Below are 112,602 nucleotides of genomic sequence, written 5' to 3' on the forward strand. Positions count from 1 at the left end.
CCCATGGCATTGGGCTGGCCGGTGATGGAGAAGGGACCGGCGCCGGGCAGGCCGATCTTGCCACCCGCCAGGTGGCAATTGATGATCGCCTGGCACTTGTCGGTACCGCTGCTCGACTGGTTGATGCCCTGGGAATACAGCGTCACCACGTGGAGCTGGCTGGCGAACCAGTAGAAGAAGGTCTCCAGGCGCTCGGGGTCGACATCGCAGTCGGCGGCGATGGCCTCGACCGAGGCATCGTCCTGACGGGCCTCGGCCAGGGTTTCCTCCAGCCCACGCGTGTGGCGTTCCAGATAGACGCGATCAAGCTTGCCCCGCTCGGCCATCCAGGCCAACAGCCCGGTGAACAGGCGAGCATCGCTGCCGGGACGCACGCCCAGGTAGAGATCGGCCAGCTCGCAGGTGTCGGTGATGCGCGGATCGATCACCACCACTCGCAGCAGGGGGTTGCGCGTCTTGGCGACGCGCAGGCGCTGGAACAGCACCGGGTGATTCCAGGCCAGGTTCGAGCCCGCCAGCACCACCAGCTCGGCATCCTCCAGGTCCTCGTAGTTGCAGGGCACGGCATCGGCCCCCAGCGAGCGCTTGTAGGCGGCCACCGCCGAGGCCATGCAAAGCCGCGAGTTGGTATCCAGATGCGGCGTGCCAAGAAAGCCCTTGAACAGCTTGTTGGCGACGTAATAGTCCTCGGTGAGCAATTGCCCAGAGAGATAGCCGGCCAGGGCTTCTGGGCCGTGCTCGCTCTGTGTCTCGGCCAGGCGCCCGGCCACGGCGTCCAGGGCCGTGGCCCAGTCGACCTCGACGCCATCCAGCCGAGGCCGGGTCAGACGCCCCTGTTTACCCAGCGTCTCGTGCAGTGCCGAGCCCTTGACGCACAAACGGCCATGATTGGCCGGGTGCTCGGTGTCGCCCTCGACGCCGACGATGCGGCCCTGCTGCATCTCGGCCCGCACGCCGCAACCGACCCCGCAATAGGGGCATGTAGTGCGTGCGTCTTGCATTGAGGTCCTGGACATGACGCTTTCCTCCCGTCGTGAACGACTGCCGAAACGACGACGCCCACCGCCTCACGGCAGCCGAGGCTGCGGAGAAGCGGTGGGCGTCTTTGCCGATGAATGGATCACCCTTGATCCATCCTGGTCACCGGTTATCTAGCAAGCCCCGTGCCAGGAATGCCCAGCCCCCGGGATACCGCGTGCCGCGACGATCTCGCCGCCGGCGGACAGCAGCTCGCCGCACAGCTCGGGCGCATCTCGCCACCCCGCCCGCACCGACTCGGTGCAACGTCCGCCCGTCACACTGCCTGCCGATGCCATTGGGCAGACACTTTGCCGGCGTTCATCAGGGGTTCCGGCAACTGGAACGCATCTTGCAACCGATCAGGAAACGCCCCTATGCAACGAGCTACGCCACCATGCCTCAGCCCTTGAAAGTCCTTCTGGTCGACGACGAGATCGTGCGGGCCGCCATGGTCGAGGAAGCCCTCGCCAACGAGGGCCACGAGGTCATCTGCCGCCTGCAGGCCCCGACGAGCCTCAACGAGATGGTCGCCCGCCATCAGCCCGATGTGGTGATCATCGACATGGAATCCCCCGACCGCGACACCCTCGACAGCATGTCGCTGCTCAACCGCGAGAATCCACGTCCGGTGGTGTTCTTCGCCGACCAGCATGACCCCGAGACCATGCAGGCCGCCCTCAAGTCCGGCGTCAGCGCCTATGTGGTGGACGGCCTGGTGCCGGGCCGGGTCAAGGCGGTCATGGAAGTCGCCATCGCCCGCTTCGAATCCTTCCAGTCGATGCGCCGCGAACTGGACCAAGCCCGCACCCAACTGGCCGAACGCAAGCGCATCGAACGCGCCAAGGGCCTGTTGATGAAGCATCAGGACTGCGACGAGCCCCAGGCCTATCGCATGCTGCGCAAGCTGGCCATGGATCGCGGTCAGCGTATCGGTGACGTGGCAAACAACGTGATCGACATCCTCGAACAACTGGAGAAGGGACGATGAGCACGCCCGAACTCGAACGATTGACGCTGGGATTCATCCCCCTGCTCGACGCTGCCCTGCCGATCATCGCCCGCGAGGCCGGCTTCTTCGCCGACGAAGGGCTCGAGGTCGCCCTCTCGCGCGAAAATGCCTGGTCGACGCTGCGCGACAAGCTCGCCTCCGGCCTGCTCGACGGCGCTCACATGCTCTCGCCCCTGCCATTGGCCATGAGTCTCGGCCTGTCGCGCGCTCCCTGCGAGACCCTGGCCCCGTTCATCCTCGGCCGTGGCGGCAACACCATCGTGCTATCGCGGCGCTGGTCCGAGGGCATGCACGACATCGGCGAAGATCGCGACCCGCGCGACAATGCCCGCCGCTTCGCCGCCCGACTGCACGCCCACCGCGGCGAGCCGCCCAGGCTGGCGATGGTCTATCCCTACTCCTGCCAGCACTATCAACTGCGCGAATGGCTGGCCGGTGCCGATATCGACATCGACCGTCAGGTGGCACTGGGTGCGCTTCCTCCGCCCCGCATGGTCGAGGCGCTGGAAAACGGCGAGATCGACGGCTTCTGCGTCGGCGAGCCCTGGGGCAGCCTGGCCCGGCATTGCCATGTCGGGCGTGTCGTCGCCAGCGGTGCCCAGCTATGGCCGGCGCACCCCGAAAAGGTGCTGGGCGTGACCGCCTCCTGGGCCCTACGCTATCCCACGACCCTGGCGGCAATGATTCGTGCGCTGCACAAGGCCAGCCAGTGGCTCGGCGCCTCGCCGGAACATGCCCGACGCGCCCAGGGCTGGCTGGCGCTGCCGCCCTACCTGGATCACAGCGTCGAGCATCTCGAGACCCTGGTGCCCGATGCCCCGCCGGCCTGGCAGAGTCTGGTCGGCGATCCCCGCCCGACCGCCGAGATCATGTCCCATGTCGCCGAACACCTCGACCAGCACATGCGCGAGAGCGGTCGTGTGCTCGACATGCGCACCCTCTCGACCTGCTACAGCCCCGCGCATTTCGATGCCGCCACGCACCAATGACGTGCATGAGACACGACATGCAACAGGTGAAGGATCCCCGCAATTACCCGTAACCAAATGATATAAAAGAACTGTCAAGAATATGGCGTAGAACTTGAAAGACGCTTGAGCGAACAACGCCGATCCGCGAGCTTCTTTGCCCCGGACCGGCACCCGGCGATCAACGGCGATCGCCACGCTTTCGGACAAAGACGTCTCAGTGCCCCCGATGCCGGGGAGCGCGGGGACGTCTTTTTGCGTTTTCAGGAGGTTGCGATATGCGACCCGATGCCCCCACAAGCACCGACGACCGAGGCCCCATCGATCACCTGGTGATCGTCGGCAACGGCATGGCCGCCCACCGCCTGGTCGCGACACTCTGCGACAAGCCCCGGGCGCCCCGCCGGATCACCGTCATCGGTGTGGAAACCAGTCACGCCTACAACCGTATCCTGCTGTCGCCCTGGCTGGCCGGCGAAATGCAGCGCGATGCCCTGTGCCTGCCCGAGCGCGCCGCGACCACACAGACCGGCACACGCATCGAGACCCGGCTGGGCGAGCGCGTCACCGCCATCGACCGCGAAGCGCGCCGGGTGACCACCGACCGGGGTGCGAGCCTCGACTACGATCGGCTGGTGCTGGCCACCGGCTCGCGTTCCGCGATGCCACCGGTGCCCGGGATGACCCTCGACGGCGTGCATGGTTTTCGCGACCTGGGCGATGCCGAGGCCCTGGCCCGGGCCGCTCGACACGGCGGCCGCGCCGTGGTCATCGGCGGCGGCCTGCTCGGCCTGGAAGCCGCCGAGGGGCTGCGCAAGCGCGGCATGCGGGTCCGGGTGATCCAGCGCAGTTCCCGTTTGATGAACCGCCAGCTCGACGCCACCGCCGCCGGGCTGTTGCGCGGTGAACTCGAGGCGCGAGGCCTGGAGGTAATCACCGACGGCCACTTGAGCGAGTTGGAAGACAACGGTCAGGGTCGTGTGCGTGCCGTGATCCTCGCCGATGGCACCCGGCTGGCCGCCGATCATGTGGTGATCGCCACCGGCATCACCCCCAACGTCGAGCCGGGACGTGCCGCCGGGCTCGACTGCGACCGTGCCATCCGCGTCGATGAGTGGCTGACCACTTCGGACGCCGCCATTCATGCCCTGGGCGAATGCTGTCAGTTCGGCTCAAGCACCTTCGGGCTGGTGGAGCCGATCTGGCAGCAGGTCGAGGTGCTCGCCGCCCGCCTGGCCGGCGAGGCCGGCCCCGGCTATCGCGATCACCCGACCGCCACCAAGCTCAAGATCAGCGGCGTGTCGCTGTACGCCTTCGGGCCCATCGAGGCCACGCCGGAGCACGACGAGCTCACCTACCACGACCCCGAACAGGGCGAATATCGCCGCTTGCTGCTGCGCGACGGCCACATCGACGGTGCCGTGCTCTATGGCGATACCGCCATGGGCCCCTGGCTGTTTGACCGCTCCCAGGACGGCATGCAGTTCGGCAGTGCGCGTCGCGCCCTGCTGCTCGGCCAGGCCGATACCGAGACCCTGATCGACGACCAAGCAAGCGCCCCCCAAGCCACCGACACTCTCGCCCAGGAGGCCGCATGAAGGCATCGAACGCCACTTCTCAGGACCTGATCATCGTCGGCAACGGCATGGTCGGCCATCACCTCGTCGAACAGCTCATCGAGCGCGGCGCCCATCGGCACTACCGGATTCGGGTATTCGGCGAAGAGCGCCACCTGGCCTACGACCGGGTGCACCTTTCCGAGTACTTCAGCGGTCGTGATGCCGACGACCTGGCGCTTTCGACCGCTGACTACTACGCCGAGCACGGCATCGAGCTGCACCTGCATGAAGCGGTCACCGACATCGACCGTGACGCCCGCGAACTGGTCACGCCCCAGGGGCGCTATGCGTACGATCGCCTGGTGCTGGCCACCGGCTCCTACCCTTTCGTGCCGCCGATCCCCGGCGGCGACCGGGACGGTTGTCTGGTCTACCGCACCCTGGACGATCTCGACGCCATCCGCGAGGCCGCCCGCTCGGCCACCACCGGCGTGGTGGTCGGTGGCGGCCTGCTGGGCCTGGAAGCCGCCAACGCCCTGCGCGGGCTCGACCTGGACACCGCCGTGGTGGAATTCGCACCGCGCCTGATGCCCATGCAGGTCGACAACGAAGGCGGCGAGCTGCTGCGCGAGAAGATCGAGGCATTGGGCGTTCAGGTACTGACCGACCGGGCGACCCAGCACATCGAGGATGGCGACACCAGCCGCCACCGCATGGTGTTCCAGGACGACAAGCGGCTGGAGACCGACCTGATCGTCTTCTCGGCGGGCATTCGCCCGAGGGACGAACTGGCCCGCAATGCCGGCCTGGAGATGGGCGAACGCGGCGGCGTGGTCATCGATGATCGCTGCCTGACCAGCGATCCGGCGATTCTCGCCGTCGGCGAGGTCGCCCTCTGGCAAGGCAGCATCTTCGGCCTGGTGGCACCGGGTTACCAGATGGCCAAGGCCGCCGCCGACACCCTGTGCGGTGGCGAGCTGACCTTCGAGGGTGCCGACATGAGCACCAAGCTGAAACTGCTCGGCGTCGATGTCGGCGCCATCGGCGATGCCCACGGCGACCGCTCGCCCGGTGCCCGCCAGTTCCGCTACGTCGACCAGATCAAGCAGGAGTACCGCAAGCTGGTCGTCTCCAGCGACGGCAAGAAGCTGCTCGGCGCCATGTTGGTCGGCGACAACGCCACCTACGACACCCTGATGCAGTACTACGCCAATGGCCTGGAACTACCGGCGGATCCCGCCTCGCTGATCCTTCCCAGCGTCGAGGGCGCCCCCGCCCTGGGACCCGACGCCCTGCCCGAGACGGCCTGGATCTGCTCCTGCCATAACGTCACCAAGGGCGCGATCTGCGAGGCCATCGACGCCGGCTGCAATGATCTCGGCGCGGTCAAGGGCGCTACCAAGGCGAGTACCGGGTGCGGCGGCTGTGCGGCGCTGCTCAAGAGCGTGGTCGACAGCGAACTGGAGGCGCGCGGGGTCGAGGTCGACCAGTCGATCTGCGAGCACTTCGCCCATACCCGCCAGGCGCTCTATTCGATCGTACGGGTCGAGGGCATCAAGACCTTCGGCGAGCTGATCGAAAAGCACGGCCATGGCCTGGGCTGCGATATCTGCAAGCCGGCGGTGGCCTCGATCCTGGCCTCCTGCTTCAACGAACCGATCACCGATGCCGCCCACGTGCCCCTGCAGGACACCAATGACACCTTCATGGCCAACATGCAGAAAAACGGCACCTATTCGGTAGTACCGCGCATTCCCGGCGGCGAGATCACCCCGAGCAAGCTGCGCGTGCTGGGCGAGGTCGGCGAGAAATACGGCCTGTACACCAAGATCACCGGCGGTCAGCGCGTCGATCTCTTCGGCGCTCGACTCGAGCAATTGCCCGACATCTGGGCCGAATTGATCGAGGCCGGCTTCGAGACCGGCCATGCCTACGGCAAGGCCACCCGCACGGTGAAGTCCTGCGTGGGCAGCACCTGGTGCCGCTACGGCGTTCAGGACAGCGTGGGCATGGCGATCCACCTCGAGAATCGCTACAAGGGGCTGCGTTCGCCACACAAGCTCAAGTTTGCCGTCTCTGGCTGCACCCGGGAATGCGCCGAGGCGCAGAGCAAGGATGTCGGCGTGATCGCCACCGAGCACGGCTGGAACCTCTATGTCTGCGGCAACGGCGGCATGCGTCCGCGCCATGCCGAGCTGTTCGCCACCGACCTCGACGATGGCACCCTGATCCGCTACATCGACCGCTTTTTGATGTTCTACGTGCGTACCGCCGATCGGCTGCAGCGCACTTCGGTATGGCGCGAAAACCTCGAAGGCGGGCTCGACTATCTCAAGGAGGTCGTGATCGACGACAGCCTGGGGCTCGGCGATGAACTCGAGCGCCAGATGCAGACGGTGATCGACAACTACGAGTGCGAGTGGGCCGGCGCGCTTTCCGACCCCGAGAAACTCAAGCGCTTCCGCAGCTTCGTCAACGACGAGCGGCCAGACCCGGACATCATCGTGACCGAGGAGCGAGGCCAGTTGCGTCCGGCATAGGCGTTTTGAGCAAAGCGACGAGGGTCAATACTTCCGGTGCATGCCGGGGACAAGCCTTCGCGAGGGCGCTGTAAACCCATCCATGGGCGCTACTTTTGCCATCCATGGCAAAAGACCCTCGCTTCACCTTGTCCCCGACCTCCGGCTCCCTCAGGCCCGCAAGTCCTGGCCACCGCCTGTCTCCTGAACAACCAGGATTTCCAGAACAACCAAGGAGCTCTCCCATGACCACCGCCACCGCCGAAGACCTGACCACCTCCAACGACTGGCAGCCCCTGTGCACCAGGGACGACCTGGTCGCCCACTCCGGCATCGCCGCCCGCATCGAGCCCCGTGACGGCCCCGCCCAGGTGGCGATCTTCTACCTGCCCGGCCACGCCCCGGAACTCTATGCCATCGACCATCACGACCCCTTTTCCGGCGCCAACGTCATCGCCCGGGGCATCGTCGGCGACGTGGCGGGCGAGCCAGTCGTGGCCTCGCCGCTCTACAAGCAGCACTTCAGGTTGCGCGACGGGCAGTGCATCGAAGACGAGCAAGTGAAACTGCGCACCTGGCGCGTCGCCCTGCGCAACGGGCACGTCATGGTGCAAGTCTGACACCGCGGCCTCGCCAACCGGCGGGGCCGTTTCGTTGGCGCTTCCGTGGAGGCCTTCTACTTGCAGACTTGACGATATGGTCCATGCTAAGAAGGCACTGACGGCAATGCCAACGTTGCACCCTAGGCATCATCCAATGTCCAACGTCATAGAAAGGAGGCAAGCACATCACACGATCAGGGAGACACGTCACGCCTTGTCATAGATCTGACATTTTGCGCTGACAGTGTCGACATCGAGGCGTCATGTTGGTGACGCCGATCCGGTGACAATCAGGAGAGCTGCGCCGATGGTACGCATCGACAAGAAAGCCACCCGGCTTTACGTGCTGGACACCAATGTCCTGATCCACGACCCCGCCGCCCTCTACCAGTTCGATGAGCACGAAGTGGTGATCCCGATGACCGTGCTCGAGGAGTTGGACAAACACAAGAACGGCATCCGCGAGATCGCTCGCACCGCCCGGCAAGTCAGCCGAACCCTGTCGGACCTCACCGCCAACGTCGATATCGGCCAGATTCGCGACGGCATTCCCATTCCTCGTCTCACCGGCCCCGAAGGCCGTCTCCGCCTACTCTGCTACAACGACCTCAAGCCCCTCGACCCGCTCGAGGACAGTCCCGACAACCGGCTGCTCACCGAAACCTGCCGGCTGCGCGACGAACGCCCCGACGCCTCGGTCGTGCTGGTCACCAAGGACATCAACCTGAGGGTCAAGGCGGCGGCGCTCGGCGTGCCGGTGGAGGACTACCTCACCGATCGCGCCTTCGACGACAGCGACGCCATGATCAGTGGCGCGCATATCTACCCCGAGGCCGGCCACGACGGCAGTGGTCTTTGGGAAGGCTTGCGTGCCGACGTCAAGGTCGACCGTGAAGAAGACCGCGTGGTCTATCGCCTCAACGGCGAGATCCCGGAGGACTGGCACCTGGGCATGCTGGTCTCGGACAGCGACAACGGCGCCAGCTTCGAGGCTGTGGTGCGTGAAGTGAGCCCCCGGAACGCCCAGCTCGAGCTGCTCACCGACTATCGCCACGGTGCCAGCGTGTGGGGCGTCCACGCCCACGACAGCCGGCAGAACTTCACGCTCAATCTGCTAATGGACGACGACATCGACCTGGTCACCATCGCCGGCAGCGCCGGTACCGGCAAGACCTTCATGACGCTCGCCGCCGCCTTCCAGCAGACGCTGGACACCAAGCGCTTCGAGCGAGTGGTGTTCACCCGGGCGCCGATCTCGATGAGCGAGGATATCGGCTACCTGCCCGGTACCGAGGAAGAGAAGATGTCGCCCTGGATGGGCGCCTTCCATGACAACATGGACAACCTGCTGCGCGACGAGCACGACGGCAGTACCACCTGGAACCAGGAGGCCACCCGTCAACTGCTCGGCTCGCGGGTGCAGATTCGCGCCCCGGGCTTCATGCGCGGCCGCACCCTCAACGACACCTTCCTGATCATCGACGAGGCACAGAACTTCACGCCCAAGCAGCTCAAGTCACTGATCACCCGCGCCGGGCGCAACACCAAGATTGTCTGCCTGGGTAACGTGGGGCAGATCGATACGCCTTATCTCACCGCCAACACCTGCGGCATGGCCGCCGTGGTGCAGCACTTCCGCGACTGGGCCCATGCCGGCCACGTCACCCTGATGAGCGTCGAGCGCTCGCGCCTGGCACTCGCCGGCGAGGAACTGCTCTAACCGCGATCAGCCATCGCGCCTTCAACGCAAGGGGCCGGCGTCCAGACGCCGGCCCCTTGTTCATCTCGCAGCCCCAGCATCCCCGCGCGAACGGCGATCGCCCTCCAGACTGGCGAAGCGAATAGCACGACTCAGACGCCGCGATTCACCGCCTTCTCGATCAACGCTTCGCTGTCGCTGCCCGGCCCCTGCTCCAACACCGTGCAGGCCTCGTGATAAAGACAGACAAAACGCTGGCAGGATGCACAGTGCACCTGGTCATCAGGATTCTTGACGCTCGACACTCGCATTAGATGGCTGCCGCAACTCGGGCAGGCCACGGGTAAACGTAAATCTTCCGATAACGCCATGTACCTCTCCTCCTTGCCGGTTCAGGCTAGTGCCAGTCACCCCGCCCCATGTCGCCAGGGCCTCCGATAGACCTTACCGGGCCGGGGTGCGTTCGCCAAGTCACCCATCAAGCGAGCCGGGCGGACAGCCAGCGACCGATATCGGCGACCTGCTGCGGGCAGACGGCATGGGCCATGGGGTATTGCCGGTATTCGACCGGATATCCCATGGCGCGCAGGCGGTCGTGGGCTGCACGCCCCAGCGACTCGGGCACCACGGGATCGAGGTTGCCGTGATGCACCTCGATGGGCAGGTCACGGTTGGCCTCGGCGTACTCGAGGCTGTCGGCGGTGGCGAGATAGGTCGACATGGCCAGCAACCCGCCCAAGCGCTGCGGAAAGCTCAAGGCCGCATGGTAGGCCACCGCGCCCCCCTGGGAAAAGCCGGCGACGATGATACGCTCGGGGGCGATGCCATGCTCGATCTGCTCGTCGATCAAGCCCTGGAGGCGCTCGGCGGATGCCTTGAGTTGGGTCTCGTCGACCTGACGATCCAGGCTCATCTCGGTGATGTCGTACCAGGCGGGCATCACCATGCCGCCATTGACCGTCACCGGCAGACGAGGCGCATGGGGCAGAATGAAGCGCACGCTGGCCTCGGCGGGCAACTCCAGGGCCGGTACCAGGGGCTCGAAGTCGTGGCCATCAGCGCCCAGGCCATGCAGGATGAAAACGCAGGCATCGGCAACCTTGCCGTTGGCCGGTTCGATGATCAACTCGTCAGGTGCGCTCATGGCGACATCATCTCCACAGACAAAAGCCACACCCTAGCGTAACGGCGGCAGCGAATAAATCGCGGCCAGGTATCGAGTGCGGTTTTCCTTCTCCCAAACGAAAGCGGGGCCCGCTTTCGCGGGCCCCGCCAACCAACCACCTGGAAGGTGGTTTATCCTGCATCAGGACAATCGACGATCAGTCGACGACCTTGATGTTGGACGCCTGCAGGCCTTTCTTGCCCTGAGTGACGTCGAAGGAGACCTTCTGGCCGTCCTGCAGAGATTTGAAGCCTTCAGCTTGAATCTCGGAGAAGTGAGCGAACAGGTCGTCACCGTTGTCGTCCGGAGAGATGAAGCCAAAGCCTTTAGTGTCGTTGAACCACTTGACGGTACCGGTAGCCATTTTTCGAATTCCTCGAATAGCATTGATTTGCCGGGAAATACCCGAGTTGCAGTGGGTAAAACAAGAAACGTTTCACCGGGAAATCGATGCCTGAGCGTTTCGATGACCACTTGCGATGTTCGACTTGCTAACCTACTGCCAACTAGCATGCACCTGTGCAGAGTGCAGGTCAAACACTATTTGCCCTATATGACGAGATCATGACGTTTCGGCAAGAATCCAGCCGGCCGCCTTCTCGGCGATCATCAGGGTCGGCGAGTTGGTGTTGCCGCTGGTGATGGTCGGCATCACGCTGGCGTCCACCACCCGGAGTCCCGACACGCCACGCACCCTGAGGTGCGAGTCGACCACCGCGGCAGGGTCATCGGCACGCCCCATGGCGGCCGTTCCTACAGGATGAAAGATGGTCGTGCCAATATCGCCGGCCAGGCGCGCCAGTTCCTCGTCGGTCTGATAGCACTCGCCCGGCTTGATCTCCTCCGGCCGATACTTGGCGAAGGCCGACTGGTCGACGATGCGCCGAGTGACCCGCAACGAATCCGCCGCGACCCGTCGATCCTGCTCGGTAGCCAGGTAATTCGGCGAAATGAGCGGCGCCAGGGAAGGGTCTCGACCAGCAATGCGCACCTGGCCCCGGCTGGTCGGATTGAGATTGCACACGCTGGCGGTGATCGCCGGGAAGTCGTGCAGCGGTTGCCCGAACGCCTCCAGGCTCAGCGGTTGCACGTGATATTCGAGGTTGGCATGTGGCTGACCAGGGTCGCTGCGCGTGAAGGCGCCAAGCTGGGAGGGCGCCATGCTCATCGGCCCGGAACGCCGCAGCAGGTATTCCAGGGCGATGCGTGCCTTGCCGAGCCAGGAGCCGGCGCGGGTGTTCAGGGTATCGGCACCGTCGACGCGATATATCGAACGAAGCTGCAGATGATCCTGCAGGTTCTCGCCCACGCCCGGCAGATCGGCAATCAGCGGAATGCCGTGCCTGGCGAGCAGCTCGGCCGGGCCGATGCCCGACAGCTGCAGCAGTTGCGGTGAGCCGATGGCGCCGGCACACAACACCACTTCCCGCGCCGCTTCCGCCTCGACGATCTCACCGCCCCGCCGCACACGCACACCGACGCAACGCGGCCGCTCGGACTCGTCCTCATCGAACCCCAGGCGCTGTACCTGGCTCGAGTGCCACAGGGTCAGGTTGTCGCGCCCTTCGATACCGCGCAGGAAGGCCTTGGCGGTATTCCATCGCCAACCGCCACGTTGGTTGACCTCGAAATAATCCACACCCTCGTTGTCACCGCGATTGAAGTCATCGATGCGGGGAATCCCGGCCTGCTCGGCGGCCAGGGCAAAATCGTCGAGCACCGGCCAGTGCAACCGCTGACGCTCCACCCGCCATTCGCCGCCGTGGCCGTGAAAGTCACGGTGTGCGGCATCGGCGCCGGCCTCGTCATCGAGCCGATGATGATCCTCGTGGCGCATGAAATCGGGCAAGCAGTTCGCCCAGCGCCAGGCGTCGTCGCCGGTCACCTCCGCCCAGTGATCGTAATCCCGGGCCTGGCCGCGCATGTAGATCATGCCGTTGATGCTGGAGCAGCCTCCCAGCGTCTTGCCACGCGGATAGACAAGCCGCCGACCGTTGAGCCCGGGCGACGGCTCAGTGCGAAAACGCCAGTCGGTACGCGGATTGTCGATGCAGTAGAGATAACCGACGGGAATGTGAATCCAGGGGTAGGTATCGCGCCCGCCCGCCTCGATCAACAGCACGCGCCGCTCACCATCCTCGGTCAGGCGCTTGGCGAGCAGGCAACCGGCGGTGCCGGCGCCGACGATGATGGTGTCGAAACGATGACGCTGCGTCATGACGCTGCTCTCCCAACCGGACGATGACTGCCTGACACGCTAGCGCTCGGCGGTACTGATTGACAGTCGACCTTCCGCGACATGCAATAGCCGGACCCTCATCGCAAGGAGAGCGTATCCATGTATCGCCTGCCGAGCCGCTACGGCGCCTATGCCATCAGCCTCGCCGGCCTCGTCGTTTGTCTGCTGGGCCTGGCCTTGCTCCATGCCTGGCCCTGGGGGCTCGGTGTTCTGGCCTTCGGCCTGCTGGCCGCCCTGGGCACTCACGACCTGCTCCAGCATCACCACACCGTCAGCCGGAACTACCCCATCCTGGCCCACCTGCGCTATTGGCTGGAATCCATCGGCCCCGAGATCCGCCAGTACTTCATCCAGTCGGACACCGAAGAGCGCCCTTTCTCCCGGGAGCAGCGCAGCCTGGTCTACCGACGCGCCAAGAACACCATCGACAAGCAACCGTTCGGTTCCCAGCGCGACATGCAGGCCCCGGGCTACGAGTGGATGAATCACTCCCTGGCGCCGACACGTATCGAGGATCATGACTTCCGGGTCGTCATCGGCGCCGACCGGCCCCGTCCCTACGCCGCCAGCATCTTCAACATCTCGGCAATGAGCTTCGGCGCGCTCTCGGCCAACGCCATCCGCGCCTTGAACGAAGGCGCGCGGGACGGCGGCTTCTATCACGACACCGGCGAAGGCGGCCTGTCGCCCTATCATCGCCAGGGTGGCGACCTCGTCTGGGAACTCGGCTCCGGCTACTTCGGTTGCCGCGACGCCGAGGGTCGTTTCGATCCCGAGCGCTTCGCCGAGACCGCCGGTCTCGAGGCGGTGAAGATGATCGAGATCAAGCTCTCCCAGGGCGCCAAGCCCGGTCATGGCGGCGTGCTGCCCGGCCCCAAGGTGACACCCGAGATCGCCGCGACCCGCGGCGTGCCGGAAGGGCTCGACGTGATATCGCCGGCGGGCCACAGCGCCTTCGGCACACCACGCGAGATGATCGCCTTCATCCAGCGGCTGCGCGAGCTTTCCGGCGGCAAGCCGGTAGGCATCAAGCTGGCCATCGGCCATCCCTGGGAATGGTTCGCCATGGTCAAGGCCATGCGCGAGGAAGGCGACCATCCGGACTTCGTGGTGGTGGATGGCGGCCAGGGCGGCACCGGCGCCGCGCCCCTGGAATTCGTCAACCGCCTCGGCATGCCGCTCACCGAGGCCCTGCTGCTGGTGCACAACACCCTGGTCGGTGCCGGCCTGCGCGACAAGGTCCGCGTGGGCGCCGCCGGCAAGGTCATCAGCGCCTTCGACATCGCCCGCACCATGGCGCTCGGCGCCGACTGGTGCAACGCCGCGCGGGGTTACATGTTTGCCCTGGGCTGCATCCAGGCCCAGAGCTGCCACACCGACCGCTGCCCGAGCGGCGTGGCGACCCAGAACCCGCAGCGCGGCGGCCGGCTGGACGTGCCCCTCAAGGCCGAGCGTGTACGGCACTTCCATGCCAACACCCTGAAGGCACTGGCCGAAATGCTGGCTGCCGCCGGTCTCAACCATCCCGAGGAGCTGGGCCCCGAGCATGTGATTCGCCGGATCTCCCGTCACGAGGTGCGAAGCTTCGCCACCCTGTTCGACTTCGTGCCACCGAACGAATTGCTCACGGGCGGCGCTTCGCGCCATCCAGTCTTCCGCGACTACTGGGACCTGGCCGATCCCGACAGTTTTGCCCCGCCGCTCAGCGAACGGCAGCTACGCCAGAGCAAACTGGTATAGCAACGCCTCACCGAGCGCGTATTACCCCTGATGCTGAATACGACGATTGCAGATCATGAAAAAACGGCAGGCGCGATGCCTGCCGTTTTTCTGTGGCGTGCTGGAATAACGTGCTGGAATAAAGAGCGTCAAGCAACGACTCAGTCGCGCTCCACACCGGTCACGCCATCCTGCCCCTGACGCGTGGTGATCTCGAGCTCGCGACCGTCCTGACCGCGCCCTTCGATCTCGATGTAGCCCGCTTCATTGATCTGCAAGCTCTCGAACTCCGTCATGCCCTCGGCGCCCGCGGCCGCGAAGGCCTGACGCACATCGTCTGCGCTCATGCCCCAGGCACTGGTGACCAGACGCTTGCGCTCTTCGCGCAGGACATCGTCACTGTTCAGGGAAAGCCGGGCGTCGGCGTACCACTCGTCGTCCAGCCAGCCTTCAACCTCGATGGCATCGCGCCCCTTGGCCTCGATCTCCTCGATGTGGGTGAAACCGAAGGCCTGGGCCCGCTCGAGCACCGCGTCGACGCGGTCCAGGCCAAGGCTACCGTCGGCCTGGGCACTGCCGGCAACCAGGGTCAGGGCAGTGGCGGATGCGATCATCAGGGTCTTGAATGTCATGGCAACGTCCTCTCTGTTGGTTCAATCATCGTGACGACAAGGACATTATCAGCGTCTACCTTGCCGAGAGCTGACAGCTCCGTTCATGCTGCGTTCATGTCATGACTGGCAATCTCTGGGCCATGATGATCACGCGCGCGTTTTCCATTGTTTACCAACACCGAGCACTTCGCCGCTTGTACCGCACATCGTGTGGTGCTCTGCTGTGCATCGCACTCTCGGCACCGGCCCTGGGCGACGAGCACTGGCAACGCCTGCACGACGATGTGCGCCGTGGCGAGCTGGTCGAGCTGCCGGTGATCCTCGACTGGCTTCAAGCGCACTACGCCGGCGAGATACTGGAAGTCGAAATCGAACGCGACGACAGCCCGCCGACCTACGAGATCGAGATGCTGGGCCCCCAGGGCCAAGTGGTAGAATTCGAGTTCGATGCCGGCAATGGTGAACTGATCGGCATGGAAGGCGTGAACATCAATGCCATGAGGAAGGCGCAATGAAGGTCTTGCTGGTAGAGGACGATGAGCCGCTCGCCGAGGCGCTGAGTGCAGTACTGGCCGAGGCCGGCGTGCTGATCGAGGCAACCGCCAGCGGCACCGAGGCCGACTTTCTGGTACAGACCGAACGCTATGACGCCGTCATCCTCGATCTGGGGCTGCCCGACGGCGACGGCACCCGCTGGCTGGCCCAGTGGCGGGAGGCGGGCATCGATCTGCCCGTGCTGGTGCTCACCGCACGCGAACGCTGGGCGGATAAGGCCGCCGGTTTCTCCGCCGGCGCCGACGATTATGTCACCAAGCCCTTCGAGACCGCCGAGGTGCTGTTTCGACTGCGAGCCCTGGTGCGCCGCAGCCACGGCCACGCCCATCCAGTACTGCGCGTCGGCGATCTGGCCCTGGACACCCACACCGGCAGCGTGACGCTCGCCGGCCGCCCGATCAGCCTGACTTCCCAGGAATCCCGGCTGCTGGCTTACCTGGTGCACACCGCTCCTCGGGTGGTCAGCCGCGCCGAACTCGCCGAGCACGTCTACGATCGCGACCACGAACCGGATTCCAACGTCATCGACGTGCAGATCAGCCGACTGCGCCGCAAGCTCGGCAGCCAACGCATCGAGACGTTGCGTGGCCAGGGATACCGGCTGATCGACCTCGACGAGGCTTCATGAGCCGGCGCTGGCGCGATAGCCTGGCCCGAGCCTCGGTCGCCACTCGCCTGCTGCTGGGCGCACTGCTGCTCATCGGCCTGTTGTTGCCGCTCGCCGGCCTGGGTCTGGCCCATCACTTTCGCGACTCGGTTACCACCGTCTTCGACGAGCGTCTCGAGTCCCTGCTCAATGTGGTGATCGCCGGCGTCCGCTTTGATGAGGTCGAGCAGCGGCTGGTCCACGAACGCACCCTGGACGACCCGCGCTTCCGTCAGGTTTTCTCGGGCTGGTACTGGCAGGTCAGCGATGGCGACTCACAAATCCTGACCTCGCGCTCGCTATGGGACCAACGCCTGCCGCTCGAGGACGGCCCCTCGCCCCACGACCTCGTTGGCCCCCGGGACACACCGCTGCGCATCGTCTCCCGCGACATTCGAATCGCGCCATTGGCCACACCGCTACGGGTCAGCGTGGCGGCCCCGAGCCACGTCATCGATCTCGAAGCATCACGTTTCAATCGCCTGCTGGGCCTTTCGCTGGCGGCGATCGGCCTGCTGGTATTGCTCGGCCTGGCAGTACAGATCCGCTGGGGCCTGGCGCCCCTGCGTCGCCTGCGCAACGACCTCCGGGCCGTGGAGAACGGCGACGCCGAACGGCTCGGCACCCAACTGCCTGCCGAACTGGCCAGGCTGGCCGGCGCCATGAACGCCGTCCTCGAGCGTGACCGGCGCCGCCTCGAACGCGCCCGCCATGCCGCCGGCAACCTCGCCCATGCGCTGAAGACTCCGGTCAGCGTGCTGACCACCCTGGCCGACGGCTTTCCCGAGGACTCGCGGCGTCGGCTCAAGGGCGAGCTGACCCGTATCGACGACGCGGTACGCCACCATCTCGCCCGCGCCTCGGCCGCCGGCGACGGCCCCCTGAACCGACCGATTCGCTGCCTCGATACTCTCCAGCCGGTGCTGGAGGGCCTGACGCGCCTGGCCGAGCGGCGCGGCCTGCGTCTGGAGCACGACCTTCCCGAGTCGCTGACCATGCGCCTGGACCCGCAGGACCTGCAGGAAGTGGTCGGCAACCTGCTGGACAACGCCCTGCGCTGGGCCGAGCAGCGCGTGCGCCTGAGTGGCGGCACCGATGCCCGTGGCGCCTGGCTGCTGGTCGAGGACGATGGTCCCGGCATGAGCGAGGCCGACTGCCAGGCCGCCCTGGCGCGAGGCGCGAAGCTCGACGAACAGCGCTCCGGCAGCGGGCTCGGGCTGGCCATCGTCAACGACCTGGTCACCCTGCACGATGGCAGCCTGACACTCGAACGAGCCGACCTGGGCGGCCTCTCGGCCAGGGTATGGCTGCCTGATCGCCCTTGGTAAGAATCCGGGCTCCGCAGCATACGTACATGACGAATTAAGCACATGACAAATGATGCTTTGCCATCCGGTATCGCCGCTGGCAGAATCTCTCGTCCTTTATCGTGAAAATCATTTCTGCAAATGAAATCGTATCTTTCCAAGATGCGTGGATCCCGCGCGTCCCGACGTGATATCGACTGGCACGATGCCGCCTGGTCCTGGCTTGGCGCCTTCGTCGGCATGGGAGCCGTGACCATGCTCGGCGAACGCTGGCTCACCGAGCAGCTACTCGTCGTCGGCTCGTTCGGCGCAACCTCCGTGCTGCTGTATGCCGCACCGGAGAGCCCCTTCGCCCAGCCCCGCAACGTGTTGCTCGGCAGCCTTCTCTCGGCACTGGTCGGCGTCGCCTGCTTCGAGTGGTTCGGCGCCACGGCCCTGGCCGTGGCACTGGCCGTCTCGCTATCGGTCCTGGTGATGCAACTCACCCACAGCGTGCATCCTCCCGGTGCCGCTGCCGCCTTGATCGCGGTCATCGGCGGCAGCGACGTGCACGCCCTGGGCTGGTGGTTCCCGGTCATTCCGATCGCGCTCGGCTGCAGTGTCATGCTCATCGTCGCCATGCTGGTCAACAACCTCGCCCGCCATCGACGCTATCCTCGTTACTGGTAGCCCCGTCGATCGTGAATTCCACGACGCTCCATCGTGATATCCTTGTACTCACGGGTGCCTTCAAGGGTCGCCCGGTGACGGCGACAAGAAGGGATTCACGACATGACGACAGCGGCAGACGCCTCCCAGCCCCTACCTTCCGTACTGGCCGGCCCTCTGCTGAGGCGCCTGTCGAGCGAACGACTACTATTCTGGCTGGTGGGCAGCCGCCCCCTCGAGCTGCAGCTGATCCTGCAGCCCGATGGCCAGCCCCCACGTCGCCTGGCGCTCAACGACAAGCGGGTGCGCTGCCTGCCACTGGGGCGTCATGCCTATCTGCACCTGATCGATGTCTCTCTGGGCACGCCCCTGCCCCAGGACGTGCGCATCGATTACGACCTGCGCCTGCCCGACGAAGGCGGCATCGCCGACTGGGCGCCTCACCTGCTCCATGAAGGCGCCCGGCGCCCCGGCTTCGTTCTCGCCTCCACCCAGCGCCGGCTGCTCCATGGCTCCTGTCGACGCCCGCACCATGACGGGCCGGACGGCCTGGCACGCGCCGACGCCTGGCTAGCCGAACGGCGCGACGACACCCGACAATGGCCCGCCTGGCTGTTGATGACCGGCGATCAGGTCTACGCCGACGATGTGGCCGGCCCCATGCTGGTGGCGATCCACCAGTTGATCCAGCGCCTGGGGCTGTTCGACGAACCACTGGACGGCGCCACCGTCACCGATAGCCGTGCCCTATATACCACCGACACTGCCTACTACCGTCGCGACTCCCTGCTGCCGGATGCCACCGAGAGCGGCGAGCTGCGCAAGCGCTTCTTCGGCGGTGCGAAGAAACCGATCTTCACTTCGGCCAATGCCTACAACCACCTGATCAGCTTCGGCGAGATCATCGCCATGTATCTGCTCACCTGGTCACCCACGCCCTGGCGCCTGGTGGAGGTGACGCGGCCCGCCCTCGACGAAGCCAACGCCGAGATCTTCGACAACGAACTCGGCATCATCGAACGTTTCGTCGACGAGCTGCCCGCCGCGGCACGCCTGATGGCTCACCTGCCGACCCTGATGATCTTCGATGACCACGACGTCACCGACGACTGGAACCTGACCGCCGCCTGGGAAGAGACTGCCTACGGCCACCCCTTCTCGCGGCGCATCATCGGCAATGCCCTGATGGGCTACCTGCTTTGCCAAGGCTGGGGCAACGACCCGGACCGTCTGGCCGGGCCCATGCAGGAGGTCACGACACTGCTCGAAACCGCCGCGCGCGAAGACGGCTGGCTGCCCGCCGAGCCGCACGACGCTTTCCTGCGCTATCTGCAGCGTTTCGAGGGTTGGGAATACCAGGTGCCCGGCACTCCCAAGCTCGTGGTGCTGGATACCCGCACGCGCCGCTGGCGCAGCGAGCGCAAGCTCGGACGCCCTTCCGGGCTCATGGACTGGGAAGCGCTCTCCGAACTGCAGCAGCAGATCCTCGATGCTCCTTCGGTGGTGATCGTCTCGCCGACGCCGATGTTTGGCGTCAAGCTCATCGAGGTGGTGCAGAAACTCTTCACCCTGGCCGGCAAGCCATTGCTGGTGGACGCCGAGAACTGGATGGCCCATCGCGGCGCGGCCAGCGTGATGCTCAACATCTTCCGCCACTCGCGCACGCCCGGCCACTACGTGGTGCTCTCCGGCGATGTGCATTATTCCTTCGCCTACGATATCCATATCCGCCACCGGCGGCATGGCTCGCGAATCTGGCAGATCACCTCCAGCGGCGTGAAGAACGCCTTCCCCGACACCCTGCTGGATGCCTTCGATCGGGCCAATCGCTGGCTCTATGCTCCGCGCTCGCCGCTCAACTGGCTCACCAAGCGGCGCCCCATGCGCATTCGCCCGCGCGACCCGGATCGCGCCAAGGCCGGCGAACGACTGTGGAACGGCCCCGGCATCGGCCTGGTCGTGCTGGACGAACAGGGCCGTCCCGAGGACATCCGTGAACTCGATGCCCGAGGCTTCGACGTGGTCTTTCCGCCGCCCCGGGGCGACGCATAGCGCCAGCCCCGATGGCGACCGCTCAGGCCGCTCGCAGCACGTGCTCGAGGATCTTCACCACCTGATCGATCGTACGGGCCCAGGCCATGGCCTCGGCGTCGACCTCCTTGAGCGGGTGGACGACCTCCTCGCTGTGCAGCGTCACATAGGGCTTGCCCAACGCCGCGCAGTAACCGGCGTCGAAGGCGGCGTTCCACTGCTTGTACTTGTCACCAAAGCGCACCACCACCAGGTCGCTGGCAGCGATCAGCGTGCGGGTACGAATGGCGTTGACCTTGGAGGACCGGTGATCGCGCCAGAAGCCTTCGCGCTCCTCGCCGAGATGGTCGCCGGCGGCATCGCTGGCGTCATGATCGGTCACCGGCGAGGTCAGCACCACATCCAGGCCCGCCGCCTCGACACCACGCTGGATCTCGTCACGCCAGTCGGTGTGAATCTCGCCGGACAAATAAACCTGAAAGCTCATCATCTCTCCTCATTGTCGTGATTATCGTGTCGTGGTCGGCGCCCTCACCAACCTCTATTCATTCTAACTTCCACAATTTTGTATACAACAAAGGGCCATATTGAATACTCGCCACTTCCCTTTCGACAAGGGCTCATGAACATCGCATGATGGAATGCACTGCGCCCGACATGTCGGGCGCGCCACTCTCGTCATCGACACGATACTCGACATGGTTCTCGACACCACTCAACAGAATCGACGCATGACCCAATTCGATGGTCATGAATCCATCTGGCTATTCGGCTACGGCTCGCTGATCTGGAAGGCCGGTTTCGATTATCTGGAACACCGCCCGGCCTATATTCGTGGCTGGACGCGACGCTTCTGGCAGGGCTCCCACGACCATCGCGGCACCCCGGCGGCACCGGGTCGGGTCGCGACCCTGCTACCCGCCCCCGATGCCATCTGCCATGGCATGGCCTACCGCATCACGCCGGACATCCTGGGTCCGCTCGATGTGCGCGAGAAGAATGGTTACCTGCGCGAGGTCGTCACCCTGCACTTCGCCGACGGCGACACGGACCAGGGGCTGGTCTATGTCGCCACCGAGGACAACGCCGCCTTTCTCGGCGATGCGCCGCTGGAATCGATCGCCCAGCAGATCGCCGAGTCGCACGGGCCCAGCGGCCCCAATCGCGACTACCTGCTGAACCTGGACGAGGCCCTGCGCGCGCTCGACGTGGAAGACACGCATGTCGCTGAGCTGGCCCGGCACGTCCGCCACCTCGACGGCGAGGCCACCGAGACAATGTTCGATGACACCCTGACACCCTGACCGACTTTCTGGAGCACTCCCCGCATGACCGTCAATCTGGATGACGTACAACGCGCTGCCGAGCGCACCCGAGACCATCTCGTACGCACGCCCTGCCTGCACTCAGCCACGCTCTCGAAGCTGACCGGCTGCGAGCTCTACATCAAGTTCGAGAATCACCAGTTCACCGCCGCCTTCAAGGAACGCGGCGCCCTGAACCGCCTACTGCAGCTCTCCGAAGACGAGCGTCGCCGGGGCGTCATTGCGATGTCGGCGGGCAACCATGCCCAGGCCGTGGCCTATCACGCCGCGCGCCTGGGCATCCACGCCACCATCGTCATGCCGCGCCACACGCCCAACCTCAAGGTCCGAAACACCCGCAACTTCGGTGCCGAGGTGCACCTGGAAGGCAACGGCGTCGACGAGGCCGGCGCCTATGCCCAGCGCCTGGCCGAGCAGCGCGACCTGGTCTTCGTGCACCCCTACGACGATGAGCACATCATCGCCGGCCAGGGCACCATCGCCCTGGAGATGCTCGAGGATGTTCCCGACCTGGAGAGCCTGGTGATCCCGATCGGCGGCGGTGGTCTGATCGGTGGCAATGCCGTGGCCGCCAAGGCGCTGCGTCCCGACATCGAGATTGTGGGCGTGCAGACCCAGCGCTTTCCCGCCATGAAGCAGGCCCTGGCCGGCGAGCCAGTCCATTGCGGCCTGGCCAGCCTGGCCGAGGGCATCGCTGTCAAGCAGCCGGGCAAGCTGACCCGGGAGCTGGTGCGCGAGCTGGTCAGCGACATCACCCTGGTGGACGAGCCGGAAATCGAGCGCGCCATCCTGATGCTGCTGGAGATCGAGAAAACCGTTGCCGAAGGCGCCGGCGCCGCCGGTCTCGCCGCCCTGCTCACCGAGCCGGAACGCTATCGTGGCCGCAAGGTGGGGCTGGTGCTGTGCGGCGGCAACATCGACATGCTGGCCCTGTCGTCGGTGATCCAGCGCGGCCTGGTGCGCTCCGGGCGCATCATTCGGGTGCGGGTCGGCATCTCCGATGTGCCCGGCGCCCTGTCCGAGCTCACCAACCTGCTCGCCGAGCAGCGGGCCAACGTCATCACCATCGCCCACCAGCGTACCTTCACCGATCTGTCGCTGCGCGCCACCGAGGTCGAGGCCACCCTCGAGACACTCGGCCGCGAGCACACCCGGGATGTCATCGAAGCGCTGCGTGCCGAGGGCTACGATCCCGTCTTGCCGGCCAATGAAGTGCATCCCGATGAGCGTTGGGCCGACGACCCCGAAGGCCATGGATAGTATAATGGCCTGTGACTGAAGCGACGCGTGCTTTGCTCGCGGGCCCTCGACGCCCATACCGCACTTGGCGTCACCCGCCCAGGCCAGGCCCGTCCATGACGACGGTGCGTCATCGGTGAATCGTGACAACTCTCGCGACGGCCGGCTGACGCAAAATGCCAATCCATCGCAATACGAGACGCGCAATGAGCAGAAAGATCAACGTGGCCTCCCCGCTTGTCATCCTGCATGGCGACGAGATGGCCCAGGTGGCCTTCGAACGCATCCTCGAGACCTTCGTGACCGCTCCGCTGGACATCAACCTGGTCGAGATCGACCTGACCGCGGAAAACCGCCTCGCCACCAACGGCCAGGCGGTGATCGATGCCATCGAGGCCCTCAATCGCCATGGCGTGGGCGTCAAGAACGCCGGCATGACGGTCAACCGCGAACAGCTCGATGCGCTGCTGGCCGAGCGTCCTGAACTGGACCGCGCCAGCCTCCATCCGCTGGCCACCAAGTCGCCCAACGGCGCCATTCGCAAGGGCATCGGCGGCAACATCACCCGCGAGGACATCGAGTTCCGCAACCTCAGGGTCGAGCGTCCCGACTGGATCGGCCGCGACATCGAAGTCGACACCATGGACGACGGCGGCATCAAGGACAGCCACAATGCCCTGGCCGACGCCACCGGCATGGTCAAGCTACTGTTCGTGGGCGAAAGCGGCGACCCGGTGGAGCTGCACCGCCGCGAGGTCCACAAGGGCGATCCCTGGCTGCTCGCCACCAATGATCTCGAGGACGTCAAGGCCTGGGCGCACCGCTTCTTCCAGCGCGCCATCGACGAGAAACGCGACATCTACCTGGGACTGAAGGACACGGTGATCGCCGGCTATGACGGCGTGATGCGCGCCGCCATCGAGGACATCTTCCGTGCCGATTACCAGGCCAAGGCCGAGGAGTTGGGGCTCGAGTACCATTATGAGTTGATCGACGCCCAGGCGGCACGCATCGTCTCCAATCCGCCAGAGCGGGCGCTCTGGGGCGTGCCGGACAACACCTCCGGTCGCAAGCTCTACAAGCTGGTGGAGCAGCTCAAGCGCCATGGTATCCCCGACCGCAAGGCGCAGGTCTCGATCTCGCGCATGAGCGCCGGCGGCGGCGACCAGTACGGCAGCTACAACGCCCCGGCCGAAGAGGACGGCATCCTCAAGGTGGTCGTCGACGGCGAGGAAAAGCACGCCCGCCACGTGAAGAAGGGCGACCCCATCCTGCTGATGTCCAACGACCGCGCCGCCATCAAGGACTGGGTCCTGCAGGTATTCCGCGATGCCTCGCGCAAGGACAAGGAGGTCTATTTCGGCCTCAAGCGCGAATACATGGATTACGACGAGGTGTTCAGCGACGTCATCACCGAGGCGCGTCGTGAACTCGCCAAGGCCGACACTCCGCCGCCCTCATTCATGATCATGCGGCCCTCCCGCCAGCTGATCAAGATGATCACCGATCCGCCCAGAAACGCCCTCTACCCGGCGCAGAACCTCGACGGCGACATCTTCTCGGACATCTCCGCCGCGCTCGGCGGCAGCCTGGCCACCGCCAGCTCCATCATCGAGAGCAAGAACGGCACCATGCTGTTCGAGGCGCCCCACGGCACCGCCCACGATCTCTACCTCAAGTACCTCGAGAGCGACGGCAAGGAAGCGCACTTCAACTCATCCGCGCTGATCTATGCCGTGGGCAACGCCCTGGAAACCCTGGCGGAACGCGAGAGCAACGCCGAGCTCGGCGACTACGCCACCCGCCTCAAGACCGCGCTGATCGACACCATCGGCGACGGCATCGTCACCGGCGACCTCAAGGGCAAGACCACCGAGCCGGACAAGGAAGCCGTGGTCGACATGCAGGGCTTCCTCGACGCCGTGGCACAGCGCCTGACCGCGTAAGCGCGATATGCCGGCAATGGAACGCACGCCCCCGGCCCGTAGCCGGGGCACGCCGAGAGGCAATGAGTAACCATGACCACCCTGGCCCTCTACCTCGCCGCCGCCCTGGCCGAGATCGCTGGCTGCTTCAGCGTCTGGGCCTGGTGGCGGCTCGACAAGTCCATTCTCTGGCTGCTGCCCGGCGTGGCCAGCCTGCTGCTGTTCGCCTGGCTGCTCAGCCTGAGCTCCGCCGACTACGCCGGCCGAGCCTACGCGGCCTACGGCGGCGTCTACATCGTCGCCTCGCTGGGCTGGCTGTGGCTCGTCGAGCAACGCCTCCCCGACCGCTGGGACCTGTTCGGCGCCACGATCTGCCTGGCCGGCGCCGGCATCATCCTGCTCGCTCCCCGGGGCGGCTGAGATACTGGCATGCCTCGGCATGCTCTGCTACTGCTCCCCTTGACCCTGACACTAGTGTCAATGCATCAGCCTTGTCCGGGTAAAGGAGGGAGTCATCCATGCAGATCCATGAAGCCGCCGAACGTCTGGGCATCAGCACCCGCCGCCTTCGTCATTACGAGAAGGCGGGGCTTCTGGAAATCGCCCGCGACGCCAACGGCTATCGCCGCTTCTCACCGTCGGACCTGCGTCGAGCCGGCCGCATTCGTGACCTGATCGCCACGGGGTTCTCCACCCGGGAGATACAGGCCATGGCCCCCTGCCTCAGCGACGAAGGGGCGGGACCCTGCGAGGCGGGTCTGACCGATCTCACCCACAAGCTGGAACAGATCGATCGTCTGCTGGAGGAGCTGCAACAACGCCGCGCCTCCACCCTGGCGCGCATCGAGCACTTCCGTGATTCCCTTTCGCCACACCCCGAAACGGAGTCTTCCGGACATGAGAGCGCAAACGATCCTGCTGTTTCTGATCGCCTTTCTGGTCGGCAGTGACGAGTTCCTGCTGGGCCCCATCCTGACGCCGATCGGTGCTGATCTTGGTGTCGCCCCGGAACGCATTTCGCTATTCGTCGGCGCCTATGCAGTGCCCCTGGCGCTGCTGGCTCCCTTCTTCGGTGCCCTGTCGGATCACCATGGCCGACGCGCCATACTGCTGCCGGCATCGCTCGTCTTTGCCCTGGGTTCGCTCGCCACGGCGCTGGCACCGACCTACTCGCTGGCCCTGACCTCTCGTATCGTGACCGGCGCCGGCGCGGCAGGCATGCTGCCCGTCGCCTTCTCGCTGGCTGCCGATGGCGGTGACAAACGTGCCGACCGGGACATCGCCGCCGTACAGGCCGGATTGACCCTGGGCATCATCGCCAGTCCGGCATTCGGTGCCTGGGTGACCGAGGCATTCGGCTGGCAGGCAGCCTTCGCTACACTGGGCATCCTCGCCCTGCTGCCCCTGGCGGGCACCCTTCGACTTGGCCAAAGCACGCCTGCCGCCACAGGGCATCCAGGCGCCGGAGAGGGAGTCTGGCCACCCGGGGCACCGAACGCCATTCTGAGCATGGGACTCGGCCTGGGAGGGGCCGTCGGCATCTACGTTCTGGTCGGCGAGCGACTCCGCGATCTTCATCAGCCGGACACCGAATCTCTCGGCCTCATCTATGCGGGCTTCGGCCTGGTCACCCTCGCCGGCAACCTGATCATGCCTCGCCTCATGACACAATTCGGCAGTGGCCGACGCGTGATGCGCCTGTGCCTGATCGGCGTGCTGGCGGCCATCATGGCCCTGTTCGCCATCCCGCTCGGCATGGTAACGGCCTGTATCATGCTCGGCCTGTGGGCTCTACTGGGTGGCATCGGTGCACCAGCGCTGCAGGCCCACCTGGCGAGCCTCTCCAATGCCCGGCGTGGCACCTTGATGGCGCTCGGCGCCAGCGCCATGAACCTGGGTGTCGCGACATGGTCGGCAACGGCCTCCACCCTGTTCTCGCACAACGCGACCCTCGTTGCCCTGTTGGCACTGACGATCATAGGCACAGCCATTTGCCTGCTCGGACCGACACGCTCGAAGTTCCTGATGACCTGAAAGGAGGCGGCCGGCGCAGGTAGCGCTGGCCAACGTCCTCTGCCAGCCAAGAGGATATGTCGCCTCACCAACCGAGATCTCACCTGTGCTCACCGATCACCCCGGCCCCAGGGTATTGGACTCGGCGATCTCGATCAGGCGTCGTACCGCGGGTAGCCCGGCGTCACGCCGCCACACCAGCATCAGCGGCAACACCATGTCCAGATCCTCGATGCGATGACTCACGACGCCTTCGGGGGAACCTGCCATGGTCATGGCGGGCAGGATGCTGCAGCCCATGCCGGCGGCCACCAGGCACAGCATCGTGGCATTGTCGGCGCCCTCCTGTACCACGTTGGGCGTGAAGCCGACCCGCTGGAACGCATGGATCAGCTTGTCGTGGTACGTCGGCGTGGCGCTGCGGTCGAACCAGATGAAGTCTTCGCCGTTCAGCTCGGCGAGCCGGCGCGGCGGATGTCGGGCGAGGGGCGATGAGGCGCTGGTGACCAGCACCAGGTGATCTTCGTACAGACAGTGGTGACAGAGGCTGTCGTCCTCCTCGGGAGGGAAGTACAGCATTCCCGCATCAAGCTGCCCCTGACGCAGGGCCTCGACCTGGGGGCCGGAGAGCAGTGACACCACCTGCAACGTGACGCCGGGATAGCGCTCACGGAACCGATTGAGCAGGCGCGTGATCTGCGGGACCCAGAGGTGCATGACCGTCACGCCCAAGCGCAACCGGCCCAGGTGACCGTCGCCGATGCGGCGGGCATTCTGCTTGGCCTGCTCGAAGTCGGCGAGCAGGCGTCGGATATCCCGCGAGAAGGCCTCGCCGGCAGCGGTCAGGCGGACGCCGTGCCGAGAGCGACTCAGCAGTGGCGTACCCACATCTTCCTCCAGCAACTGCAACTGTCGGCTCAGGGCCGGTTGGGCCAGGGGAATCCGACGAGCCGCCGACGAGATCGCTCCCTCTTCCACCACTGTCAGGAAATACTTCAACTGCTTGAAATCCATACATCCCTTGGAGCGCCGACATTTCATCCAATAATAGTATGGAAAGGGCAAAAAAATACTATTTTCTCTATGTGAAACACGGGACCAAGATGAAACCTGTCCTTCACAACCCTCCAGGCCGCCATGACACATCATATCGACCCACGCTTCTTCGACACGATCCATGCCGAGCTGACGAGCCTGCGCCATGACCTGCATCGCCATCCGGAACTCGGCTTCCAGGAACATGCCACGGCCCGGCGCATCGCCGCTGAACTCGAACGTCTGGAACTGCCCTTCGAGACAGGCATCGGCCAGACCGGCATCGTGGCCACCGTACACGGCCAGAACGCCGACAACGGCCGCCGCATCGGCCTGCGCGCCGACATGGACGCTCTGCCGATCCAGGAGTTGAGCGATCACGATCATGCCTCTCAGGCACCGGGCCGAATGCATGCCTGCGGCCACGACGGGCATACCACCATGCTGCTCGGCGTAGCCCGCTATCTCGCCGCACACCGCGACTTCGCCGGAACGCTCTACTTGGTATTCCAGCCTGCCGAGGAAGGATTGGGTGGTGGCCGCGCGATGGTCGAGGACGGGCTCTTCAACCGCTTCCCCATGGACGAGATCTACGCCCTGCACAACTGGCCGGCAATGCCCGCCGGACAGGTCGCGGTGCGTCCGGGCCCGATCATGGCGGCAACCGACCGGCTGGACATCACCGTGCGCGGCAAGGGCGGTCACGGCGGGGTCAACCCGCACCTGTCGACGGATCCGGTACGCATGGCCGGAGCCCTGATCCAAGCTCTGCATAGCATAGTCTCTCGGGACATCGACCCGCTCTCCCCCGCGGCTCTGAGCCTGTGCGGCTTGCAGGGCGGCGATCTCGACGGCTTTGCAATCATTCCCGACGAGGTCCGGATCAGCGGCACGGCACGCACCCTCGACGCCGAAAGCCGAGACCGCATGGAGCAGGCCGTGCGTCGCGTCTGCGATGGCATTGCCACGACCCATGGCGGCGAGATCGAGCTGGCCTACCAGCGCATCTTCCCGGCCACGGTCAATGCCGAAGCACCGACCCGCCATGTCGAGACCACGGTCATCGAGACGCTCGGCGAAGCGGCCCTGGTGCGCAACGTACCACCGAGCCTCGGTGGCGAGGACTTCTCCTTCATGCTCGAACAATGCCCGGGGGCCTATTGCTTCCTCGGCACTGCCGAGGGCGAAGGAACCCCGCCGCTGCACAACGCTCGCTTCGACTTCAACGACGCCGTCATCCCCACCGGCTGTCGGCTCCTGCTGGCGCTCGGCCTCCGGGCGCTGGATACCACACCGGCGTCCGCTTCATGACTGACTAAAGCAAACTGCCGGTAACGCCCCATATCCCCAACAACAAAAGAGGTATGCCATGAACGCCCCACCCAAGCTTCCCTCCGTCGGGATGCTTATCTACTTCGCGGTCTGCGCCCTGGCCATGGTCTGGCCGGGCGCCCTATTGGCCAATCGCATCGAACCCTTGGTGATGGGCCTGCCCTTCTTCGTTTTCTGGTATGTCGCCTGGGTCTTCGCCCTGTTCGTCGGCCTGGTGATCGCCTACCGCCGCGAATCGATGGAGGCCGATGATGACTGACTCGCTGCTGATCACCGGCATCACGCTCGGTTACCTGCTGGTCGTGCTGGCCGTCGGCCTGCGCGCCCGACGTGGCCAAGGCTCGTCGCTGGAGGGCTATGTTGCCGGGGGGCGTCACATGGGCCTTCTGGTGCTGTTCTTCATCCTCGGGGCCGAGATCTTCTCCGCCTTTGCCTTTCTCGGCGCGCCCGGCTGGGCCTACAGTAAGGGAGCCCCGGCGCTCTACATCATCGCCTACCTGGCCCTGGCGGTGATCGTCTGGTGGCTGATCGCCCCCTACATCTCGCGACTGGGACGTCGGCACGGCTTTCTCACCCAGGCCGAGTTCCTCACGGCCTGCTACCCGACCCGCGGCAACCTGCTGGGACTGTTCATCGGTATCGTCAGCGTGCTGGCGATGATCCCGTACCTGACCATCCAGATCGCCGGCGCCGGCATGCTGTTCGAGGCCGCCACCTCGGGGACCATTCCCTTCTGGCTCGGCAGCCTGCTGGCCTGCGGCGTGGTCGCGGCCTACGTCTACGCCAGCGGCCTGCAGGGCATCGGCTGGACCAATCTGCTGCAGGGCGTGATGATGGTCGTCGTCGCCTGGTTCCTCGGGCTCGCCACTGCCGACCAGTTCTTCGGCGGGGTTGGCGAGATGTTCCGGGAAATCCAGCGTGAGGCACCGGAATACCTGACCATGCCCGGGGCCAGCGGCATGGGATGGGGCGCCTTCTCCACGGCCATCCTGGTCAGCGCCCTGGGCTGCGTGATGTGGCCGCACATTTTCATGAAGTTCTACAGCGCCCGTAGCGAGCGAACCCTCAAGCGGGTATTCGTGCTTTACCCGCTTTACAGCTACCTGCTGATCCCGCTGTTGATCATCGGCTTCGCTGGTGTCGTGCTGCTCAAGGATCGCCCCCTCGACTCACCCGATCAGGTTCTGCTGACGCTGGTGGTGGAGATGGCCGACTTCCCGGCATGGCTGATCGGCCTGGCCTTGTCCGGCGCCCTGGCGGCAGCCATGTCCACGGCGGCCAACCTGGCCCACACCTCTGCCACCATCCTGATCCGCGACGTTGGCCAGCACTTGCCATCGCTGCGCGGCATGGACGATGGCAAGGCACTCCGGCTGACCCGTTATGGTGTAGTGGTGGTCTCGCTTGCCGCCTACCTGTTGGCCCTGGTCAATCCCGGCTCGCTGGTCGCCCTGCTGCTTGGCGCCTATGGCATCGTGGTGCAACTCTTGCCGATGCTGCTCGGCGCCTTCGCCGGCCTGGCCGTCGGCGCCATTCTCACCCTGTACTTCCAGTTCGGCGGCAGCACTCCCCTCGACTGGCATGCCGGCTTCTGCGGCCTGGTGGTCAATGCCCTGGTGTTCGTGGGCATGAGTCTCGCCGTGAGCCCCGTAACCCGGCACACACCGGCCGAGGCCCTCGGCCCCCAGCCCTGACCCGCCTGACGGCGCCTTCACCCCGTGAGCGGTGAGGGCGCCATCAATACTCCACTGTTCACCCGACCGCCACATTGGGGCATTCACCCAAGAACGACTCGCGACTCAAGCCAGAGCCTGTTTCGTCCCCTGTCTTCTGACCAGGGCGTCCACCATGGCCATGACGATCATCGAGGCGCCGACCAGCGGGAAGATCACGCCGCCGATGGCGAGCAGCGCCAGCACACCTCTCAGACGACGCGGGTCACTGGGGGCCGGAGGTACGCCCAGGCGACCCGCGGGGCGGCGTTTCCACCACATCACGCCCGAGGACACGCACAGCAAGACGATACCGGCACAGGCCAGGGCCAGGATGAGCTGATTAGCCAGCCCGTACTGCTGCCCCATGTGCACATTGATGCCCCATTCTAGGCCGCGCCCCAGCGGGCCATAGTCGGCATAGCGCATGTCGAGCAGCGGCTCGCCGCTGTACTGGTCGAGATGCACGACCCGCTGACGGCTCAGGTCGTCCGGGTAGATGGAGCCTGTGTAGACGCCATCCGGCCCACTCGGCAGGCTGACCGCATAGCCCGGCGCCAGCCCCAGGTCGTCGAAGGTAGCCACGGCCCGGTCGAGCCCAATGGAAGGCGACGTGGAATCGGCCGACGTCGGTAGTTGCGCCTGCTCCAGCGACCATGCCGTCTCGGCGTTCTCGGCCAGGCGTGCGTCGGACATCGGCACATTGACGCGCACGCCATCGGGATAACCGAAGTTGTGGCCATTGGCCAGTTCGTTGACCTTGCTACCCCATACCGTCGACCAGGGCATGCCGGTGATGGCCAGAAACAGGATGAAGCCACCGACGAAGACACCGGTCACGGCGTGCAGGTCGCGCCAGAACACGCGCTTGCCCGGTTTTCCTCGTACCGACATCACGCCACCGCGGCGCCCTCTCGGCCACCACAGGTAGAGACCGGTCAACACCAGAAGGATCGTCCAGCCTCCGACGATCTCGATGATCATGCTGGCATTGGCACCGAAGAAGTTGAGGCTGTGCAACTGGCGGACTATCCACATGACGCTGCCCCGATAGGGCATGTCGCCGGTCACCTCGCCGCTGTAAGGGTCGACGAACACGGCAACCTGGGTGCCATCCGGGCGACGCACGTCGACCTCGCTGGCCAGCTCCGCATTGGGAGGTGGCACATAGCGAAACGCCTCGCCGTCGACCGATGCCAGGGCCGCGTCTCGCTGCACCTGCGGCGACACCATGACGTTCTCCTGCGCCTGCACACGCATCATGTCGGCGTACAGCCAGCGGTCGATCTCGTCCTTGAACAGATAGAGCCCGCCGGTCACCGCCAGCGAAATCAGGAAAGGAATCGCGATCAAGCCAGCATAGAAGTGCCAGCGCCAGACCGCACGATAAATATCGTTAGTCTTGTTACTCATGAGGGCCCCTTGGCAGAAGGAAAACCTGTTGGCCCGCCCGGGCATCGTGCGAAACGTGCCAACGACAGGCGCGAGACACACATCCCGCCACCGTCGACAGGTGCCGACGGCGGCGAGGCGTGCGGGATGTTCTCGATAGATCAACCGAAGGGAACGGGAGGGGCCCGAGTCAACGCCTGGGGGAAGACCGCCGGCCCGCCATGCGCGGTTCGCGTGGCGACCACCGGGGCCGTGATGGCATGCGATGCCACCGGGACGACATGCGGCAGCATTGCCATGAGCACCGGCATCTGCTGGAAGAGTGAGCAGTAGCCGCATTGAGCATGCCAGTGAAGTACCGCCGCATGATGCGACGTGCCGTGGTCGCTCTCGCCCAATGCCTGCATTGCCATGTGCGACGACGCCGACATGCTGTGCCCAGCATGATCGTGGCCGTTGCCAGCGGCCGCACTCACCTGCCCGATCAACGGGCCAATGACCAGCAACAGCATCCCCAGCAGCGCGAAACGCGCAGCCAGACGAGAGCGATGAGGCTGGAAGCGATGCAACATGGACAAGATACAGGCAATCGGAATGGAGTAGCGCGCCATGATAGCGCACTTCATGATCCAAAGGTTGACGCTCGACGCGGTGCCTTGTCGCACGTGACACGCGACATCATCGATTCAGGAAGCCATTCTCCGGGACCGTATTGCCGCCGCTGAACCGATCGCGGCAACCGCCAGCAGAACCAGCAGCATGAAGGCCTCGCCATGGCCGCCGCTCCCATGGACACTTTCGCCTGCCCGCTCCGCCTGGGCGAGCAACACCACCATCGCGATGGCGCCCAGGGCTCCGCCGGTTCGCTGCACGACATTGACGATGGTCGTGGCATCGCCCATCTGCGCTCGTGTCACCGAGGTATAAGCCGCGGTCATCGCCGGCATCTGGGCCAGTGCCAACCCGGCACCGCGCACGATCAGCAACATGGCCAGCTCCCCCTTGCTCAACGATGCCCCCAGAGCCAACGGCAAGGTCGCCAGTGCCAGCAGCGTGGCCCCCACCATGGCGACACGAGATGCCTCCAGGCGATCGGTGAGCGTGCCCGCCACCGGTAGCATCAGGGCACTCCCCAGCCCCATCGCCAACAACTGCATACCGGTACTCGCGGCGCTCTGATGGGCGGCGGTCTGCAGATACAGTGGCAAGACCAACAATCCGCCATACATGCTGGCCCCGGCCAGGCCGGCGGTGAGAGTGGCAGCGGCAAAGCGCCTGCCGTGCAGCAAGCGTACATCGATCAGCGGATGACGCTGGCGCCCGGCATGCCATACGAAGACCGCCGCCAGAACGATGCCCAGCGTCACGGAAGATAACGACACCACCTCCACGCCGTGTGCCCCCAATCGCATCGCCCCGTAGAGCAACGCCGGCAGTCCCACCACGATCAGCAACAGTCCACGACCATCGAGGGGGCTATGCGGATCGGTATCACCACCCGGCACCAGAGACCGGGCAATCAGCAGCGCGGCGATACCGACCGGCACGTTGATCCAGAACAACCAGCGCCAGGAGGCGATCTCCAGCAACAGGCCCCCCAGACCGGGACCGACGGCCGGCCCCAGGGCGACGACCAGTCCGAGCGTGCCCATCAGGCGACCCAGTTGTCGTGAATCGGCCATTGAGCCAATGACCGCCTGTCCGGCCGGCACCATCAGTCCGGCTGCCAGTCCTTGCAGCACGCGGGCGGCGATCAGATTCCAGGGCCCCGGTGCCAGGGCGCATCCCACCGATCCAAGCACGAACAAGACCATGGCGGCACTCCATAGCCGGCCGTAGCCATGACGACGCCCCAGCCAGCCCGCCACCGGCAGCGACACGGCCAGGGCGACCAGATAGCCCGTCGCCACCCACTGCACCAAGGCCAATGACACGCCGAAATCACGTCGGATGGCCTCGATGGCAAGATTGGCCACCGTGGCATCGAGCATCGCCATGAAGGCACCAGCACCCGTGACGGCAGCGACCTTCCAGGTGCGCCCGGAAATCCCGGGCAGGCTGCCTGTCCGCATTCTCCCTCCTTGCTTCCCGTGTCCCTCGCTCATCCAGACCAGTCCTGATCCAGTGATCCTGACGTCCAGCCTAACCCGGAGCACTTCCCCCCGGCAGCCGCCAGCCCCTGGATTAGGGCATCACTTTTAGTAATAGCATAAACACTTAAATTGTAACCCTATAAAAAAACACTGAGACTCTTGCCATGTCACCTACGGCTTTCCCTCGACAAGGGCCTGCCGGGGAAAAACAGCATGCCAACATCTCAGCATGCCCGGCCAGTGCCGGGCAGGAGGCTTTCGATGATGACCACCGCATCTCCCCGGGCCCAGTTACAGGAATGGATCGGGCTTGCCGTGCTCACGCTACCGACGGCGCTGCTTGGCCTGGACGTTACCCTGCTCTACCTGGTGCTTCCCGCCCTGGCCGCCGATCTCCAACCCACCAATACCCAGGCACTGTGGATCATGGATGCCTATGGTTTTCTCATTGCCGGCTGCTTGATCACCATGGGGACCTTGGGGGACCGCATCGGTCGACGCAGACTGCTGATGATCGGCGCCACCGCCTTCGGCATCGTGTCCGTGCTGGCCGCCTACGCCACCAGCCCAGGCATACTCATCGCCGCTCGTGCGCTGCTGGGGATCGCCGGCGCCACCCTGATGCCATCGACCCTCGCCCTGATCACCAATATGTTCGTCGACGCCCACCAGCGCGCGCTGGCCATCGGAGTCTGGGCCACCGCCTTTTCATTGGGAATGGTCGCCGGTCCATTGGTAGGCGGGGCTCTACTGGCCCAGTTCTGGTGGGGGGCTGCCTTCCTGGTCGCGCTACCGGTAGTCGGCATTCTGCTGCTGGCCGCCCCCTTCTGCCTGCCAGAGTTCAAGGCACCACATAGTGGTCGGTTCGATCTCGGCAGTGTCGCTCTGTCGCTGGCCGCCATTCTCCAGACCATCTATGCCCTCAAGCACCTGGTCGACAAAGGTGTCACGTTCAGCGGGATAGCGACACTGCTGGCAGGCGTGGCGTTTGGCCTCTGGTTCGTTCGCCGACAGCATCGACTCGCCACGCCACTGCTCGATATGCGCCTGTTTCACAGTCCGGCCTTCAACGCTGCGTTGGGCATCCTGCTCATCGGCCTGATGAGTGTCGGAGGCATCATGCTACTCGTTACCCAATACCTGCAGTTGGTCGCCGACCTTACCCCTATGGTGGCGGGAATGTGGATGGCGCCTCCCGCCCTGGCGATGTTCATCGCCGCCCTCACGGCTCCCCTCATGGTGCGTCGTTTCCCTGCCAGCCTGGTCGTCGCCGGAACGCTGACGGTTTCCACGTTGGGTTATCTGCTGCTCGCCAGCGTCGATGGCCCCACCGAGGTCATGACGGTAGTCGTCGGCTTCTCGCTGGTCTACCTGGGACTCGGCGCCATTGCGGCCCTTGGCACGGACCTGGTCGTCGGCTCGGCACCACCAGAAATGGCTGGAGCGGCCTCGGCAATGTCGGAAACCGTGCAGGAACTGGGCGTCGCTCTCGGAGTCGCCATCCTGGGCAGCTTGACCACACTGGTATATCGGTTGCAGCTCACCCCTCATCGCCCGAATGACTTACCCCCCGACCTGGCCCTCAAGCTGGAAGATGGCCTGTGGGGAGCATCCTCCATCGTCCAACGTCTATCGCCTGAGCTGCTCATCCAGGCCAAGCAGGCTTTCATCGCCGGCATGAACCTCTCGGCCATGGTCGCCGGTGCCGGCATACTGACGCTGGCGCTGCTCTCGGCCTTATGGTTACGGAGCCCCCGGCCACAGCAGTGCTGACGCCCCCCTTCGGAGGCTTCTCGACTAATGAGGCGCGGATGATCGCCCACCCTCTCACCATCAACCGCGCCTCTATGCAACAAACCTTTCCGGAGATCCTCTTGCAGCGTTTCTTGCTGCCTTTATGGCAAACGAAAGTCTCACCACCTGCCGCCGCATACAATGTTAGACTGCCGCGCACTCGGCAGGCGCTCGGTCAGCGCGTTCTGGCATGGTGCGTATGACTGGCCTCTCCTTCCAATGTCACTCCCGTGTCGGCAAGCCGGGGGCGTCCGCCGTCGTGATTCCCGTTCATCCATCCCAGCTCGAAACTCCCGAGAGACCTTTCATGATCGCAACCGTCAACGCCCTGTTTCGCCCCATCCGGCGGCTGGGCCTGATCCCTCAGATCGCCATCGGCATCGTCTGCGGTGTCCTGCTCGCCTCCCTGTCGCCGGAGCTGGCCCAGTCGGTCTCGCTGCTCGGCCAGTTGTTCATCTCCGCGCTGAAGGCGGTCGCGCCGATCCTGGTGTTCATCCTGGTGGCGGCCGCCATTGCCGGCCATCGGCAGGGGCAGCCCACCCACATTCGCTCGGTGCTGGTGCTCTATCTGATCGGCACCCTGGTGGCCGCCCTGGTCGCCGTGGCGGCGAGCTTCGCCTTCCCCACGACGCTGATCCTGGAGGCTCCCGAAGTCAGCGGCAATCCGCCGGGAGGCATCGTGGAGATTCTCCGAAACCTGCTGATGAACGCGGTCTCCAACCCGGTCAGCGCACTGATGGAAGCCAACTTCATCGCCATCCTGGCCTGGGCAGTCGGACTCGGCATCATGCTCCGCCACGCCAGCGACACCACTCGGACCCTGATGGGCGATCTCTCCGACGCCGTGTCGCGAATCGTCAAGATCGTGATTCGCTTCGCCCCGCTGGGCATCTTCGGGCTGGTCGCCGGCACCCTGGCCGAAGCCGGCATGGATGCCCTGCTCGACTATGCCCACCTGCTGATGGTGATCATCGGCTGCATGCTGTTCGTCGCCCTGGTCACCAACCCGTTGATCGTCTTCTGGAAGACGGGCCGCAATCCCTATCCGCTGGTCTTCGCCTGCCTGCGCGGTAGCGCCATCACGGCCTTCTTCACGCGCAGTTCGGCGGCCAACATCCCGATCAACCTGGAGCTGTGCCGTCGCCTCAAGCTGCACGCCGACACCTATTCCATCTCGATCCCGCTGGGCGCGACCATCAACATGTGCGGTGCTGCCATCACCATCACGGTGATCACTCTCTCCGCTGCGCATACCCTGGGCATCGGCGTCGACTTCCCGACCGCGCTGCTGCTGTGCATCGTCTCCGCGCTGGCGGCCTGCGGCGTCTCCGGGGTGGCCGGCGGCTCGCTGCTGCTGATTCCCATGGCCGCGAGCCTGTTCGGCATCTCCACCGACGTGGCCATGCAGGTGGTGGCGATCGGCTTCGTTATCAGCGTGGTGCAGGACTCCACCGAGACAGCACTCAATTCCTCCACCGATGTACTGTTCACTGCGGCAGCCTGCCGCGCCAAAGGTGTCGACCTCGACGACGACTGAACACATCGTCGCCGCCATGGCCCGCCCGGGCCATGGCATCACACCCTCGTTTCACTCATCAGCGCTCCGACGAGGCGGCCCACAGATTGATGCCGCCTTCCACCGCGTGACGATCGATCTCGCGCAACTCCTCCTCGGTGAAGTCCCGCCGCTCCAGGGCGCCCAGGCAGTCGACGACCTGCTCCGGGCGGCTGGCACCGATCAGCGCCGAGGTCACCCGGCCGCCGCGCAACACCCAGGCAATCGCCATCTGCGCCAGGCTCTGGCCGCGTTGCCGGGCAATCTCGTTGAGGGCTCTCACGTGTTCCAGGTTTTCCGCGGACAGGTGTGAATCCTTGAGGGTCGCGCCGCGCGAGGCACGGCTGTCGTCGGGCATTCCCGCCAGGTACTTGTCGGTCAAAAGCCCCTGAGCCAGCGGGGAAAAGACGATCGAACCGGTACCGAGTTCATCGAGGGTATCCAGCAGGCCGTCGTCCTCGATCCAGCGATTGAGCATCGAGTAGCTGGGCTGGTGGATCAGGCAAGGCGTGCCCAAGGCGTTCAGGATCTCGATGGCTTCGCGGGTACGTTGGGCGTTGTAGGACGAAATGCCCGCATACAGCGCCTTGCCCTGACGCACCGCCTGATCGAGGGCCATCATGGTCTCCTCGAGCGGGGTCTCCGGGTCGAAACGATGCGAATAGAAGATGTCGACGCAGTCAATGCCCAGCCGCTCGAGGCTTCGATCGAGGCTGGAGAGCAGATACTTGCGGCTGCCCCACTCGCCATAGGGCCCCGGATGCATCCGGTAACCCGCCTTGGTCGAGATCACCAACTCATCGCGATAACCGGCAAAGTCCTGCTTGAGGATGCGGCCGAACAACTCCTCGGCACTGCCTGGCGGCGGCCCATAGTTATTGGCCAGGTCGAAGTGGGTGATGCCGTGATCGAAGGCAGTGCGACAGATCGCCCGGGCGTTGTCGGGATTGGCGTTCTCGCCGAAGTTCTGCCACAGGCCCAGTGATATGGCCGGTAACTTCAGGCCGCTGCGTCCGCAGCGATGATACGACATGCGCTCATAGCGATGCTCCGAGGGCATATAGCTCATGGTGGCTCCATCACGTTGAGAGACAAGGCTGGCCCGGGACGGCACCGGCCCGGACCGCTGTTGCGCCCTCCATTATGCGAACTCCTGGCGCAGAAGGAAGCGGTGCCTGTCCGGATCACGTCATTTGACAGGCGCTTGTTCGTTATATAGAACGTTCCATATAACGAACGAAACGGGAAGACGCCATGAGTGACATGGACAAGCTCTCGCTCAGCACCCTGGGCCAGCACCTGCAGACACTGCGGCGTGCCCGGGGCTGGTCGTTATCGCAACTGGCCACCGCCGCTGGCATCGCCAAGTCGAACCTTTCACGCCTCGAGCAGGGCGACGGCAACCCGACGCTGGATACGATCTGGCGCCTGGCGGTACAGCTGAATGTTCCCTTCGGCACCCTGGTCGCACCGATCAAGGTGCCGCTGGGCGAAGACGGCGTGGAAGTGCGGCTGCTCGATCAGGGCCAGGACGCGCCCCGCGTCGATGCCTACTGGATGCGCTGCGCACCGCACATCACGCGCCACGCCGAGGCGCACTCGCCGGGCACCCGGGAGTCGCTCACCGTCGTCAGCGGCCGGCTCGAGGCGGGCCCCGAGAACGAGGCTCGAGCACTCTCGGCGGGCGATACCCTGAGTTTCGAGGCCGACCAACCCCACCTCTATCGCACGCATGACACCTGGGCGACCTTGCTCATGACCATCGTGTACACCGACACCGAGGCCGTACCATGACCACACGCACCCATCCGCTGCGCGCCACGTCCTGGCTGACCGGTATGCGCGAGGCAACTCCCCTACTGGGTGGCTACATCCCGGTCGCCATCTCCTTCGGGCTGATCGCCATCCAGACCGGCTTCACCGCCTGGGAGGCCACGCTCATCTCGGTGCTGGTCTATGCCGGCGCCTCCCAGTTCCTGTTCATCGGCATGGCCGCCGCCGGCGCGCCACTATGGCTCGTCGTCGCCATGACCCTGCTGATCAACGTGCGCCACGTGGTCTATGCCCCGAACCTGGCTCCCTGGCTTACCGCGAGCCGGTACTGGCCCTGGCTGATGCACGGCCTCACCGATCAGGTCTTCGCCCTGGCCCACAGCCGCCTGCCGCAGTTGCCGGAACATCAGCGCCTCGGCTGGTACACCGGTGCCGCCTTGCTGGCCTGGGCGAGCTGGATTGCCGGCACGCTACTCGGCGCCGTCGCCGGGGACTGGTTGATGGCGCAATGGCCACTGCTCGGCGAGGTCATGCCATTCGCGCTGCCGGCCCTGTTCCTCGTGCTGGTCATGCCCCGCTTCACCTCGCGGCGTTGGTCACTGGCCCTGTGCCTGACCATCGTCACGGCCATGATCTGCACCCTGGCCGGCCTCACCAACCTGGGCATTCCACTGGCCGCCCTGTGCGGGGCGCTCTGCTTCTACCTGGTGAAGTTCGATTCACGACAAACAGGAGGCTCTCATGAGTAGCGCCCTCTGGCTGGCCGTACTGGCTTCCGCCCTCGGCACCTACCTGATACGCGTGCTACCTCTGCTCTGGATGCGACGCCGCCTGCGGCGCCTCGGGGAAGATGACCAGGTAGACGCCATGCCCCAATGGCTCGGCATCCTGGGCCCGCTGATGATCGCCGCCCTGCTCGGCGTCTCGCTGGTACCGCGCCACCCTGACGCCAGCGCCTGGCTCGCCACGGCCGTCGGTGTCGCCATCACCCTGCTCGTCTGGTATCGCAAGCGCTCACTGGGCTGGCCCGTCGCGGCCGGCGTAGCGACTTATGGTGTCGTGATCGTACTGGTGGGAATGTAGCGCCCGGGTACACTTTCAATACCCCGGGGCACGACGGGGCCGGCATGTCGGGGCGAAGCCGGCCCGTCTGCGGGAATCGCTACGAACGGTTGCTGATGTTCAGGGGCAAGATGCTCTCCAGACGCTTGAGCCCTGCCGTCACGGATGCCGACATGCGCGGTGCCAGAGGCGTGCACAACACCCAGGGCAGCAGCAGCAAACAGATCGACAACGACCCGACGAGCACGTCACTGAGCCAGTGCGCGCCCACCATGATGCGTGGCACGATGGCGAGAAGGGTCAAGGCGATACTAGCCAGGCGCGTCAGACGGTCGCCAAAGGTCAGCATGAACCCCGCGAAGATCATGGACATGATGCCGTGATCCCCCGGGAAGCTATTACCCGCCTGATCTTTCGTGACAAATTCCACGAAGGAAGAGGCCAGGTTGACCTCATCGAACGTCATGGTCGGGCTGGGGTGGCCATAGGTGATGACATGACGAACCATCTCACTGACCAGGCCCGCGGTGATCAACATGGTCACGCCGATTCCGAACCAGCGCCGCCACCCGCCTAGGCGATCGCGATAGCTGGCCCAGCCCATGACAGACAGCATGCAAAGCATGATGAGAATGTCATAGCGACGGCTGTTGAGGGCCGCCAGGATCTCGGTCCAACGGAGGTGGTCGTCGCCGATGGTCTGGTTGAACCACCAGAACACGGCATCATCGAGCGTCGACCAGAATGTGAAATACGGCACCCACCAGCTGGTGATGAGCAAGACACCAAGGGCGTTGAGAAGCAGGATTCGAGCAAAGTTCATCGTTGGCACTCTCAAGAACATTTAGCTGCCAGAACGTTCAGCGAAGTGATCCCTCGCCTTGACGTCTCGTTGCCAACGCCAGTAATGGGTGATCAGCCCGCCCACCACCAGGTTGTGCACGTAGACGCCTGTCCAGAAGGAATTGTATGACTCGAACTGGTTGACCACCATCCAGTAAAGGAAGAAACCGACGCCGAACAACGCCATGTCGCCCGGGAGCGCACCGCCACGCCAGGCCCGCCATGTCGCCATGCCGATCCATGAGGCCAGCGCCGCGATCAAGGCGACGCCAATCAATCCGTAGGCCACCCATATCTCGAGGAAGTAGTTGTGCAAGTGGCCAAACGACTGCTTGACCGTCTCCGGCAACCAGGGGGTATGCTCGATGACCAGACTGCGTCCCGTGCCTCCCCAGCCGACGAGCGGGCGCTCCTGTATCCACTCGAGCGCGGCCTGCCAGCTATGGATGCGAGTGCCGATGCTGGTATAGGGCATCTCCTCGACATCGCCTTCGAGCAGCATGCCGATGACCTGAGACTCCTTGCCCACTCGCTCGACGAGCGGCCCCTTGAGCAAACTGCCGGCACCCAGCACGACGAGTAGCGCCATGCCGCCCCCCATCAGCAGGAGCCGGCGGTTGAGACGACGGCCACCACCCAGCAAACGCGTGGCCAGCCGCCAGACGACGAGTACACACGGCAAGCACAACGCCAGTGCCAACCACACGGCCCGCGTCTGGCCGATCATGACCGCGATGACCGTCACCAGAAATATCAGGCACCAGCCCATGATCCGCGCGGCGCGCCAACGGCCGGGCGCCATGATACGAGGCGCGAATACCGCCAGTCCCAGCAGTGCCACCCCGAACAGCATGGCGCCGTGCTGGTAATTGCGGACGCCAAACCCGACACGATGGCCTTCTAAGCCACGGATCCACTCCTGGAGCCCATTCCCCTGGACGACACTGGTCAGCAGCAAGGCGATGACCGCCAGCCCCCAGACCAGCAAGGTATTGCGGGTGCTCCCCCCCAGCCACCACGCCACAGCGATGAAGATGAACAACTTGGCGAGGCGATCGACCTGCGGATTGTCCGCCACCCACTGGGGATGATGGAAATAGCCCAGCGTCCAGGACAGCACCTGCACCACTACCGCGGCGAGCAGCAGCCAGAGCGCCGCACTGCTGCGGATGCCCTTCCCCTGGACCAGCACCATCACCAGCCCGAGCAGCGCCATGGTCGTTTCCGCGGGCGACCCCACATCCGGCCAGAGTATCCGCCCACCCGCATAAATCAGCAGAGCGATGACACCCAGCGCCCAGATACCCCGAGAGCATGACCACCCGACGGGAGACTCCCAGATGTGTTGCGGTTTCACGATGCTTCACCTCACGTATTCGGAGGCGCGTACCTTACCGAAGCAGGTAAGGTGAGTACATAGTATCGACGGTCGTCCGAGGCAGCTTCAAAGGGGCTCATCATAAAACAGCATTTCCGCTGCTCGAAGAGCGAGTGACAGGGATGTCACGAGTCAGAACGCGGCGTTTACAAGGCATAAATGGGCATTTTGAGAAGGTTTTCAACGTCGTATAATCGAGCGCAGGCAGTTTCCAGACAATGCCTAGAGGCCTCGTCGTTGAGTGAAATACCGACCGAGCCACAAAACGGGTAGTATATTGTCCCGGGTGCCTCCCGGCGTCGGCGACGACCGTTCGACGGCTCAATTCGCCAGGTGGTTGGTCCATTGCAATCCCGGTTTTCTCCCTCCATGCGAATCCTGATTACCCTGCGCCGTCTCGGTACCGGCGGTATCGAGCAAGCCACTCTGACATTGGCCAATGCCATGGCAGCGGCAGGGCATGAAGTCCACCTGCTGGTTCTGAAAGGACAACCGACCCACCACCCTCATCCCGACGTGATCGTCCACTGCCGTGACCTCGACAGGGAACAGCGCGGCAGCATCACGGGCATGGCCTGGCACCTGCTCAGCCGCCTGGTGCTCGCCCCGCTCCTGCCCCGCTCGGGGTTCGTCTGGCAAGGATGGCGCTGCAGTCGAGCCTTCGATGCCTTCGTCGCCGACACCGAGCACCAATATGGCGCCCTGGATCTCATCCTGATCCGCGGCCAGGGTGCCTTCGAGATGCTGTGGCGGGTGCGCGATCCTCGCGCCTGGCAAGTCGTGGAAGCGGTGACAGGACGTTTCTCCCGGAATGTCCTGGGTCGCTGGCTGACACGCCGGCTTTACCAGGACAAGCGCGTGGTCTGCGTGTCGGAAGGCGTACGGGAGAGCCTGCATGCCTATCTGGCTGAACAGCGGGTGACGCTCGACGCTACCCAGGTCATCTACAACGCCGTGCCCATCGCCGAATTGCGCCGCAAGGCGCAGGAAACACCATCTCCGGCCATCCCGGAGCCTTTTCTGGTGCATGTCGCCCGCCTGGTCCCCGTGAAGCAGCAGTCCCTCCTGCTCGAGGCCTTCGCCCTGGCACGTCGCCAGGGAATGAGGCATCGGCTAGTGATCATCGGCGATGGCTCGGAGCGCCCCAAGCTGGAAGCCCTGGCCCGGCAGTTGGGGCTCGAGGAAGTCGTCCACTTCCTCGGGCAACAGGCCAACCCCTACCCTTGGGTGGCGCGCGCTGACACCTTCGTGCTCAGTTCCCGCTTCGAAGGACTGGGCATCGTCCTGATCGAGGCCCTGGCACTCGGCACGCCCTGCGTCGCCACTCAGGCACCGGGAGGCGTCGCGGAAGTACTGATCGACGAGCAACGGGAATTGATGACCGAACCCACTGCCGCCGCGTTGGCCGAGGGAATACTCAAGGCGGTAAGATCGCCCATCACGATTCGGCCCGCCTGGGTGGAACGCTTTGCCGAGCCCCGCATCGTGGACGAATTCCTCGACCTCATCGATAACAGCAGCGAGTCAGCCGATGCCCCGAGTTCATGATCACTACCTGCCGCTGGCCCCTGAACGCGACATGGAAGCCAGCATCGATGACCAGGGGCGACTGCGAACAGATTCCACCGAGCTGACTGCGCAGGGCTGGACATGGATGCTGGAGATCCATTACACGGCTCGAGGGCCCTGGCGGCTCCCCGGCATCACGGTGAAAGAAGACGGTCAGCCACGTTTCACCCAATACCTGGAAACGCGACAATCCGGCAAGCGCCTGCTCAATCTCAACGGTATCGAGGATCTGGCGAGTGTCACGCTCACTCCCCAGGCCTGTCGCCTGTCTCCCCGGGCCCGCCTGCTCGGCTTTCCTCGTTCCCCGCTGGATGACGGCCCTCTGGTGATCATTGCGCCTCACCCGGACGACGCCGAGCTCGCGGCCTACGGCCTTTATCGCCAGCATGCCGAACGCGCCTGGATCCTGACCCTGACGGCCGGCGAGCGGCACAAGCGTCTCGATCGGCAATACCTGCCCTTCCTCGACCCTGACCTGCAAAGCGCCAGCCGCCGCAAGGGCTGGATCCGCGCCTGGAACAGTGCCACCACGCCCATGCTGGCCGGCCTTGCGCAGCAACGGCTGTATATGCTCGGTTACTTCAACGACACCCTCGGCGCCCTATTGAAGGCACCGACCGAGCATCAGCCATCGTTCGGCGACAAGACGCTCACTCCCGCTGATTTCCGGGAATGGAACCTGCACCCGCTGGCCTCCGATGAACAAACGAACGGCGCTGCCAATCGCGGGGTCGACCTGCTGGCCGATCTCGAGCGGTTGCTCGACGAGATCCGCCCCAGCACCGTGGTCACGCCACACCCCGAGATCGACTCCCACCCCGACCACCAAGCGGCCTCCCAGGCGCTGGCCATGGCCATGCAAAACACACGCCACCGCCCGCAACGCGTGCTGCTGTACGTCAACCACCTGAAGAGCCAACGGGGCTTCCCACGCGGCCCGGCCCATGCCGCCGCCGGCGTCTGGCCGGTGCAGTATGCCCAGTCTCGATTGGGGCCCGCCTCTCTCTACAGCCAGCCACTCGACCTGGAAACCCAGCGCGAGAAAGCCGTGGCCATGGACAGCATGCATGACCTCCGGGACAAGCCGGGGTTGGAACGCCGCCTGAAACGCGCCGTGAAACGCCGACTGAGCGGGATTTCACCTCGCCAGTGGCCACACTACGGGCAACACGACTACTTCCAGACCCACATCAAGGCACATGAAGTCTTTGTCCAGGTGGACGCCGAGGCGTTTCAGGCATCATTCGACAAGCCGTGAGCCTGACGGCAAGACCTGGCCGCTGACGCCTCACCTCGAGGCCCCGACCCGGGGCCCCGGGTCGGGCTAGTCTTATCCCACGGCCTCGTGAAGGCTTCCTGGTCGCACGATCAAGCGCGCGACATCAGCGGCCCCGGGTTTTTCAGGTAATCCTCCTTGATCTTCTTGGCCGACCAGTAGGTCAACGCAGCGATCAGATCGGTCGGATTGGCCTGGAAGTTCTGCGGGAAAGCATTGCCTCCGGGCACAAAAACGTTGTGCACGTCCCAGCTCTGCAGATAACGGTTGAGCGCGGAATTGCTCGGATCGGTTCCCATGACGGCGCCGCCGACATTGTGCGTCGAGACATAGCTGGTCACCTTGAAGTGATCGCCGTTCAACTGAAAGCTTTCTTCCATGTGGTCCGGCTTGAGCACATCGGCAATCTCGCGTAACCGATCGCGCATGAAGCGCGACAACTTCAGCTCGTTTTCCTTCCAGTCGAAGGTCATGCGCAGCAGCGGCATGCCATAAGGATCCTTCCAGGTCGGGTCGAGATCGAGCATGTTGGTGCGGTAGGACATCACGCTACCGGTCATCGACAGCTTCATGTGATGCCCATAATACTTCTGCAGCGCATCCTTGTAGCCTTGTCCCCAGCTCGGCGTATCCTTGGGCAGCGGCGTCTTGATCGGCGTGCCGCTGGCCTGCGAGGAATGCATCTTGGCACCGCCGATGAAACCGTGCGACGCACTGTCGAAATTGCCCGGCGAGAAGTCGTTGAACATCCTGCCGGTGGCACCCGCAGTAGCGAAGGGGTTGAACTCGATATCATCGAAGTACATGTGGATACCCCCGCCGATCTGGTAGGCGTAATTGCGCCCCACCGTGCCGGTGCGCGACACGGGATCATACATCTGGCCGATGCCGGAATTGAGCATCAAACGCACGTTGTTCAGCGCGTAGGAGGCCAGAATAACCATATCCGCTGGCTGGAAAACTTCCTCGCCATTCTCGTCGATATAGGTCACCCCGGTCGCCGTCTTGCCATCCGCAGCCAACTCGACACGCGTCACATTGGCATGGGTGCGATAGGCAAAGTTGCTGCGCTGCTTGAGCGCATTCAGGATGCATGTCTGTGGCGAGGCCTTGGAGTAGTTCACGCAGCCGTAGCGGGAACAGAAGCCGCAATAGTTGCATGGGCCCAGTTGCATACCATAGGGATTGGTCCAGGCACGCGAAACGTTGGCCGAGGGATTGGGGAATGGGTGATACCCCAACTGGCGCGCGGCCTTGTCGAACATCTCGGTATTCTGGGTATCCTGCAGCGCCGGTAGCGGATAGGGCTCGCTGCGCGGCCCTTCGAACGGGTCACCGCCCTCCTGGGTTTCACCGCGCAAATTGCCGGTGGTACCGGACTGGCCACAGACGTTCTCGAAGAACGTGAAATGCGGCTCCAGTTCGTCCCAGGTTACACCGAAATCCTGAATCTGCATGTCATCCTGCAACACGCCGGGCTCGAAGGCCTGGTCAGCGAAGCTTTTCAGTTGCAAATCGGTCGGCGTCGGGCGAATCAGTACGCCGGTCCAGTGCGCGCCGGCACCGCCCACGCCGTCACCGGGCAGAAAAGCCCCCAGCTTGCGCTGCGGAAGCGCCCGCTCGTCGAGGTTGCGCCGAATGGTGACCGCCGATTGCTTCGGCTTCTGCATCATGGTGTGACGGATACCGTACTGCAGCTCGTCTGCCGCCTTGGGGTAGGCGAAATCGGCGTTGCTACGATCGGCACCGCGCTCCAGCGCCAGCACGTTGAGCCCCGCATCGGTCAGCTCCATGCCCATGATGGAACCGGTCCAGCCCAGGCCGACAATGACGGCATCGACACGTGGTTGTTGCTTAGCCATGCGTTAACTCCTCGATTCATTCGGCGTGTACAGCGACACGCCAGCATGGCCGCCTCTCCGGGCGACCCGCCCTTCGTTACTGGCCGCCATCTTCGTGGTTGAGCGAGCCATTCGGATCCGGGGCTCGGCTCAGCGGAGTGTCCCCGAGTGAGTCACGCACCTCGGCAACCTGCTCGGCCGTCACCGGACCGGCGTCGTTACTCCAGGCGCCGCGCACGAAGGTCGCCAACGAGGCGATTTCCTCGTCCGACAGGCGCCAACTGAAACCGGGCATCGGCAGTTGGGCAGGAATCTTCGACGTCGCCGGCGGCCGGGCGCCAGCCAACATGGTGTGAATCAAGCCAGCGGGATTCTCGGCATTGGTCAGCGAGTTGCCATCGAGCTGCGGGAAGACGCGGTCGGCGCCTTCGCCGGCGTTGAAGTGGCATGCCGCACAATTGTCGATATAAAGACGCTCGCCCTTGCTCAGATTCTTGGCTGCGGTGAGGTGAGCGGCGGTCTCGTCGGTGGACTGTTCACGCGCTTCGGTCGAAGCGGCATCATCGCTGGTCGGGTTGGCCGGCAGTGACTTGAGATACTGGGCAATACCCATCAGGTCCCGTTCGCTCAGGTACGAGGTGCTGTGGGCGATGACAGAGGTCATCTCGCCACCCACGGTGGCGTGAACGTTGCGACCGGTCTCGAGGTAATCGACGATCGCCTGGGTATCCCAGCTCTCGATGCCTTGACCGTCGCCGTCGCCAGCGCGCAGCGAGGGCGCCCACCAGCCGTTGAGATTGGCACCGGCAAGATACGCCTCGCTGTCGCCACCCAACGCCTTTTCCTGCTGAGCAATACCGCGCGGCGTATGGCAACTGCCACAGTGGCCGAGCCCCTCGACCAGATAGCGGCCGCGCTCGGTCAACTCGTCATGACTGGCCTGCGGTGTGAAGGGCTCCGCATCGGCGAACAGCCAGTTCCAGGCAGAGATTCCCCAACGCTGGTTGAATGGGAACCCGAGCGATGTCTTCGGCGGCTGGGAAGCCACGGGCTCTACACCCTGCATGAAGTAGGCGTAGAGCGCGTGGACATCCTCATCGGTCAGGTTCGCATAGGAGGGATACGGCATCGCCGGATACAGGTTGGCGCCATCGGCACGCTTGCCTTCGCGCAGGGCGGCGGCGAACTGTTCCTCGGTATAGCTACCGATGCCGTTTTCCTTGTCCGGGGTGATATTGGTCGAATAAATGGTACCGAAGGGGCTTTCGATTCCCAGGCCACCAGCAAATGGCTTGCCCTGCGGCGAGGAGTGGCAAGCGACGCAGTCGCCGGCACGTGCCAGGTAAGCGCCCCGTTTGACGATGTCATCGGTGTCGGCGAATGCAGGCATGGAGGAAAGCAGAGTGCTCCCCGCCAACAGCGGAATCAGATATCTTGCAGTCACGATGGAAGTCCTTTTTCTACCCGGGAGACGAGCGATGGCATGCTGTCGTGCATTGCACGTTCAGCCGCGCTCGCCGTTGAGGCTGACGGGGCCCAGCGGATACTCGACGTCGTGCTGGTCGACCCAGTCACGGTAGCTGGCACGAGCACCGGGGAAGCCGACCATCTTCCACGCCGCCATGTGCTTATTGCCGCCATGGATAGGATCGGAGAGGTAACCCTCCTTGGTGTTCTCCAGCAGGTGCGAGAAAAAGTCCGATGCCTGCATCTGACGTTCGCCCAAGCTCGCGAAATTGATGTCATTGGCTTCCAGCCCTTTCAGAACGGCGTCCTGCGTATCACCGTCGAGCTGCTCGAAACGCTTTCCATGCTCCTGCCGGCAGTACTGCTGCGTCATCGCGATGCCTTTCTGATAGACCTCTCGCGGCGAATAGGGATACTGAAAGCCCAGATCGGGCGAGCCATCGAGATCGAAGGGACCTTCCATGTACCAGCGCTCGGCATGGCCATAGGGAGAATCCATCTGCCGATCGAGAAAGATCGGCACATTGGTATCCAGAGCTCCGGGGCCCGAACCAGCGTGTTCGCCAGGGATCAGGCGGTCACAGGCGGCGAGCAGAAAGGACCACTCGTCTTCGCCGAAGAATACAGGCTGATATTCGCTGAGATTGGGAGCGGGCTCGTCTGCCTGGGCGGTGAGACTGATGCCGCCGGCCAAGCCGACAGTCGGGATGAGAGTCGCGGAACCGCGCAGGAAAGCGCGTCGCGACATGTTATCGGGCTGAGACGCCATAGGCACTGTATCCTTTTCGTCGACGGTCTTTATGTGGTGATAGCTCAGCAACGGGTCCAGCCGGAGCATCGTCAGCGACCCCGAAAACCACCCAGACAGACGGTTTTCGACAGCGAGATGGCATCACATACAAAAGCGTGCAAATTAATAGCAAGCTACTATATATTAATCGAATTCTTGCCAGGTGTGGAACCCTGGAACGGGCATTGCCGATAGCGACAACAGGCAGGACCGCATGGCCTTCGGCCACGAGGCGGTAGTCCGGGGCGCCGGAGTAAGGCAGGAGGAATCGCGTGCTTGTCCCACAGGGACTGACAACGCAGCCGGGCAATCAGACCAAGAGGGCCGCCCATAGAGGCGGCCCCCTTCGTTTTCCATGACAGTCGGAGATGCGGGAAACCGTGGCCGCCCCGAGCTCAGGAGATTTTCTCTTCGCCCCCCTCTTCCTTCCCTTCACGCTGGGCGACGTGCGTCACGGAAGAGGCTTGTCGAACATCCCGGGATGCTGAATTCAGTCGGTTATCGATTTGACCCAGCACCAGAAGCTGTATCACCAGAAACGCAAAGCAGATAACGATACCTTTTATCATTTGAGTGCCTGAAAAATGAGCCATGAGAGGGAGCAGCAAAAAAGTAGCACAACCTATAATACCGCCTGGTAGTGCCGAAAGTTCAGGAAATTATCAAAGCAAAGCGTCCCCGGCTCGGAGCCAGCCCGAACGGAACGCGAGAAGCTAGAAATGGGGCATATGAAGCTACGGAGGATCACGTGAACCGGCCCATCACATCAGGCGATGAGCGCCCACTGACTTGATGGTGGGCCCAGGCGGACTCGAACCGCCGACCAAGGGATTATGAGTGCAGCGTAAGGATGAAGCGGACCGCGCCTGCCATGCGGGACATTTGTATTTTCAGCTAATTACGCATTTCCACCACTCCCACCCTCATCGTTGATCGCACTCAATCAGCAACCAAACAGCAACCAGCGGTACAGCTCAATGGTAGAGTCGCATCCGGCCCAAATCTCCTGCACTATCAGTACCCTAGTGTACCTGAAACACCGGCGCACGATGATACAGTGGTACTGCGACTACCTGGATGCCCTGGAGCTCGGAATCACAGGCGAGGAAATGGCGGCATTCGCTGCGCGGGTTGAATCGTGACGCACTGGGGGGCTCGTGATCGGCGAATTTTGAATCTATTTCAAGGCAATGGACTAGCGGTCCATCGATGGAAGTCTATACCGAAGTATTAAAGAAATCCGTCGCCGGTCTGAAAACTCTTCAATAGCGTGGCACTTGAAACTTGAGACCGCTGAATAAAGACGATGCAATATTATTTCCTTAACTAAACATGCAGACACCCAGCCACTCCCTGAGAGAAAGTGGCTGGGTAATTACCATTTCGAATATATTTTGCAAGTTAGATAATTTCATCCATGCCTGGGACAGGGATTTTGACACCGAATACTGCAGTAGTCCTGAAGGGGGCAAGAATGCCATCGGTTAGCCCCTCCACGGCATTAGCGACCGGAGGCCCTACCAAAGGTATATCCCCAACAAGCCCGGTAACGATCCCATCTCCACCTGCAACGAGATCGATTTCTTCCAGTGTCAAATGCCGAAGCGTTTTACTCTTTGTCATATCTTTCTTCCTTTTTATATATTTCACCAAACCACAGGATGTCTATCTACGTAGGTCCTGCGTGAAACCGTCAAAAAAGGGTTGTCACCACTATAAAAAGATCTCACCGAACGCAGACGTAATGTCTGCACGTGCCTCCCTTAGCTCTTCCATCCCCATGGCGATCTGCTTATGGAGCTTCTGATTAAATTCGGCAGCTCTTTCTTGAATCCCACGCTCAATTTCATGAAGTCTCTCTAGACCATCGGCGAGACTAAAACCTCCTGCCACCTGATCAATCTCACTATTATCAAGCACTCGAAAAGAGTTCGACACAGGGTCGGAATTAGTAGCATTAGAAGACATATACCCCCTCTATAACATATTCAAAGCATTTCCAACTCACATTATCAATGAGACAAAACGCTCCGTCAGTAATAGCCAGTATTAAAATAACAATACAAGTGATAAAAAGTAAAAAAGTTACCTTACTGGAATTTCAGTATTTATATATAATCCGTGCCTAACTGATCACGGGGGAGCAAACAAGAAAATTACTGCCCAAATTCACTCTTACACCATCGTTACCTATATGACGGGTGGCGGTGCGGTATTACGTGCTGAAGCAAAGGCGCTTGGCCAATCACTGGCAGAGGTCATCCAAAGCGTCACTACTACCTGAAAGGCCTTCCTGCCTGAGTATGGAGACAATTCCGATGACTGGGATCGATTGATCGATGAGATCAGCGAGAACGTGGATGTGACACGCGCCGACGAGGGGTGGCGCCGGGCATCAACTGATGCCGGACCGAAAGGCGGGATTGTACAGCGTGCGCAAGATCAAGTTGAGAAGCTGTTCAAGGGCCGTCACAACGCCTTCTCGTAGACCGCAGGTCACGCTGCTGTACCAACAGCGTCTTTTACCGCAGCACGGCATAGTGTTCTGGTATAGGGCGCCATCCAGCCCGTGGCGGCTGGAAGCGGTGAAAGGCTCTCCGGAGGCGCACATTCAGCTGTGAACCGCTCATATGGCTCGGGCTCTTCAGTGCAATATCCAATTAGTTGCATGGGGGCGGGGGCGCCCAATGAATCGCCGACCGACTGTGTATGGGGCCCCCAATAGCGATCAAATAGATGTTAATCCCTATTTAGCTTTCTCGCATTGATGATTTTTTGTAAAAACAAATTCTCTCTCTTTGTCTATGGACTCTAATTCATTTGAACACTTAACATATGAAGTGGTATACGGATTATAAAAACCCACCTGCACATTATCTTTAACGTTAACGCTCTTCCAATACCCTGTAGTTTTCGAATACACCCTTGACTCACCTGACTTCAAATAACCAAGAACTGAGTCAGATGAAAAATCATTATCTTTTTCGACAGAAAAAGCCGGATAAACAGGTATTTCAGATTCATTCCTTACTGTATAAGCATGGGCATGAGACGCCTCAGGTTTGTAGTTATTTTGTGAGCGAGAGCACTCGCCTGAATCTTGACCAACCAGTTTCCACCCTGAGCTCTCTGTTACTAACAAGGAATAGTTACACCCTCGACTAGCATCAGCAATCCCAAATGAACTCCTTAGCTTTAAATCAAGAAAATCTTCTGACTCTTTAGAGTCTGATGCAACAATTCTAATCCACTCCTCTCCCTCTTTAGGATTTCGGGCATCATAGAGCCTTTCCTCATTGCTTTGTCTATAAACGGTATCGCCATACATCACCTTAACATTTAACTTGTCTTTATTTTCAATTGCAATGCTATCGGCAACCGCGAACTCGCCTATAAAAAACGAGGACAACAAAAATGTAACGCCAACTATATTTTTCATAAAAACTTCCTCTGCGAAAACTTTAGAATCATTGGATAAAGGCAACTTTTCTCACTTTGGAGTGCTCGGTAATCCAAGTACATCGGAGACGATCTTGGAGCCATAAGCGATGTCACCGAACGAGAAGTTCTTGACATCGCTAATTTCGTCGAAAGTCAAGTCGTCATTGCTCAAGAGCCATTCCTCCTTGATGAGTTTTTCATATGAAAGCCGTCACGTTGTGAACTCTCTCTACAATGCGGCTCACTGCTAATCCTGAAGGATCAGCAACGACACTTTTAACAGCCATCACTCATGTTTTGAACACCTAATTACAAATGAGAACCAACTACGACATTATGTTACTGAGTGCCGATCGGATCATCTGGGAGCACTATGTCATTAGGGCGCGGAAGACGCTCTATGAGCGTCGACATGGTATCGTTAACGGGCTCTGGAGCTAGCGTCGGACATTACCCGACGCCGAATCGCAGGGAGGAGTAGTAGGCGGGTGCCATGATGATCTAATGCTTATGCTGTTTCTCCCAGTGCTTGCGCTCTTTTTCCCGGCGTTTCCGCTCCTCCTTCCAACGCTTCTCAGCTTCTTTCCTTTGTTTTTTCTCATGCTCCCAACGCTTATTGTCACCACCGTGGTGGTCACGGTCATGCCAACCACCGTCATCGATGATAACAGCAGGTTCCGTGCCAATACGCGCAGGCTGGTAGCTACAACCCGCTAGACCCGCGATAACAACAACGCCAAGCAACAGTGGCAGTACACGCATTCGATTCTCCAACAGATAATGATGGCCCTATAGTAGCAAGCTAGGCTGCCCGTGCCTTGTAGCTAGATAGCGACACCAATGCAATTTTATGGGTTATCCCCACTCTCCCCATGACAGCAGCACGGTTCTTGCTATGGTGCGAAAAAGCACCAATAGGGAGATCACAAGAATGATGAGAATAGCGAGGCTCATGGCAGCTATTATGCTGCTTGGCGCACTGACCGGATGTGTCGCCTATGGTGATGGCTATGGAGGGTACGGAGGCGGCTACCATCGCTCAGGTTCATCGATTCCCCAGGGCCACCTGCCACCTCCAGGGGAATGCCGGATCTGGTTCCCGGATCGCCCTGCTGGCCAGCAACCACCGCCTGGTCCCTGCCATAAATTGCGCTACGAGGTTCCGCCTGGCGCGCGACTGATCTCGGGATAATAGAAGAGGCCGTCCCTGGCCGCCCCCATCCTTGGGCACAGCATTTGCCATCCGTAGCCTGGAGAGCCAGGGTCATGACGCGACTGCCATCCCTGGCGACGGCGTTCATCCGTAAGCGCCGCATGCTGTGGGCGTCACTATCTGAGCATGGTCCGCACAAAGCGGGCTGCTGTAAGAAATCAACGACAAGCAGTATGCGAGATTGCAGATTAAAGAATATTACAGACTACATACCAAACTGCTGACCTAGATGTCCTCGACCCTCGGCACTCCAAAGAAACTGCTCACCCTGCACCGGGTCTACCGACGCTCTATAAGAAGGTTGAGCTTGGCTGCCAGAAGCGCCGTAATCGCTACGTGACAATTGCGGCGCTTTCCGTCCGGCAGCGGCTTAGCCAGACGTCGCATTCAATGCGTTTTCCCGAGGCTTGCGAATCACCATGAAGTAGAAGAAGACGGCTGTCAGGACGATAAAGAACAGGCTATCCAGACTGGTCAGGAAAACCATCGGACTGCCATCGTTGATCGACAGTGCGCGACGGCAGTATTCCTCCAGGCTCGGCCCGAGCACGAAGCCCAGCAGCAGGCAGACGGTGGGATATTTCTGCTTGCGCAGGAAGTAGGCCAACACGCCAAACACCAGTGCCAGTGCCATCTGGAAGGTCGAATAGGTAGCAACGTAGCTGCCTACCAGCGCCACCACTGCGATGCTCGAATAGAGAACGTCGCGACGAATCGACACGATCTTCAGGAAGTACGGCCCCAGCAGGTAGAGCGTCAGAGGAACAAGGATCAGTGCACTGACGAATAACGAGGCAAACATCGGAGCGATCAGGTCGAGTTGCTGGGTCATGAACTGTGGCCCGGGCTGCAGACCATTGATCACCAGCACACCGAGAACGATGGCCGTGGTGGGATCACCGGGAATTCCGAAGGTGAGCATGGGGACGAATGCACCGCCACACATGGAGTTGTTGGCACATTCGGAAGATGCGATGCCTTCTGGGTTCCCTTTGCCATACCGCTCCGGATGCTTCGAGGAACGCATGGATTCTGCGTAGGAGACAAAAGCCGCCATCGAGCCGCCAGCGCCAGGTAGGATACCAACCGAATAACCGATGAGCGCGCTCTTCAGATAGCGCAGAATGCCGATTTCCCGGACTTCCGACAGTGGTGGAATGAAGTCGCGGCGGCGCACCCTGGCGGCCTGCAGTTTGCTGGGATCCACAGTACGGGCACTGCGACTGTCGGCCTGAATCAGCAGCTCGCTAATGGCGAACGTGCCGATGATCAGCGGCATCATGTCGATCCCCTGAACCAGCACGCTGCTACCGAAAGTGAAACGCGCCACCGGCTGCACCACATCGATACCAATAGTGGCCACCATCACACCGAGCAGGGTGGCAATCATTCCCTTTGTGATCGACCCTCGCTGGGAGATGATGATCACGACGAGAGCGAAGGCGATCAGGGAAAACTTGCCAGGCGTACGGATCAGCAAGGCAATATCGGCGGCCAAGGGCGACATCACCATCAACAGCAGAGCACCCACGGAACCACCGATCATCGACCCGAGAGCGGCATGCCCCAATGCCTTGGCACCTTCGCCACGCTGCTGCATCGGATAGCCTTCAAGCGCTGTCATCATCGATGAAGGCGCGCCAGGGATATTGATCGTCGTCGCCGTGATGCTCCCGCTGCACATGCCCGCCATGAAGATACTAGCGCAAGCGACCAGTGCCGTGGTGACATCAAGGCTGTAGGTCAGAGGAAGCAGAAGTGCGATAGCCAGCACTGACGTCAGCCCCGGCACGGCCCCGAACAGGGTGCCAATCAGAAATCCGCCTATCATGTAGAGCAATGTTTCAGGGTTAGCTAGGGCAGAGAACCCGCCCAGTAGTCCATATAGAGATTCCATGATCCTTAACCCCATAACGTCGGAAGACGAACCTGGAAAAAGACTTCGAACAGCAAGAACCCAGCACCAGTAACAATGAATGTGGCGATCAGCTTCATTGGCAAACTTTTCACCGAGAAACTACCGAACTGAAACATCAACAGCAGAACATAGAGAAAGGTCGAGACGAAGTATCCGATCAGATCGAAAGCCAGAAGGTATCCGGCCGTCAACAGAGCGACGCAGATCGCACCCAGTGAAATTCCAGCAACGTTCTTTCCTTCTTTCTCGCCCTCTTCACTACCAGGCGCCTCGCCTGTTTTCTCAGTGTCAATGCTGCGAGCCCGGCGAATCTCCTGGACTATTGCACAGACCAGAGCAATCAGCATGATCACCGCTGCTGTTATAGGAAAGAAAGAAGGTGTCATATTTCCATCTTTCATCGGCGTGCCGATCTGCATCGCAGAGACAAGGTAGACGAGTGTGATGATTGCCAGGACTGCGGGAACATAGAACCCGCCATCCAGCGAAAGCCGTTTCGAAGACATATGAGAACCCCTTATAAAACCACTACGCCATGCAATGTGCACGGCGCAGCGACAGTGTGATCATGAAGAGGACACCTACTTTTCTAGCACGCCTTTTTCAACCAGGTTATCCATGGTGTTAAAGAGCTGCTGCTGAGTGTCACGCGACCATTCCGTGACATCTTCCGACCCTAGCCATGCCGGAGTCACACCGATCTGAGTCAGCCACTGCTGGAATTCATCGGTTTCGTAGGCCTCATGATAGGTGGTTTCCAGCTTATCAATCACATCATCCGGTGTACGTGCAGGGGCGACCAAGGTGATGAAGCTGCCCATCTGAAGATCCAGCCCAGTATCTGTCTCCGTCACCGGCGGAACATTGGGAAAGCCTTCGTTCTGAGTATCAGAGAACTCGACCAGACCACGTGCCTGACCGGACTCGATCAAAGGCGCGAGATCCCCCAGGCTGGTCACGACAGCATCGACTTCACCGTTTAGAAGTGCCTCTTTCTGAGTGGCGGCGCTGTTGTCGTAGGAAACGATCTTGAATTCTGCACCGGTCTGATCCTGAAGCTGCAGCAATGTCAGGTGGGTTCTGGCCCCCATATTCTGGATGCCGATCCGTATACTTCCGGGATTCTCCTTGGCGGCGGCAATCATATCACCAAGAGACTGATAAGGCGCATCTTCCGCCACGGTGATGGCATCGGCTTCCTGAGTGATACGCGCGATCATCCGCATACGGTCCATACCAAAGCCCGGCAACATATCCTTCCAGGGAATGGTAATGATGCTGTCATAGGTGATGGCAGCAATCGTCTGCCCGTCCGGGCGCGCATCCATCAACTGCAACAGGCCGGTGGCTGTCATTCCGCCCGCGACGTTTTCTACATACATCGAGACCGGCATGGATTCTTCAGCAAGATTGGTAATCTTTCTCACGATAGCGTCTGTACCACCGCCGGCGGCAGCAGGCACGATGACACGAATATCGCGATTCGGATAATCCGCTTGGGCGGCACCAGCAGCAAGTGTCGACATACAGGCCATTCCCAGCAGTGTTTTTTGTAATTTCATCCCGAACTCCTTGCTGTGTTAATCGTATTACCGACTTCTTCTTGGTGAAGCATCGGTATCACCTTCAAACTTGTTTCAATCAGACATGACGGTCAGAAGCTGAAACAGCAATACTCAGCCCTTATCTTCTACTGGCTTGATTCGTTCGCTCATCAGCCGAGCGAATAGGACTTTTATGAAAGAAAAGGACTTTCATGTAATACATCATACAAGTAAAGGTAGGGGCCAAGCTCCCGATGAGCAATACACCAAAGGTCTCATATGGACGAAATTAATGCGTGCGAGGAAGTTCTCCCCCAGGAGCCGGTGAGAGGCGCCATGCTGGAGCTAACAAGGTTCGAGAAACACGACCGCCGATATGGCACGGCTTAGGTGGCATTGATTCGGAATTGAAGCACGAGGCCATCGCTACCCTATCAGCCTCCACCACGTTGCGGGGCTCAAGGGCATGACAGGGAGGAATTTCAGAGGAGCAACCAAGCTTGACCGTGAGGTGAAAGCTGGTGGGCCCAGGCGGACTCGAACCGCCGACCAAGGGATTATGAGTTCGCTTTTAAACCAATAAGTTATTGAAAGCCAAAGGAAAGCAACCGTAATTGAGCGAAAGGTACAGTTCTTTGGAATCAGTAGGTTAGCGAAGGTTAAGGATAGCACACGAAGCTGGTGTGTGTACCGGTGGTGTACCGTTTGGGGGTTCCCTCTCTCGAGCAGCATGCCTCTGAGGGGCGCAAAATTGCTTCTCTCAGAGGCATGCTGACCGCTTACGGCCAGAAGCGGTCATTCAGCAAGGCCTGATATATAATATTTAGGGCTCAGGGGCAGCAGCGCCTGAGCCCCGACATCCCTTGGATGCCCTTTTTAGACTCTTAATAATTCAAACTCATAAGCCACGCATCACCTCTAAGACCAGTTGCTTAAACTTTTTCGCTGACACTTCATTCGAATCATGAGCTCTTATTCGTATCAGCTTTACATTTGCCGCTCTGAATATCGCATCTTTCATTCGGTCGTTTTTTACTGCACACTCATTGTCATGATGTTGGCTATCCAACTCAACAAAGAATCTTGGCTCATACTCTTTGCTACTATCGAAAACGACGCTATCAACTATAGCCTTAAAAAAGTATTCACGCTCATGAAAGCTCAAATAATTCTTTATAGCTGAATAATCTATGACACAACTTACGGCCACATTCGGGTATGGGTGATACGTGGGGAAAGCCTCTCTTACAGCTTCGAAAAATAATTGCTCTTGACGAGACTTGAATAACTTGGTGGTTTTTGATGCTTCGCTAGTCGTCGGCGTTGACTTAATGGAAACGTTCTGGCGACGTGAATGAGCTAGAGCTTCGGGTGCTTTCTCTTTTATCTCTCTTAGTATTTTAACCGCAAGCGGCCGATCTTGGTGTTGTGCAGCATAACTCAGCAGGTGATCGCTCTTGATTTCTCTTAAAAGAGCAAGCTTTCTGTCAACAAAAGTTTCTACAAATGACTTCGAAAAAGCATGCTGCTTCAGCTCAATCAGCAAACTAGGATATTCATATACCTTTTTCCTTTCGCCTGGTGGCAGAGAGTCTGTTTCTACGAAGAACTCAGACTCAAACAATCTGATTGCTTGCGCGAACACAGGGTCTGAACCAATAAGCTTTGAGTTATAGTACATGGTTTTCGCTATAGAATCCCATTCCTTATTGGCCAGCATGTGGAAAAGCGATTCAGAATCGAACAAAACAATATCCTTCTATTTATGTAACCTAAGACGAAATATTTTGCGTGTGCGTACGCATGACGCCGCTTGATACATACCTACTTCCGATGCTGCTTGTACATAGCCTCCGGTACAAAAAACAAGTGACGATTTGCTCGTGTGCATGCCACGTAGAGTTTATTCTTAGTTTGAGGAGCTAACTTTTTCAAAGCTGATTCTTGAAACAGTTTGAATGTACTAGGATTCAGGACTACGCAAACATCTTCGTAACAGTTTTGCCCTTTGGTGGCCCCCCAATTTTCTGTAAACCCATCATATCGATTACTAGCTTGGTAGAAGAGTTTTACCGTTTCGCAGCAGTTAAAGATTCTGTTAGCATGCTCTCTGCATTCGATAAGCGTCACTTCAGTTTCATCTGCTCTATGGGACTGAATATCTATCCCCAGGTTTTCGGATACAAATGCGCAAACTGTTGGGCTACATCGATAGCTGTGCGAAAGGAGGTCTGAATCTACAACAAATCCAGCTTCTACGAATTTTGCTTTGTAAGTTGAGTAATCATCATGCAAATTTCCATTAACATTCCCATCTCTACTTGTATCAAACGTGTGTTGGAAAAAATCACCAACCAGAAGCTGTTGAACATCTGCTTCAGCTAACCGACAAAGCAGGTTAAAGTCATTTCCAGCAAAATCTTGCACTTCGTCTATGTATATATAATCAAAATACTTCTCTATTCTTTCTATTAATTCGGGAAAAACTCCTGCCACATCAAGCAATTTAGCTATTCTATTACCGTATAAGCGTCTACTCGCATCCACGTAGTGCTCTATCGAGGTCTTTTTGGCAAACCTAGGTGGCAACTCCCACGTTATACCCTTTGACGGAATCTCATGACCAAGTATCGGCTTACAACAAAATGAATACAGAAACCTATAATATGTATATATTTTTATTCCCGCAGGGATATACCCAAATTTTCGAAAAACCCTTACCCTCAAATTAAGAGCATTTTTATCAGTGTAAGTGACAACAAGGGCTCGAGAGCTTTCTTCTAAACCATCTATGATATAGCTGGTTTTCCCAGAACCGGCGACAGAAAATATTACTCGTTTATCCATGCAAGAGCCTGCCGTATGTATTCTGGTGAAATTAACTGATCAGCTTTTTCATCTCTCAGCCTGAATGCACAGTCTGCTTTATTTTTTAGCATGTATCCTAAAGGAGTTAGCTTTCGTCGCCCAGGAGAAAACAACTCATCACAAATCACTTGGTTTAAGGCGTATAAACAAATCTCAAAGGTGCTATTAGCATCGTCTTTGTCAAAAAATACCTGAATATTATCGCCTTCATATTCCTCATAGCTCTCAATGCAATTAGCTTGATGATCGCCATCATTATCTCGGACTACGGCCGTCCGAATGTTAAGAAACTTCGCCAAATCCAAATAGCGTTTAAAACTTGTGCCTCCGACAGAAATCACATGCACATCATCAGCTTCGAGCGTTGACCCGGTGACATTGCTGTATATCGCGTCAATCAAAATATATTCAGCATCACCCTCAACCAGTATAACTTTAGAAGACAAAACAAATTCTAATACATTATTATCCGGCGCTTTCATGAAGAACCTTGAGGTGTCTTCCGGCAAGTCATTCAATAAAACTGCTTCTGGCGAAGAGCTATTAAGCAAGACAGAATTACGAAGATCTAGACGAGTGCTAATCAAGCTGCTATGCGTAGCAATAAAGAGCTGCTTGGCTTGTGATTCTGAAATCCTCTGTATCAATCTTTTCATATTGGTATGACTGAGATGATTCTCTGGTTCTTCAAGTAGCAAAATATCCAACCTTTGCTCTTCACGATAACGCCGCAAAGCAAACTCAGTTTTAATAAAACACTGTCGGCCTTTACCCCGGTGCTCGATTGGAACATCGTCCTCGGTGATAGTGAGATCTGTTTCCAAGTTCGATTTATATCCGGAGCGGACAGCGAACTGATAGTCGTCTAGAGCATCATTCACGACTGCTAAGTTGTTATCTTTGAAGTTTATCTTTTGCTGCCGGTATTCATTCTGCAAATTAACTCGAACTGGATGCTCAACTATAGATTCGTAAACAGTTTTAATATACTCCTTGGTAGCATACTCACTGTTAATTTGTGAACTATCAAGCGCCAGGTAGCGAAGGAATTTTCGATAACCAGTGTAAGCCTCACCAGAAAATGTAAGAAAGCGGATACTATAATATTCAAAGGGGAAATTTCCCGACTCTTTCTCCAGAACTTGCTTTATTTCGGATGTTAGCTCTTCGCTTGGTTCACATATTAACTGAAGACCATTTGCCTGAACCCCATCTAGGTTATTTCGCCCAAACAGATCCGGATTGCCTTGCTCATTCAGATGTAATTCAATATGCAAACATGGCAGGTCTTCAACCCTCTTTTCTCCAGCAAGAAACTCAGTAATTACTGAGGTGCTAAACAAGCTTTCTAAGCCCAGCAACTCTACTTTATTCTTACTGCCGCCAACAACTAGTTCCATCGCAGTTAGTATCGAGCTTTTACCAGCTTCATTGTCACCAATCAGCAGATTGATATCTGGGGAGAAACTAACCTCAAAGCTAGAAAACCTTTTATAATTCAATAGCTTTACTTTATCTATTGTTCTCATTTAGCCTTTCCCCTCCTGGCACTACTTTGTGATTACTTAGTGAACCTTAGTATTTATGATGCGTGTCCGATATTTGGCAGCATAACACCAATTATCGTGTCAGCTGCATAGCACAGAGGAACATGTAGTCTGCGCTTGTCGCCATGTCCGCTTTGGGTCGTTAACTGCTTCAGCCATTCCGTCAACCTAGATTAAACTTCCCAATTCGGCCATAAGCGGTCTTTCCAGGTATTCTGCTATAATGCCAGCCATAAGCGGCGCCCTGACAAGGGCGTCCGGAGGAGGACCTACGGCCCAGAACAACCTTAATGGCCTTGTTATACATTTGTGACGGACTGGCCAAAGAAAAAAGATGCCGCAGTAGCGAGCATACCCAAGGCTAGGAAAATGAACCCTGTCACCAGCAACGCAACACCGAGCCTACTTTCTATGTCCAGCAGGTGTTTCGTGCCCCCCCCCACCATAGGCTCAGTTTGCTGTTGATTGCTCAAGAGCCGACGAACTTGCTCGAGTGATTGTTCGTGGGCTACGAGGCAATATACTACCCACTTTAAGATTTCCTTCACCCGCCACGCCAAAAGAATTGAACCGACTGCAGTGCTGACAGCTCCAATAATTTTTAACCATGTAGCTACATCATCGGGCATTAGCACCTCACCTCCTTTGTGTATAACGCCTTGAATAAGACGCCGTTTGGATCGCCAGCGCAAAATGGTCGACTTGATTCACTTGTTACGTATTTTAGCAGTTTTCCTTGATACCCTCTGAAAGCTTTCTCAGAGCTGTCACGAGAAACTCGATATCATGTTCACGTATTACTATCCTCTGGCCGGCTTTGTACGTGGAATCCCCTGACCTTTCGATATATCGCTCATCTACAATCCCTTCGTTGTGCGCGAGCAGGTGCCTCTTCTGATACAAAACAGATAGCTTTGTGAGCTCTTCTTCAGTAAGCCAATCCCCAAAGCGTTTCTGTATGGCTTGCTCCCATAGAGAGCTTGCTTGATCTAGGCGCTGGAAGGCATTGAAGGGTGCGTGCCCAAATTGGGAATACAGCCCTTCACAGTATTTTTGAAACGCTACTACGCCATCCGATATGCAGGTTTCAAGCATTGACCTGCACGTTAGCTCCGCCTCATCAGCTCCAACTGAATCGGATAGCGTCTTTCTTACCAAATCAATGTTATCTTTTTTCGCTTGAATTTTTCGCAGCGAGTCTGAAAATGTTCTTGTTACCGAATTGTGCCCGCATCCAGGACAGAAATAGGCACTACCAACAACCGCAAATCTCGAACTGCATTCTTCGCATTGAATTTCGAGCTGCATTAGCTCTGCTGCTTTTGCCGGTATGGTGTGCGTACGGTATGAACCACCACTCACTTTCATCGACATCGAGACAAAGCTATTTTTTGATTGTTGTCGATTGAACTTACGCGCCCCAGAACGCAAAGCGTTATTTATCTTCCCTTGGACTACCGTCAACGCCTCTTCCTGAGCGTGTTCAACTTGGGCCTTCGTGAACCACTGATCTGCTGGAGCTTCATGTCTACACATTGGGCACCAGACAGCCTCATCCTTAAAAATATCTCCCCAATCCTTCTCATTCACTTTAAAGATAAATTCGCATTCCTCCGCGGGGCACTGCTTATCGATGTAACCTTTCTCGTCAGCTTGAATTTCGGTGGATACTCTTTGGCCGCTCAAACGTTCCATTTCTTTAATTAGATCTTCGAACATCGTGTCACCTCAGAAAGGATGCGTAACGCTGCGCTCTTGGGCAAACCGAAGCGCAGCGTAGATTTATCCCTAGCAGCGCATTGTTATGCCTTAGCTTCGACGGCTTGTTTAATTTCATTTTCATGCAATCTTTCAATAACCTTTTCTTCTTTTATTGTTCTAAATTTCCCGCCCATTTCAATATACTTAAGTTCTTCATCTTCTGTTTGAGCTGGTTCTCGCCCTGCGAAGTCACAAAGGTTACGAAAGTAGCCATTGGCATACCTGTATGCAGCGACGGCTTGGTCCGTAGTTTTACCAACGGTTAGAAGCTCAACTTCTTCTTCTCCATCCAGATTTGTCGGAACTAGAACGCTTTTTTGGGCAAGTTCAACATAAATCTCAGGCAACCCTAGCTTTTGGCTGAGACGGTAAATTGTGCTGCAAAAATTGGCAATATAGAAACTGTAGGTTAACTCTAAATTCACATCTCGGATTACTGAATCTAGCTGCCACCTAGCTGAGGACAGCTCTCTCTCAATATCTTGGAATGCTTCTTGATTTATAAATGGAATCCCATCCTCAGGATTACCTGTAAAGAACGCCTTATGAACTCGAGGATGCACTCTGAATTTACCGACTAAACAATCAAGATATTCAACTTCGCCTATCTGACCGAAATAGCTAAACAGCTCTTTTCTGTGAGAATGAAAAAGGTCGATGTTGTTTTTCTGCTGTGTAATCTTAATCTGTTTAGCCGTTTGCTTTGTGGCGTGCAGCCGAGATACAAGCACTGACAGTGGTAGAGAGAGAGATAAAGCCCCTAGAGGAAGTGCACTAATCGAGAAAAACACCTTCAAACCATCACTTGTCAAAGAGATAGAATGTCCGCTCCAAGAGATTGCGCCAAGGGCGAGAAAATATAGAAATGGTGACAATATTGACACCCACAATAGACCTTGCTCAGCAAGCCCCCGCTCCTCATTCAGAGTCAGAGTTGACTGGAATCGTTCAAAAATCCAAGAGCCAGTTCCGAAGACAATTGCAACGACGAATACAGGAATTAGAAGTGGCAACAACACAAAGGCTGCCAAGCAAGCTATATTGGTCAATCAAAACTCTCCCTAGGCATAACACCAATCATCGCGCATGCAGCCTATGCCGGCATGACTGCTTCGGGTCGTTATCAGCCACAATAGGCCTCTTCTGTAGCTTGCAAGCCATTGCTCGATCTCCCCGCCAGCAACTTCAGTATCAACAACGCAAACCGCCTCCCAGTCTCTTCATCCCCCAGATGCGGCATGCTTTGCTTCTCGTGGTCGCTGAGGGCGTCAAGCACGGCGTCGGTGACCTTATTCGGGAGGAGTCCGTGCAGCATCTGGTCTTTGATGTAGCTGCGCGCCTGGGCCATTACCGCTTCGTTGCGTTCGATACGGTCGGCGATTTCGTGGGCGAAATGCAGCTTGTCATCGCCGCTGACCTTGGCGCAGTAGAGGTCGTTGATCCGGTCGATGATCTCGGCCAGGCGCTGCTTCTCGGGATCTTGGAGCTTGCCATAGCGGACATCGTTGACCGAGGTAAGGCCGTAGCCCGCCCCGGCCACTTCCAGGAGCAGGCGTTCCTCCTCACGCTTGATGAGGCGATAGTGGGGCAATTCCAGCCAGCTGACGTACTCCCAGCCGCCGGCAGACATGGCCTTGGTGATGTTCCACTGGAACAGAGATTCCCTGCTGTTCGCCATGTCATCCCCTGCGCGTAGCGTAATTATGCGTAACAGCCTAGCGTTTAAAGGATATAAGGAGAAGTCTACTTAAGACGGTACGTCGCAGGGATATTGGGCATTATCTCCGAAGACTACCCAGAGCCTGCTCCAAGAGGGCCAGAGACTGACGATGCTTGTCAGCCCCCATCTTCTGGATGTTAGCGAGCTTCCAGCGCACGGCAGGCAGCCGATCAACGCCCTGCGGCGGAAGTAGCGCCCAGTCAGGCGCCCCCTGCTTGAAGGACAGAAGGAAGCGAACGTCTTCATCCGTCATCAGTTGGCCCAGCCGCGTCAGAAGTTCGTGCCGTACGTCCTCGAGCTGCTGCAACGGGATATCAGCCCTGGCCATCCCGACAAATTCCTGTCGGAAGACGTCGTCCAGCGGTTTTAGTCGCGGATTGATCACTTCGTTCAAGGGTCTGGGATGCCCCAGCAGATAGACCAGGAAGCCTTCGAATACGCTTCGATCCAGGCCGCCCTGGTTCAACAGCAGCTTCACATCGAAGAGATCTCTGGGATGCTGGCGATCCAGCGCGGCGCAGATCTTGCCGCCATACAGATCCGGCAGTGACACCACCTGCACCGCAGCGAAGCCGTACTCGTCTTCCACGGCTTCAACAACATCGCGCTTCTGAGGCGGATGCAGAGTGCCGCGCAGTACCGGCGATACCTCCACCTTCACCTGGCTACGCCCTCGGCGCACCAGGATCCTCAGCTCGTCTCGGCGACTATCCTGAAGCTCGGCGCGCACGTCTGGCAGTCGGGCGCTGAAGGTCTCTGCCAGCCGCTGCAGCGCCTCGCGACAGCGTCGCAGGGCCTCGTCACGGGGCTCCAGCGGCAGGTAGGCCAGGTCGATGTCGACCGATAGGCGGGGTAATGGCTGCACGAAGAGGTTGATGGCCGTTCCGCCCTTCAGGGCGAAGCACGGCTCGTCATTGAGGAATGGCAGCAGCGAGACCAACAGCCTGACCTGTTCGTGGTAGCGAGCTTCAATCGGCATGCAGGAACGCCTCCGGCACCGTCACGTGATATTCCCTGTCCAGCTTGCCGCCCTGGCAGAGCTGCCGCTTGCCTTTGCCGAGGTCCAGTCGGAGTGGTTCCAGACGACCGTACCAGGCATGCCCGGCGTGGCGAGCCAGCACCAGGAAGGCCCGCTTGGTTCTCACCGAACGGCACCCCTCCAGCAATGCCTGCAGCCGGCGCGGACGCAGCGTATTGAGCCCGCCGAAGGTGTCAACCAGCTCACTGCTGAACAGCAACTCATTCGACGTAACGGCGATCCACTCCAGGACGGCCCGCTCTGGGGTCGATACCTGCAAGCAGAAGGCCCTGCCATCCGGAGCGTAGTCCGTAAAGCTGCCGGGAAGCTGCACTGGCAGGCCCTTTTCAGAGTGGAGCACCATCCGCTCTGCCCACTCGGCATCACTCAACCACCGGGGCAACCGAACGGTTTCCTTGCCATACAGGTGCGTTGTGCTCTCCCCCATGGGCAGATAGTGGGCAAAGCCATGCAGTGCCAGGGCCGTCTGGCCACCCGGCCAAAGCGGTGGTAAGTCCGTGTCATCGCTCGCCTGCAAGGCGAAAACAGCGCTCTCCCAGGTAAGAGTCTCCCCCGCTTGGCAGTAGGCGCCGTGCCCCACGCGCTTAAGCCAGCCACTGCTGGCCAATTTACGTGCCTGATCTGAGGTGACGCCGTGTGATGCCAGCCAGGAGGTTGTAACGACGGCGCCATATGGGATCTTGTGCAGCAGTTGGTTTATTTTCATGTAAAAAAGCGGCCTTAAATTCCGTCTTTAGAGCGAAGGATAAACCACAGAAGTTTATTTTCCAACACAAAATCGCCTTAAAATGACGATTTAAACGAAAATTTTAAACCACTAACTGCATCTCCAGCTCTGCTCGAGCCAAAGGGTAGCTCCACCACAACGGTTGCAGGATCAGCTCGTCAACATCAATGCGCCGCGTCCACGTCCACGGTCCGTGCGCAACGTTATAGCGCGGGCGACAGCTTGAGGGGCGACACCAGGCAGTGACGATGAGTGAAGACACCGCAAAAAATAATTATAGAAGCGGCTGTTCCCACTGTGAAACTCATAGCCCCAATGGGCATAGAAAAACAAGATAACTACTACCCGAGCCAAGGATGACTAGGCTCGGGAGAACCTCACGTAAATTCAGCGAATTATTTTTCCATAACTAGCCTGAAAAATCATTCACCCCCCTTCTTCATGAGAGATCAAAAAACACCCATACTCATTGCAACCAATCAGAGCAGAACGAAACAACAAAATATTAAACTTTGAATAGCTTTCAATCGCCAAATACAGCAGCATAACCCCAATAAGAAAAAAAGATAAATACATCATATCGCCCACCGGAGGGAAGTCTCTCGACTCCACTGCCGACATAAAGATTTCAGACCATAAGTAAGCAAACCATGACCAACACAAAATCATGAATGCTCGGAGACTAATTATCCTGACCGTAACCCTTTTCTCGAAAAACTCGATATTTGACTTAATAAGGTCAAGTCTTTCAGTGGAGGAAACGCCCTCTGATAACAAAAAATCAAAAACCACCTTGAGATACTCACTTCTCACACCACAAAAGCTATAGCTTGATGGTGTCGAAAAAACCGAAACTAAAAGTGGAGCCATAAATGCAGAAATATAGAAAAAATCAACAGTATGCTTGCCCCCCTCCACTACCAATCCAGTAGAAAGCCAAGTAGCAACTAATAGTGACAGGACCCCAAGAACTGAAAACTTAACAAAATCTCTAAAAAATATATCCATCCCTTTTTTCAACGACCTTACAGGATACCAAAACTCCCTTTTCAAAAAACCTACAATTTTTGATGAGGGGTAAGGAGCTTTAATAATCGCTCTCTCCAAACCACAAACAATCATTTTAGATAACTCAAAAGACACTTACCCATCTCCTAAAAAACAAAAAAACAAGCCACAACCCTCCATTACGAAACACAATTAAACCTTATTCCCTCCCTCTCTTCTTGGCCTAACATTCTCCAACTCCAGTCACCTCCAGCAACTCCAAGAATTGTAAAACATAAATAAAAAAGCTTTTTTACATCCTTTATCACATTACAGAACCCACTCCTTCAAAGTCTGATAACAAAGCCACCTACAGAATAACGCCACTCCTGAAAGATATTTCAACCCCTTTAAAAACAACGCCTCTCATTATACACTTATTGATAATATAAAAACAATTCACATCGCCTCTCTATCGTAAATCGCGTATCGTTCCTCCTCCTCTTTCTTCAAAATCATCGCTGCTGCATCAGCACAGTTTGCATGACCCTCCTCATTTCTTCCTGGCCCTCCTCAATCCTTTCCATAGCCACCTTGATCGTCTTTTCTATCTGGGCCTCGCTAAACTGCTGTAACCGCTCATCATTGCTAAGCCACATCTTCAACAAGCCCCCCAGGCGGCCCAAGTCTGCCGAAATTTTTGCCAGCTCATCGACTTTCTCGTAATCCAGGATGCCTCGCACCTCGAACCCCAGCCCGAGCTGACGAAGGTAGGCCGCACTGGATAACCCGGCAGCCCTGGCTTGCGCTTCAATCTGCTCCTTCTCATCAGGCAGGCAGTAAACCTTGATTGGAGGGCTACTCTTCCGCGTTACCTGCTTTCCATCGTCCATCTTCTATTCGCTCCTGACTTGCTTTCCGCTGCGGCAGCAGCGACCAGCGGCGGCAGCCGCTAGCCTCGCAGAGCAAGATGCCCGTTGAGCACGAAGTGCGAATAAGGGGAAAGCGAAGTAGGAACCACCGGCTTGCCGGTGGGCCTACTTCGCCCATCTTGCCCGCAACCTCAGCCCGATTAATAACAGATCGAATACCAATATGATATCTATCCCTTCCCGATTAAATACCGACCTACTACAAACGCCATAGAATGGATAAAAAATCGCTGTAACAGCGGTACAAAGGGCCCACAGTCGGCAATGGATCGGTTTTCAATCGGGGTGCAATCGACTTTCAGAAGTATCTCGTACCCACTTCACTCCACAAATATCAACATGACACTTGAGGGGCAGCTTCCAGGCCCTGATACGGCTTCACCTTGATTCAGCTCGGCAGTGGCCTTTGTAGCTTGAAGACAACTGCTCCAAGTCTCGGATCGCTGCCGGGGCGGGGACTGGGCCAACCATCCCTCCACTTCGTCAGCGGTCGCTTGGAGGCCTTAAGCGCATTAAGCGCATCCTTCCGGAAGGTTTCCCGACTTTCCTTATGCTCCACATACTGTTCGATACCTTACGCATGAGTCAGTGCATCGAACTGCCAAGTCCTGAGTCCGCCCTCTCAGGTCACCGCTGAAACTGCAACGGTGGTGGTTGCGGTCTAGAATAAGGTTAAGATCGACGAAGATGGGGAGGATGAGACGCCATGACATATCAGTATTTTCTGTTGTTTACCCCGGTTGTGATGGGAATAATTCTCACCATCGTCGTTCGCCGGATGACCCGACGCCATCACTAACCCCAGATTGCAGATTCGCCATAGAGTGGATACAGAACCCTGCAACAGCGGCACAAAGGGCCCACAGTCGACAATGGACTGGTTTTCAAACAACTTTCAGTGGTATCCCGAACCCACTTCGCTTCACAAATAACAACATGACACTTGAGGGGCAGTTTCCAGTCCCTGAACAGCCTCTCCTGGTTAGCATTTCTACTCAGCAATGGACCTTGGCCGTGGTGGCGTTCGGCACCTGCAGGCAAACGGCAGGCGCTTTTCGTCGGCGATCAGCAGACGGTAGCGTCGAACACGGACAGGCCCATGGCCTCCAAAGCAGCGGTGGCACGCTCTTTGGTTTCGCTGTCGATGCGGGCTCGGACCACGGTATCAACGCTCATGGTTTTCTCACCTTTCTGATGTTGCTACGAAGTAGCTACATTGTTACTGACATATGGGGGGCATCCTCACTTCGGGGTGATCTTCCTTGATCCAATGTCCAGCCTCTACCCGTTCAGCTTTCGGAGGCCGAATGACGACGGCGCTTCAATTCGGCGCGCATCCACACCGAAGCCACGCGCATCTCCTCCATCAGTGCATCGAACTCACTAGGGGTCAATTGACGTACAGGCTCCTCGTAGCCGTTCTTTATTCGCTTGTCAGTCATTGTATTCCTCCATTCCTATCGCCTCCTGAAGGGCTACTTTAGCTACCACGAAATCGTCTTCTTTCGCTAGACCAGTTTCAGCCTGATAGAACAGTATCGTACACATGTTAGCGACAGCTTCAGCGATAGGTGACACCTGGTTAGCCGTTTCCTGGTCAATCCAGCTCATGGAATCTAGTTCTGTCGCTACATGATGAACGATCCGGCTGACTTCGATATTATCCATTCCTTCCATGACTCACCTCTCTACCAGGTGGTTGTGGGAATGCGGGCCGGTGTTGCCTCACCGGCCCGCATGCTTACCGCTCTTTGTCCCGAAAGGCTGCGATTTCTGCCTTGGGGTCGAAGGCACTTTCACCGTCCTCAGCGCTGGAGCATTCTTGTCCACCAATACTGTCGCCATCAAAGGAAGTGGCCTTGTCATTAGAGCCACTGGAGTCTGAGCTGCCAGGGCTGGAGCTATTGGCTTGGCTGGATTGGCGAATCGCGTTGGCAACCTTTCCACCCATCGTTTGGTTAACGCGGTTCTGAGCGTTACCTTTCAGATTGTCCCTGGCCACCTGAAAGGTGCCTTTCGCCAGGTTGGCGCCAGTATCGGCTGCAATGCGCCCGGCACGGCTCATGCTGCCACCGGATGAGGATGATCCACCGCCATTGTCACTCCCCATCAAGGGAGCGGCCATGCTGTCGGTTAGATCATCCCCAAATGCTGACTTACCACTGGAGGGGCCGCCTCCCGACGGGCCAGCACCTGGTTGGCCACCCCCCATGGGAGGTGTCATGCCACCACCTCCGCCACTGAAGCGGGACATCACATCGCCGCCAGAGCTGACATTGTTCTGCGCAGCCTGAAACGCTGATTTGAGGGCTGACGCGCCGCCCGCTGCATTACTGGCCCCGGACATCAGGGCCTTCCCGCTCATGGCCGCCGCCGTCGACGCCACGCTCGCTGCGCCCATGGCTGCGCCCATGGCTGAACCAGTGCTTATATTCCCAATGCCGGCAGATGCGGCACTACCACCACCGGAGGCAATGCCAGCAACGAGAGGGGGGACCTTGTTCACCAGAAACAGTAGGCAAATAGACACAACCAACATTACCGCCAGCTCTTGGCTGGCCATGGTATCGCTCATCTGATCATAGTAGTGCTCTAAAAACGTCTTTCCTATAGCAACTATCAGCACCATAGCCAGGAGCTGTGCAGCGATATTTAGTATCGACCTGTAGTAGTTGATCGCAATGTCCGACGTCCAGCGGGACCCACCAAAGCCTAAGAAAAAAACGCCCGCATATAGCAAAATCCATGTTGAGACTAACAAAAGCAACAAATTGACAGCTACAATCGCCAGAACAACAAGAATAGCGATAGCCATGCCTTCCATTGCAATTTTTGTCCCAAACTGCCTCCAGCCCAGCTCTTTAGTGGCCTCAATCGTACGGTCATAGAGTTGAAACCCAAGATCAACGACCTCCGATGGGCCTAGTTTCCCATTTGCAAGACCTCCCGCCTCGACTCCCAGATGTTGTAGTGAATCAACAATGGTGCCAGCAATATTGAGGCCAGACACGGCATTGGTCAGAATCCACCAAAAGAAGCCTGTAAAAACAATAAACTTGATGGCCTCTGCAAAAAACTCACCAAAATCGGCACGCCTGACGGCCATGATCCCGAACGTCCAGACCATCGAGATGGCCACCAACATCCAAAATAGGCGACTAGCAGCACTCTCGATCGCCTCCGACCATGTTGAGGCTGACTCATAGAATCGATGCAAAACATCATTCATCACGCCACTACTGTTCAATTCTTGAGCTGACACAACCTCAGGAATCATAAGAGCAGCTATCGAAAGAACAAACAACCTGCAACCTAGTTTGCTCATAACGCCCCCTTTAAAAATCATCTTTCGGGCTGGCCTTAAACTCCCACTCGCGCACCTCTTCCTCTACTTGATATGACCGACATGCATCCTCAAACTCACGCCTAGCGTTATCATTAACTATCTCACCAAAAATTTTTTGATATTCGTCACCTGTACATGCTTCCCGACTTGGCTCCGGAACCTCGGCATTACCACCTTCACACCCTGCAAGGAGAAAGGTGCTCAGAAACAAAATAAAAACAGTAGATTTCAGTTTCATCATGCACATCTCAAAAATCGTCTTCCGGACTAGGCTGATATTCCCAATCACGCAGTTGTTTTTCACGCGCCTCCCCTCTGGCTAGCGCATCTAACTCGGCAGCATTTTCCGTTGCAACCGCCGCTTGTTGAGCAACAAACAGCCCACGCAACTGCAAGAGCTGATTGGCCTGTTGACTGGCGATCTGGTTCGCGTACTGGATCGCCTCCATTTGGCCTTCCGCTCCTTGGGCCGCGGCCTGTAGGCGCTCAAGTTGTTGAGCGTCCCGCTGTAGGCTCGCTTGTTGCTGATCGATGCCCTGGAACAGCGCATCATTGGCCCGTTTCTGTGATTCGGACGCCAGGCGACGAACCTCATCCAGTTGCTCCCGCTGGGATTCTGTACAGTTCCCAGGGCTACTAAAGCACGGTGAAGAGCGGTAGTAGTTGATATCCTGGAATCGCTCGAGGTAGCTATCCAGGTCCCCCATTTGCTGTTTGTAGTGTTTCAGCGTGTTGGTGGCTGCCACCAGGTCGTTCATCGTCCGCTGCGCTTCATCCCAAATGTAGGCAGCCGGGACCAGCGAATTTTTCAGTTGCAACTCATATTGATGTAACTGCTTACGGTATTGATCAATCTGCTTTTTCGTTTGCGCGATATTCTCCATCGCGGTCATGGTGGTTTGCGTGATGTTCGCAACGTCAACAGTGGGGATACCGCTCGAGTAAGCCGGCATTGTGAATGTGGCAAGCGAGAGCGCTATGACCATTTTATTTGATAACAAATTAAAAACCTTCATAGTCAGACCTGATCACCTCAACAAATAAAACCATAACCAATGGTAATCACTGTTCGATTATCATCGTCACTAGACTGTCGTCCTGACTAGTGCGGTAATGACCTTGGCGACACCGAAGCCCGGTCTTTTATCTTACAAAAATTACGATGTCATCGACCTACTTTCACCCTGCTCCCCGGATAAAATATAGAGAGTTCTCTAGGTCCAAACTCCGGGCGTATCAGTCACCAACCAGACTGTTCTCTGGTATTGCCCATGCTCCCCGCGCACCTTCTCCATATATAAATACCCCGCCTCCTCCAATTCTCTTAACCCTGTCCGCGTGGCATCTCTACCAGTTTTTTTCTGCTGTGATAAATGGGACAGACGAAGTTTCCAATTATCCGGAAGAGACAATATATAAGTCAGAAGCCCTAAGGCTTTCCAGGAAAGCTTAGGATCTTGAATAATCTCGTTTGGAAGAGTCGTAAAATTTGAACGAACCCTTCTCAGAATTATTGCTTTCTCATCCATTGAATACCCCTCATGACCTTTCGATAAGCTCCGCGACTTCACTCGCCTGAAAGTATACTCTTCTCCCCACCTTTCGCTTCGCTGAATTCCACCGCAATGCAAAATCAGACTGGCCTCGCAATGCAATCCGTAGGCCATCAGGGCTTCTTTTTAGCAGCTCTGACAGGTCACTTAGTGATAGTAAAGGTCCATAGCGTTCCAACAATTGCTCTTCAATACTCATAACCTCCTCCCAACAACCCAAGCTATTCTCACACTACTATTATTTACGACAAACAAATCGAAATTTCAAGGAGCAATATAGAAAATCAAGCAAGAGATTTCTTTCGTTTTAGCCGCTAAAATTTTATCCGTTATATCGAGACACACTATATCCAATATCTGACTACTTCACTGTGCCTTCTTAGATTGAATACGCCTCGCGGTTGGTGAGCCTAATCTTGCCCAACCAGCGCTCCTTGCTCTGTTTACAGGTGATGTGGTTCACCAGCCCGGCAGAGTCAGGCTTACCTAGCGAACACAGGGGGACGTGCTTAACAAGCATCGGTTCCAGCACCAAATTTTAGCGGCTAAAAAAACACAACCTCCCTTGGCTGCACCACGTGTTCAACACCTGATACTTCATGGGGTCATTCCTTCCTGGCGTACAATAACGGCGAATGCCGTTCATCTAAGTAGTTATTAGTCTTAGTATTTTCTACCCTCTATCTTTTCTACCCTCTGTATTTATTAGAACTGGATTTTCCGCCTACGGACTATCCGGAGTCTGATTTGCCGCATTCGGAAAACCCGAACGTGGTGGATCAGTCTCATAGTCGCCTTGACGATCAGTAACTAGCTCATGTGGTGCACATCTCGCAAAACAAAGGCGGAAAAAATATTTACCTAACATCTAAATACCCCCCCATCAGAGCAATCCACCTAACGGTTTTAGCAGCTAAAATCTTCGCTAAACAGCCCCTCCGCAGCAGTAATAGTAGTAATAGTATTACTACTATTACTACTACTCCAGGAATCAAATGCCTTTCAGCATGACACAATCTATATCAGTCGCTATCGACCATGCTCCAGCTGCAATAGCAGCCAGCCATCACTTCCTGGCGTCATAAACAAGGGTGGTTGGTACTCAAGGAATTTGATCAGCAGTCCCGTTCCTGGTGGCCACCAGCCAAGTGACTGACTACAGGGCGCCGTCAACCTTTTCCGTAAGCACAGCCTATCGCATGGTACTTTACAAATGCGGCGGCATGGCGATGCCAAAAGGACAAGCGGCTAAGATTCAGCCATCCTATCCAGCTTCTCCACCAAGTCTTCTGCCCTCAGGTGGGTATACCGTCTCAGCATCTGCATCGACCTGTGACCACTGATCGCGGCGACCTCCTGGTCGGACAGTCCCGCCTCTACCAGCCGGCTGACAGCTTCATGGCGTAGGTCATGAAAGCGGAAGTCATCAAGTCCAGCCTTCTTCTTCGCCTGGTTCCAGAGCTTGGTGTAGGCGTAGGGGCCGCGCTTTCCGTCCCTGCCAGGCTCACCAAAGAACACCAAATTACAGTCCAACGGACGCACCGGGTTGTTCAGCGCTTGCTTGAACACCTCAGTGGCGGTCTGGGTCAGTGGCACCAGGCGAGCTTCGTTGTTCTTGGTGTCGGTGAGACGCACCACGCGGCGTTTCACGTCGACCTGTGCTCGGGTGAGGGTCAGGATCTCGGACGAGCGCATGCCCGTCTCCAGGGCGATTCTAGCGACCCAGGCCAGCATGGGGTTGCTGTGCTGCCGTAGCACGGCGAACAGACGCTTTTCCTCGTCGGGGCTCAGGCGCCTGTCGCGGCCTTCTCCAGGGCTGGGTTTGCGGATGTTCTGGACGGGGTTGTAGGTCAGGCCGAGGCCCCATTCCTGGATGGCCACGGTATAGAGATGGCCGAGCAGGGCGAGCTCCAGGCGCACGGTATTGGCGCTGATAGGCTGGCCACGATGGCCAATGCTGTTCAGGCGGGTGTCACGGAAGTTGGCGATCAGCTCCGGCGTCAGGGCCGCGAGGGAATACTTTCCCAGGTGCTCGGTCAGCGTGCTGGCCTTGTGGCGCTCGCTTTTCTGAGTGCTGGGCTTCTTGGTAGGTGTAATCGCGCGCCAGCTTTGGCACATATTGCCTATCTCTTTGGCACTAGCATTCTGTCTGGGGAAAACCTTTATTTCGCGGGGTACTTGGCACTACGGGCCAATGACCCTGCTAGAGCGTTTCTGCGGACGCGCCTTCCACGCCTTGTATTCGCAGCTTGGACATATATATAGGTTCGGATATTCGGACAGGATGGATAGAGTCCCTTTCTCACGACAGACGTGGCAGATTGAGTGCTGCGGGAACTCCTCAGACACGTACTCATCCCTCAAGGGCATGATGTAACTGCCTGCGGGGGTCTGCTCAAGACGGTACTGGCTGAATCGACGATCACTCTCAATCTGGTCCCTGAGAGCCTTGTTTTCATCCAAGAGCTGCTGGTGCTGCTGTTGCAGTTCAAAGAGGCTGAACTGTGCCGTGGTGAGTTGCTCCATAATATCGGCAACGGCTGAATTGAGTCTGGCTTGATCGTTCACGTCCTTGGCCGAGCGTGCAATTTCATAGGCAGTCCGAAGGCCAGTGCCGAGTGATGCGAAGTCGACCATACAGTGTCCTTTAGTGGTTGCGATGTAGCTACTAGAATAACCCCGCTGGCTCGGCCTCGACATCCCAGCTGAAGATCAGCACCTCGCATGCTTGCTGTGCTTGGTGACCGCCGCCGACGGTGTAACGGATGTCGGTGGTCTCGATGTGGTAGCCGGCGAAGATACGGCGGATGTCGGGATGGTCGTTGAGGCTGATGATCGCCTTGCCCTTGAGCCGCCCCAGGATCTCGGCCATCTCCTCGTACTGTTCGATGCCAAAGCCGACGCCATAGCCCTCAGTTTGCCAGTATGGCGGGTCCATGTAGAACAGCGTATGCGGCCGGTCGTAGCGGCGGATGCATTCCTGCCAGGCCAGGTGCTCGATGTAGGTACTGGCGAGGCGCAGGTGGGCCGCTGAGAGCGTCTCCTCGAGACGCAGCAGGTTGAGGCCCGGTGGCGTGGTAGTGGCGGTACCGAAGCTCTGCCCCTCGATACGGGCGCCGAACGTCGACTGCTGGAGGTAGTAGAACCGGGCAGCCCGCTGGATGTCGGTCAAGGTCTCCGGCCGGGTCATCTTCTGCCACTCGAATACTTGCCGGGAGCTCAGCGCCCACTTGAACTGCCTGACGAACTCCTCCAGGTGGTGCTGGACAACCCGGTAGAGGTTGACCAGCTCGCCATTGACGTCGTTGAGCACTTCCACGTCGGCCGGTACCGGGCGCAGGAAGTAGAGCGCCGCGCCTCCGGCGAAGGGCTCGACGTAGCATTGGTGGGCGGGCATTAGCGGAAAGATCTTGTCAGCGAGGCGGCGTTTGCCGCCCATCCAGGGAATGATCGGGGTGGCCACAATGCGACTCCTTTGGCATAGGTCTGGAGCTCGTGGCCCTCGCGTTGATGTGCCCGCACCTGGGGCACTTGATCTCGATCAGTTGATAGTAGCTGGCCCGGGCCAGCTTGCGGTTGCACTGGGTGCAGCGGATCTCATCCATCGCCATGTCAAGCCTTCTAACGTTCTAACGTTTGGCCTAGACTCGATCCCACCTCGCGCGAGGTGGGGAGCCTTGGCCGGCTTGCAGGCTATCTCTGCATGTTCGGCGGCCGCTCTAGATGCCGTTACATCCTGGGCGGTCGCTCCTCTTTCCTAGCGGTGTTATGTCACGCCCCCGCCACCACGCCGAATCGATCCGGCGGTGTCACCGTGATCATGTTGCCTTGCCCATCGTCCACTTCCTTGGGTGTTCTGTCGTAGACACCGTCGTACTTGGCTAGCTTGTCCGGGTCATCGAACACCTGGGCATAGACCGCATCGGCTGTGCCTCGGCCAGTGAACTCGGCTTCCGCCAGTACCTCGATGCCCGGGATGCCCCGCCACTGTTCAGCTTGCGTCTCCCGGAAACGCGCATAGGCCAGCACCGCGCTGCCGGCCTGGACCGACTTGGTTCGCGCGAAGCCATCGATCACCGGCGGCAGCGTGATCTCGCCCTGGTCGGTCTGTCGGAGTAGTTCCGGGTGGTTCAGCGAGAGGAACTGTGCCAGCGCGGGGTAGTCCGCCACGTAGAGAATCGCGTCGATCATTGCAGGGCCTCCAGCTCAGCGAGGGGCATGTAGTAGGGGTAGTAGCGCAGTCGGCGAAGATAGCCGTTCATCACACCCGACCAACCGGTGTGCTGGTTACCCAGCGTGAGGCGAGCCATTCCCATCCGTTTGTCGCTCATAATCTCGAGCGTCCGCGAGCTTTCCCCCTGGTTGATCGCCATGTCGAAGCGGCCCTGCTCTTCATAGGCGAACGCGTAGGTGGTGGTGTCGGGATAGAGCGAGGGCGAGAAGTTGTGGCCGGCAAACGAGTTGCCATCGGGAGACGCCACATAGACCTGCCCACGCTTCGAGATGACCATGCGCTCTCCGCCGCTACCGGCGCCCAGGGTGACGATGTTGTCGTCATTGGCACCGCCGCCCTTCATCGCGACATCGAGAAATACCGAGCACTGACGCCGGTTCTCCCAGCCATCGGCATAGGTCCGAACCCCATCGGCCTCACGGGCTGCCGACGACCCCTCGGTCCAGATCGGTGAAGTCGCACTGCCCCTGACCTCCAACTGCCCCCAATAGAGGTCTATGCCACTGACTTCATCGCCGGCGAAATCCATGCTGCCATCAGCTTCCTGGATGAACAGATGCACCCACGAGCCGTTGCTGGTGGCCACCCCCGACAACTCGACACGATAGAACCCTTCCGGTAGCGGCGTGACGATGGCCTTCACGGTACTGCTCGCCGTCCATGTGGCCTCGCCTGCCACCAGGTCGATGGATGCCGCGACATCACCGCTATAGCCGTTCACGCGGACCTGGATTCGGGTATAGCCCTGGGGTTTGCAGAAGAAGGAATAGGCAATCTCCAGACCTTCGACGTCGATGGGATTGACCTGCCTGGCGAAATGGCGTGTATGTTCCGCGTTGGGCACCACCCGGACCGGCACGCCGTTGCCCCCGGGGAACGGGTCGCCATTGCCGGGAAACAGGAGGTCACTGGAGTTCGCATCCCAGCGGTTGCATTCCGCGATCTCGTTGGTCGAGTGCGGCTCGTTGAGCACTCCCAGCGGTGTCCCGGTGATCGGGTCATACTCATATGCCGGCGTATCGACCGGCACTTCCACCAATTTTCCCCGCGCGTCCCACACCCACTTGGGCGAAGCACGCAGTACGGTGATGACCTCGCTGTCGGAGAGCGCGTGCTGCACACCGTCCATCGGCGAGTCGGTCCAGCCGTACGCCTGCAGCAGGAAATCGGCATGCAGCGACTGGCCCAGGTCGCCCTGGCGCTGCAGGGAGCGTGACAGGCGCACCTGGTCACGCATCCGTGCGTCGACGCCGCCCCGGGTGTAGTACTCGGCGATCAGCGTGGCGCTGCCGCTGTCGTTGCGGTAGACATCGATGCGCTGGGCCTCGGGCGCGCTGATGACGCGAAAATAATCGCCATCGCTGGTGGCCCCCAGCCCCGATCCAACGCCCGTGTATGTCGCCGTGGCCTGGGCCACGGCATCGGCCATGTTGGTGGCCGTGTCCGCGTAAGCCGAGGCGAGGGACGCGTTCTCCGTCGTCGTCGCCACTGCCGCCTGAATGGTGTCCTGGTCGACATGAACCTCGTTCTTGGCCTGCTCGGCGGCCGCCGCGTCATTCGCGGCACTCGAAGCGGAACTGCTCGCGGCGTCCGCCTGCGACTTCGCGTACTCGCCCATGGCGACGGCGCCCGCCATCGCGGGAATCAGCCGGGTCTGGTGCCCGCCGTTGGCCATGCCGGTATCCGGATCGGCGTCATCGGTGTAGGTCTTGCCGTCGCCGCCCATCTCGGTGGGATACGTGACTGATGCCATTACAGAATCTCCAGCAGGGATAATGAGCCACTGTGCGTGGCGTGGTAGGGGTGCGAGAGCGCGTCGATCTGCTGCTGCCGTGCCAGAAAGGTGCGCGCGAAATTCTCTGGCGACGGGGCTGGGGAAAAGGCATAGAGGAGCTCGCCGGCGATGCCCACCGTGCGCTGCAGACTGTACAGCCGCGTGAACGCCTCCTGTTCGCTCAGGTGATCCAGGGAGAGGGTCGCCGTGCGCCGGCGCCGCTTGAGATCGAAATACTCGGTGCGGTCCCCGGCCTCAGTGACCTCGGTGGTGTCGTCGTAGCCGTGCGTGATGCCGTACGAGGCATTGAATTCCGGCTGCCAGGCGTCGCCGATGAACATCCGCCCGATCTCGATATAGCCATCGGGGTTGGCCGGATCGTCGAATGCAACCCGGATATAGGAGGTGACCTGCACCTCGTCGATGAAAACGGTCATCAGCGGGGTAAAATCCGCGTCGGCGTCCATCGTGCCGGCCCAGAAATTGTCGTACTCCCACTCGAGCTCGGCGGTGGCATAGACCGCCGGCCAGACATTGCGAACACCGCTATCCCAGGTCACCGTGCCGTTGGGGCCGGAACCGATGATGACGCGATACTGCGCCGATGCGCTCAGGTTATGGGCCGCCAGGGCCACCACGCCGATCGGTCGCGGCGTCCCCAACTCGATGGTGATGGCATCGCCGCTATCGTACAGCCGCGCCTGCTCGGCCAGCTCGCGGCGCTGAACCAGCGACAGCGGCTGCTCGTCGGACCAGTGGGGCGAGGCCACACTCAGGGTGGCGTCGTCTATCAGGTTGGGCCAACACAAAACGATCTTGCTCGGATCCAGCGGCATGCGTCCTCCTGTCACGTCAGCCCCACAACTCCAGTGTGATGCGCCCGGTGCGGGCATTCAGTTCGCGGCCGATGATGCGCATGTCGCGCCCCTGCCCGTAGCCGAGGCGGGGCGTCGTCACGGTCACGGTGTCGCCGATGGCCCGTTGCCGGGACTGGGCCAGACGCCCCTCGAGCGTGACGCGATCACGCCGCACGCTTAGCAGATCGGCCAGGCGGTCGGCGACGGCCTGAGCGTCCGCGCGGGAACGCAGGTCGGTCTCGATCGTCAGTTCATCGGCCAGGGGATGGCGGTCCCGGGTGGTCTGGCGCTCGGCCTTGGCGTCGCGATACTGCCGGGCGAGCCGGGCACGGCGAGCCGAATCCACACTGGCGGCCACGTCGGTCTGGGTGGTCTCGAGACGATCCGCACGCACCGTTACCCGCCACACCGGCAGGCCGCTGTCGCCGGCGCCGGTCGAGGACCGACCGAGCGAGGTGATCTGGTGATCGGCCAGGGTGGCCACGGGACTGGACGGGGCCTGCAGCAGGTGGGCACGCAGCGCGCCCCCGGGCGCCAGGCGCCACCAGCCGCCCACTGAGACCGCCAGGCGATCGAGGAGCGCAGCCGTGTTGACGCTATCGGTGATGTAGAGGCCCACGGTGCCGACGCCATTCAGGTTGGTGGCATCGGCGGCGTCCAGGGTCTCGCCCGCCTCGGCGGCGATGTCGGCCATCACCGCCCCGGCACCGGTCGACGCCGAGGCCGCATCGACCGTGACCTGCCCCTCCGGAGAGGTGCCCAGTCGCACATAGCCCTGATACGCGCGGAACTCACCAGCGGCCGGCGCCGTGGTCTGCAGCGCGTCGAGATCCGCGTAGGCTCCGCCATCGGTCAGGGCGGCGCCCTTGTCATAGACGACCGATACCGCGCAGTCGGCACGGCTGCTGACCTGATAGATCAGCTTTGCCGAGTTGACCAGCACCGGCTCGGCATTGCGCACATCGCCGTAGACGCGCGGTTTGACTTGGCCAGCGATGTCGTCCTCGGTGCCCTCGAGGCCGTCGGGCAGCACGTTGTCGCCGGCGTAGGTCTCATGCGGGTGCGGGGTTTGTAGCAGCGTGCCCGGCTCGCGCAGGCGTACCGAGACCTCGCCCCGGCTGAACGACAGCCCGGCGACGGTGCCGCGCCAGGCCTCCAGGACGTTGCCCGATTCGACCCGCGACAGCACCGCTTCTCGGCCGTCGACGGCGTAGTCCGCCAGATAGTCGAGGCCGCCGTCGGCATTGATCAGCGTGGTCTCGCCGATACCCGAGCGGCTGATGCTGACCAGGTCGCCTGCGTACATGCCCTCACGGTAGAGGCCCGGCTGGCGGATGCGGGGTGTCCACCGTTGTGCGGTGGGGGCGCTGTAGGCACCGTCGGAAAACCGCAGTGTCACGGCGTCACCGGCGGCGTCCCTGGCCTCGATCGTCAGTAACCAGGTCATCGCAATCTACACCCCCAGCCAATACGCGAGCCCCGCCACGGCAACAACGGGGGCGATAATGTCGAGCGCCGAGTCTCGCGACCAGCCACGAATGATCGGCTCCCAAGGCTTGACCGGGAGCGACTCTCCCCATTGCCACCCGCGCCGAATGCCGAGCTTGTACTCGTGCTGCGATAGCTCGCGGCCCAGGTAGAACGCTACCGCCACCGCTCCTGCAGCGACGTAACCGAAGAACTGGCCAAGGGCCAGCTGGATCGCGATGGCGATGAGGGCGTGAGCAAGGGCTGTCTTGATCATCGCTGGGCCTCCAGGCGCTGGCGATCGTCGATCGCGTCATTGGTTTCGGCGATGCGGGCCGTATTGCGGTCCACGCGCTTGAAGCCCTCCTGAGAGACGGCAACGCCGGCGGCCGCGTGCTGGTTGTTCTCGCTCAGCAGGCGATTGAGGTCGTCGCGCATGCGGCGATTCTCGCGGCGCAGATCATTGAGGACTTCCAGGATGTCGCCCTGGCCGAGCAAGGGAAGCGCGGGAATCGGCGGCAGCTCGGCACGGATGCCCAGGCCGCCATCGGGGCCGCGATGCAACGGCATGATGGCCTCAGGGTTCTCCTCACCCATCACACCCATGTTGAACATCGTGGGCTCATCGACGACGGAGTTGGTGAACACCCCGCCCTTGGCGAAGAAGCGCTTGGGGCCGGCAAAGTCCCGATCCAGCTCCTTGGCGACGCGAATCAGATCGGCATCGGCAATCGGCGTGGTCAGGATGTTGCCGGTCCAGCGATCCCAGTCGTAGTCCAGCGTGCCGCGCCAGATCTTCCAACTGCCGGCATAGTCCGAATAGCGGGTGAAGAAGCTGCGGGCACGCTCGATGTCCGACAGCCCCTTCAGCTCTTCCCGGACGCCGGCGAAGTCGGGCCGGTCGATACGCCCCGAGTAGTCGTCGCCGGTGATCCCGGCGGCCTGGTCCATCATCTCGTGGTAGCGCGATTGCTTGCGCAGCGACAACGCCGCCGTCTTGGCGAAATCGAGCTCGCCGGCGTTGTACCAGCCCTTGTCACGACGATTCTTCATGTCGTCGAGCGCAGACTGATACTCCTTCCACGACAGGATGTTGTCGTTGCCCGCCTGGGCCATGATGTTGTCGACGATCTTGTCGGAACGCTTGGCGGTGATGCCGTCGAGATCGTCGAAGAGCGTCTTGTCCTGGGCCTGCTGCTCGAGCGCGTTGGCCCGATCCAGGTAGCTGGCAGCTGCACGCTCTTTCTCCAGACGCTTCTCCTGGCGCTCCTTCGCCTCGCGACGCTCGCGCTCGATGCGGTTCTGCTCTTCCTGCGCCACGCCCAGGGCGTTGATGGAATCCCGCAGGCTCACCATCGTCGAGTTCATGTCGACGAACTGATCGGTGGTCCGGGTCATCTCATCGACGAGATTGCCCAGGCGAGTGACCTGGTCGAGCGCCCGCTGCTCGATGGACTCGGTGTTGCTATCCACCTCATCGGTGGACCGCTTGAGGGCCTCAAGCCGCGAGATCGTGCCATCCCCATCGGCATCCAGCTGCGCAAAGATCTTCTTCAGCTGCGCGTCGCTGGCCATGCCGGCGAACTGCTTGCCGAACTCGTCATAGTCGATGAGCCCGTCGAGCGAGCGATCGATGGTGTCGAACATCGGCGAGAGCGCATTGCCGATGCCGGATGCCAGGCCGTCCAGGCGCTCACTGGCCATCTCCTGGGCGGTGATGATGCCATCGCTGTTCTTGTCCAGGCGCTTGATCAGCCGGTCGATCTCGGCATTGGAGGCGATCGGCGACAGCGCGTCGCGCACCTGGTCATGGGTCAGCTGGCTGTTGCGCGTCCACTTGATCTGGTTGCGGGTCCACTTGAGCTGATTGCTCAGGACCCGGGACAGCTCCGAGGTGCTGGCATCATTGGCCAGTTCGGTGGCATCGATGATGCCGTCGGCGTTCTGGTCGGCCCGCCGGATCATCTGGTTGATGCGCTCGTTCGACGCCTTGCCCTTCAGGGCGTCGCGCACCTGGCCGGCGGTGAGCTGGCTATTGCGGGTCCACTTGATCTGGTTGCGCGTCCAGCCCAGCTGTTTGGCCAGCACCGACGAAAGCTCGGAGGTGGTGACGTCGCTGGCCAGCTCGGCAGCATCGATGATGCCGTCGGCGTTCTGGTCGGCGCGCCGGATCAGCTGATTGATGCGATCGTTCGAGGCCTTGCCCTTCAGCGCGTCGCGCACCTGGTCGGCGGTGAGCTGGCTATTGCGGGTCCACTTGATCTGGTTGCGCGTCCAGCCCAGCTGTTTGGCCAGCACCGACGAGAGCTCGGAGGTCGTGACGTCGCTGGCCAGCTCGGCGGCATCGATGATGCCGTCGGCGTTCTGGTCGGCCCGCCGGATCAGCTGGTTGATGCGATCATTCGAGGCCTTGCCCTTCAGGGCATCACGCACTTCAGCAGCGGTAAGCTGGCTGTTGCGCGTCCACTTGAACTGGTTACGCAGCACGTTGGCCAGCCGGCTATCGCTCGGCATGCTCTCGATGACGACCGATTCGAGGCCACTGATCACCCCATCGGCATTGACGTCCAGCGAGCGCATCAGCGCCCTGAGCTGGGCGTCGGTGGCCATCCCCGACAGCCCATCCTTGAGTTCGGCGAAGGTCAGGTTGTCGTCGAGGTTGGCATCCAGCTGGTCGAACGAGCCGGACAGCGAGGCCGCAATGCCATCGGCCAGACCGCCCAAGCGGGCGTTGCCCACCTCCTGGGCGCTGATGATGCCGTCGCCGTTGGTGTCCAGACGACGGATCAACTGGCTGATCGACTCGTCGCTGGCGATCGGGCGCAGCGCCTCTCGCACCTGGTCATGAGTCAGCTGCTGATTGCGGGTCCATTTGAACTGGTTACGCAGCACGTTGGCCAGCCGGCTGTCGGTCGGCATGCTCTTGATGACGACTGACTCGAGGCCGCTGATCATCCCATCGGCATTGACGTCCATCGAGCGCATCAGCGCCTTGAGCTGGGCGTCGGTGGCCATCCCCGACAGCCCGTCCTTGAGCTCGTCGAAGGTCAGGTTGTCGTCGAGATTGGCATCCAGCTGATCGAACGACCCGGACAGCGAGTCGGCAATGCCGCCAGCCAGGCCAGCGAGCCGACTGCTGGTCAGCTCCTGGGCCGACAGCAGGCCATCACCATTCGCGTCGACGCGGTCGATGAGCTGATTGATGCGCTTGTCGGAGGCGATGGGCCGCAGTGCCTGGCGCACCTGTGCGGCGGTCAGCGCCTTGTCGCCGTTCGCCTGCAGCTGCTGACGCAGCGCATTGGCCAGGGCGACATCGGTCGGCATGCTCTTGATGATCACCGACTCGAGGCCCGACATGACGCCGTCGCCGTTGAGATCCACAGCGCGCATCACAGCGTCGAGCTGGGCGTCGGTCGCCTTGCCGTCCATGACGGTAGCGAGCTGCTCGCGGGTCAGCACGTCGCCGATGCCGCGCGTCAGGTCGTCAAACGACCCGGCGAGCGCCCCGGCGATGTTGCTCGGCGTGTCGCTGCGCAGGACGTCGGCGAGCTGGGAGGTGATGCCGGCCGTCTGCTCGACCAGGGCGGTCTTGATCTCGTCGGCGATGTACTCCTCGGCCGACAGTTGATCGGGCAGCTTGCCGAGCTGTCGCTCGATGCGGTCGATCAACGCCGTGGTATCACCGCCGCTGGCGGACCACTGCTTCTGCGCCGCGATGAAGCGGTCGGCATACTGCGTGATGTTCTGCAGCGCCGTGCGATCGTCACCCCGAGCCGCCTCGAGCTGCTCCCGGTAGGCCTCGCCGGCGGCGGCCAGCTGATCGGCCGGCGAGCCCATGCCTGCGTCAGTCGCCTGGTTGCGGTCGATCCAGCCGGTGATGTTCTCCAGCGTCGAGCCGAGCCAGGACTGGGCATCTGCGAGGGCCTGGGCGTACTCCTTCCCGGCCTGGGCTGCCTCCTCCTGCGCTTTGGCCTCATCCTGCAGCGCCCAGATGCGCTCCTGGAACGGACGCAGGGACTCGTCGATGGTGGCCAGTTCGCGCTCGCGCTGCAGCGCCAGGGCCTCTTCGCTCTTGCCGGCGAGCTCGAGCAACGTGATGCGCTGGTCGAATGACTGTTTGTCGAACGTCTCCCAGGCTGAACGGACGTCGTCCTTGAGCCCGGCGATCTTGTCGGCGAGTTCGGAGGTCTCGTCATTCACCGACGAGGCGGATTCGCGCAGACGATCGAAGCTATCCACGAGCTGCATCAGCTGCACATAGTTCTCGCGCCCGGCTTCGGTGTTGAGGTTCTGGGCCTCAACGAGCTGCCGGAAGCCTTCGCGGGAAGTCGGCAGCGACATGCCCATCGCATTGAGCTGCTGGGTCACGTCAGAGCGCAGCTGGTTCAGCCGCTCTTCCTCGCTGTACAGCGTCTGATAGTAGTTCTGCTGCAGGCTCGACAGGTTCTGGACGCCACCCGCTGCCTCGGCAAGGGACGCCGCCGCCTCATAGGCGGATGCCGTCGTGTCGTCGAAGCGCAGATCGAGGCGCTCGGCGGCGTCGCTGAGAAAGCTGAACGCCTGTCGGGCAGCGGCGCCCCGCTGGACCACTTCCTCGATGCTGCCATCGAGCCCCTGCATGAACTCGGCGAATTCGTCGTCGAGCGCGCCGAATGCGTCGTCGTAGCGCGAGGTCAGGCGATCGACGACGTCACCGGGATTGCTGGTTTCGCCGTAATGCCCCTGAATGCCGTGGCGGTTGCTAGCCAGCACCGCATCGCGCATGGCCGCCAGCTGCTCCGGGGTCTCCGCGAGAGACGCAACAGCGGTGTCCAGCTGCGCGATGCTATCGACGAGTTGCTGAGCTTCATCAATGTCCCACAGGTCGGCGACTTCGTGCGAGCCCGCATCTTGGAAGCCAACAGCACCCAGCGCACCGGTTGCCCGAATGCCATGATCCCAAGTGTGGGCGCTATCGTCGCGACCACGCACCATGGCGAGATCAAGATCGCTCTGGCCGCCACCAAAGAGGTCGCTGATACCCTCGACAATGCCCAGCCCGAGCACGTTATCAGCGAGTACGGCGCCACCCACCCAGGGCATGGCGGATCCGATGGTGCCCATCAAGCCGCCCGAGGTGGATGCCCCGGCCGCCGCACTGCCGGCCCAGCCGGTGTAAGCGCCGGTAGATGCCGCCGCGCCGAATCCCGAGCCGTAGCCAATGGCCGCTGTGCCAGCCGCACCGAGCGAACTGCCACCCAGCCCGAGCCAGCCAGCCGCCTGGTTGGCCACTGAGCCCAGACCGGGGATGCCGCCAAACCCACCGGATTGGCTACCCTGACTGCCGCCGATACCGAAATTCGCCCCGATATTCGCGGTAATCTGCCGGGTGGTGTAGGCGTGGATCACCTCAGCCAGGGAGTCGATGGCCAAGCGCTTGAACGAGCTGAACGCATCCTCGGAACCGTCCAGGAACGAGCCCCACATATCCACGGCGGCATCGTCCATACGCTCCATCCGCCGATCCCACAGCGTCGCCATCGCGTCGCTTTCTTCATCGACGGTGTTTGCGGCGTCTTTGGCACCGTCGCTGGCGCTGATGAAGCGTTCGGCGGCCTGGCCCCAGAGGCCCAGATACTCATCGAGCGTTACTGCTCCGGAGAGCAAGCCCTGGTCGAGCAGCGCCGTGGACTCGGCGAGACGCTGGGAGGCGGCGTAGGCGGGGTCGAGTTCTTTGCGAAGGGACTCGAGTTGGGCAGATTGGCGTTCTTGCTGGTCGACCAGGTCTGCAGCGGCCTGGGTCTGACTGACGATCGTTTCGGTATTATTGTCGTTGGAGTCGCTATTCTCGTCAGTAGCGTCAGTCGCATTAATAACGGCAGCTGACCAGCGCCCCCACAGCTCGATGCGAGCAATGTTGCGCTTCTCTGCGATCTCGGCCAGATCCGCTTCCGCATCAGCTACCGCTCGAATGCCGCGAATGCGCTCGCCAGTTTCTCCGCCTCCAAAGCCAAGAGCACCAGACCCGGAGTTCTCTGACCTCAGCTCTGCTAGCTCTTCCCGTGCTCTCGCGGCGTTGAGCGTAGCTTGCTGCAGCTCGGTGTTCAGCGAGTCGAGCGTCCCAGACATATCCTGGTTGGACAGGCCATCCAGCTCACCACGGAAGTTCTCGACCTGACCTTCTGTCAGTCCAAGGCGCTGACCGGTCAGATTGAGCTCGTCGCGGAATACGTAGAGTAGGCCGGCGCCACCGACAAGTAGCCCCAGTGGCCCGCCCACCAGGGCCAGCGCCCCAGCGGCGGCCCGCGAGGCGCCGGCCATGGTCATCTGTGCGGCAGCGGCACCGCGTGAAACGCCGGCCATGCGCGCCAGGGCAGCTTGATACGCTACGGCTTGCTGGGTCGCGGCAATCTTGGCCGCCGTTGCCGTGGCCAGCGCTCCCGCGTAGCGCCCGACCAGCAGCACGGCCAGGGTCGAGGCCACATCCGTGATGTCCTCGAGGACGGCCTCAGCACCGCCGGCACGCTCGATCCAGTCGGTGAAATCGTCCACGGTGGCGGCAAGCCCCGGGCCAAGTTCCGCCGTCAGTTGGTTGACCAGGCCGCTGATCGAGCCCTCGAGCTGCAGCATGGCGCGATTGGCTTGCACGGCACTATCGATCGCGCCGTCGTCCATGGCCACGCCCAGGGCGCGGGCCTCAGCAGTGTACTCGCGCAGCCCGGCGGCGTTGTTTTCCAGGAGCGGCTGCAAGCGCACGGCCTCATCCGCCAGGGATTCGAGGAAGAAGGTCCGCTCCGAAGCCGTCAGGCCATCCAAGGCCTCGCCGATTCGTAGTAGCTGCTGATCCGGCGAGAGCTGGATAAGCCGGTCAATGTTGAGCCCCATCTGCTCGACGAGGTCAACGGCCTCGCCGGCACCGGTACGGGCAAAATCCCCCAGTTTGTCGCTGGTGTCCTTGAAGATATCGCCCATCTTGTCGGCGCCCAGGCCAACTTGCTCGCCAGCGTATTGCCAGGCCTGCAGCTTGCCAGTGCTGACTTCCAGCGAGTTGGCCAGGGCATCGGTCTGAGCGATCGCCCGTGCCTGGTTGCGAATGCTCCCGGCGGCAAAGGCACCGGCCAGCGCCGTGCCCACCCCCAACAGCGTCGAGCGCGCTGCCCGACCGATGCCATTCATCTCGCGAAGGTGGCCGCTCACGGTCTCGACGCTGTCGCCGGTGCGGTCCATCGCCGCCGAGGCACGTCGCCCCTGGCGATCGCTCATGTCGCCGAACTGGCGCACCTCGCCCCGGGCGTTCTCCAGCGTACCGGAGAGTCGCTTGCCGTCGCCGGTCAGCGTTACCTTGAGCCTGAGATCGTCAGCCACGTTGCTGGTCCTTCATCGCTTGCAGGGCACCACGCTCGATGCGCTGGACCTGCGCCAGGCGTTCGCGCTGCTCGGTAGCCGCCACCTGGTGCATGGCCATCACGGAATACAGGGCGGTGTAGTCGAGGCCTGTAACGCCACCCATCGGGACATGGCGCCATTGGGTGGCACAGGCCAGGAACAGCTCCAGCGCCTCCCAGTTCTCTGGCAGCACCGGCACGTCTACCTCCTCGTCGGAGGGGGCGATGCCGTCGGCCACCCTTATGCCAAGAGCGGAGAGGTCATCGCCCACCTTGTTGGGGGTCTGGGTGTGGGCGACCCAGGCGCTCCCCAGCTCGATTAGCTCCTGGGCCGGTTCTTTTTTGCGATTGAGTCCTGGTAGGCGGCTTGGGTGGCAAGGGCGAGTGCTGGATCATTCTTAACGGCCTCAACCAACGCCTCGCCGGCCAGTGATTGGCCATCAGGGCCAGGGATTTCGAGATCGCTCACGCCGGTCAGTACGGCCTCCAGTAGCGAGGTGTCTTCCGGCAACTCTTTCGCTTCGTCATGCGGCAGCACCTTAAAGCGCGCTTTGAACTTGCCTGTATGCTCTTTTCCTTCCTCGTCGTAGATGGTCGCGGTGACGGGATATTGGTATGTGCGGTTGAGGTTGACCTTGAACACGTTGGAGATCTCCTGGTTGGCCTTGGGTGGTTTACTTGCAGACGATGGTGACTTCGTCGTTGCCGTCGACGGGCTGCGGGGCGTAGTTCATGCTGAGCATCTGCACCCCGTCGCCATCGGCATACGTTGGGCTCTCGATGCCGATCGACGGCATGTTGATCTCGATGATTGAGCCGGCTTCCTTGCCGTGCACCAGCTTGAGGGGGCCGGTCTCGGCGTTCTGCGACTTTTCGAAGAAGTTGACGATATCCACGCCTGGGTCATCGATCGTGAACGAGCCGCTGGGCGAACGGCCGGTGATGGCGATGTCATTGGCACCGACCACCTTGCGCTGCTTGACGTCGCCGGCCTGGTCGAAGCTGAATTCGCTGAACGGACTGGCAGCGCCGAACACCTGGAGCTTCTCGGTGTTGACGGTATTCACGGCCAGGCCATCCACCCAACTGGTCAGGTCCACGGTAGGCAGCTCAGCCTTGGTCACCGGACTGATCAGCGCGTAGAGCGTGACCTTTAGCACCGGCATGTTCTCGGCGTTCAAGGTGAGCTGCGCCGTGCCGTGCGCGCCGCGCCCCTTGTGCAAGTTGCCGTCGATATGAGCGAAGAACACGCCGCTGTCTTCGTCCTCGCTGACCATCGCGTACGTGACGCTTTCTTCTCCCGGGGTAGAGGTATCGATCACCTCCGACCAGCCGCAGGTGCGCAATACTTTGCCCCAGGCCGGCGCCGTACCGACGTCGCCGGAAGGCGAGAGCTCAAACTCGATCTCGGCCTGGATGTGCTTCTCGCCCGGGGCCTTCGGCGAGTTGCCGTAGTAGGGGCGGATGAAACTACGCTCGATGTCGCTGCCGGAAAGCGGTGTCACATTGATGCTGCGCATCAGCAGGGCGTCAGTGGCGGCATCCGGGGTCGTGGAGCCGTCGTTGTACTGGCTCTCCAGGGCGAACAGCATCGCCCGGCGATTGGTTCTCATGCTCACGGTGTGGTCCTCCACCAATAGTCGGTCGACAGCACGTCGACCCAGAACAGGGCATGGTCGGCGAGCGCGAGCAGTTGCCCGCCATTCCAGTGAATTTCGATCTCGCCGCCCGGCGGCAGCCAGCCAATCAGGGCGCCCAGCGAGGGTTCACGCAGAGCGGTCAGCATGTCCGAGCCCTCGGGCAGCGCGGCCTGCCCGTGGCGTGGTACGGCCGAGACCAGCATCACTTCGGCGGTGACGCGATGCCTTGTGCCACCGACCTGGGGCTGTTGACGCACCCGGTCACGGCCCGCCACCAGCTGCAGCGATGGCAGCGCCTTGGCCTTCTTGGCGCTATCGACCGTCGCCGCCAGACTCACCGGCGTGCCTGTGTCCATCACGGCGGTGCAACGGTCACGCCAGGGCGCCAGGTCAAGCATCGTCGTCCTCGGTAGCCTTGGTGGCCGGCGGCTTCGGCCGGGCGTGGCGTTCGACGATGATGTCGGGATCCCGGCTGAGCGCCTTCATGGCACTGCCGCGATCGTCGACACTCAGGTAGGTCCACTCGCCGGTCAGGATTACGCCGCACACCTGCCGGCGCTGGCCGGGGCGTCGGGTTTTCGCCCGGATGTCGACCTGCTGACGTGGCGGCGACTTTGGGGTCGCGGTGGCTTTGGCACTGGGTTGCTTGGCCATGTCGAGGGTCTCCTCAGAATCCGCCGCCGGGCATCACAGGCGGCTTGCTGTCGAATTGCGCGCTAGCCTCCGGCGCGGTGGGCTCGTCATTGCTGCCGAGCATCACCTCGCCCCGAGCCACATCGCGCAGGAACTTGATGGCATGCTGATAGCGCGCGATCACCACCTCGGTTGCGTGCTCGTCGTACAGCCGGTAGCGGGCAATATCGGCCGCGTGGGCCGTCACGACCGACGGCACCGGGTTGAGCGGGGTGGTGTAACCCGCTGCCACCAGCCGGGCATCGATCTCGCCAGCGGCATCGGCGCAAGCACGCTCGACCGTGTCGGCATCAATGCCGCCCTGGCCGTCCGGGGCCAGCGCCTTGAGCTCCGCTTCGCCGAAGCGGGTCACGAGTTGCTGCTGATCGATGTAGGGCATGTCAGGCCTCGCCGTCGTCAGGCTCAGCTGGGACCGTGCACTCCTCGACCTCGAGGCCGGGGTCCTCCGTCAGCGCCGCGACCTGGTCATCGGTCAGGGCAGACAGGGCAATGCCGAATCCTTCGCGCGTGAAGCGGTGCCCGGCCCGCCGACGGCTCTTGATGCCACGCCGGGTGCGCACGAAGACCGCCGGGATCTCGTCGACACCATGTGCCTCGCGCTGCTGGTGTTCGTCGGCGGGCGGCAGTGCCGTTCCGCTGCCATCACCCGACACCAGGACCGGCTGTTGGGTGGCGGCGTTTGTCTGGTCTGCCTCGGGCGCCGGTGCGCTGCCATCGGCATGGGGCTGTGTGGCCTCGGCTTTCTCCTCAGTGCTTTGGGCCTTGCCCTGGGCGGCCTTGGCGGTCTTTCGGGTGGTCGTCTTCTGGGTCGCCATGGTGGTCTCCTGGTCAGGCCGCCGCCCGAGGGGGCGACGGCGCTGGCTATCGGTCAGGCGCTATCAGGCGCTGGCCAGCCAGGGGTTGAGGATCAACTCCGAGGTGTTGACCCACTCGTTGGTCTCGCCGCCGGTGGTCAACTGGTTCTGCAACACCTTGCGCGCTGCGCCCTCGAGGCCGTTGGACACCATGGTGTGGGTATGACGCAGCCCCAGCGGACGGCCGTAGTCGCCCTTGAGCGTGGTCAGGCGTTTGCGGGCGGACTCGTAGTTGGCGGCATCGAAGGGTTGTTTGGAGCGCACCACCAGTTGCCAGAGGCCAGGGCCGGCGTTGACCCGCGCATCGGTGCCGAACAGGAAGTCGTCGGTCATGAAGATCTTCGAATCCATCAGGTCGGTCAGGGCGCGGAAGTCGTAGTCGCGGCGGCGTTGGAACACCATCGGCTTGATGGCCCGTGAGCAGTCCATTACGTACCAGGCCGGGCCGCTACCACCCATGTCATTGGAGACCGAGGTCTCATTGCCAGCCTTGTCGAGTACTGGGTGGTCGGTGTCGAACAGGTTCTGGCCGTCATAGCAGAGCGGGTTGGCCTCCAGTACCTCCACCGCAAGCTCGTTGGGATGTTCGCGGGAGCTGCGGCCGAACTCCTCGAAGGTCGGGCCATAGATGCCGTAGGTGTCGTCCTCGATGCTGTCCCTGGGCACGCCGGCGGTCAGCTCGAACTTGCGGTTGCGGATCGAGAAGTCGCTGCCCTCGAGGCCGTGGATCACGCGGTCGCCGAGCCACTCGCGCATGCGTGGCAGGGTCTTCAGCCAGGGATAGACCTCCACGGCGGTAGTGCTGGGCACCGTGGTGCAGAACAGCTCATAGAGCGCACCCTGCTCGCCCAGGCTGTTAAAGCCCTGCTGGAAGTTGGTCTTGTAGGCCTTGAACAGGGCCTGCAGGTTGGCGGACGTGAGGTTCATGTCAGGCTCCTATCAAGCGGTGGGATCGAGCAGGACCCAGACGCCCTGGTCGTCGACGTCATCGACGATGCCAGCGGGCGATCGGGTACCGCTGCCATCGGTGGCGGCAACGGTCTGGTTGTCGACCAGGTAACAGGGCGTACCGATCTGAGTTCGCGCCACGGGGTCGCTGTCGTCATTGGCGAACTGGAAAAAACCGCGCTCGATCTCGGCGACCTGGTCGCCGTCACCGCCAGCGGCGTTATCCAGCTCGGCACTGAACACACCGAGCGTGATCAGGTCGGTGGTGGTACTGGCCGGCTCGGCGTAGCCACTGGCGTTCATCACGGCGATCGTGCCGGCCAGGCACAGTACGCCGGCAGCGGCGGGATGCCCTCGGCGATGGCCGGCGCGGGTGGGTGTATTGCGGTTCTTGGTTGCGGCAACCATGTCAGTTCTCCTTTACTGGCCGTCGGCCGGGTTGGCCTTGCGGTAGTCCTCGGGTGAGATTCCCATGCTCTTGCAGACCGCCAACTCCTGCTCGGAGAGCTCACCCGCCTGCTCATCCCCGTTGTCTTGGGGCGCCTTGCCGGCGGTTTGGGTACCGCCCTTGAGCGCGGCGAGGCTCGGGGCGTCCTCGAGGTGAGCCTTGAGCGCGGCTAGCCCCTGTTTCTTGAGCCAATCCGCCGTAGCCTTGCCGGCGATGCGCCCGTCCTTCAGGCCTTCATCGATCAAGCGGTCCATCTCCTGGTTCTCGCCAACCTGGGCGGCGGACAACGCGGCCACGGCCTCGTCATAGACGGCCTTGGGCACGTACTTCGCGGGATCCGGCTCGGCTACGGCCGGTTGGGCCTCGGCCTTGGACTTGAGCGCGGCGACCGCCTCGGAAGGCTTGTCGTCGTCCTTGAGGCTCAGTGTCTGGCGCACGCTGTCGGCATCGGCAGCCTTGGCCTTCAGCGCCGCGATGGCGCCGTCGATCTGCTCGTCGGTGGCGTCGGCCTTGAGGCCCAGCGCCTTGATCAGCTCTTCACGTTTCACGGTGGATTCCTCTTGCTCGGATGTAGCCGACGCCCGCCGGGCGGCCGCCAGTACGGCGTCGCCATCGCTGATAGCGGGGTTGTTGGTCAGGGACAGGTGCAGCAGGTCCTGCACGGCGCCCGTTTCGGCGTCGTACGGGAAGACGGGAGAGAGATAGCGATACTCCGGAGGTTCGCCCTCCGGGCCTGGCGTGATAGACGCCTTCGCGGCGGCGGTCCACTGGATACGACCGTAGAGCCCGTCGGTTCGCCACTCGAGCGATTGCGGAGCGACCCAGCCGGCCGCCGGGGCCGGCTGACCGTTGGTCTCACTGAGCAGCGTCTGATGCTCGTAGTCGACGACGAGATCGGTGTTGCGGTTGGCGGCCTGCTGGATGATCTGCCGTGCCTGAGCCTCATCGAGGCGCCAGGGGCCACCGCCCCGCATCGAGCCGCGCGGGGCATCGAACTGTCCGGCAGGGATCAACCGGGTCTTGTCGTCGCCGGCGCTGACGGCCAGGGCGCACACCGCCACCGGATGTTCCGGGCGGGATGCCGACAAGGCGGCCAGGGATGAGGTGGTGCGCGAAATGATCATGCCCGCATGATGGCGGGCATGGAGGGAGGGCTGGATTTAAAGTGGTTTGGGACTTTCTAACAGGTTACTCGTCACGCTCATCTTCAGTTGTACCGGGAGGAAGGTTTCTTGCTCCCTTGGCAGCCTCTTTCTCCTCCAGCTCCTTGTTTTTTATCGCTCTATCTAGAACCTCTGTGTATTTCTTGGAGAGGCATCCAGGAAGCAAAAAAGAACGAGAAAGTGCAAAGCTGGCTAGTGTTAGAAGCACAATTTCCGAATATCTCTGGTATCGATCCGGCCATCCCACATCCAGAGAGACCAGAAAAGCCAAGCCCAAGATGACCAGATAGGTATAAAACAAGTACCTATGACCAATGAGCTCATTTTTGATTTGTATCAGATGAAACCTGTCATGCCGCGAACTCTTCTTACCCAGCATCCTCTCGTCAGCAACCATTGCTATGACTGCAATGAGAAAACCTGCCAGTATCGAAAACACGGTCACAAGCGTATTCATTGCATCCGAATTCCCATGGAATTTAGGCTGCAGAAGAAACGCTACGCCAATGGATACTAGGAAGCATACACCCACTCCTAACAAACGCTTGGCTTTATGTTTCACCTTGGTATTGCTCATGTTCTCCACGTATCAAGATCAATGAGCTCTGCCCTGTAATCTTCGAGTTTTCCCCATACATCCAATGTGGGTAGGTCGTTACGCGCTCGTCGACGGTTCATCCTGAAGGTCTTCGACAGGGTCACGTCCATAGGTGTCACCCTGTTGTCTTCCTTCGTCACTAGCGTGATATCTAAGGATCCCGGAGCCTCGTCGAGCATATCAAGGCTCGCTTGCCGCATTGACTCGAGGATTACTGGCTCCGCACGCTTCCCACCCTTCGGCTTGAGGGTGGTTGTGACATTCATCTCGGCCCATTGATCAGCAGCAGCTTCTCTTTGCTCATCCGGCAGACTGCCAGCCAGCCAACCTTGGAAGTCGCCCGCGAGCCTGCCAAAAATGCTCCCAGCCTGTGTTTCATCTCTCGCAGGGGCATTGGTTGCCTGATACATAACACCAGAAAGCTCAATTTTTTTGACGCCTTCACGGGTGACAAGATCGACACTTCCCTGATCAGACTTAGGCTGGAGCTCGAAAGCTTGCTCACCAGGTGGCAAGGCAAACGCTTCGAATAGCTTGGCTAGATAGTAGCTAACAGAGCGATAGCCCTTCATAACACCGTCAGTGCAGACCAGAAGATCAAAGCCATCAATCAATACAAATGCATCAGAAGTCTTGAATGCACGCTGATTAGGCGGCTCCTCGGCTGTATCGACATCCGTGTCACTGGGCACGCCAATACCCATGGTGGCCATCCGCTCCCTTGCAGCGCCTGCGCCTATAGCCAATAGAATCGGATAGTTCGGATCCTGCCACCGGGCATTTTTCTCACGTATCGCGATTGTCCCGAGTGTCTGAGTCACAACCTCTGTGTCAGCGATATTAGGGCTTTGCGCCAAGATGCTTCTGACCATTTCCGAAAAGCTTCGCTGAGGTACCATGCCCTCATTGTATACGGCTCTGACGTAGTGAATCCGTTTGGTAGCAGTACGTCCCATTCGAGTTCCATGCGTAATAGAGGGATTATAAGTTTCGCCAATCATAAACCACGTACCCACATAGGTATATATGGCGATCTAACGCATGCCTAACGCCGCTTACCCCCTCTAGCCTGTGGTAGGGGTCTCCCCAAGCTTCCCAACGCCTCACAACGCCTCACAGGCGCCCGGTCAGATAATCACCGATGATCGACAGGATCTCGTCCTGGTCGTCTGCCGACACCCCCAGGAACGGGCGGCTGGGGATGTCGCCCCAGAGATGAGGGAACTCGGACTGTTCGCCACCATAGTGCTGCATGGCGGCGTAGATCATCGAACTGCCCCATTCGAGCGAGTCGTCGCTCGCCTCATAGCTGATCTGGCGGGCGAGCTGATTCGAGGCGCCCTCCAGGATGCGGTCGTGCCCCTTGCGCTCGACGGTCACCGGCGAGAGCGGCGCCCAGGGGGTACCGTCCGGCGCGTCCTTGTCGCGGAACCGCTCATGGGTGCTGGCCACCATCGCCTCGCCGATGACCTTCATCGCCGGGTGCAGCGCCTGGCTGCGCTCCTGCATGTCGTCGAGTGCACGCAATACCCGGTCGTTGTCGACGGTGATGGTCATGCTGACTCCTTGATAACGGGTGGGGATCGGCCCAAACTGAGAGCCACGAGTGCGAGAGACCAATATGCGCCTGGTGTACCCAGCGTGACGCGCTGATGAGGTATCTGGGGATGGCGTACCAGCCTCGCGCTCTGCTTACCGAAGGCGCTCCGCCTTGTTTCTTACCCGATCGGCTTCTGCCTCCCTGACCTTGAACAGCGTCAGGAAGTAATGCTTGCGACCATCCCGGGTGCGTTTGAGTGCTGCGCGGTACGTTACACCTTCCACCGTCAGGTAGATCAATCGGCCATCCTCGCCGTCACGCCGGTAAACCTCGCCTCGATCCAGCAGTTTCTGGACGCGGCGGTAGTCCGCTAGGCCGATCTCGGGATGACGCTTGATGTGCTCGGCCAGACTGGCCTGAGAGAGCAGAACCGTCGGCGAGTCGGCGCCGAGGATCTCGCGTTCAGCCGGTGGCACCACGGCAATCGGGAACTCGCCCGGCACGTCGCCGGCAAAGAAGCGAGCGAATAGATCACTGCCGACGAGTTCCTGCACATTGTGCCGGGCCACATTGGCTTCCAGGCTATCCAGTCGGTTCAGCCGAGCGGCGATCGCGGTCTCGGTGGCGCTCTTGCCTGGCGCGTAGTCCCACCCGGGTTGCACGCCCTTTGGCACCTCGGCCACTTCACCGGTGGCGTTGTTGACGTGCTCCACCATCTCGTCATCCGGCGCGGCGTCCGGGCCGTCCCGGCCGCTGCGCTCCAGTTGACGCCGGCTCATCGTCTCCACGCCGCAGTTGCAGCCCCAGCCGTTTGGCGGGTAGTGGCGCTCGAACCAGGGATCGCCGGCTGGTAGCACCAGGTTGTCCCAGCGCCGGTGCTGAACGCGCGGGTTCTCGACGGTGTTGTGCACATAGCGCCAATAGGGCCGTGCGCGCATGACGTCGGGATCGGTCATCTGTGCCCAGCGCCCTGCCATATAGCTGGTATCCATGTTGGTCTTGTAGATGACCCGTGTGCGCCAGGCGGTGCCGGCCTTGGAGCCTTCTCCCGTCCATCCGGTCCAGCCATGCCTGGCCACGGTCTCCCGGAACTGTTTCCGAAACTCGCCGAGGCTCTGGCCATTGGCGATGGCGTCGTCGACAGCCGAACGCAGATCGGCGACCAGATCCGCCTTGGTCGCGCTGGCCACAACGAAAGCGCGGTCGTGTTGATCCCGGGTGAGGTCATCCCAGCGCTCGGTAGGCAGATTCAGCTTCTGGCGAAAGAACGCGACCTGCTCATCGAACGATCGGCGAAAGGTGGCGTTAATCGGCGCCATCGCTCACCTCGTCGTCCACAGTGGAGCGGCCGGCGAGCTCGGCCGCCGTGAAGGCCTGGCTCATGATCTCCGTCAACTGGGTCTCGTCCAGGTCGCCATAACGCTCGATGAGCTGTTCCTGGAAGTCCTCGAGGCTCTCGGCGTCCTCGAGCAGCGCCTGGATATGATCGACCCAACCCTCGATGGTGGGCTGGGCCTGCTCGGATAGCTGACCCAGAGTCTCGTCGCGGTAGTACTCGGGCTGAGCCGGAGTCGGCGCCGCCGGAGACTCACGCAACGCGGCGAGTCCTGGCGGGCGGGCCGTCGCCTTGAGCATCGCCGGTCCCTGCTGAGACCGATTGCGGGGCGTCAGCACCTCGTCGTTGTCGCTGGCCACCGGGATACCGGTTTTTTCATGCAGCCACCACTGTGGGATACGTGCGCCCATGTCGACGAAGGTCGGCAACGTGGAGGCCAGCACCTTGAAGTCTTCGGTCTCGCCGAGGTCCAGATAAAAGCGCGGGGCGCGGCGACGCTGCTCGATGCCAAAGTTCATCGCCGCCATCGGCCAGAGCACGTAACGCTGAATGGCCCCGGCATACTGGCGCACATCGGAGCGGATCAGCGATTGCTGACCGCGCTCATGAACGTTGCCCAGGGCGTTGGTGTTGGTGCCTTCACCGGTGCCACTGGTCAGGGTGCCACCCAGAATTGCCTTGGCCTTGGCGCGCTCGCACCAGTCCATCATGGTCTTGTAGAGGTCGGCGCTGGTGCCCTTGCCGGCAGCCTCCTGAAAGTCGATGGCCATGCCCTCGGGTATGATGCCCCTGGCGTCCTTGCCCATGCTGACCACGGCGCGCATCAGGGTCGCTTTCTCCTTGTCGGTCGCATTCCTGGGGAACTTGCCCACCACACCGGGCAGGCCGTAGACCTCCAGCAGCTCGGCCAGGTCGCCCAGGGCATAGTTCTGGAACAGGTACGGCCAGGCCAGCATGCGATGCAGCCCCATGCGCGCCACGTAGCCCGCCTTGGCGCGGTGGCGGTGCTGAATCCAGCCTAGTGGCCAGAGTTCGGCGCCGGTGGCCGAGGCATCGCGCAGGGTAATGACGTTCTGGTCATGCGGGTGCAGGCGGAACCAACTGTGCGGCCGCAGGATCGGTTGCTCGATCAAGCGCATCGCGCCGTCGCGCGTCCAGGGCAACTCGAGGTTGGCCCAGCCATGGCCGATACCGGTACCGAGATCGAGAATCAGGTCCTCGACCTCGAGGCCGGCGAACACCTCGGCAGCCTGATCGGCGGCGCGCTTCTCCTGGGCGTTGGGGTTTTCCGGCGGCACGATCTGCCATTCGAGCTCGGCGGCAAGCTGGCGGCGTTTCCCCAGATCCGCGCCGATCTGGCTATCCTTTTCTTCCATGTCGTCGAAGAGTTCGGATTGTGCCTTGAGATGACCTTGCTCGGCTTCCTCGAGGATCTGGTAGAGCCGCGCCGGTGTCAGCCCCTTGCTGGGATGTTCGGCGAATTCGCGCTTCAGTTGGCCCACCCGAGCACCGCCGGCCCCGTTTTCGTCGTCCGTTTGCTGCTGCTCGAGCGCCTCACGGCCACCGCCGAACAGTCGGTTGATCATCCCCTTGATGGCTACCATGCACCACTCCCCCAAACACTGATGTCATCGTCCATATCGTCCGGGTCATCGTTCGCCGGGCCGTTCTTGGGTACGCGAATAAAGTCGATCTCGGTGCCATCCAGATCGGCCGCGTGATCGGCCAGTACGCAGGCCATCGCGCCGTCACCGTGGCGTTGACCGCTGGTCTTGCCTTCCGGCAGTCGGGCCACACCACGCACCAGCTTGAACGCGCGATGGTCTTCCACCAGATCATCGTTCTGGGGCAGTGTGATGGTGCCGTCCTCGAAACGCGCCTTGTAGCGAGGCATGCGCTCTCGATACCAGTTCTCGGTGGCCTGCACCTGGTCGACGATCGAGCCCCACTCATCCTGGGCCGTCTCGCCGATGTAGGCGCCGTTACCCCGGCTGTCGATCGCCACGCCGCTAAGCCGAGGCAGGTTATTGCCGATGGCGAACAGCACTTGCTCTTGTTGCTTAAACGGGACGTTGTGCATCTCCATCAGGAACGGCACCGAGCGGTGCAACGTCTCGCCGATCTCCAGGGGGGCGATTACCGATAGATCACCAGAACGGGCGAAGTCCTGGCCCAGGGCGTGGCGGCGCTGTGGGTTGAGCTTGGCCAGTAGCGGCTTGAGGTGCTCGCGGATCCAGTCCTCCATCTCGGCGGCGCGGGCCGGCTCCGGCAGCGCGTTGTACGCTTTGGTGCCGTCGAAACGCAGTACCGGTGCCGAGGCCATGCAGGCCTCGATCATCACGCGGGTCAGGTAGGCGCCGCCGCCCTGGGCGGGGATGCAAAACAGCTCTTCGTCCTGGTTGGGCTTGTAGCGGTTGATCATCTGCTGCCGCCACTGCGCCTCGCCCTCGCGGCTCCATACCTGGCCGGTGACCTGACAGATGCGCCGATAGAGCCCGTCAGCCAGGGCCTCGTCGAAGTCGACGCGGTGCAGGCTGTAGTCGTAACGGCCAGCGCGGATGTCGTTGATCAGCTCGTTGAACGGGTTATCCTCGCCGTTGTGCGTGCTGATGATGCGGATCTGCCCGCCCCAGATGGTCATGGCCATGGCGGCCTTGAGCAGCTCCTGGATGTCGTCGACGAAGGCCGCCTCGTCGATCACCAGCCGCTCGCCGGGGCGCCCCTTGGAGCGCAGGTTGCGCGGGTTGGAGGTGAAGGCCTGGATCTGGTGTCCGGAGTCGAACTTGATGGTGTAGGTCAGCACCTGACGCTCGTCGACCTCGATCACCGACTCGTCGATCTGGCTGGCCGCCATCTGGTAGGCCTTGGCCCAGCCGGCACAATCCTGGATGAAGCCCTGGGTCATCTCTTTGTTGTAGGAGATGTAGTAGACGTTGGCACCCTCACTCGATGCTGCATAGAGCACGTCGTCTGCCGCCTCGGCGTAGGACAGGCCGATCCGGCGACTCTTCTCGATCACCTTGACCGGACTGGCATCGGCCACCCATTCCCGCTGGTAGCCGAGTAGCACGCTCTGGTCGCGGTTCACGCTCACGCCAGGCCCTCCAGGATCGCCGCGCGCAATGCCGCGACGCCGTCGTTGGAGAGGCCTTGTGCGCGGGCGGCATTCTCGGCGCTCTCGGCAGCCTCTTCGGCGGCACGTTCGCGCTCCTGACGGCGGATCTCGGCTTCACGCTTCACGTTCTCGCTGGACGCCTTCTCCAAGCGGGTCACCGAGAGCGACAGTTCCTTGACCATCTCGATCACGGCCGGCATCGATTCCTCGGTGAGCTCGCCCTCCTGGAGCTTCAGTGCCAGATCGAATGCCATCGACCGCAGCATCTCGTTGACCAGGTGGCCCATCTGCCCCTGGGGCTGGGCGCCGAGCTTGGCGATCCACATCTCGGCGACTTCGCGGGACTGGCGCAACTTCTCGCCCACTTCATTCATGCGTACGGCGTAGCGATTGACGGCGCTCTTGCTGAGCCGTTCATCATGACCTTCCGCCTCGAGCAACTCGTTGATCCGCTCAGTGGTCTCCAGCTGGGTGACGCGCGGGTCGCGCAGCAGGGCTTGGAGATTTTCCCGGATGTCGTCGGGCAGGCGATCGATGGTACTGGAACGGGCCATCATCAGCCCTCCAAGCGCGGGCGCGCCACGCCGGGAACACGCGTTGCTCCAGTGGCCACATCCTGACCGCGAGCGGTGAGGCGAGCTACTTGCACATTGCCGGCGTCACTGACGGTGATCAGTCCCTGCTCGGTCAGCCAGGCCAGTTCAGTGCGCAAGGCGTCGCGCGAGACCTGATGGCCGAAGGTGCCCAGCACGCTGCGCAGGACCCCCTCGTTGTGGCTGTAGCCCGGATCTTCCTCCAGGGTCTGCAACACGATCAGCCGCTGATCGGCGGCGGTAACATCTCGGAAGCTCATCAGTCCCCTCGCTTGTCATTCAACAGGTGTTCATGGATCAGGCCGAGCTGGCGGTTGGTGGCCTGGAACTCGCCCGCCAGGCGTTCCATCGTTTCGGTCGCGTTGGTCACCCGCTTGTGCAGAATGGCCAGATCGCCGTGAGTGGGCGCCTGGGCCTGCCGGTTCTCCAGCACGTCCACCCGCCGCTCGATGCTGATGACGTGGTTGCGCACTTCTTCGATGGCCTGCGAATTGGCCTTGCTGCGATGGGTGATATGCGTGTAAATGCCAAGCGCCACCAAGCCGACCAGCTGTAGCAGGTCGATCCAGAACTTGCCTTGGCTGTAGTCGAACCCGTCCATGCGTTCCCCTTAGCCGGCGATCCGCGTGGCGATGGCATCCATAAAGCTCGCCGGCCGCTGCCCAGCTGCCACTTGTTTGTCACGGGAGCGCTCGCGGACATTGATCCCGAGCACTGCCAAGGCGATCCCCCAGAGTCCAAGCAGCGCAGACAGCACCGCCCCCAGCGCCCCGACGACTGCCGCCAGTTCACCGGGGGTACGAAACGCCACCACTCCGAGGATGACGGTGAAGCCAGTCATCTGGATAAACCAGGCAGCAGCGGTCAGATAGCCATAGGTCGGTCGCCAGCGCCTCACGTAGGCGTCGTTGCTGGCCGCTTCGGCACGCATGGTGCGGTTGATCTCGCCCAGCCGCGCCGTCTGTGCCTCCAGACTCATGCGCGTCAGCTCGCGCTCGTGCTCGGCTTCCAGCTGCTGCAGCTTGGTGGTGGCCTCGGGATCGATCTTCAGTTCGTCCTTGATGGCTTCGTGATCGGCATCGGTACCCAGGGCCTTGGCGATCATGCCGATGGCGGCGCCGGTGGCCGGGGTGCCGATCAGCGAGCCGAGCAGCGGCGCGCCTTTGGAGACGATGCCGGCGAGCGCCTCGGTGTCGAGATCGATATTATCGAGCAGGTCCATCGCTCAGCCCTCCCAGCGCGCCGGGCCGTCCGAGCGCGTGTCGATATGCGTGAAATTTGCATAACGCCCCAGGCTGGCGGCCGGGAAGCGCTCGGCGACCCAGTCGTATACCAGCCCGGGGTCGACGCCCTGCACCTGAATGTCCGCCGCTCGAGCCAGCTTGTGCTGGCTGTGGGAGGCGCCACCCACCTGACGGTTGTAGTCCGGGCAGCGGCAACCGCTCGTCACGATCACCGGGGCATTGAACTCCTCGCGGATGGCCTCGAGGATCTCGAGGGTGTGCGTGTCCACGGTGTCGAAGCCACAGCCGCACCGGCATGCGAATTCACGACGATGGAAGTGGGGTGAGATCTGCATTAGTCGGCTCCCAGGTGGCGTTGCAGTCGGTTGGCGAGATCGCGATAGCGCGTCATGTCTGCGACATCCCCGGCCAGGCGGGCCGTGCTCAAGCGCTCGGTCAGCACGCCGGCCAGGTCACACAGCAAGGCGGCCAGCTCGGGCTGGCACTCGGGGTCGATCCGCTCGGGGGCGGGCAGCGAGTCGGCGGGCGTTTCAGGCTCGGGCGGAGGCGTGGGTGAAGGTACAGATGAAGACGCCGCCGGTTTCGGCGGTACCGGGGGCGTGGGTGCTGGCTCACGCCGAGCCGGCGGCAACTGGCGGGCTCGCTGCCCGGCCTCGGTCAGCATGAGGCCATTGCCGCGAATCGCATCCCGGGTGTGCTGAATGAGCCCCTCGGTGTGCAGTGTGATCAACAACGCCTCGACGGCGTTGCGGTCGGCCTCGGTGCGGCAGTTACTGGCGATCGGCACCAGTCGAGGCGGCATCGGCCCGCGCCGGGCACGGGTCTCCTCGGCGATCGCGGTCAGTACGGTGTGGCGTAGCGAGCCCATGTCACACCTCCGGCCAATGGCCGAGGCGCAGCGGGTCGCGGTGATGGCGGCTATGGGGCAGCATGGTGGCCTCGCCTGAAAGTGAAAGCATCAGCAAAATGCGTCGAGGCTTTCAGGCTAGGCGGAAGGCGGGATGGCCCGGGAATCAAGCATTTTACGAAAATGCCCCGCTCAACGGCGGGGCATGAAGCAGACCAGTCGCTACCGCATGAACCTTACCAGTGACACGCTTCCCGAAGGGGCTGGATCGCGTCTTCCAAGCCAGTGATGGGGAACTGAGTAGTAATTGGTGACTGACTATAGGGCGTTGCTCGTACGGTTAGCGTGTCATGACCAAACATTCGCTTGATAACGGGGATCGAGTTACCGCCGTTCCACAAGCCCAAAGCCTTATTGTCCGTCGATTCGCTCAAGCGCATAGTGCGGGCTTTCTGGTCATCGATACGCAGTGTCACCTTGCCGTATTGGTTGAGATCCGCCATATGATGGTCGGCGAACTGGAAGATCATTGATGTCGTGTTCTCAACACAACGGATCCAGAGCTGTGCATCTCGCTTCCGCCCTAAACGATCACGGATGGGCTCTTTGGAATCGGAACGTAAATAGACCGAAACAGAATCATCTATGGGAGAAGTTTTGGTGTTAACCATCCAGCTTGATGTGTTTGTTACAGTGCTGCTGGAGCGATATTCCGCATCGTAACAAGCGAGGCGGCGCTCATCGTTGGAGATATCGGTACAGTCTTCTGCTGCGCTGGCAGTGCTCGCTGCCAGCCCCAAAATGATCCCTGCGAAAATTCTCATACAGTTTTCCTATTATTGACTACGGGATGGTTGCGCTGCGCGTGCCAACAAGGGGGGCTATGAACGGCACGTCTCGTCCCACTCGCTTTCGAAGCTCTCTCCCCACTGAGATTCGAGACGGACAAGGCCGCCATCGTACTCGCTGATGAAGTGTTCATATCCAGCGTAGGCGCCAAATCCGTTCTTGCCGTTGACCTCACCGCATACGGCGGCGCTACCGCTGGGCCCAACGACTTCCAGGTTTCTAAACTTTGCTGAATCTGGATCCCGCAACCTCTCCGAGACGGCCTCTTTCGCTTTGCGCTTCAGGTGCCACTCATTGATATCACAGCCGGCAATAGCCAGCCCCATGGTAGCCACCACCGTGGCCTTCGCGATGTGTTTCATAAGTCGTTCCCTTGCGCGTTCATCCTTAAAACAGTTCTGGCTGCATGCGGGCACGCGCCAGCTTTCGTTGTTCGGCGAGGATCGAGTATATCTGAACCTCGGTCAGCCGTGCCCACGCCGCCAACTCGCTGACGTTGGTGCCATCGAAGCGTTCCCAGATCGCACGGTCGCGAAGGGCGCGCTCCAACTGATGGCCCTGGGGCACATAGAGGCTCCGGCCACCACCGTACTGCGCCAAGGCCCGCACGGCGCGAAAGGCACGATCTCTTGCCGTCGTCTCGTCATCGCCCGCTCGACGCAGTGCGGCGGTAATCACCGTCAGCATGTCGGAAAGCCCCTGGGGCCACTTGCGCAGGATCTCGGGATCCTGCATGCGCTCCAAGGCATCCGCGGGAACGTCGAAGCCCAGATCGAGGTTGTCCAGCTTGTCAGACATCGTCGGGGTACCTCCCTTGCCGCTTGGCGTCGATGATCATGGCCTGCATCAGCTTTTGCAGCTGGCCATCGTCGAGCCAGTCGACGCGCTCGACATGGAACATGTGCCTCGCCATGCCGTCGGCATACGCCCAGGAGCGTTCGGCATGCGCCAACATCGCTTCGATCTTGGCCATGACCCTGGCCCGGCCACGCGGTGGGCGCGGCGCCTTGCGGCCCGCTTTCTTCGCCGGCCTGGGCTGCCAGCCCAGGCGCTGGAACTCATGCAACACCGCGCCAACATTGCGGTTCGTGAGCTGTTTGGCACTGCTCACGCCAGCGGTGCGGGCGAGGATCGCGCGGTAGTCCTCATCGCTGAGGCCGAGTTGACTCTTGGCGACATGGATCTGGGCGAGTTTGCCACGGGAAATCATGATGCCGCCTCCTGGAGCGACTTCAGCCGGGCCTCTGCCTCATCAGCATCCAGCAGTCGAATGACGCCGTTGTTCGCGACCAGGTGGCGGCGCAAGGAGACCGGCGACTCCCACCAGGGATGGCGGTGGCTATTCTTCTTCTCGGCCTCCTTCTTGCCAAGAACCCGCTTGGCGAGGCGCTTGTCCTTACCGCGATAGACGCTGCGGGTGCGCTCTTGAAAGAAGCGCCGGCCAATCTCGGTGGGCTCGTTGCCGGCCAGGCCCAGCCAGTTCATATCCAACTGGCCGTCGACGTACACGACGATGCCCAGGCGCAGCTTGCTGACGCGCTCTAGCATCAGTCTCACCAGATAGCCGTCGATGTCGAAATAGACAGGGTGATACAGGCGCATCACGTCCGCCTCGATTTTCTTCCACTGCTCGGCGCTGGGTTGTCGAGTTGTCATGCTGACCTCCACTTGGCTGCTCATCAGGCCCAGCGCACCACCGCCGGACGACGCCCACCCGTAGGTGGGCGTTTCGCTTATTCATGGGGCTCGACTATGAATTGGCACAGCACGCCATCAGGTAAGGCGTCCACCGCCTCGGCGTCGTAACGCAGCTCGAACGTCTCGCCATAGAGCTTGAACGCGACTCGACGAGCGGCTTCTTCGCGACTCCAACTGCAGGTCGCGCGCTTGCCACCACCGCTGGCGGCGTAGCCATCGCCATGGCGGCGGATGCGGATTCTGGTGGCTGTCATAGAATCTCCTCACACCCCGGCGATATCGAGGCTGATGGGTTTGTACTGATCGCTGTCTCCGACCCGTTCGTAGATCCGCACGTAGCTCTTGGAGCCGGTGACCTGGACGGCGTCCGAGATGGCGTCCATCGCGTTGAGCCAGCGCTTGTCTTGAATGTTCAGGCGGCGCAGGCCGAGCACCTGACCGGTGCGGATGTTGCCGGCCGAGTCAACGCGGAAGGCATCCTGGACGATGGTCGCCACCTCCGGGCGAGCGTCGGCGGTCCACTCACGCAGGCACTCGTCGATCAGGCCCTTCGCCGCCTGGAGTCGCTCGTCGAAGGTGATCGACTCCTGGATGGCGCGGACGACCTTGTACTTGCCGTCGAATGAGACGAGCTGGACGTTGCCTTTCTTGCCGCCGATCTGGACGTCGTACTCCTTGGCCGAGGTCGCCACGAAAGCCTCGATCTCGGTGAAGGTGTCGCCCTTGAAGTCGCGCAGCATGTCGCGCAGTTCGCAGGCACGATCGACGATGGCCAGCACCAACTCGTCGCGCAGCTTGTCGATATCCTTGATCTGATCCTCGGGGATCAGCCGGTTCTTGGCGTCGAGGCGGTAGCCGTCGGGAATCTGTTGGGCGTTCATGTCAGGCTCCTTTGCAGGCGTGCTTACGGGAGAAGTCGGCAGAGAAACGGTGGGCTCCTCGCTCGTGACGGTGGTGCGCGAGCGGCTCGATGATGGCGCCGTTGCGCTGGGGGAGATGTGCCACGGCTTGCTGAGCCTGCTCTGCCTCGGCCCGCCACTGCGCCATCAGCTCACGGGGATCGATCAGCTCGTCCGGGTCTACCGGTGGCGTCGTTGCAGCTCCCTCGACATCCAGTCCGGTGTCCCAGCGTTGCCAGATTCGCAGCGCGACGGCCTGCTGAGCGGGCAACAAGGGTTCGCTGGTGAGAGCCAGCAACTCGTAGCGGAAGGGGTTGGCCAGGTACTGCACCAGGGAGATCCCCCAACGCGACAACCTCAACAGGATGAAGCGATCGGCGTAGTGCTCGAGCACGGCATCGGGATACGTCGTCATGAGTCCTCCTTGGCGCGAGGGGCGCCCTTCAGCAGTTCGCTCAGCGGCGTGGGGCCACGAGGTGATTCCTGGGGTTTGGCCTGGCCAGCGAGGCGCTGATGCTCGGCGAGCACATCCTCGGTGGAACGCTCGAGGTGCGCCGGGGCATTGGCAGGCGCTTTGGCATTGCTACCGCTGCGCGCGGCTTCTTCACGCTGACGTTCGGCCTGGGCATCGGCCTGATCGGCGACGCTGGCCACCACCTCGAACAGGTAGCCGTGGCCGTGCAGCGGCAATTTGGCGGGCGGGCGCTCCAGCAATTGATCCAGTGCGGTGGCCCAGACGCTGACCGGTGCCGGCCGGGTGACGCCATGTCGGCTGATTCGCCCCAGGGCGATGGCATCGCGGAGCTCGGTCAACAGACGTACGGCCTTGCCCCCGGCCAGCGCTTTGCGTTGCGGCCGAAACAAACCGAGATAGCGCACGACGCGTGGGCCGAGCTGGCCGGGAATCTCCAACGCAGCGGCCAGGGCCTGGTTATGCTCGCCCTGGGCGACGAAGGCCGCCATGTCGGCGCTCAGGCCGCATTCCGGGCAGGTGCCACGAATACTCATGTGTCACCTCGCTGATTGCTGGGGTTGTGAGGGCAGCCTTGGCAGGCACGCCACTCGCGCATCGACATCGGGTTGTGAGTCGGCGCGGGCCGATCGCGGTATTGCCGGCATTGCTCGACACTGATCCGCTCACTCAGGGCGGGGCAGTCGCGACCATCCAGCGCCTCCAGAACGCGGCGCTCGAGACTGTCGGTGCTGGGGCTGGGATAGCGATTGGCCAGTGCCAAAGACACTGCCGAACGCGAGATACCGACGTGCTTGCCGGCCAGTGTGCGATTGCTGGCCTCGACCTCGGCGGCGAGCAGGCGGATCCAGCGCGGCGGCTGATCGCCCCACCCGGAAAGATCCACGGGGCGAGTTCGACGTATGGCGCTCATGGCTCACCTCCCTCTGTCTTGGTGACGCGGGTATACACGGTCTTACCGGTGTTGGGGTCATAGAGTTGCTTGGTGCGCTGGATCATCGGTGCCAGCGGTCCTGTCCAACGGCTGGGGAATAAGCGGAATCGAGTTGGCACCCCTGGAGACGATGGGCGCGTCACCTGGAGGTAGCCCGCTGCACGCAGGAACAGGCAGTATTCGTTGGCCGTGTTCCTGGCGATCGGCGATTCAGGCGTACTGGCGGCATCCGCCAGTTCGGCAGCCGTGAAGTCGCCGATGATGCGCAGCGTGCGCCATAGCTGTTCACGCCCTGGAACCGGCGGGACGGTGCCATCGCGTCGAACGCGTGGTGCCTCAACGCCGACGTCCCGGATCAGTTCGAACTCGGCCACGACGCCTCGCTTACGGTCGGGGTTCCGGAGCTTGAGGTACCCGCCGGCCGCAAGGCTTCGGATGTAGTCCTCAACGCGCGTGCGCGGTATGGTGTCGACCATCGACGCCCAGACGTCGCGTGCCGAGATCGGCTGGCCATCGGCGTGCAGCGCGCGAATGGTCTCCCAGATACGCTGACGATTGGGGGCCGCGCTCGCGGCAGTGGCTGAGGTCGCGTGTCGCTTTGCCATGCTCACCCCCTGCGTGCCGGCGGCTGGCCGGTATGGATATGGCGATCCCCCCAGGTGGCCTGGTCGACATGCTGCCAGCCGTTGGCCAGGGCCTCGGAGTGGATCTGATAGAGGTTCACCGCGACACGGCGCAGGCACCCTTTGACCCGGTTGTTGACGGCTTCCAAGAGGTCGTCGGAAATCGCGATGTCGGGATAGGACTTCTCGGCCAAGGCTCGGACGTCGTCCAGACTAGCGGCTTGCGCTGGCACCCACTCCAGGACACGATTGTGTAGGCGCTCCAGGCGTGACATGGAGGCTGGCACACGTTCTTCACCGATCAGGATCAGCGTGCCCTGGCTGGCGTTATAGATGTCGGTGAGCACGTTAGCGGCTGCCTTGTCGATGACGTACTGGACGTCGTCGACGATCAGCGGGCGCCCGGAGCGCGAGAGCTGCTCGGCGACCTGGTCCACCATCTCGCTGAGCGTCTTCATGGGGATGATGCCCATCTCGCGCAGAATGGCGGTCAGAAACGCTTTCTTTGTCCAGCTTTCGCGGCATTCGACGTAGTAGGCGCGATGCAGGTTGGCGGCGTAGGCAGCCGCGAGGCTTTTGCCGTAGCCGCTGGGGCCATACATCACGACCAGGCCTGGGAGTTCTGGTGGCCGGTTGGCTGCGCTTTCCACGGCGCTGGCGAGTAGCGCGACATTGGTCAGTGGTACAATGGTATTGACGCTCATAGTGCTTCCTTAGCGACTTGGGTTGTCATGGGCCGTGGTTCAGACGGCCCGCCGGTTGCGGACGGGTGGCTGCCCGTCCGCATCCATTACTTTCGCGATGGCGCGAAAATCGTTGTGGTGCTGGTAGTTCGCATGCCAGCGTTGTTCGGCCTCGCCGAGTTCCTCTCCTGCACGCAGCCGTGCATCCAACTTCTGCCAGAGGCGGTATCGCTGGACCTTGTCCTGCGGGATCTCGAAGCGAGCGTGTTGGTCTTCGAGTTGCTGGGCGTAGGCCCGGGCATCGGCGAGTCGCTCTTCGTCGTATTCGAACGGAGCTGACATCGGCTCGACAGTGCGGATCTCGACGTCCTTTCCGGTGACCGTTTTGGCTTTCTTGACCAGCCGGTTGAGCTGTCCCCGCTCACGCTTGTCGGCGGCACGCTGGATCATCGTTTGCGGCATGGCGTCGGTAGCGTTGCCGTCCAGTACCGCATCCCCGATCCACTCGCCCGCGAGGGTGTAGATGCCCACACTGCTGACGTCGCGGTAGTCCCAAGCCACCTTGATTTCTTCGCCATGGAAGTCGCGCAGGGCATCCAGGAAGTAGATGCCACCGGCATAGCGCACTTCGCCGCGATGCGTCTTGCGGGTTTCCTGGGGCCGCATCAGCGAAGCGACGGTGTCTGCAGGTGCGGTCAGCGCTTCGAAGCCCTCGGCTTCGGCGGACTTCCATGCCTCCATCGGGCTTTGATGACGCAGCTTGCCGCTCTCTAGATCGCGGATCTTCGGTAGCCCCTTATGAGGCCGGTGGTTGTAGGCGTTGAGCGCCTCATTGAGACGGTCGAAGAATGTCTGGAAGTTGGGCAACTGGGCCGGCTTGAGGCCCTGAGCGATGTCCCGGCGCGAGAGCTTGTGCACTCGACCGGCGGCTTCAGGGTCCATATCGGCGCCGATGTAGCTGGGCAACTCTTTGGCCAGGCGCACCAGGATCGACTTGTGCGGGCGCTCGATGACGCCGCGTGCCTGCGAGTTGTACGGCAGCGAGTGAGTGATGGTGCCGCCCAAGCGATCGATGACTTCATAGATGCTGGCGTTGTCGAAGCCGGAGCCGTTGTCGACGTAGAACAGATTGAACATGCCGGCACGACTGACGGCGTCACGTAGGGCATCCAGGGTGGCCAGCGTCGACTCAGCGAGGTTAATGGCGAAGCCGACGATTTGCCGCGTCGCCCAGTCGATGATCATTGTGACTTCGGGGCGGAAGGCCTGGCCGGTCAATGGGTTGATCACCTCAGCATCGAAGGTGTGGCCGTCGGCAACCCAGACGTCGTTGGGCCAAAGTCCATCGGTACTGCGGCGCTTGAACGGCTGCAGTGCCTTGAGTTCACGTGGCCCCATGCGGCCCCGCTCGCGGGCCTC

114 protein-coding genes and 1 other RNA gene (2 of these 115 cut by a window edge) are annotated in these 112,602 nt (G+C 60.9%); 28 read left to right on the plus strand and 87 right to left on the minus strand.

The annotated features are described in order from the left end of the window. Window positions 1-1,016: the beginning of a nitrate reductase gene (locus FZZ93_RS02000; RefSeq protein WP_149320651.1), read on the minus strand. The gene continues 1,726 nt to the left of window position 1, outside the view; 1,016 of the gene's 2,742 nt are visible here — the first part of the coding sequence; it begins with the start codon at window positions 1,014-1,016; the stop codon falls past the left edge of the window. Window positions 1,017-1,414: 398 nt separating this feature from the next. On the opposite strand from FZZ93_RS02000, the gene FZZ93_RS02005 reads away from it, so the two are divergent. The 6 genes from FZZ93_RS02005 (at window position 1,415) to FZZ93_RS02030 (ending at window position 9,397) form a co-directional block, all read left to right on the plus strand. Continuing rightward, window positions 1,415-2,008 carry an ANTAR domain-containing response regulator gene (locus FZZ93_RS02005; RefSeq protein ID WP_064697988.1) on the plus strand — a complete coding sequence of 198 codons (594 nt, stop codon included), beginning with the start codon at window positions 1,415-1,417 and terminating at the stop codon, window positions 2,006-2,008. Then, window positions 2,005-3,018: a CmpA/NrtA family ABC transporter substrate-binding protein gene (locus FZZ93_RS02010; protein ID WP_149320652.1), complete on the plus strand. Its 1,014-nt coding sequence runs from the start codon at window positions 2,005-2,007 to the stop codon at window positions 3,016-3,018. Before FZZ93_RS02005 ends, FZZ93_RS02010 begins: the two co-directional genes overlap by 4 nt. 257 nt (window positions 3,019-3,275) lie before the next feature. Further along, window positions 3,276-4,595 carry an NAD(P)/FAD-dependent oxidoreductase gene (locus FZZ93_RS02015; RefSeq protein WP_149320653.1) on the plus strand — a complete coding sequence of 440 codons (1,320 nt, stop codon included), beginning with the start codon at window positions 3,276-3,278 and terminating at the stop codon, window positions 4,593-4,595. After that, a complete protein-coding gene (nirB, locus tag FZZ93_RS02020; RefSeq protein ID WP_149320654.1) occupies window positions 4,592-7,096 on the plus strand; it encodes a nitrite reductase large subunit NirB in 2,505 nt (834 codons plus the stop codon). Before FZZ93_RS02015 ends, nirB begins: the two co-directional genes overlap by 4 nt. Window positions 7,097-7,320: 224 nt before the next feature. After that, entirely contained in the window at window positions 7,321-7,695 is a 375-nt protein-coding gene (gene nirD, locus FZZ93_RS02025; RefSeq protein WP_149320655.1) for a nitrite reductase small subunit NirD, read from the plus strand. A gap of 289 nt (window positions 7,696-7,984) precedes the next feature. Next, window positions 7,985-9,397 carry a PhoH family protein gene (locus FZZ93_RS02030; RefSeq protein ID WP_149320656.1) on the plus strand — a complete coding sequence of 471 codons (1,413 nt, stop codon included), beginning with the start codon at window positions 7,985-7,987 and terminating at the stop codon, window positions 9,395-9,397. Between the two features lie 131 nt (window positions 9,398-9,528). On the opposite strand, the gene FZZ93_RS02035 is transcribed toward FZZ93_RS02030, so the two are convergent. From FZZ93_RS02035 to FZZ93_RS02050, 4 genes are all read right to left on the minus strand, one after another. Further along, entirely contained in the window at window positions 9,529-9,747 is a 219-nt protein-coding gene (locus FZZ93_RS02035; RefSeq protein ID WP_149320657.1) for a hypothetical protein, read from the minus strand. 107 nt (window positions 9,748-9,854) lie between these two features. Next, window positions 9,855-10,520, minus strand: a complete 666-nt coding sequence (locus FZZ93_RS02040) for an alpha/beta hydrolase (protein WP_149320658.1) — start codon at window positions 10,518-10,520, stop codon at window positions 9,855-9,857. 178 nt (window positions 10,521-10,698) lie between these two features. Further along, window positions 10,699-10,905 carry a cold-shock protein gene (locus tag FZZ93_RS02045; RefSeq protein WP_013332996.1) on the minus strand — a complete coding sequence of 69 codons (207 nt, stop codon included), beginning with the start codon at window positions 10,903-10,905 and terminating at the stop codon, window positions 10,699-10,701. 198 nt (window positions 10,906-11,103) lie between these two features. Beyond that, a complete protein-coding gene (locus tag FZZ93_RS02050) occupies window positions 11,104-12,759 on the minus strand; it encodes a GMC family oxidoreductase (RefSeq protein WP_149320659.1) in 1,656 nt (551 codons plus the stop codon). 120 nt (window positions 12,760-12,879) lie between these two features. On the opposite strand from FZZ93_RS02050, the gene FZZ93_RS02055 reads away from it, so the two are divergent. Further along, entirely contained in the window at window positions 12,880-14,520 is a 1,641-nt protein-coding gene (locus FZZ93_RS02055; RefSeq protein ID WP_149320660.1) for an FMN-binding glutamate synthase family protein, read from the plus strand. 140 nt (window positions 14,521-14,660) lie between these two features. Here FZZ93_RS02055 and FZZ93_RS02060 read toward each other — a convergent pair whose 3' ends face one another. Then, the gene (locus FZZ93_RS02060) at window positions 14,661-15,131 is read right to left on the minus strand and encodes a PepSY domain-containing protein (protein WP_149320661.1); all 471 of its coding nucleotides are present in this window, start codon (window positions 15,129-15,131) and stop codon (window positions 14,661-14,663) included. A gap of 176 nt (window positions 15,132-15,307) precedes the next feature. Here FZZ93_RS02060 and FZZ93_RS02065 point away from each other — a divergent pair, with 176 nt between their 5' ends. From FZZ93_RS02065 to FZZ93_RS02085, 5 genes are all read left to right on the plus strand, one after another. Beyond that, window positions 15,308-15,628, plus strand: coding sequence for a PepSY domain-containing protein (locus FZZ93_RS02065; RefSeq protein WP_246146057.1), 321 nt, complete (start codon window positions 15,308-15,310; stop codon window positions 15,626-15,628). Continuing rightward, window positions 15,625-16,296, plus strand: a complete 672-nt coding sequence (locus tag FZZ93_RS02070) for a winged helix-turn-helix domain-containing protein (RefSeq protein WP_149320663.1) — start codon at window positions 15,625-15,627, stop codon at window positions 16,294-16,296. The genes FZZ93_RS02065 and FZZ93_RS02070 overlap by 4 nt, the downstream gene beginning before the upstream one ends. Continuing rightward, window positions 16,293-17,642, plus strand: a complete 1,350-nt coding sequence (locus tag FZZ93_RS02075) for a sensor histidine kinase (protein ID WP_149320664.1) — start codon at window positions 16,293-16,295, stop codon at window positions 17,640-17,642. The genes FZZ93_RS02070 and FZZ93_RS02075 overlap by 4 nt, the downstream gene beginning before the upstream one ends. A 120-nt stretch (window positions 17,643-17,762) precedes the next feature. Next, the gene (locus FZZ93_RS02080) at window positions 17,763-18,290 is read left to right on the plus strand and encodes an HPP family protein (RefSeq protein WP_149320665.1); all 528 of its coding nucleotides are present in this window, start codon (window positions 17,763-17,765) and stop codon (window positions 18,288-18,290) included. 102 nt (window positions 18,291-18,392) lie between these two features. Further along, entirely contained in the window at window positions 18,393-20,321 is a 1,929-nt protein-coding gene (locus FZZ93_RS02085) for a metallophosphoesterase family protein (RefSeq protein ID WP_149320666.1), read from the plus strand. 22 nt (window positions 20,322-20,343) lie between these two features. On the opposite strand, the gene FZZ93_RS02090 is transcribed toward FZZ93_RS02085, so the two are convergent. Then, window positions 20,344-20,787, minus strand: a complete 444-nt coding sequence (locus tag FZZ93_RS02090; RefSeq protein WP_149320667.1) for a YtoQ family protein — start codon at window positions 20,785-20,787, stop codon at window positions 20,344-20,346. Between the two features lie 211 nt (window positions 20,788-20,998). Here FZZ93_RS02090 and FZZ93_RS02095 point away from each other — a divergent pair, with 211 nt between their 5' ends. From FZZ93_RS02095 to FZZ93_RS02120, 6 genes are all read left to right on the plus strand, one after another. Continuing rightward, complete coding sequence (locus FZZ93_RS02095; protein WP_187774433.1) at window positions 20,999-21,604, plus strand: gamma-glutamylcyclotransferase; 606 nt, start codon at window positions 20,999-21,001, stop codon at window positions 21,602-21,604. A 24-nt stretch (window positions 21,605-21,628) separates the two neighbouring features. Further along, window positions 21,629-22,885 carry a threonine ammonia-lyase gene (locus FZZ93_RS02100; RefSeq protein WP_149320669.1) on the plus strand — a complete coding sequence of 419 codons (1,257 nt, stop codon included), beginning with the start codon at window positions 21,629-21,631 and terminating at the stop codon, window positions 22,883-22,885. A gap of 185 nt (window positions 22,886-23,070) precedes the next feature. Continuing rightward, window positions 23,071-24,810 carry an NADP-dependent isocitrate dehydrogenase gene (locus FZZ93_RS02105; RefSeq protein WP_149320670.1) on the plus strand — a complete coding sequence of 580 codons (1,740 nt, stop codon included), beginning with the start codon at window positions 23,071-23,073 and terminating at the stop codon, window positions 24,808-24,810. 72 nt (window positions 24,811-24,882) lie between these two features. After that, entirely contained in the window at window positions 24,883-25,209 is a 327-nt protein-coding gene (locus FZZ93_RS02110; protein WP_149320671.1) for a YnfA family protein, read from the plus strand. A 98-nt stretch (window positions 25,210-25,307) separates the two neighbouring features. After that, entirely contained in the window at window positions 25,308-25,739 is a 432-nt protein-coding gene (locus FZZ93_RS02115) for a MerR family transcriptional regulator (protein WP_149320672.1), read from the plus strand. Further along, window positions 25,687-26,823, plus strand: coding sequence for an MFS transporter (locus tag FZZ93_RS02120; RefSeq protein ID WP_149320673.1), 1,137 nt, complete (start codon window positions 25,687-25,689; stop codon window positions 26,821-26,823). Before FZZ93_RS02115 ends, FZZ93_RS02120 begins: the two co-directional genes overlap by 53 nt. A 96-nt stretch (window positions 26,824-26,919) precedes the next feature. Here FZZ93_RS02120 and FZZ93_RS02125 read toward each other — a convergent pair whose 3' ends face one another. Continuing rightward, the gene (locus FZZ93_RS02125; protein WP_187774434.1) at window positions 26,920-27,816 is read right to left on the minus strand and encodes a LysR family transcriptional regulator; all 897 of its coding nucleotides are present in this window, start codon (window positions 27,814-27,816) and stop codon (window positions 26,920-26,922) included. Window positions 27,817-27,939: 123 nt separating this feature from the next. Here FZZ93_RS02125 and FZZ93_RS02130 point away from each other — a divergent pair, with 123 nt between their 5' ends. The 3 genes from FZZ93_RS02130 to FZZ93_RS02140 are packed head-to-tail and all read left to right on the plus strand — an operon-like array spanning window position 27,940 to window position 30,863. Beyond that, window positions 27,940-29,148 carry a M20 aminoacylase family protein gene (locus FZZ93_RS02130; RefSeq protein ID WP_149320675.1) on the plus strand — a complete coding sequence of 403 codons (1,209 nt, stop codon included), beginning with the start codon at window positions 27,940-27,942 and terminating at the stop codon, window positions 29,146-29,148. 58 nt (window positions 29,149-29,206) lie between these two features. Then, complete coding sequence (locus FZZ93_RS02135; RefSeq protein ID WP_149320676.1) at window positions 29,207-29,428, plus strand: DUF3311 domain-containing protein; 222 nt, start codon at window positions 29,207-29,209, stop codon at window positions 29,426-29,428. Then, window positions 29,421-30,863 carry a sodium:solute symporter family protein gene (locus FZZ93_RS02140; RefSeq protein WP_246146059.1) on the plus strand — a complete coding sequence of 481 codons (1,443 nt, stop codon included), beginning with the start codon at window positions 29,421-29,423 and terminating at the stop codon, window positions 30,861-30,863. The genes FZZ93_RS02135 and FZZ93_RS02140 overlap by 8 nt, the downstream gene beginning before the upstream one ends. A gap of 105 nt (window positions 30,864-30,968) precedes the next feature. Here the strand turns inward: FZZ93_RS02140 and FZZ93_RS02145 are convergent, their stop codons facing one another. From FZZ93_RS02145 to FZZ93_RS02155, 3 genes are all read right to left on the minus strand, one after another. Further along, window positions 30,969-32,294 (minus strand): PepSY-associated TM helix domain-containing protein, encoded by a 1,326-nt coding sequence (locus FZZ93_RS02145; protein ID WP_149320678.1) that lies wholly within the window; start codon window positions 32,292-32,294, stop codon window positions 30,969-30,971. 140 nt (window positions 32,295-32,434) lie between these two features. Continuing rightward, window positions 32,435-32,884 carry a DUF2946 domain-containing protein gene (locus tag FZZ93_RS02150; RefSeq protein WP_187774435.1) on the minus strand — a complete coding sequence of 150 codons (450 nt, stop codon included), beginning with the start codon at window positions 32,882-32,884 and terminating at the stop codon, window positions 32,435-32,437. Between the two features lie 75 nt (window positions 32,885-32,959). After that, window positions 32,960-34,345, minus strand: coding sequence for a DHA2 family efflux MFS transporter permease subunit (locus FZZ93_RS02155; RefSeq protein ID WP_149320680.1), 1,386 nt, complete (start codon window positions 34,343-34,345; stop codon window positions 32,960-32,962). 282 nt (window positions 34,346-34,627) lie between these two features. Here FZZ93_RS02155 and FZZ93_RS02160 point away from each other — a divergent pair, with 282 nt between their 5' ends. Continuing rightward, window positions 34,628-36,139, plus strand: a complete 1,512-nt coding sequence (locus FZZ93_RS02160; protein WP_149320681.1) for an MFS transporter — start codon at window positions 34,628-34,630, stop codon at window positions 36,137-36,139. A 328-nt stretch (window positions 36,140-36,467) separates the two neighbouring features. After that, entirely contained in the window at window positions 36,468-37,697 is a 1,230-nt protein-coding gene (sstT, locus tag FZZ93_RS02165) for a serine/threonine transporter SstT (protein WP_149320682.1), read from the plus strand. Between the two features lie 58 nt (window positions 37,698-37,755). Here the strand turns inward: sstT and mgrA are convergent, their stop codons facing one another. Next, window positions 37,756-38,784 (minus strand): L-glyceraldehyde 3-phosphate reductase, encoded by a 1,029-nt coding sequence (gene mgrA / locus FZZ93_RS02170; RefSeq protein ID WP_149320683.1) that lies wholly within the window; start codon window positions 38,782-38,784, stop codon window positions 37,756-37,758. Between the two features lie 194 nt (window positions 38,785-38,978). On the opposite strand from mgrA, the gene FZZ93_RS02175 reads away from it, so the two are divergent. From FZZ93_RS02175 to FZZ93_RS02185, 3 genes are read left to right on the plus strand one after another with little or no spacing between them, the layout of a single operon-like run. Beyond that, the gene (locus FZZ93_RS02175; protein ID WP_149320837.1) at window positions 38,979-39,509 is read left to right on the plus strand and encodes a helix-turn-helix domain-containing protein; all 531 of its coding nucleotides are present in this window, start codon (window positions 38,979-38,981) and stop codon (window positions 39,507-39,509) included. Further along, window positions 39,506-40,237, plus strand: coding sequence for an AzlC family ABC transporter permease (locus FZZ93_RS02180; protein ID WP_149320684.1), 732 nt, complete (start codon window positions 39,506-39,508; stop codon window positions 40,235-40,237). Before FZZ93_RS02175 ends, FZZ93_RS02180 begins: the two co-directional genes overlap by 4 nt. Then, window positions 40,230-40,571 carry an AzlD domain-containing protein gene (locus tag FZZ93_RS02185; protein WP_149320685.1) on the plus strand — a complete coding sequence of 114 codons (342 nt, stop codon included), beginning with the start codon at window positions 40,230-40,232 and terminating at the stop codon, window positions 40,569-40,571. Before FZZ93_RS02180 ends, FZZ93_RS02185 begins: the two co-directional genes overlap by 8 nt. 79 nt (window positions 40,572-40,650) lie before the next feature. Here the strand turns inward: FZZ93_RS02185 and FZZ93_RS02190 are convergent, their stop codons facing one another. Further along, entirely contained in the window at window positions 40,651-41,373 is a 723-nt protein-coding gene (locus tag FZZ93_RS02190; protein WP_246146061.1) for a phosphatase PAP2 family protein, read from the minus strand. A 21-nt stretch (window positions 41,374-41,394) separates the two neighbouring features. Then, entirely contained in the window at window positions 41,395-42,750 is a 1,356-nt protein-coding gene (locus tag FZZ93_RS02195) for an O-antigen ligase family protein (protein WP_246146063.1), read from the minus strand. A gap of 390 nt (window positions 42,751-43,140) precedes the next feature. Here FZZ93_RS02195 and FZZ93_RS02200 point away from each other — a divergent pair, with 390 nt between their 5' ends. Together FZZ93_RS02200 and FZZ93_RS02205 are read left to right on the plus strand one after the other, a co-directional pair. Then, on the plus strand, window positions 43,141-44,319 hold the full coding sequence (locus FZZ93_RS02200) for a glycosyltransferase (RefSeq protein ID WP_149320687.1): 1,179 nt from the start codon (window positions 43,141-43,143) through the stop codon (window positions 44,317-44,319). Beyond that, a complete protein-coding gene (locus FZZ93_RS02205) occupies window positions 44,303-45,598 on the plus strand; it encodes a PIG-L deacetylase family protein (protein WP_149320688.1) in 1,296 nt (431 codons plus the stop codon). Before FZZ93_RS02200 ends, FZZ93_RS02205 begins: the two co-directional genes overlap by 17 nt. 110 nt (window positions 45,599-45,708) lie before the next feature. Here the strand turns inward: FZZ93_RS02205 and FZZ93_RS02210 are convergent, their stop codons facing one another. The 73 genes from FZZ93_RS02210 to FZZ93_RS02575 all read right to left on the minus strand — a co-directional run. Then, window positions 45,709-47,478 (minus strand): GMC family oxidoreductase, encoded by a 1,770-nt coding sequence (locus FZZ93_RS02210; protein ID WP_149320689.1) that lies wholly within the window; start codon window positions 47,476-47,478, stop codon window positions 45,709-45,711. Between the two features lie 76 nt (window positions 47,479-47,554). Further along, complete coding sequence (locus tag FZZ93_RS02215; RefSeq protein ID WP_149320690.1) at window positions 47,555-48,901, minus strand: cytochrome c; 1,347 nt, start codon at window positions 48,899-48,901, stop codon at window positions 47,555-47,557. 60 nt (window positions 48,902-48,961) lie between these two features. Next, window positions 48,962-49,693 carry a gluconate 2-dehydrogenase subunit 3 family protein gene (locus FZZ93_RS02220; RefSeq protein ID WP_246146064.1) on the minus strand — a complete coding sequence of 244 codons (732 nt, stop codon included), beginning with the start codon at window positions 49,691-49,693 and terminating at the stop codon, window positions 48,962-48,964. Window positions 49,694-51,115: 1,422 nt separating this feature from the next. Then, window positions 51,116-51,337, minus strand: a complete 222-nt coding sequence (locus FZZ93_RS02225) for a hypothetical protein (RefSeq protein ID WP_149320692.1) — start codon at window positions 51,335-51,337, stop codon at window positions 51,116-51,118. 90 nt (window positions 51,338-51,427) lie between these two features. Beyond that, window positions 51,428-51,682 (minus strand): hypothetical protein, encoded by a 255-nt coding sequence (locus tag FZZ93_RS02230; protein WP_149320693.1) that lies wholly within the window; start codon window positions 51,680-51,682, stop codon window positions 51,428-51,430. Window positions 51,683-52,460: 778 nt separating this feature from the next. Next, window positions 52,461-53,153 carry a hypothetical protein gene (locus FZZ93_RS02235; RefSeq protein WP_149320694.1) on the minus strand — a complete coding sequence of 231 codons (693 nt, stop codon included), beginning with the start codon at window positions 53,151-53,153 and terminating at the stop codon, window positions 52,461-52,463. 503 nt (window positions 53,154-53,656) lie between these two features. Further along, entirely contained in the window at window positions 53,657-53,917 is a 261-nt protein-coding gene (locus FZZ93_RS02240; protein ID WP_149320695.1) for a hypothetical protein, read from the minus strand. 821 nt (window positions 53,918-54,738) lie between these two features. Further along, window positions 54,739-56,265: a tripartite tricarboxylate transporter permease gene (locus FZZ93_RS02250; protein WP_149320697.1), complete on the minus strand. Its 1,527-nt coding sequence runs from the start codon at window positions 56,263-56,265 to the stop codon at window positions 54,739-54,741. 5 nt (window positions 56,266-56,270) lie between these two features. After that, the gene (locus FZZ93_RS02255) at window positions 56,271-56,792 is read right to left on the minus strand and encodes a tripartite tricarboxylate transporter TctB family protein (RefSeq protein WP_149320698.1); all 522 of its coding nucleotides are present in this window, start codon (window positions 56,790-56,792) and stop codon (window positions 56,271-56,273) included. Between the two features lie 75 nt (window positions 56,793-56,867). Continuing rightward, the gene (locus FZZ93_RS02260) at window positions 56,868-57,848 is read right to left on the minus strand and encodes a Bug family tripartite tricarboxylate transporter substrate binding protein (protein ID WP_149320699.1); all 981 of its coding nucleotides are present in this window, start codon (window positions 57,846-57,848) and stop codon (window positions 56,868-56,870) included. 880 nt (window positions 57,849-58,728) lie between these two features. Next, window positions 58,729-59,577 (minus strand): DUF2726 domain-containing protein, encoded by an 849-nt coding sequence (locus tag FZZ93_RS02265; protein ID WP_223111754.1) that lies wholly within the window; start codon window positions 59,575-59,577, stop codon window positions 58,729-58,731. Between the two features lie 77 nt (window positions 59,578-59,654). Then, window positions 59,655-60,677 (minus strand): DEAD/DEAH box helicase family protein, encoded by a 1,023-nt coding sequence (locus tag FZZ93_RS02270; RefSeq protein WP_149320700.1) that lies wholly within the window; start codon window positions 60,675-60,677, stop codon window positions 59,655-59,657. Beyond that, window positions 60,662-62,227 carry an ATP-dependent nuclease gene (locus tag FZZ93_RS02275; protein ID WP_149320701.1) on the minus strand — a complete coding sequence of 522 codons (1,566 nt, stop codon included), beginning with the start codon at window positions 62,225-62,227 and terminating at the stop codon, window positions 60,662-60,664. The genes FZZ93_RS02270 and FZZ93_RS02275 overlap by 16 nt, the downstream gene beginning before the upstream one ends. Before the next feature lie 317 nt (window positions 62,228-62,544). Continuing rightward, window positions 62,545-62,874 carry a hypothetical protein gene (locus FZZ93_RS02280; protein WP_149320702.1) on the minus strand — a complete coding sequence of 110 codons (330 nt, stop codon included), beginning with the start codon at window positions 62,872-62,874 and terminating at the stop codon, window positions 62,545-62,547. Between the two features lie 94 nt (window positions 62,875-62,968). After that, complete coding sequence (locus FZZ93_RS02285) at window positions 62,969-63,964, minus strand: hypothetical protein (protein ID WP_149320703.1); 996 nt, start codon at window positions 63,962-63,964, stop codon at window positions 62,969-62,971. An 83-nt stretch (window positions 63,965-64,047) separates the two neighbouring features. After that, on the minus strand, window positions 64,048-65,055 hold the full coding sequence (locus tag FZZ93_RS02290) for a hypothetical protein (RefSeq protein WP_149320704.1): 1,008 nt from the start codon (window positions 65,053-65,055) through the stop codon (window positions 64,048-64,050). A 74-nt stretch (window positions 65,056-65,129) separates the two neighbouring features. Further along, window positions 65,130-65,684, minus strand: coding sequence for a hypothetical protein (locus FZZ93_RS02295; RefSeq protein ID WP_149320705.1), 555 nt, complete (start codon window positions 65,682-65,684; stop codon window positions 65,130-65,132). Between the two features lie 100 nt (window positions 65,685-65,784). Further along, the gene (locus tag FZZ93_RS02300) at window positions 65,785-66,705 is read right to left on the minus strand and encodes a nucleotidyl transferase AbiEii/AbiGii toxin family protein (protein WP_149320706.1); all 921 of its coding nucleotides are present in this window, start codon (window positions 66,703-66,705) and stop codon (window positions 65,785-65,787) included. After that, on the minus strand, window positions 66,695-67,471 hold the full coding sequence (locus FZZ93_RS02305; protein ID WP_149320707.1) for a type IV toxin-antitoxin system AbiEi family antitoxin domain-containing protein: 777 nt from the start codon (window positions 67,469-67,471) through the stop codon (window positions 66,695-66,697). Before FZZ93_RS02305 ends, FZZ93_RS02300 begins: the two co-directional genes overlap by 11 nt. A gap of 447 nt (window positions 67,472-67,918) precedes the next feature. Continuing rightward, window positions 67,919-68,635 (minus strand): hypothetical protein, encoded by a 717-nt coding sequence (locus FZZ93_RS02310; protein WP_149320708.1) that lies wholly within the window; start codon window positions 68,633-68,635, stop codon window positions 67,919-67,921. 359 nt (window positions 68,636-68,994) lie between these two features. Next, the gene (gene traJ, locus FZZ93_RS02315; protein WP_149320709.1) at window positions 68,995-69,372 is read right to left on the minus strand and encodes a conjugal transfer transcriptional regulator TraJ; all 378 of its coding nucleotides are present in this window, start codon (window positions 69,370-69,372) and stop codon (window positions 68,995-68,997) included. Between the two features lie 1,104 nt (window positions 69,373-70,476). Beyond that, the gene (locus FZZ93_RS18495; RefSeq protein ID WP_246146065.1) at window positions 70,477-70,587 is read right to left on the minus strand and encodes a type II toxin-antitoxin system RelB/DinJ family antitoxin; all 111 of its coding nucleotides are present in this window, start codon (window positions 70,585-70,587) and stop codon (window positions 70,477-70,479) included. Window positions 70,588-70,700: 113 nt separating this feature from the next. Beyond that, entirely contained in the window at window positions 70,701-70,853 is a 153-nt protein-coding gene (locus tag FZZ93_RS18280; RefSeq protein WP_187774436.1) for a hypothetical protein, read from the minus strand. After that, entirely contained in the window at window positions 70,846-71,088 is a 243-nt protein-coding gene (locus FZZ93_RS02325; protein ID WP_149320710.1) for a type I toxin-antitoxin system ptaRNA1 family toxin, read from the minus strand. Before FZZ93_RS02325 ends, FZZ93_RS18280 begins: the two co-directional genes overlap by 8 nt. A gap of 64 nt (window positions 71,089-71,152) precedes the next feature. Beyond that, window positions 71,153-72,736 carry a P-type conjugative transfer protein TrbL gene (gene trbL / locus FZZ93_RS02330; RefSeq protein ID WP_149320711.1) on the minus strand — a complete coding sequence of 528 codons (1,584 nt, stop codon included), beginning with the start codon at window positions 72,734-72,736 and terminating at the stop codon, window positions 71,153-71,155. A gap of 10 nt (window positions 72,737-72,746) precedes the next feature. Further along, entirely contained in the window at window positions 72,747-72,998 is a 252-nt protein-coding gene (trbK, locus tag FZZ93_RS02335) for an entry exclusion lipoprotein TrbK (RefSeq protein WP_187774437.1), read from the minus strand. A gap of 7 nt (window positions 72,999-73,005) precedes the next feature. Beyond that, the gene (gene trbJ / locus FZZ93_RS02340) at window positions 73,006-73,773 is read right to left on the minus strand and encodes a P-type conjugative transfer protein TrbJ (protein WP_149320713.1); all 768 of its coding nucleotides are present in this window, start codon (window positions 73,771-73,773) and stop codon (window positions 73,006-73,008) included. A gap of 1,785 nt (window positions 73,774-75,558) precedes the next feature. Next, window positions 75,559-76,428, minus strand: coding sequence for a site-specific integrase (locus tag FZZ93_RS02350; protein WP_246146068.1), 870 nt, complete (start codon window positions 76,426-76,428; stop codon window positions 75,559-75,561). Between the two features lie 66 nt (window positions 76,429-76,494). Next, window positions 76,495-76,947: a hypothetical protein gene (locus FZZ93_RS02355; protein ID WP_149320716.1), complete on the minus strand. Its 453-nt coding sequence runs from the start codon at window positions 76,945-76,947 to the stop codon at window positions 76,495-76,497. A 31-nt stretch (window positions 76,948-76,978) separates the two neighbouring features. Then, complete coding sequence (locus FZZ93_RS02360) at window positions 76,979-77,773, minus strand: DNA adenine methylase (protein ID WP_149320717.1); 795 nt, start codon at window positions 77,771-77,773, stop codon at window positions 76,979-76,981. After that, on the minus strand, window positions 77,724-77,921 hold the full coding sequence (locus FZZ93_RS18695; protein ID WP_223111755.1) for a Com family DNA-binding transcriptional regulator: 198 nt from the start codon (window positions 77,919-77,921) through the stop codon (window positions 77,724-77,726). Before FZZ93_RS18695 ends, FZZ93_RS02360 begins: the two co-directional genes overlap by 50 nt. A 160-nt stretch (window positions 77,922-78,081) precedes the next feature. Further along, window positions 78,082-78,501: a hypothetical protein gene (locus FZZ93_RS02370; protein WP_149320718.1), complete on the minus strand. Its 420-nt coding sequence runs from the start codon at window positions 78,499-78,501 to the stop codon at window positions 78,082-78,084. After that, a complete protein-coding gene (locus tag FZZ93_RS02375; RefSeq protein ID WP_149320719.1) occupies window positions 78,498-80,297 on the minus strand; it encodes a phage head spike fiber domain-containing protein in 1,800 nt (599 codons plus the stop codon). The genes FZZ93_RS02370 and FZZ93_RS02375 overlap by 4 nt, the downstream gene beginning before the upstream one ends. Then, a complete protein-coding gene (locus tag FZZ93_RS02380; protein ID WP_149320720.1) occupies window positions 80,297-81,154 on the minus strand; it encodes a hypothetical protein in 858 nt (285 codons plus the stop codon). Before FZZ93_RS02380 ends, FZZ93_RS02375 begins: the two co-directional genes overlap by 1 nt. Before the next feature lie 16 nt (window positions 81,155-81,170). Beyond that, on the minus strand, window positions 81,171-82,622 hold the full coding sequence (locus FZZ93_RS02385; protein ID WP_149320721.1) for a hypothetical protein: 1,452 nt from the start codon (window positions 82,620-82,622) through the stop codon (window positions 81,171-81,173). A gap of 6 nt (window positions 82,623-82,628) precedes the next feature. Then, window positions 82,629-82,919 (minus strand): hypothetical protein, encoded by a 291-nt coding sequence (locus FZZ93_RS02390; RefSeq protein WP_149320722.1) that lies wholly within the window; start codon window positions 82,917-82,919, stop codon window positions 82,629-82,631. Further along, window positions 82,916-89,986, minus strand: a complete 7,071-nt coding sequence (locus tag FZZ93_RS02395) for a hypothetical protein (protein WP_149320723.1) — start codon at window positions 89,984-89,986, stop codon at window positions 82,916-82,918. The genes FZZ93_RS02390 and FZZ93_RS02395 overlap by 4 nt, the downstream gene beginning before the upstream one ends. After that, complete coding sequence (locus FZZ93_RS02400) at window positions 89,979-90,206, minus strand: DUF1799 domain-containing protein (protein ID WP_187774438.1); 228 nt, start codon at window positions 90,204-90,206, stop codon at window positions 89,979-89,981. Before FZZ93_RS02400 ends, FZZ93_RS02395 begins: the two co-directional genes overlap by 8 nt. A 119-nt stretch (window positions 90,207-90,325) precedes the next feature. Further along, the gene (locus FZZ93_RS02405; RefSeq protein WP_149320725.1) at window positions 90,326-90,649 is read right to left on the minus strand and encodes a hypothetical protein; all 324 of its coding nucleotides are present in this window, start codon (window positions 90,647-90,649) and stop codon (window positions 90,326-90,328) included. A gap of 31 nt (window positions 90,650-90,680) precedes the next feature. Beyond that, on the minus strand, window positions 90,681-91,619 hold the full coding sequence (locus FZZ93_RS02410; protein WP_342780080.1) for a phage tail tube protein: 939 nt from the start codon (window positions 91,617-91,619) through the stop codon (window positions 90,681-90,683). Window positions 91,620-91,621: 2 nt separating this feature from the next. Further along, entirely contained in the window at window positions 91,622-92,044 is a 423-nt protein-coding gene (locus FZZ93_RS02415) for a phage tail terminator protein (RefSeq protein WP_149320727.1), read from the minus strand. Beyond that, window positions 92,037-92,300, minus strand: a complete 264-nt coding sequence (locus FZZ93_RS02420; RefSeq protein WP_149320728.1) for a hypothetical protein — start codon at window positions 92,298-92,300, stop codon at window positions 92,037-92,039. The genes FZZ93_RS02415 and FZZ93_RS02420 overlap by 8 nt, the downstream gene beginning before the upstream one ends. A gap of 13 nt (window positions 92,301-92,313) precedes the next feature. After that, window positions 92,314-92,718: a gp436 family protein gene (locus FZZ93_RS02425; RefSeq protein ID WP_149320729.1), complete on the minus strand. Its 405-nt coding sequence runs from the start codon at window positions 92,716-92,718 to the stop codon at window positions 92,314-92,316. A gap of 1 nt (window position 92,719) precedes the next feature. Next, window positions 92,720-93,154: a hypothetical protein gene (locus FZZ93_RS18285; protein WP_187774439.1), complete on the minus strand. Its 435-nt coding sequence runs from the start codon at window positions 93,152-93,154 to the stop codon at window positions 92,720-92,722. Between the two features lie 63 nt (window positions 93,155-93,217). Then, a complete protein-coding gene (locus FZZ93_RS02435; protein ID WP_149320730.1) occupies window positions 93,218-94,120 on the minus strand; it encodes a Mu-like prophage major head subunit gpT family protein in 903 nt (300 codons plus the stop codon). Window positions 94,121-94,132: 12 nt separating this feature from the next. Next, on the minus strand, window positions 94,133-94,549 hold the full coding sequence (locus FZZ93_RS02440) for a hypothetical protein (protein WP_149320731.1): 417 nt from the start codon (window positions 94,547-94,549) through the stop codon (window positions 94,133-94,135). Between the two features lie 12 nt (window positions 94,550-94,561). Beyond that, a complete protein-coding gene (locus tag FZZ93_RS02445) occupies window positions 94,562-95,713 on the minus strand; it encodes a phage protease (protein ID WP_149320732.1) in 1,152 nt (383 codons plus the stop codon). A 64-nt stretch (window positions 95,714-95,777) separates the two neighbouring features. Further along, window positions 95,778-96,329 carry a hypothetical protein gene (locus FZZ93_RS02450; protein ID WP_149320733.1) on the minus strand — a complete coding sequence of 184 codons (552 nt, stop codon included), beginning with the start codon at window positions 96,327-96,329 and terminating at the stop codon, window positions 95,778-95,780. Continuing rightward, window positions 96,326-97,306, minus strand: coding sequence for a hypothetical protein (locus FZZ93_RS02455; RefSeq protein WP_149320734.1), 981 nt, complete (start codon window positions 97,304-97,306; stop codon window positions 96,326-96,328). Before FZZ93_RS02455 ends, FZZ93_RS02450 begins: the two co-directional genes overlap by 4 nt. 157 nt (window positions 97,307-97,463) lie before the next feature. Further along, window positions 97,464-97,907, minus strand: coding sequence for a phage virion morphogenesis protein (locus FZZ93_RS02460; protein WP_149320735.1), 444 nt, complete (start codon window positions 97,905-97,907; stop codon window positions 97,464-97,466). Window positions 97,908-98,042: 135 nt separating this feature from the next. After that, window positions 98,043-99,209 (minus strand): phage head morphogenesis protein, encoded by a 1,167-nt coding sequence (locus FZZ93_RS02465; protein WP_149320736.1) that lies wholly within the window; start codon window positions 99,207-99,209, stop codon window positions 98,043-98,045. After that, the gene (locus FZZ93_RS02470) at window positions 99,196-100,830 is read right to left on the minus strand and encodes a DUF935 domain-containing protein (protein WP_149320737.1); all 1,635 of its coding nucleotides are present in this window, start codon (window positions 100,828-100,830) and stop codon (window positions 99,196-99,198) included. The genes FZZ93_RS02465 and FZZ93_RS02470 overlap by 14 nt, the downstream gene beginning before the upstream one ends. Next, complete coding sequence (locus FZZ93_RS02475; RefSeq protein WP_149320738.1) at window positions 100,824-102,320, minus strand: terminase large subunit domain-containing protein; 1,497 nt, start codon at window positions 102,318-102,320, stop codon at window positions 100,824-100,826. The genes FZZ93_RS02470 and FZZ93_RS02475 overlap by 7 nt, the downstream gene beginning before the upstream one ends. Further along, window positions 102,317-102,898: a DUF3486 family protein gene (locus FZZ93_RS02480; protein ID WP_246146070.1), complete on the minus strand. Its 582-nt coding sequence runs from the start codon at window positions 102,896-102,898 to the stop codon at window positions 102,317-102,319. Before FZZ93_RS02480 ends, FZZ93_RS02475 begins: the two co-directional genes overlap by 4 nt. Continuing rightward, a complete protein-coding gene (locus tag FZZ93_RS02485; protein ID WP_149320739.1) occupies window positions 102,898-103,194 on the minus strand; it encodes a VpaChn25_0724 family phage protein in 297 nt (98 codons plus the stop codon). The genes FZZ93_RS02480 and FZZ93_RS02485 overlap by 1 nt, the downstream gene beginning before the upstream one ends. Continuing rightward, window positions 103,194-103,535, minus strand: a complete 342-nt coding sequence (locus tag FZZ93_RS02490; protein WP_149320740.1) for a DUF2730 family protein — start codon at window positions 103,533-103,535, stop codon at window positions 103,194-103,196. The genes FZZ93_RS02485 and FZZ93_RS02490 overlap by 1 nt, the downstream gene beginning before the upstream one ends. 9 nt (window positions 103,536-103,544) lie before the next feature. Next, window positions 103,545-104,156, minus strand: a complete 612-nt coding sequence (locus FZZ93_RS02495) for a 3TM-type holin (RefSeq protein WP_149320741.1) — start codon at window positions 104,154-104,156, stop codon at window positions 103,545-103,547. A 3-nt stretch (window positions 104,157-104,159) separates the two neighbouring features. Continuing rightward, entirely contained in the window at window positions 104,160-104,513 is a 354-nt protein-coding gene (locus FZZ93_RS02500) for a YcbK family protein (RefSeq protein WP_149320742.1), read from the minus strand. Beyond that, window positions 104,513-105,046 (minus strand): hypothetical protein, encoded by a 534-nt coding sequence (locus FZZ93_RS02505; protein WP_149320743.1) that lies wholly within the window; start codon window positions 105,044-105,046, stop codon window positions 104,513-104,515. The genes FZZ93_RS02500 and FZZ93_RS02505 overlap by 1 nt, the downstream gene beginning before the upstream one ends. Before the next feature lie 215 nt (window positions 105,047-105,261). Further along, window positions 105,262-105,849, minus strand: coding sequence for a type VI secretion system-associated protein TagO (locus FZZ93_RS02510; protein ID WP_149320744.1), 588 nt, complete (start codon window positions 105,847-105,849; stop codon window positions 105,262-105,264). Between the two features lie 57 nt (window positions 105,850-105,906). Next, complete coding sequence (locus FZZ93_RS02515; protein ID WP_149320745.1) at window positions 105,907-106,236, minus strand: hypothetical protein; 330 nt, start codon at window positions 106,234-106,236, stop codon at window positions 105,907-105,909. Between the two features lie 25 nt (window positions 106,237-106,261). After that, window positions 106,262-106,672: a Mor transcription activator family protein gene (locus FZZ93_RS02520; RefSeq protein ID WP_149320746.1), complete on the minus strand. Its 411-nt coding sequence runs from the start codon at window positions 106,670-106,672 to the stop codon at window positions 106,262-106,264. After that, window positions 106,665-107,084, minus strand: a complete 420-nt coding sequence (locus FZZ93_RS02525; RefSeq protein ID WP_149320747.1) for a gp16 family protein — start codon at window positions 107,082-107,084, stop codon at window positions 106,665-106,667. Before FZZ93_RS02525 ends, FZZ93_RS02520 begins: the two co-directional genes overlap by 8 nt. Then, window positions 107,081-107,530, minus strand: coding sequence for a hypothetical protein (locus tag FZZ93_RS02530; RefSeq protein ID WP_149320748.1), 450 nt, complete (start codon window positions 107,528-107,530; stop codon window positions 107,081-107,083). Before FZZ93_RS02530 ends, FZZ93_RS02525 begins: the two co-directional genes overlap by 4 nt. Before the next feature lie 10 nt (window positions 107,531-107,540). Further along, window positions 107,541-107,609: hammerhead ribozyme type II (locus tag FZZ93_RS02535), an RNA gene on the minus strand. Beyond that, window positions 107,608-107,826, minus strand: coding sequence for a hypothetical protein (locus FZZ93_RS02540; RefSeq protein WP_149320749.1), 219 nt, complete (start codon window positions 107,824-107,826; stop codon window positions 107,608-107,610). Before FZZ93_RS02540 ends, FZZ93_RS02535 begins: the two co-directional genes overlap by 2 nt. A gap of 9 nt (window positions 107,827-107,835) precedes the next feature. Beyond that, window positions 107,836-108,453: a DUF3164 family protein gene (locus FZZ93_RS02545; protein ID WP_149320750.1), complete on the minus strand. Its 618-nt coding sequence runs from the start codon at window positions 108,451-108,453 to the stop codon at window positions 107,836-107,838. A gap of 1 nt (window position 108,454) precedes the next feature. Further along, on the minus strand, window positions 108,455-108,886 hold the full coding sequence (locus tag FZZ93_RS02550; RefSeq protein WP_149320751.1) for a hypothetical protein: 432 nt from the start codon (window positions 108,884-108,886) through the stop codon (window positions 108,455-108,457). Continuing rightward, complete coding sequence (locus FZZ93_RS02555) at window positions 108,883-109,479, minus strand: hypothetical protein (protein ID WP_149320752.1); 597 nt, start codon at window positions 109,477-109,479, stop codon at window positions 108,883-108,885. Before FZZ93_RS02555 ends, FZZ93_RS02550 begins: the two co-directional genes overlap by 4 nt. Next, window positions 109,476-109,856: a hypothetical protein gene (locus FZZ93_RS02560; RefSeq protein ID WP_149320753.1), complete on the minus strand. Its 381-nt coding sequence runs from the start codon at window positions 109,854-109,856 to the stop codon at window positions 109,476-109,478. Before FZZ93_RS02560 ends, FZZ93_RS02555 begins: the two co-directional genes overlap by 4 nt. Continuing rightward, complete coding sequence (locus tag FZZ93_RS02565) at window positions 109,853-110,482, minus strand: hypothetical protein (RefSeq protein ID WP_149320754.1); 630 nt, start codon at window positions 110,480-110,482, stop codon at window positions 109,853-109,855. The genes FZZ93_RS02560 and FZZ93_RS02565 overlap by 4 nt, the downstream gene beginning before the upstream one ends. Window positions 110,483-110,484: 2 nt before the next feature. After that, window positions 110,485-111,204 carry an AAA family ATPase gene (locus tag FZZ93_RS02570; RefSeq protein ID WP_149320755.1) on the minus strand — a complete coding sequence of 240 codons (720 nt, stop codon included), beginning with the start codon at window positions 111,202-111,204 and terminating at the stop codon, window positions 110,485-110,487. Window positions 111,205-111,243: 39 nt separating this feature from the next. Beyond that, window positions 111,244-112,602, minus strand: the 3' portion of a protein-coding gene (locus FZZ93_RS02575; protein ID WP_187774440.1) for a DNA-binding protein. 708 nt of this gene lie beyond the right edge of the window; the window shows 1,359 of its 2,067 coding nt (coding positions 709-2,067); its start codon lies beyond the right edge, outside the window — the gene reads right to left on this strand; it ends in the stop codon at window positions 111,244-111,246.

Origin of the sequence: Halomonas eurihalina, assembly GCF_008274785.1 — a bacterium.
Lineage (GTDB): Bacteria > Pseudomonadota > Gammaproteobacteria > Pseudomonadales > Halomonadaceae > Halomonas > Halomonas eurihalina.

What these genes read in the sequence shown, in the direction of transcription:
- FZZ93_RS02005 (WP_064697988.1), top strand. Translation starts at nt 1,415, where the DNA reads ATGCCTCAGCCCTTGAAAGTCCTTCTGGTCGACGACGAGATCGTGCGG.
- FZZ93_RS02010 (WP_149320652.1), top strand. Translation starts at nt 2,005, where the DNA reads ATGAGCACGCCCGAACTCGAACGATTGACGCTGGGATTCATCCCCCTG.
- FZZ93_RS02015 (WP_149320653.1), top strand. Translation starts at nt 3,276, where the DNA reads ATGCGACCCGATGCCCCCACAAGCACCGACGACCGAGGCCCCATCGAT.
- nirB (WP_149320654.1), top strand. Translation starts at nt 4,592, where the DNA reads ATGAAGGCATCGAACGCCACTTCTCAGGACCTGATCATCGTCGGCAAC.
- nirD (WP_149320655.1), top strand. Translation starts at nt 7,321, where the DNA reads ATGACCACCGCCACCGCCGAAGACCTGACCACCTCCAACGACTGGCAG.
- FZZ93_RS02030 (WP_149320656.1), top strand. Translation starts at nt 7,985, where the DNA reads ATGGTACGCATCGACAAGAAAGCCACCCGGCTTTACGTGCTGGACACC.
- FZZ93_RS02035 (WP_149320657.1), bottom strand. Translation starts at nt 9,747, where the DNA reads ATGGCGTTATCGGAAGATTTACGTTTACCCGTGGCCTGCCCGAGTTGC.
- FZZ93_RS02040 (WP_149320658.1), bottom strand. Translation starts at nt 10,520, where the DNA reads ATGAGCGCACCTGACGAGTTGATCATCGAACCGGCCAACGGCAAGGTT.
- FZZ93_RS02045 (WP_013332996.1), bottom strand. Translation starts at nt 10,905, where the DNA reads ATGGCTACCGGTACCGTCAAGTGGTTCAACGACACTAAAGGCTTTGGC.
- FZZ93_RS02050 (WP_149320659.1), bottom strand. Translation starts at nt 12,759, where the DNA reads ATGACGCAGCGTCATCGTTTCGACACCATCATCGTCGGCGCCGGCACC.
- FZZ93_RS02055 (WP_149320660.1), top strand. Translation starts at nt 12,880, where the DNA reads ATGTATCGCCTGCCGAGCCGCTACGGCGCCTATGCCATCAGCCTCGCC.
- FZZ93_RS02060 (WP_149320661.1), bottom strand. Translation starts at nt 15,131, where the DNA reads ATGACATTCAAGACCCTGATGATCGCATCCGCCACTGCCCTGACCCTG.
- FZZ93_RS02070 (WP_149320663.1), top strand. Translation starts at nt 15,625, where the DNA reads ATGAAGGTCTTGCTGGTAGAGGACGATGAGCCGCTCGCCGAGGCGCTG.
- FZZ93_RS02075 (WP_149320664.1), top strand. Translation starts at nt 16,293, where the DNA reads ATGAGCCGGCGCTGGCGCGATAGCCTGGCCCGAGCCTCGGTCGCCACT.
- FZZ93_RS02080 (WP_149320665.1), top strand. Translation starts at nt 17,763, where the DNA reads ATGAAATCGTATCTTTCCAAGATGCGTGGATCCCGCGCGTCCCGACGT.
- FZZ93_RS02085 (WP_149320666.1), top strand. Translation starts at nt 18,393, where the DNA reads ATGACGACAGCGGCAGACGCCTCCCAGCCCCTACCTTCCGTACTGGCC.
- FZZ93_RS02090 (WP_149320667.1), bottom strand. Translation starts at nt 20,787, where the DNA reads ATGAGCTTTCAGGTTTATTTGTCCGGCGAGATTCACACCGACTGGCGT.
- FZZ93_RS02095 (WP_187774433.1), top strand. Translation starts at nt 20,999, where the DNA reads ATGGTTCTCGACACCACTCAACAGAATCGACGCATGACCCAATTCGAT.
- FZZ93_RS02100 (WP_149320669.1), top strand. Translation starts at nt 21,629, where the DNA reads ATGACCGTCAATCTGGATGACGTACAACGCGCTGCCGAGCGCACCCGA.
- FZZ93_RS02105 (WP_149320670.1), top strand. Translation starts at nt 23,071, where the DNA reads ATGAGCAGAAAGATCAACGTGGCCTCCCCGCTTGTCATCCTGCATGGC.
- FZZ93_RS02110 (WP_149320671.1), top strand. Translation starts at nt 24,883, where the DNA reads ATGACCACCCTGGCCCTCTACCTCGCCGCCGCCCTGGCCGAGATCGCT.
- FZZ93_RS02115 (WP_149320672.1), top strand. Translation starts at nt 25,308, where the DNA reads ATGCAGATCCATGAAGCCGCCGAACGTCTGGGCATCAGCACCCGCCGC.
- FZZ93_RS02120 (WP_149320673.1), top strand. Translation starts at nt 25,687, where the DNA reads ATGAGAGCGCAAACGATCCTGCTGTTTCTGATCGCCTTTCTGGTCGGC.
- FZZ93_RS02125 (WP_187774434.1), bottom strand. Translation starts at nt 27,816, where the DNA reads ATGGATTTCAAGCAGTTGAAGTATTTCCTGACAGTGGTGGAAGAGGGA.
- FZZ93_RS02130 (WP_149320675.1), top strand. Translation starts at nt 27,940, where the DNA reads ATGACACATCATATCGACCCACGCTTCTTCGACACGATCCATGCCGAG.
- FZZ93_RS02135 (WP_149320676.1), top strand. Translation starts at nt 29,207, where the DNA reads ATGAACGCCCCACCCAAGCTTCCCTCCGTCGGGATGCTTATCTACTTC.
- FZZ93_RS02140 (WP_246146059.1), top strand. Translation starts at nt 29,421, where the DNA reads ATGACTGACTCGCTGCTGATCACCGGCATCACGCTCGGTTACCTGCTG.
- FZZ93_RS02145 (WP_149320678.1), bottom strand. Translation starts at nt 32,294, where the DNA reads ATGAGTAACAAGACTAACGATATTTATCGTGCGGTCTGGCGCTGGCAC.
- FZZ93_RS02150 (WP_187774435.1), bottom strand. Translation starts at nt 32,884, where the DNA reads ATGGCGCGCTACTCCATTCCGATTGCCTGTATCTTGTCCATGTTGCAT.
- FZZ93_RS02155 (WP_149320680.1), bottom strand. Translation starts at nt 34,345, where the DNA reads ATGCGGACAGGCAGCCTGCCCGGGATTTCCGGGCGCACCTGGAAGGTC.
- FZZ93_RS02160 (WP_149320681.1), top strand. Translation starts at nt 34,628, where the DNA reads ATGATGACCACCGCATCTCCCCGGGCCCAGTTACAGGAATGGATCGGG.
- sstT (WP_149320682.1), top strand. Translation starts at nt 36,468, where the DNA reads ATGATCGCAACCGTCAACGCCCTGTTTCGCCCCATCCGGCGGCTGGGC.
- mgrA (WP_149320683.1), bottom strand. Translation starts at nt 38,784, where the DNA reads ATGAGCTATATGCCCTCGGAGCATCGCTATGAGCGCATGTCGTATCAT.
- FZZ93_RS02175 (WP_149320837.1), top strand. Translation starts at nt 38,979, where the DNA reads ATGGACAAGCTCTCGCTCAGCACCCTGGGCCAGCACCTGCAGACACTG.
- FZZ93_RS02180 (WP_149320684.1), top strand. Translation starts at nt 39,506, where the DNA reads ATGACCACACGCACCCATCCGCTGCGCGCCACGTCCTGGCTGACCGGT.
- FZZ93_RS02185 (WP_149320685.1), top strand. Translation starts at nt 40,230, where the DNA reads ATGAGTAGCGCCCTCTGGCTGGCCGTACTGGCTTCCGCCCTCGGCACC.
- FZZ93_RS02190 (WP_246146061.1), bottom strand. Translation starts at nt 41,373, where the DNA reads ATGAACTTTGCTCGAATCCTGCTTCTCAACGCCCTTGGTGTCTTGCTC.
- FZZ93_RS02200 (WP_149320687.1), top strand. Translation starts at nt 43,141, where the DNA reads ATGCGAATCCTGATTACCCTGCGCCGTCTCGGTACCGGCGGTATCGAG.
- FZZ93_RS02205 (WP_149320688.1), top strand. Translation starts at nt 44,303, where the DNA reads ATGCCCCGAGTTCATGATCACTACCTGCCGCTGGCCCCTGAACGCGAC.
- FZZ93_RS02210 (WP_149320689.1), bottom strand. Translation starts at nt 47,478, where the DNA reads ATGGCTAAGCAACAACCACGTGTCGATGCCGTCATTGTCGGCCTGGGC.
- FZZ93_RS02220 (WP_246146064.1), bottom strand. Translation starts at nt 49,693, where the DNA reads ATGGCGTCTCAGCCCGATAACATGTCGCGACGCGCTTTCCTGCGCGGT.
- FZZ93_RS02225 (WP_149320692.1), bottom strand. Translation starts at nt 51,337, where the DNA reads ATGACAAAGAGTAAAACGCTTCGGCATTTGACACTGGAAGAAATCGAT.
- FZZ93_RS02230 (WP_149320693.1), bottom strand. Translation starts at nt 51,682, where the DNA reads ATGTCTTCTAATGCTACTAATTCCGACCCTGTGTCGAACTCTTTTCGA.
- FZZ93_RS02235 (WP_149320694.1), bottom strand. Translation starts at nt 53,153, where the DNA reads ATGAAAAATATAGTTGGCGTTACATTTTTGTTGTCCTCGTTTTTTATA.
- FZZ93_RS02240 (WP_149320695.1), bottom strand. Translation starts at nt 53,917, where the DNA reads ATGCGTGTACTGCCACTGTTGCTTGGCGTTGTTGTTATCGCGGGTCTA.
- FZZ93_RS02250 (WP_149320697.1), bottom strand. Translation starts at nt 56,265, where the DNA reads ATGGAATCTCTATATGGACTACTGGGCGGGTTCTCTGCCCTAGCTAAC.
- FZZ93_RS02255 (WP_149320698.1), bottom strand. Translation starts at nt 56,792, where the DNA reads ATGTCTTCGAAACGGCTTTCGCTGGATGGCGGGTTCTATGTTCCCGCA.
- FZZ93_RS02260 (WP_149320699.1), bottom strand. Translation starts at nt 57,848, where the DNA reads ATGAAATTACAAAAAACACTGCTGGGAATGGCCTGTATGTCGACACTT.
- FZZ93_RS02270 (WP_149320700.1), bottom strand. Translation starts at nt 60,677, where the DNA reads ATGGATAAACGAGTAATATTTTCTGTCGCCGGTTCTGGGAAAACCAGC.
- FZZ93_RS02275 (WP_149320701.1), bottom strand. Translation starts at nt 62,227, where the DNA reads ATGAGAACAATAGATAAAGTAAAGCTATTGAATTATAAAAGGTTTTCT.
- FZZ93_RS02280 (WP_149320702.1), bottom strand. Translation starts at nt 62,874, where the DNA reads ATGCCCGATGATGTAGCTACATGGTTAAAAATTATTGGAGCTGTCAGC.
- FZZ93_RS02285 (WP_149320703.1), bottom strand. Translation starts at nt 63,964, where the DNA reads ATGTTCGAAGATCTAATTAAAGAAATGGAACGTTTGAGCGGCCAAAGA.
- FZZ93_RS02295 (WP_149320705.1), bottom strand. Translation starts at nt 65,684, where the DNA reads ATGGCGAACAGCAGGGAATCTCTGTTCCAGTGGAACATCACCAAGGCC.
- FZZ93_RS02300 (WP_149320706.1), bottom strand. Translation starts at nt 66,705, where the DNA reads ATGCCGATTGAAGCTCGCTACCACGAACAGGTCAGGCTGTTGGTCTCG.
- FZZ93_RS02305 (WP_149320707.1), bottom strand. Translation starts at nt 67,471, where the DNA reads ATGAAAATAAACCAACTGCTGCACAAGATCCCATATGGCGCCGTCGTT.
- traJ (WP_149320709.1), bottom strand. Translation starts at nt 69,372, where the DNA reads ATGGACGATGGAAAGCAGGTAACGCGGAAGAGTAGCCCTCCAATCAAG.
- FZZ93_RS18495 (WP_246146065.1), bottom strand. Translation starts at nt 70,587, where the DNA reads ATGAGCGTTGATACCGTGGTCCGAGCCCGCATCGACAGCGAAACCAAA.
- FZZ93_RS18280 (WP_187774436.1), bottom strand. Translation starts at nt 70,853, where the DNA reads ATGACTGACAAGCGAATAAAGAACGGCTACGAGGAGCCTGTACGTCAA.
- FZZ93_RS02325 (WP_149320710.1), bottom strand. Translation starts at nt 71,088, where the DNA reads ATGGAAGGAATGGATAATATCGAAGTCAGCCGGATCGTTCATCATGTA.
- trbL (WP_149320711.1), bottom strand. Translation starts at nt 72,736, where the DNA reads ATGAGCAAACTAGGTTGCAGGTTGTTTGTTCTTTCGATAGCTGCTCTT.
- trbK (WP_187774437.1), bottom strand. Translation starts at nt 72,998, where the DNA reads ATGATGAAACTGAAATCTACTGTTTTTATTTTGTTTCTGAGCACCTTT.
- trbJ (WP_149320713.1), bottom strand. Translation starts at nt 73,773, where the DNA reads ATGAAGGTTTTTAATTTGTTATCAAATAAAATGGTCATAGCGCTCTCG.
- FZZ93_RS02350 (WP_246146068.1), bottom strand. Translation starts at nt 76,428, where the DNA reads ATGTGCCAAAGCTGGCGCGCGATTACACCTACCAAGAAGCCCAGCACT.
- FZZ93_RS02355 (WP_149320716.1), bottom strand. Translation starts at nt 76,947, where the DNA reads ATGGTCGACTTCGCATCACTCGGCACTGGCCTTCGGACTGCCTATGAA.
- FZZ93_RS18695 (WP_223111755.1), bottom strand. Translation starts at nt 77,921, where the DNA reads ATGGCGATGGATGAGATCCGCTGCACCCAGTGCAACCGCAAGCTGGCC.
- FZZ93_RS02370 (WP_149320718.1), bottom strand. Translation starts at nt 78,501, where the DNA reads ATGATCGACGCGATTCTCTACGTGGCGGACTACCCCGCGCTGGCACAG.
- FZZ93_RS02375 (WP_149320719.1), bottom strand. Translation starts at nt 80,297, where the DNA reads ATGGCATCAGTCACGTATCCCACCGAGATGGGCGGCGACGGCAAGACC.
- FZZ93_RS02380 (WP_149320720.1), bottom strand. Translation starts at nt 81,154, where the DNA reads ATGCCGCTGGATCCGAGCAAGATCGTTTTGTGTTGGCCCAACCTGATA.
- FZZ93_RS02385 (WP_149320721.1), bottom strand. Translation starts at nt 82,622, where the DNA reads ATGACCTGGTTACTGACGATCGAGGCCAGGGACGCCGCCGGTGACGCC.
- FZZ93_RS02390 (WP_149320722.1), bottom strand. Translation starts at nt 82,919, where the DNA reads ATGATCAAGACAGCCCTTGCTCACGCCCTCATCGCCATCGCGATCCAG.
- FZZ93_RS02410 (WP_342780080.1), bottom strand. Translation starts at nt 91,619, where the DNA reads ATGAGAACCAATCGCCGGGCGATGCTGTTCGCCCTGGAGAGCCAGTAC.
- FZZ93_RS02415 (WP_149320727.1), bottom strand. Translation starts at nt 92,044, where the DNA reads ATGCTTGACCTGGCGCCCTGGCGTGACCGTTGCACCGCCGTGATGGAC.
- FZZ93_RS02420 (WP_149320728.1), bottom strand. Translation starts at nt 92,300, where the DNA reads ATGGCCAAGCAACCCAGTGCCAAAGCCACCGCGACCCCAAAGTCGCCG.
- FZZ93_RS02425 (WP_149320729.1), bottom strand. Translation starts at nt 92,718, where the DNA reads ATGCCCTACATCGATCAGCAGCAACTCGTGACCCGCTTCGGCGAAGCG.
- FZZ93_RS18285 (WP_187774439.1), bottom strand. Translation starts at nt 93,154, where the DNA reads ATGGCGACCCAGAAGACGACCACCCGAAAGACCGCCAAGGCCGCCCAG.
- FZZ93_RS02435 (WP_149320730.1), bottom strand. Translation starts at nt 94,120, where the DNA reads ATGAACCTCACGTCCGCCAACCTGCAGGCCCTGTTCAAGGCCTACAAG.
- FZZ93_RS02440 (WP_149320731.1), bottom strand. Translation starts at nt 94,549, where the DNA reads ATGGTTGCCGCAACCAAGAACCGCAATACACCCACCCGCGCCGGCCAT.
- FZZ93_RS02445 (WP_149320732.1), bottom strand. Translation starts at nt 95,713, where the DNA reads ATGATCATTTCGCGCACCACCTCATCCCTGGCCGCCTTGTCGGCATCC.
- FZZ93_RS02450 (WP_149320733.1), bottom strand. Translation starts at nt 96,329, where the DNA reads ATGAGCAATACCAAGGTGAAACATAAAGCCAAGCGTTTGTTAGGAGTG.
- FZZ93_RS02455 (WP_149320734.1), bottom strand. Translation starts at nt 97,306, where the DNA reads ATGGGACGTACTGCTACCAAACGGATTCACTACGTCAGAGCCGTATAC.
- FZZ93_RS02460 (WP_149320735.1), bottom strand. Translation starts at nt 97,907, where the DNA reads ATGACCATCACCGTCGACAACGACCGGGTATTGCGTGCACTCGACGAC.
- FZZ93_RS02465 (WP_149320736.1), bottom strand. Translation starts at nt 99,209, where the DNA reads ATGGCGCCGATTAACGCCACCTTTCGCCGATCGTTCGATGAGCAGGTC.
- FZZ93_RS02470 (WP_149320737.1), bottom strand. Translation starts at nt 100,830, where the DNA reads ATGGTAGCCATCAAGGGGATGATCAACCGACTGTTCGGCGGTGGCCGT.
- FZZ93_RS02480 (WP_246146070.1), bottom strand. Translation starts at nt 102,898, where the DNA reads ATGATGGCCCGTTCCAGTACCATCGATCGCCTGCCCGACGACATCCGG.
- FZZ93_RS02485 (WP_149320739.1), bottom strand. Translation starts at nt 103,194, where the DNA reads ATGAGCTTCCGAGATGTTACCGCCGCCGATCAGCGGCTGATCGTGTTG.
- FZZ93_RS02490 (WP_149320740.1), bottom strand. Translation starts at nt 103,535, where the DNA reads ATGGACGGGTTCGACTACAGCCAAGGCAAGTTCTGGATCGACCTGCTA.
- FZZ93_RS02495 (WP_149320741.1), bottom strand. Translation starts at nt 104,156, where the DNA reads ATGGACCTGCTCGATAATATCGATCTCGACACCGAGGCGCTCGCCGGC.
- FZZ93_RS02500 (WP_149320742.1), bottom strand. Translation starts at nt 104,513, where the DNA reads ATGCAGATCTCACCCCACTTCCATCGTCGTGAATTCGCATGCCGGTGC.
- FZZ93_RS02505 (WP_149320743.1), bottom strand. Translation starts at nt 105,046, where the DNA reads ATGGGCTCGCTACGCCACACCGTACTGACCGCGATCGCCGAGGAGACC.
- FZZ93_RS02510 (WP_149320744.1), bottom strand. Translation starts at nt 105,849, where the DNA reads ATGAGAATTTTCGCAGGGATCATTTTGGGGCTGGCAGCGAGCACTGCC.
- FZZ93_RS02515 (WP_149320745.1), bottom strand. Translation starts at nt 106,236, where the DNA reads ATGAAACACATCGCGAAGGCCACGGTGGTGGCTACCATGGGGCTGGCT.
- FZZ93_RS02520 (WP_149320746.1), bottom strand. Translation starts at nt 106,672, where the DNA reads ATGTCTGACAAGCTGGACAACCTCGATCTGGGCTTCGACGTTCCCGCG.
- FZZ93_RS02525 (WP_149320747.1), bottom strand. Translation starts at nt 107,084, where the DNA reads ATGATTTCCCGTGGCAAACTCGCCCAGATCCATGTCGCCAAGAGTCAA.
- FZZ93_RS02530 (WP_149320748.1), bottom strand. Translation starts at nt 107,530, where the DNA reads ATGACAACTCGACAACCCAGCGCCGAGCAGTGGAAGAAAATCGAGGCG.
- FZZ93_RS02540 (WP_149320749.1), bottom strand. Translation starts at nt 107,826, where the DNA reads ATGACAGCCACCAGAATCCGCATCCGCCGCCATGGCGATGGCTACGCC.
- FZZ93_RS02545 (WP_149320750.1), bottom strand. Translation starts at nt 108,453, where the DNA reads ATGAACGCCCAACAGATTCCCGACGGCTACCGCCTCGACGCCAAGAAC.
- FZZ93_RS02550 (WP_149320751.1), bottom strand. Translation starts at nt 108,886, where the DNA reads ATGACGACGTATCCCGATGCCGTGCTCGAGCACTACGCCGATCGCTTC.
- FZZ93_RS02555 (WP_149320752.1), bottom strand. Translation starts at nt 109,479, where the DNA reads ATGAGTATTCGTGGCACCTGCCCGGAATGCGGCCTGAGCGCCGACATG.
- FZZ93_RS02560 (WP_149320753.1), bottom strand. Translation starts at nt 109,856, where the DNA reads ATGAGCGCCATACGTCGAACTCGCCCCGTGGATCTTTCCGGGTGGGGC.
- FZZ93_RS02565 (WP_149320754.1), bottom strand. Translation starts at nt 110,482, where the DNA reads ATGGCAAAGCGACACGCGACCTCAGCCACTGCCGCGAGCGCGGCCCCC.
- FZZ93_RS02570 (WP_149320755.1), bottom strand. Translation starts at nt 111,204, where the DNA reads ATGAGCGTCAATACCATTGTACCACTGACCAATGTCGCGCTACTCGCC.